Below are 115,343 nucleotides of genomic sequence, written 5' to 3' on the forward strand. Positions count from 1 at the left end.
TAGAAGTAATGGTTGACAAGAGAGAAGACAAAACTGGACAATTACAGTTATCTCACAGAAAAGCCAGAACACTTAAAGCTTGGGATAAAGTAAACGAACTTCACGAAACTGGAGAAATCGTTAACGGTTTTGTTAAATCTAGAACTAAAGGTGGTATGATCGTTGACGTTCACGGAATCGAAGCATTCTTACCTGGTTCTCAAATTGACGTTAAGCCAATTAAAGATTACGATCAGTTCGTAGGAAAAACTATGGAATTCAAAGTTGTGAAAATCAACCCTGAGTTCAAAAACGTAGTAGTATCTCACAAAGCATTGATCGAAGCAGATATCGAAGGTCAGAAAAAAGAAATCATCGCTCAGCTTGAAAAAGGTCAGGTTCTTGAAGGTACTGTTAAGAATATTACTTCTTACGGTGTATTCATTGACTTAGGAGGTGTTGATGGATTGATCCACATTACAGACCTTTCTTGGTCTAGAGTGAACCACCCATCTGAAATCCTGGAGGACGGACAGACTGTAAAAGTTGTAATCCTTGATTTCGATGATGAGAAAACAAGAATCCAATTAGGTATGAAGCAATTAGAAGCTCATCCTTGGGATGCTCTTTCTGCTGACTTGAAAGTAGGTGACAAAGTAAAAGGAAAAGTAGTAGTTCTTGCTGACTATGGTGCATTCGTAGAAATCGCTCCAGGTGTTGAAGGATTAATCCACGTTTCTGAAATGTCTTGGTCTACTCACTTAAGATCTGCTGGAGATTTCGTAAAAGTAGGTGATGAAGTAGAAGCTGAAGTATTAACTTTAGATAGAGAAGAAAGAAAAATTTCTCTTGGTATCAAGCAATTGTCTAAAGATCCATGGGAAAACATCGAAGCTAAGTATCCGGTAGGATCTCAGCATGTAGGAACTGTAAGAAACTTCACTAACTTTGGTGTATTCGTAGAGTTAGAAGAAGGTATCGACGGATTAATCTACATCTCTGATCTTTCTTGGACTAAGAAAATCAAGCACCCATCTGAGTTCTGCGCAGTAGGTGATAAATTAGACGTTGTAGTTCTTGAATTAGATATCCAAGCTAGAAGATTATCTCTAGGTCACAAGCAATTGACTGAAAACCCATGGGATAAATTCGAAACTAAATATGCTGAAGGAACTATCCACGCTGGTAAAGCTGTAGAAGTTCACGATAAAGGAGCTTCTGTTCAATTCGAAGATGCTGAAGTAGAAGCATTCTGCCCTTCAAGATTATTAGAGAAAGAAGATGGATCTAAAATCAAAAAAGGTGAAGATGCTCAGTTCAAAGTAATCGAATTCAACAAAGAATTCAAGAGAGTAGTAGTATCTCACACAGGTATCTTCAGAGACGAAGAAAAGAAAAACGTTAAAGAATCTTCTTCTAGAAACGTAACTTCTTCTTCTAACAACGAAGAAAGATCTACTCTTGGAGACATCGATGCATTAGCAGAGTTGAAAAGAAAAATGGAAGAAGGTAAATAATCTTTGAACCATATATAAATAGGAAGCCGCTCATTTGAGCGGCTTTTTTTATGCATATACATAGGATAGCAGAATTGTATGTAAGGTCTTGAAAAGGAAGTTTCTTAGAATCAGACATAATATTATAAAAATAATTGAATCTTGTTTGTATGAGAAATTTATATCTAAAATTCATTTATGTTGCGAAATATTTAAACTAAAAAAATCAAAAAAACAGAATAAGAATAATCTTGAATATCTAAGTATGTTATGCTGTACTATTAATTGATAAATATGTAAAATAATTTTAATTTTTTGTTTTATATAGGTATTTATTTACATATTTATTTTTATTAAAAAAAATCGTAAAGTTTTGTGAATTATTTGTAGATTAGCGCCTTTAATAATGGATATGAAAAACAAAGCTCTACCTCTTTTATTTGCAGTATTTTCTACATTTCCTGCAATATTATTCGGACAGGATAATGAAAAACTCATTAAAGACTATATTTCTCAAAATAAAATAAGGGAATATAAAAAATCTGATCTTAATAATATCATTGTTGATAATGTAGATCCGTCAAAATCATTGAATGGTAATGTGGTTAAATTTTTACAGACTTATAATGGTTTGCCGGTATACAGCTCTGTAGGAACAGCATTGATCAGGGATAATAAAATTATTTACTACACGGATAATTTTGTTAAAGATTATACTGCATCTACTTCAGGTATAGCCGCCATCAATAAAAATACAGCTCTTCAAAAGATTGCTGAAGATCTGAAGAATTCGGATATTGCAAATTTTACGATTCTCGAATACTTTGAAAAGACTCAGAAAAGAGCTACATCAGCTAATCAGAGACTGGTTTATACGAATGACGAGAATGGAAACCTTCGTCTGGCGTATGAGTATACATTAATGGAGCCAAAATCTCCCAATTACTGGAATATCCTAGTAGATGCTAACAATGGAAATATCCTGTTGAAAAACAATCTGACACTATCATGTAATTTCCATCATGATGCTTACGGTTCAGAAGTAGGAGAGAGCCATGCTGATCATTTTGAAAATACATTAGCAGGGCCTCAAAATAATGTAGCACAGAATAATAATATCCCATTACTTGTGCCGGATAATGCGTCATATAATGTATTTCCATTGCCTATCGAAGCAGCGACATTTGGTTCGAGATCAATCATTAACAACCCGTGGATTCTGAGTGCTTCGCCTGAAGGATGGCATTCTGACGGAACTAACCATTATACTGTAACAAGAGGAAATAATGTTTTTGCCTATGAAGATGCAGATGGAACAGCTTTAACAGCACCTGATTATCTTACAGGGGCTCCGGCAGAAGGAGGGGCAACAAGAAATTTTGATTTCCCTTTTAATATCAATGAAACTCCAGTAAATAACAGAAATGCTGCCATTACGAATTTATTTTATCTGAATAACAGAATTCATGATGTTTTCTACAAATTCGGATTTACAGAAACCGGAAGAAACTTTCAGCAGAATAATTTTGGAAATGGAGCTGTAACAGGAGAAGATGATTCTGTATATGCAGAGGCTCAGGATGGAAGCGGCTTAAGCAACGCAAACTTCTCTTCGCCACCAGACGGATATAATGGTAAAATGCAGATGTATCTTTGGTCTTCAGTAGGAAGAATATTTTTCTATAATGCACCTACTGCTGCTGTTTCCCGTACACCGGGAGCCGGAACCGCACAGTTTGGAAATCCACTCCCTATCAATGGAATAACAGGAGATGTAGCACTGTCTTCAGTGTTGGATGGATGTACAGCGTTACCTGCAAGTTCATTGGTTGATAAAATAGGATTGGTTGAAAGAGGTACATGTGCTTTTACCGTAAAAGTGAAAAATCTTCAGGATGCAGGAGCTAAAGCGGCTATTGTTTATAATAACAGTGTAAACGGTTCTTCTCTAGGAAATATGGCAGGTGATGATCCGGCAATTACAATCCCTTCAGTACTTATTACCAATACGGAAGGAGAATACATCAAAACTCAGCTTGCCGCAAGTACAACAGTAAATGTTACCTTAAAAAGAAATATGACCCCTGACGGAAGTTTTGATAACGGAATCGTAACTCACGAATATGGTCATGGGATCTCAAATAGAATGACCGGTACAGGATATAACTGTCTGAATTCAGGAATTAGCAAAGAACAGATGGGAGAAGGATGGTCTGATTTCTTTGCTCTAATGCTGACTAATAAAGCTGGAGATAATGCTACAGTGGCCAGAGGTATAGGTACTTATGCAATAGGACAGCCAATAACAGGAGGTGGTATCAGACCTGCAAAATATTCTACAAGTCTTGCCGTTAACGGATTTACCTATGGAAATACCAACGGAATGGAATACAATAACGGATCAGCGATTGTTCCGGATGTACACTCTATTGGTTTTGTCTGGGCAACAATGTTATGGGACCTTCATTGGAAATATGTTGAAAAATATGGTTATTCTTCAGACGTATTATCAACAACACCTAACGGAAGTACAAAAGTATTGCAGTTAGTAACAGATGCACTTAAACTTCAGGGATGTAATCCTAGCTTTATTGATGGAAGAAATGCAATTTTAGCAGCCGAACTGGCAACTACTCAGGGACAGGATAAATGTATGATCTGGGGAGTGTTTGCAAGAAGAGGTTTAGGAGTAAATGCATCGGCAGGAGTTAAAAATAATATTAATGATCAGGTTCAGGACTTTAATGTTCCCGAAGCATGTTTATTAGCGACCAATGATGTAAATGCAGAAAAGAACAATAATATTTCTATCTATCCAAACCCTGCTAAAGACGAATTTTATATTAAGTTCCCAAGCAACACTCTTGGAAAAGTAAGTGTAGAACTTTATGATATGTCTGGTAAGCTGGTTTCTTCAGAAGATAAAATCTCACCGGATGCCAAGAAAGCAATTTCTACAAGCAATCTTGTCAACGGAACTTACATGGTTAAAATTAAAGGGCTAGGCTTCGAAGCTGCTTCGAAAGTAATGGTTAAAAAATAATTTACTTTTATAATAATCTCAAAATCGCCACAAGCTTGCTTGTGGCGATTTTATTTATCTATCACCATCACACTTCAGAATGATTTAATTTATATGTCGTACCTTTGCAGGCTGTTAAAAAAATTATGAAGAAGAAAAATATACTAAAAGGTGTTTTATTTGTAGGGATTGGAGCTAGTATATATGGTATGTTGGCCACTTTTGTGAAAATGGCTTACCACGATGGTTTTACAACCTCAGAAGTAACTACTTCCCAATTCGTATTAGGTTTGACAGGACTTTTGATCCTGAACTTTATTCAGACCCTGACCTCAAAACAGAAATTATCGATGCCAAGTTCTAAAGAAGTAAGAATGCTCTTGCTTGCAGGGACTTCGTTGGGGGGAACAAGTTTATTCTACTATATTGCTGTACAATATATCAATGTGTCCATTGCCATCGTTTTATTGATGCAGTCGGTATGGTTCAGTGTAGTGATAGAAAGTATCCTTACTAAAAAATTACCCAACGCAAGAAAAGTGGTTTCCGTAGTTATTGTATTGTTGGGGACAGTTCTGGCAACGAATCTTATTAATATGGAAATAGAACTGGACTGGCATGGGGTTTTCTGGGGGCTTATGGCAGCAGCTTCATATACTTTGACGATGTTTACCTCTAATACGCTGGCTACCCATCTTCCGGTTTTCAGAAAGAGTTTTATTATGCTGGCAGGAGGTTCTGTTGTCGTTTTTGCATTCTTATTCTTTGCTCAGATAGGACCAATGTATTTTGATAGTTTAAAATCATTATACCTGAATTTTACAGATAATACAGAACATATCCATTCATTTAATTATTCAATATTTCCCACGTATGGATTGGTGCTGGCTCTTTTTGGGACAATTATCCCGCCGGTTTTGTTTAATGTAGGATTTCCAAATGCCGGATTAGGGCTTGGAAGCATTGTTTCATCACTGGAGCTTCCGGTTTCCGTTACCATGGCTTTTGTTTTACTGGGAGAGAAAGTATTTTTCATCCAGTGGGTAGGAATTGTCCTGATTCTTTTTGCAATTGTTTTGATGAATTTGCCTTCAAAAAAAGGAAAAAATGTTTCAATAGCATAATTATCTAAAAAATATTTAACTAAAAATAACAGTTGAAACCGTTCCTTTTGGAGCGGTTTTTTTAATTTTAATCTCTAAAATAAAAGTTTCATGAAACATTTCAGAAATATAATGGCCGCTTTTACTTTAACGGTCTCTGGTTTTATATTTTCACAGGTAAAACCTCTGGATGCAATGCTGTCTGATTATCAATATCCTTACGAAGTTCATTTCCTCGACTTGAAGTCTCAGGGTGAACATTTGAAAATGGCTTATATGGATGTACAGCCGCAAAAATCCAATGGAAAAACTATTATACTTCTCCATGGCAAAAACTTTAACGGAGCTTATTGGGAAAGAACAGCCAAAGATCTTTCTGCTAAAGGTTTCAGAGTAGTGATTCCTGATCAGATAGGATTTGGAAAATCATCAAAACCTCATGCATATCAGTTTTCATTTTCACAGCTGGCAGAAAATACAAAAGCGGTTCTGGATGAACTGAAAATTGACAAAACGATAGTACTGGGACATTCAATGGGAGGAATGGTGGCAACCAGATTTACATTATTATACCCTGAAAAAGTAGAAAAACTGATTCTGGAAAACCCGATAGGATTGGAAGATTATAAAGCTTTTGCAGCATACCAGACCATTGATCAGGCCTATCAGTCTGAACTTAAAAATACAGCTGAAACCTATAAAAATTATCAGCTGAAATTCTATTATGACAACAAATGGAAAGAAGAATATCAACCCTGGCTTGACTTAATTGCAGGATGGACTCTTCATAAAGATTATCCTCAGGTAGCATGGGATGCAGCACTTACTTCAGATATGATTTACAACCAACCGGTATGTTATGAATTTAAAAATATCAAAGTTCCTACCTTGCTTATTATTGGAACAAGAGATAGAACAGCAATAGGAAAGGATAGAGCCCCTAAGGAACTTCAGTCAAAAATGGGGCAATATCAGGAGCTGGGAAAGAAAACCCAACGTGAAATTGCGGGTTCCAAACTTGTAGAAATTGAAAATGTAGGGCATCTTCCGCATATTGAAGTATACCCTAAATTCATGGAAGCACTGTCTGATTTTATACAATAACTTAATGTTTAGCTATAAAATATTTGAAACATTAAGTCTTATAAATGATTAATTATCTTGCTTAATTTTTCATCTTTGATGAACCTTAACAATTCTTATCATCTTCATTACACTTAATGTTTCAAAATTAATTTTTTTTGTTACTAATGAATAATAAAGTACAAACTCCGATTCCTGAAAACAGGACACACGAAATTCCCAGATTCTGTATAAATCCAATAGCTGTCAGCCCAAGACCTATCTGTACGTAATAAATCAATCCTAATAAAGCACCTGCACTTCCGGTTTCATTCTTATAATGGATAAGTGCTGTACTCAGTATATTAGGAATGGCAATGCTGAAGGCCATCACAATGAAGAAATAAGGAATTAAAAAATATATTCCTGTATCCATCAGAAGCCATACGAAAATAGAGGCGATAAATGCGGTATAGGTACTTGCTTTAACTAAATACCCAGCTTGTATATTCTTCAGTAACAAATATCGATTAAGTTTTGCGCCTGCAAATGTACCGCAAGCCAATATTATACTGCTGTATCCAAAAACATAAGAAGAATAATGATTTTCTTTAAAGATAAATGGAGCCAGTGAATAGTATGAAAATAGCAAAACATTAAAGCTCATAATCAGTAAGCAGCACTTAATGATGCTTTGATCATGAAGCATCCGTTCCAATAAGTTGATCAATGTCTTTACGTTAATTGATTTCTTTACATGATGAGTTTCATAAATGTTTTGTCTGGAAAGGAGTAAAAAAAGTATACCCAGGATACATAATGTAATAAATACCCCCTGATGCCCGCCGGAAGAAGCTAATATTGAACCTGTAACCATTCCTATTACCGGACTGATAGACAAACCGATTCCGATCCAGGAAAATACTTTGCTGATATTTTCTTTGTCAAAAGTATCTCTTAAAATAGTCTGGGTTACGATGGAACCCACCGAAATTCCGAATGCTGAAATAATCCTGGCAGCAAGAAGAACCATGAAATCAGGAGCAAAAACAGCAGCCAAAGTTCCGATTCCATAGGTGATGAGGCCGTATTCCAATGATTTTTTCCTTCCGATCCTGTCGCATTGAACGCCCCAGAATGCAACACCCAACGCAAATGCTATAAAATACAAACTGATCGTTAAGGTAACCGATTCTTCATGTACTCCAAACTCTTCCTGTACCATAGGCAAAACTGGACTATAAATGGTTTCTACAAACTGGGGGAGCATCACAAGTAAAGTCAACAGCCAGATAGGATTGGTCTTTTTCATTTTTTTTCTGCAAAGTTTCCAAAAAATCAATGTATATTTATAATGATATAAAAACAAAAAATATCAAAAATAGGACATGGCTTTAATAGATCAGAATGAAAGCTTTGATGCAGATGCTATATCCGAAAAAATAATCGGAATAGCCTCTGATATGGTATTGCATGACTCCGGCTTTCATTTTCATAAAACGAAGTCCCAGCTGTTGTATGCGCCATCAGGTTGTATGACGGTAACTACTTCTGACAGGCAGCTGGTTCTCCCTCCGTTCAGAATGCTCTGGATTCCTTCCCATGAAGTCCATCGTGTGAATTTCAGAAATATTGTAGCCTATAGATCTGTCTATTTTGATGAAGGCTATTCGAAAAAATATATAAAACCGGATCTCAAGGTTCTTCATGTCAACGCCTTGTTAAAAGAAATTATAGAAAGGATTTGTTTTTGGGAATGGTCTGCACTCAAAAATGATCAGGTCCATCTTTTAAAGGTGTTCTGGGATGAAATACAAAGGGCTCCAGAAGAAAAATTGGAACTTAAAATGCCACAGGACAGACGTTTTAAGAGATCAGTTGAAGAATGGACACTCCGTGATTCCATGCCTCCAAGGCTGAAAGATCTTGCAGTAAAAACCGGAGCAGTAGAGAAAACAATCAGCCGTATTTTTAAAAAAGAAACCGGATTGTCTTATCAGGATTGGAGGCAGCAATGGCGGCTGCAGCGATCTATCGAGCTTTTGGTGGAAGGCAATTCAATAGGAGAGGTTTCTCATATGCTGGATTTTTCTTCGGACAGTGCTTTTATTGACTTTTTTAAAAAACAAACAGGCTCAACACCTTTGCAGTATCTCATGAAGCATGAATAGCCCTTTTGCAGCTTATAAAAAGTACGATTGTGATGTAATAATATATTATTTTCTTGTCCTATGAAAAGTCCGGATTATAGTAAATTTCATAAAATTGTACTACCAATACAATAATTATGAAAACGATTAATACAAATAGTGTTGAGAACTACGTACATACACTTGGCATCAACACGACTGCTGATAAAGTGTATCAAGCTTTAACTGATAAAATTCCTCTTTGGTGGACTGAATGGTTTGAAGGTTCATCTTCGGAGGTTGGAAATCTTTTTACCATAAGATTTGGAGATAACATTCACAAAACAATGCGTGTGAAAGAATTAACTGCCAATACAGAAATTGTCTGGTTGGTTGAAGATTCACTGATTGCCCTTCCTGAATTAAAGAACCAGACAGAATGGATCGGAACAACAATCATCTGGGAAATAGAGGGAAATAATGAAAGCACTCAGATAAAACTTACCCATATCGGTCTGAATCCGGCTATTGAATGCTATGAGATCTGCTCCAATGGCTGGCTGCAATTTCTTGGAAGCCTGAAGAAATTTCTCGAAACCGGCGAAGGAGCTCCCTATAAAAAGTAAAATATTTACACAAAAAAAAGAGACTGTTTATAAGTAAACAGCCTCTTTTTGTATGTATTGTTGTCTGAATTATTTCTTCTTGTAAGCAGCGTCTTTGATTCTTGCTTTCTTACCTCTAAGGTCTCTGAAGTAGTAAATTCTAGCTCTTCTAACTCTACCTCTTCTATCAACTTCGATTTTTTGAAGTGCAGGCATGTTAATAGGGAATACTCTTTCTACACCTACATCACCACTCATTTTTCTGATAGTGAAAGTTTTTGTAGAACCAGTACCTCTTAATTGGATAACTGTTCCTTTGAAGAACTGAGTTCTTGTCTTTTGTCCTTCTTTAATTTCGTAATACACAGTAATTGTATCACCTGCTTTGAATTCAGGGAATTCTTTTTTCGCAATGTACTTGTCTTGTACGTACTTTAATAAATCCATTATTAATAAAATAAAATGTTAAAGCTAAGCAACTTACACGTTCTTCGTCAGAGGTTGAATAACAGGTTGCAAATGTACAAAATAGTTTTTGAATATGCCAAATATTTACTGTACTAAAAACTATAATTTTTTCACTCCGGTTTTGTTAAAAAATTAACGGTTTCTTTAAAATACCATCAGACAGAGTTTATATGGGAATTCTACTTTTGCCCGAAGTGAAAAATCTTAACACCGATTTTTAAATTCCTGATTCACAACTTAAAACTATATGTTATTTTAAAACGAAAACGATTATGAAACATTATTTCTTCTTTTTTTGTTTCGCGGTCCAGATGGCTTTCGGGCAGGCTTTGTATCCTTACTTACAAAACCCGACTCCGAATTCTATGATCGTCAATTGGAAAACAGCCTCCAATAATGAAACAACGGTGATCTATGGAGATTCTCCAACAAACCTGAATGTTACGGTAACGGGAACTACCAATATCTTCTCAGATACAGGATACAACAACAATTATTATTATCATACAGCAAAGGTTACCAATCTGCAGCCGAATACTAAATATTATTATAAGATTAAAACAGGAACCACTGAGTCTGCTGTATACAATTTCAGAACACTTCCTTTGCCGGGACAGGCCGTAACGGCCAATGGAAAGATCCGTTTCCTTATTATGGGAGACAACCAGATTAAAGCTGAGCCCAGATATGATACGCTTACTTTGAATGCCTATAAAAAACTAAAGGAAAAGTTCGGGGCTGCTTCAGATCCTTCAGATAATATTGCGCTTACTTTTATGGTGGGTGACCAGGTAGACGTAGGTACATTGGATCACTATGAAAATGTTCACTTTAAAAAGAATATCAAATTATCACCTTATCTGCCCATCCAAACAACAGTAGGAAACCATGAAACCTATGGAACGATGGGAATGAATTCTTACTATGCCCATTTTTATATTGATGAAATCAGTTATAAAGGAATAAGCTCAGGAAATGAAAATTATTATGCCCAGCAGGCAGGAAATGTATTATTTGTGAGTTTAAGTTCTGAACATACCGGATCAGCACAACAGTCATGGCTTCAGCAGATCTTAACGGCAGCCAACAATGATGCTACAGTAGACTGGATTATTTCTTTGAGCCACAGACCGTATCAGGCTGAGCAGTACGTAGGCGATATTTCTACCTGGGTAAGAGAAAATGCCGTACCGCTTCTGGTTACTTCTGATAAATATTTAATGCATGTGGGAGCTCACCATCATTTATACCACAGAGGTCAGCTTAAAAATACACCGAATTACCAGATTATTTCCGGAGGAACAGCCTGGGATCAATATTGGGGAATGTCTAATGAACAGGATTTTGATGATGTTCAGAAAACGTTGACAGACTGGACTTATCAGATTGTGGAAGTAGATATTCCAACCGGAAAAGTGGATATCGAATGTTATTCAATTGGTGGAGTGTACAACAAGAAAAACAATGTGCTGCTGGATTCTTTCCACAGGTATAAAAATCAGCCCAAACCGGCAAAACCATCCATTACAAATACTTTTTCAGGACCAATTAGTTTACCATTAACATTAAACGGAAGTGCATTTTCATCTTCCAACGGAGAACTTTTAAACACAACACAGTTCCAGATCAGTAAAACCTCAAACTTTTCTGTAATTGAAAAAGAATTTTACCGTGATTTTGAAAACTGGTTCGGAAAAGACGGAAACGGAACTCCCGATAAAACCAAAAACCTGAATGATGGAGTAGACATCACCAAAGCAACCTTGGCTGCGAATTCTATTCCCAACGGGATTTATTACATAAAAATACGCTACAGAGACAGAAACCTGGAGTGGAGTGAGTGGAGTGATGTGAAGCAGTTCGAAATTACAGGAAGTGTGGTTTCAAATCCTACATTTACTTTAAATAAAACAGAATATGCCCAAAATGAAGCTATAACAGCTACATTCACCGGAGGTCCTGGAAATCAGCAGGATTGGGTAGGAATCTATAAAAAGGGACAAACTCCGGCTTCTACCACTTCACAAGGATATATTTATACGAATGGGCAGACTGCAGGAACAGTAACGTTCAATAATGGTCTGGCTACTAAAGGTCAGTATTTTGCGGGATTCTTTGCCAATGGGGGATATACAGAAATCACTCCAAGAAAAAATTTCTATGTAGGACCGAAAGTACAGCTGAAGACGACGGCTGATACATATCCGGTGGGAGGAACGGTTACCATCAATTTTACAGACGGCCCGAACTTACAGAAAGACTGGATCGGAATTTATAAAATGGGACAAACTCCGGGAACGACTGCTTCCATCAAATGGAGCTATGTAACAACTGCTTCAGGAACTCTTAATTTCACAGGACTTCCAAAAGGATATTATTATGCTCAGTATTTATTGGAAGACGGATATAACGGAATCGGGGAGAAAGTATTCTTTAAAGTAGGGGATATCGTTACAGATCTTTGGATCAACAAACCTGTATATACCTTGGGTGAAAATATTACCGCTTCATGGACAGATTCTCCGGGAATCATCAAAGACTGGCTTGGAATTTATCCTCAAAGTGTTCAGACACCGGATGATAATTTTGTTTCTTATACCTATTTTGATGGGGTAACGCAGGGAACAAAAACCATCCAGGGAACAGCAGTACCTGCCACACCGGGAAATTATTATATGGTAATGTTTACCAATGATTCCTATACAGAAGTGTCAAACAGAGTACAGTTTCAGGTAACTTCACCTACTTTGGGAACTGAAGAAATAAGAACTACAGAGAAAAATGTAGTGTTGTATCCAAACCCAACCAAACCGGGACAGCCTACTTTTATTAAAAGTGATTACCCGATTGAAAAAATTGAATTGGTTTCAGCTTCAGGAGAATTACTGTATGTATCAAAAAATATCAATAACCAACGTTTCTCTTTGGTGAATGAAAACCTTCCGGCAGGCGTTTACTATGTAAAAGTACACGGAAGAAAACTATTTACTTTAAAGCTGATTATTCAGTAAAGTAAACTAAACATAATTATAATCAAGAGGCTGTCAGAAATGATAGCCTCTTTTTTATGGATGTAAGTAATCATAAAATTACCCATATTATTTGTGAAAATCTGTGCCCTCTGTGGTTAAATAAAAAGCGATTCCAAAAAAATGAAACCGCCTTTGATATATAGTTGTGGTAATTAGTCAAATAGATGATGCAGATCATCCTCGCTGATCAGTGTCTGGTTTTCAGCAGAAGCATTTTCATCCTGAACATCGGCCAGCGTTTTAGTTTCCTGAATCAGTTTCCCATCCATATTATAAAGCTTTAACAAGATCCACTTCCCGCTGCGTTCAAGTTCTTTAGCTCCATCCCATGTTTTTATTCTGATTTTTCCGCTTTGAATGACACCTGCTTTTACAGAAGACTTATGTGCAGGTTTCCCTTTTACATACTGTGTGATTTGTGCCGTGAAGGAATAATCTTCCCCATCTTCACTGATCGGTTGTGTGAATGTATATAAAATAGTGCCTTTTGGGTCATAAACAGTTGCATCATAGCCTGTTTGTTTAGCGTTCAGCTTTTTTTCAAAACTCAGCTTCGTGTTATTACCTTCAAAAAAGCTTTTGATATTTACGATAATACCTTCCTTATAGACTGTTTCATTAAAGCCTTCATAAGTGGTACCATTATAAGGGATACCATCTTTATATGTTAATGTAGATTTCAGCTTTCCCTCCGGGGAATAATATTTAATTTCCTGGATAAGATCATCTTTTAAAAATTGCTCGGAGGATAACTTTCCGTCTTCATCAAAATATTTACTGGTTACCTTTGAGCCTTTTTCATAAGTATCAATAGAGGAAATCTGTGAATATTCATAAGCCAGATGATAATCATCCCCATCCATTGGATTATAAATATCATTTTCCTTATCATATTGGTAGACCAGATGACCTATTTTTTTACCCGACTCATCATAAGTGGTTTTATAGCCATCTTTTTTATTCATTTTCTGTTCCTGTAAAATCTTTCCGGTTTTGCTGTAGACAACACCTTCCTTTACACTGCCGTCCTTTCTGTATTTTTCTATCTTGGAAATCCTCATTGGGCTGGAATAATAATCCACCACCATATTTTCACCTGAACCGGAGGTAGTATTGCTGCCCAGGTATTTTCCTTTTTCACCGTAATATTTTGTTTCGGTGTTGCTGTCCTTATCAATGATGGTTTCATTTCTGATCCCTTTAATATCATCATCATAAACGGTTGTTTTTACGGGCGTTGAGTTTTCATATTCGACCAGAATATTAAAATCCATCCCATCCTCAGCATCCTTATAACTGAACATCTTTCCTGAAAAACTTCCGTCGGCTTTATAAACGACATCTTCTGTCAGCCTGCCATTCATATCATAAGTCTGGGCAGGGCCAACCTGTTGTCCGTTGGAATAGGTGACAAAATTTAAAACCTTCCCTTCCTCAGTATACCAGGTTACTTTTCCTTCAAAAACTTCATTGTTGGGAGTGGTGTCTGAAGCCAATCCTTCCATTTGAAGTTTTCCATCCTTATAGAAATCTTTGATAAGGGTAAGTTTTCCTTTTGAAATCGTTTCACGGTAATATTCCATGTTGTCCTGAGTGGTTTTTTCCCAGTTTTCATCAAAATAAGTTTTCTCCTGTGCGCATACATTGATGCTGAGTACCAGTGCAAGTAATGCTGAGGTAAATAATTTTTTCATGTTTTTTTGTAAGCTTTGATATTTTTATATGATTAATGTGATGAACAGTGTTGAAAGAGATCTTCGTAGCGATCCAAAGAGAAGCGAAAAGGGCAGTAATTGTCCGCCATTGAAATAATTTCTACATTAAAGTTGTGTTTAAGTGATAGCCGGAACTAAAAAAAATACAGTGTTCCAGGCTTTGAGAGCGCAAATATATATGAAATTCATGAGAAATAATACAAAAAATGAACAGACTTGTTCGGTTTTTAAAGTAATGGTCTGATTTTTATGTTTTTAAATGTTGAAAATGATGTTTTAAAAATGTATCAAATTCAGCACTGTTTCCACTCACTGGATATACAAGAAAATTTATTAAATTTAGCCAACAGAAAAATCTAATATTTCATGATAGATAAAAGAGTAAAAAATGCAAAGGAGGCCATCGAAGGAATTAATGATGGAATGACACTGATGCTTGGCGGATTCGGACTTTGCGGAATCCCTGAAAACTCAATCAATGCTTTGGTAGAAAGCGATGTGAAAGATCTTACTTGTATTTCAAACAATGCAGGTGTGGATGATTTCGGATTAGGATTACTGCTTCACAAAAGACAGATTAAAAAAATGATCTCTTCCTATGTAGGAGAAAATGCTGAATTTGAAAGACAGATGCTTTCAGGTGAATTGGATGTAGAACTTACTCCTCAGGGAACCTTAGCGGAAAAATGCAGAGCTGCTCAGGCTGGAATTCCTGCTTTTTACACTCCTGCAGGCTACGGAACTGAAGTAGCAGAAGGGAAAGAAGTAAAAGAATTCAAAGGAAAACCTCATATTCTGGAGCATGCTTACGATGCAGACTTTTCTATCGTAAAAGCATGGAAAGGTGATCATGCAGGAAATCTTATCTTCAAGGGATCTGCAAGAAACTTCAATCACCCAATGGCAGGTGCTGCAAAGATTACCATTGCTGAAGTAGAAGAATTGGTAGAACCGGGACAATTGGATCCGAATGAAATTCATATTCCGGGAATCATGATTCAAAGAATTTTCCAGGGAGAAAAATTTGAAAAAAGAATTGAACAGAGAACTGTAAGAACTAAAGAATAAGTTCAAAACAATAAAAATAAAAAGCGCTGAATATTTCATCAGCGCTTTTTTTATGCTTGGGGAGTAAGTGTTTTTCTTTCTCCGATTTGTTGTCTCCACATGGCATAGTAAAGCCCTTTTTCGTCAATAAGATTGGCATGAGATCCGGTTTCTACAACCTGTCCGCGTTCAAGAACATAAATTTTATCTGCATGCATAATCGTACTTAAACGATGCGCAATGAGAACGGTAATCTGTTCTCTTTCTTTGGAAATATTCTTGATGGTAGTGGTAATTTCTTCTTCCGTGATACTGTCCAGTGCAGAAGTAGCTTCATCAAAAATTAAAAGATGAGGTTTTCTTAAAAGAGCTCTTGCGATAGCGATTCTTTGCTTTTCACCACCGCTCAGCTTCAGGCCGCCTTCACCGATAACAGTTTCAATTCCTTTTTCGGCTCTTTCCAATAATGCGGTGCAACTTGACTTCTGTAAAGCAATGGCCAGTTCCTCTTCCGTAGCTGAAGGATTAACGAAAAGAAGGTTTTCTTTAATCGTTCCGGCAAACAACTGAGTATCCTGTGTGACAAAACCAATCTGATTTCTCAGTTCGTCAAAATCAAATTCCTTTCCATTGATACCATTGTAAAAAATATTTCCTTCCTGAGGTCTGTACAATCCAACCAGCAGTTTCACCAAAGTACTTTTTCCGGAACCGCTCGGTCCCACAAAAGCAATGGTTTCACCGTTTTTAAGATCAAAAGAAATATTATTTAAAGCTTTGTACTGAGCAGACTGATGCTTGAAAGAAACATGTTTGAATTCCAGTTCCTCAATAGCTCCGATTTGTTTCGGATGAAGAGGTTTTTCTTCTACCTCTTTTTTCATCAAACGGTCAAAATTCTGAAGTGAAGCTTCTGCCTCACGATAAGAAATAATAATGTTTCCAATTTCCTGCATAGGCCCGAAAATAAAGAAACCGTAAAACATCAGCGACAGATATTGGCCCGGAGTTACAATGTTTTTAAAAATTAAAAATAAAAGGGTCAGGGTAATCAACTGTTGAAGAAAATTAACCATGGTTCCCTGGATAAAACTCAAAGAACGGATGCTTTTCACCTTTCTAAGTTCAAGCCCAAGAATCTTATACGTATTGTTATTTAAACGGATCACTTCCTGATTGGTTAATCCTAAACTTTTGACAATTTCAATGTTTCTTAAGCTTTCAGTAGTACTTCCGGCTAAAGCTGTGGTTTCAGTCACAATATTTTTCTGAATCACTTTTATTCTCTTGCTCAATAAATTGGTGACGATGGCAATAAAAAAAATCCCGCAGATATAAACCGGCATGATAGACCAGTGTAAACGGATCGCATACACCGAAACGAAAATAATACTTACCAGAATTCCGAAGAAAATATTAATGAAATTCGTAATGAATTTTACCGTATCTTCTCTTACTTTCGTCAAAATAGACAAGGTTTCACCGCTTCTCTGATCTTCAAACTCCTGATAGGGCAATGCCATCGAGTGTTTTAATCCGTCTGTAAATATTTTTGCTCCAAACTTTTGAGTAATTACACTGACCACATAATCCTGAAAAGCTTTCGCAATTCTGCTCACCATGGCAGTCCCGATAAGCAGCCCCAAAAAGTAAAAAGCACCGTGATAGGCAGAGCTTCCGTATAAATATTCATTCAGGTTTCTGGGCAATAGTTTTTCCTTATCAAAAAAGTTGGGATGAGTAACCAGCTGATCCAGGATATTTCCTGTAATGGCCGGAGCAAATAAAGAGAAAACCTGGTTAATAGTAGCCAAAAATAAAGAGATGATAATCAGCCACTGATAGGGTTTAAGATATCTAAAAAGTATTTTCATTCTATTAAAAAATAATGGAACAAAATTACAGATATTATTTTAACTAACAGTGTTAATTGTTGAATACAACAAAGCCCTTTTGTATTCAAGTGAAAATAATTAAATTGCAGTCTAAGTTTTTATTATGCTTACAAAAGAACAAATTGCCAAAAGAATTTCAAAAGAACTGAAAGATCGTTATTATGTAAACCTGGGAATTGGGATTCCTACTTTGGTTGCCAACTATGTTCCGGAAGGTATTTCCGTAGAATTCCAGAGTGAAAATGGAGTTTTGGGAATGGGACCTTTCCCTTTCGAAGGAGAAGAAGATGCGGATATCATTAATGCCGGAAAACAGACTATTACTATTCTGGAAGGAGGCTCATTCTTTGATTCTGCCTTTAGTTTCGGGATGATCCGTGGTCAGAAAGTAGACCTTACTATCCTTGGAGCAATGGAAGTTTCAGAAAACGGAGATATTGCCAACTGGAAAATTCCGGGAAAAATGGTAAAAGGAATGGGAGGTGCAATGGACCTTGTAGCTTCTGCTGAAAATATAATCGTTGCTATGATGCACGTGAACAAGGCAGGAGAAAGCAAAATCCTTAAGAAATGTACACTTCCTCTAACAGGAGTAAACTGTGTGAAAAAAGTAGTTACTGAACTAGCTGTTCTGGATGTAACTCCGGCAGGTTTTAAGCTGGTAGAAAGAGCACCAGGCGTTTCAGTAGAAGAGATTATTAAAGCTACAGAAGCAGATCTGATCATTGAAGGAGAAATTCCTGAAATGCAGTTCTAATCTGATGATCAATATAAAAAGTTTCGGCCTCACAAAGTGAGGCCGAAACTTTTATAAAACATAGCAAATAAACCGACATAGGAACCCGGAGCGTTAAAAAAATAAGTCCTGTGAACGTTAAAAAAATTCTCCTGTCCGAAGCGCGAGACAAAATCAGAACCAATTAAGCAATAATAATTTCGCGCAAGTTTAGAATTTTTAGAGAACAGGAATTATTTTTAGCGAAGAGGTCCAGGTCTTGAACTTTTGTTTTAAGACAAAAAACAATGCCTTTGTTCATTTATACTCAAACAAATATTTATACAAATGAGTTTAAAACCGACATAGGAACTCGCAGCGTCAAAAAAATAAATCCTGAGAACGTTAAGAAAATTCTCCTGTCCGAAGCGCGAGACAAATTCAGAACCGATTAAGCAATAATGATTTCGCGCAAGTTTAGAATTTTTAGAGAACAGAACTTATTTTTAGCGGAGAGATCCAAGTCTTGAACTTTTGTTTCTTTTGTTTCAAGACAAAAGAAATTAAAACAGTAACAAAACAGAGCCCTTGTCATGTATGCTCAGACAAATAGTTCTATAGATACCTTTCACCCCGACATCGGAACTTGGAGCGTTAAAAAAATAATTTCTGTGAACGTTAAGAAAATTCTCCTGTCCGAAGCGCGAGACAAATTCAGAACCGATTAAGCAATAATGATTTCGCGCAAGTTTAGAATTTTTAGAGAACAGAACTTATTTTTAGCGGAGAGATCCAAGTCTTGAACTTTTGTTTCTTTTGTTTCAAGACAAAAGAAATTAACACATAAAAAAACACTGTTATTATCATTTAGGCCAGACAAATAGTTCTATAGCTGACTTTAAACGACATCGGAACTCGCAGCGTCAAAAAAATAACTCCTGAGAACGTTAAAAAAATTCTCCTGTCCGAAGCGCGAGACAAACTTAGAACTGATTAAGAAATAATGAATTCGCGTAAGTTTAGAATTTTTAGAGAACAGGAATTATTTTTAGCGGAGAGATCCAGGTCTTGAACTTTTGTTTCTTTTGTTTCAAGACAAAAGAAATTATAGCAAAAAAGCTGTTTCATCATGAAACAGCTTCTATATATTTAGTCTAATCTTATTTTATTTCCCATCCTGAGCTCCAAACACCTTTTGCAGAATACTCGTAGTCCTCATAGCAGGCGTATTCCTGATTCCGCTTTCTTTATCGGCAACCATTTTGAAAACACCGTTGATGGTTTCTGTAGTGACATATTCGTTAAGATCAGTAGTTACAGCTTGTCCGGTAAACGTATTATATTTTGAAATCAGATTTTTCCAAAGGGTGTCAGCACCTACTTTACCTAAAGAAGCTTTTACTTTGGGCTGAAAGGCATTAAACAGCTGAGTCTGGGTTTTTCCCTGCAGATAACTTGTTGCAGCATTGTTACTGCCTAACAGGATGTTTTTGGCATCTGTAATCGTCATAGAAGTAATAGCATTTGTAAAAATAGGTGCAGCTTCTGTTACGGCATCTTCGGCAGCTCTGTTCAGTAATTTCACCCCTTCATCAGCAAGGCTTCCCATTCCGATGGAACGTAGCGTTGTATCGATCTTTCTTAATTTTTCAGGCATTAAAATCTTTACTGCTTCATTTTTGAAGAAGCCATCGGTGACCGCCAGTTTTTTTACACCATCTGTTACTCCCATAGTTAAAGCTTCTTTTAATCCTGAAGAAATCTGACTGGAAGTAAGGTTTCCAATATTGGCAGATGAATTGCCTGAGGTGGTAGTGGTTGTCTTGGTAGAAGTTATTGTACCATTATTTTTTACTGGAACATTAAGATCTACACCAGTTTTATCTTTAACAGCAGATTTTATAATATCAAAAATTTGTGCCTGAGCTGATAAAGAAAATAATAAAGCGGCTGCCAGAAAAATGTTTTTTTTCATCCTATTTTTTTACAAATTTAAACCTTTAATTTTTTTAAGTCGACTAAATTGATCAAAAAGCAAACCATAATATTTAGTATTTAATAGAATAATTTCTATATGGAATACTTGAACAACGGTAAATTATTCATTTTACAAGAATCTAAACAATTAACGTATTTAATTTGTTTTTAAAAAGGTTCAAAGAGTTTTGAAAAATAATTATCTTAGCTCAAACCTTAACCCCATCTCATGATACGGACTTTTTTAGTACTTTTTGTATTGATTTCAAACGTGATTTTTGCTCAAAATAAATTAAATCTAATCCCTTATCCTCAAAAAGTTCAACTTTTACAGGGTGAATTTGTAATCCCAAAAACTTTTGTATTAAGTGGTGATCTGCCAAAAGAGGAAACTGCCTATTTTAAAAACCGAATGGGTTCTCAGTCAGAATTTCAATATGCTCAGAAAGGTGGTGGAATTCATTTAACAAACTCTGTAATTCCTTCGCCTTCGGAAGCAGAAACTCAGCAGAAAAAAGAATATTATTCATTAGAAATCTCTCCAAAGCAAATCCATATTAAGTCTTATACGAAGCAAGGTTATTTTCTGGCCCTTCAAACTTTAATTCAGATTTTCCAACAATACAAAGAGAGTAAGAAAATTCCGGCAATGAAAATCGAAGACCAGCCAAAGTTTGCCTGGAGAGGAATGCACCTGGATGTCTGCCGTCACTTTTTCACAGTGGATGAAGTAAAACAATATATTGACTATCTGGCAATGTACAAGCTTAATACCTTTCATTGGCATTTAACGGATGATCAGGGATGGAGAATTGAAATCAAAAAATATCCTAAACTTACCCAGATTGGTTCAAAACGCAAGGAATCTATGATTGGAGCTTATGTAGACAATACGTTTGATGGAAAACCTTATGGACCTTATTTTTATACACAGGAACAAATAAAAGAAGTAGTAAAATACGCCCAGGACAGACATATTACTGTGGTCCCGGAAATTGAAATGCCGGGACATGCATTGGCCGCTTTATCAGCATACCCTGAACTGGCATGTACCAAAGGACCTTTTGAACCCGCTACGAAATGGGGTGTTTTTGATGATGTTTTCTGCCCGAAGGATGAAACCTTTGCTTTTCTTGAAAATGTTCTGGATGAGGTCATCAAATTATTCCCTTCCCGGTACATTCATATTGGCGGTGATGAGTGTCCGAAAACACGATGGAAAGAATGCGCGCACTGTCAGGAACTGATTAAGAAAAATAATCTGAAAGATGAACATGGTTTGCAAAGCTACTTTATTCATCGGATAGAAAAATATGTCAACAGTAAAGGCCGAAAAATTATCGGCTGGGATGAAATTTTAGAAGGCGGACTAGCTCCGAATGCAGCCGTAATGAGCTGGACGGGCGTGAACGGAGGTATTGAAGCCGCAAAATCAAAACACTTTGCCGTAATGACTCCCGGCGCCTACTGTTATTTTGACCACTATCAGGGAGATCCGCAATCTGAACCTAATGCTTTTGGAGGATTTACACCCCTGGAAAAAGTATACTCTTATAATCCTATTCCTTCTGAACTGAATGCTGAGCAAGCCAAATTTATTATGGGAGTTCAGGCTAACCTGTGGACAGAATATATTTTAGATTTCAAACAGGTACAGTACATGATTTTTCCAAGATTAATGGCACTTTCTGAAGTGGGATGGGGAACATCAGATCCTAAAAATTATAAAGAATTCGAAAACAGGGTGATCAGTCAGTTTAAGGTTCTGGATGATATGAAAGTAAATTATGCAAGAAGCATTTATAACATTACAGGAAAAGTAATTCCTTCCCAAAATGGAATTGCTTACGAGCTTTCCACTTCGCAGAATTCAAATGGCATCCGATATACACTTGACGGAACAGACCCTTCCATCAATTCTAAAACGTATCAGAATGCAGTTCAGATACCTAATTCTTTAACAATTAAATCGGCCTATTTTGAAGACGGACAATTAAAGAGCGCTGTTTCATCACAGCAATTTACAATTTCAAAAACCACAGGGAAAAACATAACATTAGAGCAGCAACCGAGTGAAAACTATTCTTTCGGAGGAGCTTTCACCTTAGTAGACGGTATTATCGGAAATGTAAAACAACTGGGCAAAACATGGCTGGGCTTTCAGGGAAAAGATGTTGTGGCAACCATAGATTTTGGTCAGAAAACAGCTTTTTCAGAAGTGTATTTCAATACCCTTGAGAACAAAGGAAGCTGGATTCATCTGGCCAAATCTGCAAAGATTTTTGTTTCTGATGATAACATGAATTTTAAACTGATCAAAGAAATTGAGACATCTGAAATTCAGAAAGCCAAGGGAAAGATCAAAGTGAATGTAGGAATGCAGAATGCGAAATACCTGAAAGTAAGTATTGAAAATGCCGGGACTATTCCGGCAGGAAATCCCGGAGCAGATTCCAAAGCATGGTTGTTTGTTGATGAAATTGGCGTAAATTAGAATAAAATGCAGGACAACACCATACTTTCTTCCGAATTCTCATCTTCACCGGAGCTGGTAGAAAAGCTGTATCAGTATGGTACAACAAAAAACTACCATGAAGGAGACATTATTTTAGATGAAAATGCTTCCATCCGTTCCATTCCTATTGTGATGAAAGGAATGCTGAAAGTAATCAGAACCGAAGAAGACGGACGTGAAATCTTATTATATTACATCAAAGCTGGGGAAAGCTGCATTATGTCTTTTCTTGGCGGCATGCACAATGAAAAAAGTATTGTAAAAGCTGAGATTGAAGAGGATGCTGAAATTCTTTTTTTACCGGTAGATAAAGTATCTTTATTCATCAAAGAACATCCTGAATGGCTGGATTATATTTTCAGATTGTATCATAAACGATTTGAAGAACTTTTGGATATCATCAATGCCATTGCTTTCAAAAAAGTAGACGAAAGGCTTCTCAATCTGCTGCAGAAAAAATCTGAACTGACCCGTTCTGAAACCATTCATACCACTCATGAACAACTGGCCAATGAGTTGGGAACCGTAAGGGTAGTGGTTTCAAGACTCCTCAAACAGCTGGAAGAAGATGGAAAACTCAAATTGGGTAGAAACAAAATTACTCTTTTGAAAACCCTGAACTCATAACCCTTACTTTACTTCAATCAAAGGTACTCATATTCCCCTCCTCCGGAGGGGTGGCGAAAATTCAAAGAATTTTTGACGGGGTGGTCAACCTGTCATTGCGAACCGTAGGTGAAGCAATCTCAATATCCCTCACAATAGCTTATTTGTGTCATTTGTGAAACCATTAGTGCTCATCCGTGTTTAATCTCTCCTTATGTAACAAAAGTAGCTGTAGACTTTCTTTCATCTTTCCATTTTTGCATCAGAATTAGTTGAATAAAAATGGAAATTATAGGATATACAGCAGCAATTTTAATTGGTGTTTCTCTAGGTTTAATAGGAGGTGGAGGAAGTATTCTCACGGTTCCTGTACTCGTTTATCTCTTTGGAATCGATGCTTTTCTGGCAACAGAATATTCACTCTTTGTAGTGGGGATTAGCAGTTTGGTAGGTTCCGTGTCATATTTTAAAAAGAGACTGGTCAATTTTAAAATGGCGCTGGTGTTCGGAATACCTTCAGTAATTTCGATTTTTTTGACAAGACAATATATTCTTCCTTTGATTCCTGAGGAAGTATTTCAAATACAGAACTTTATTATTACCAGAAACATTCTTTTATTATTGATTTTTGCAGCTTTGATGATCCTTGCTTCCTATAAAATGATCAAAAGCAATTCCTCAAAAGAATCTTTAGAAAGTACTGGAAACAATGCTTATCTGGCAGCAGGACAGGGCTCAATCGTAGGTGTTTTAACCGGATTGGTGGGAGCAGGAGGCGGGTTTTTGATTATTCCTGCATTGGTTAACTTGTTAAAAATTCCCATGAAGATGGCGATAGGAACTTCATTAGTTATTATTTCCATCAATTCTCTGATCGGCTTTTTTTCCTCTGTTAATCATATGAAAATAGAATGGAAGTTTCTCATTTCTATTACAGCCATTGCCATAGCCGGCATTATAATAGGCTCACAATTATCCGGAAAGATTGACGGTAAAAAGCTCAAACCTGCATTCGGGTGGTTTATCCTGATCATGGGTATTTATATTATTACGAAGGAAATCTTCCTTTAATTTTCTTATGTAACAAAAGTAGCTGTACAGGAAAAAGGAATGCAGGAAATTTGTATCAGATAAAATAATCAAAAAATAAAATACAATGAAAATAGAACAGATTTATACAGGATGCCTCGCACAGGGTGCTTACTATATTACCTCAGCAGGAGAAGCTGTAATTATTGACCCTTTAAGAGAAACACAACCTTATATCAACAGACTGAAAGAAGATGGAGTAGAGTTGAAATACATTTTTGAAACCCACTTTCACGCAGATTTTGTAAGCGGGCACCTGGACTTAAGCGATAAAACAGGAGCTCCGATTGTGTATGGCCCGACCGCAAAACCTGAGTTTGAGGCAATCATTGCAGAAGATCATCAGATATTTGAAATAGGAAATATTAAAATCAAAGTTCTACATACACCAGGACACACCCTTGAAAGTTCATGCTACCTGTTAATTGATCAAAATGGTACTGAAACCGCTCTTTTAAGTGGAGATACCTTATTCCTTGGGGATGTTGGACGTCCTGATCTGGCACAGAAAGGAGCGAATATGACTCAGGAAGAGCTGGCGGGACTTTTGTATGATAGTCTGTACCATAAGATTTTGCCATTAGATGATGGTATTACTGTTTATCCAGCTCATGGATCCGGTTCAGCCTGCGGTAAAAATATGCAGAAAGAAACCGTAGATACATTGGGAAACCAAAAAAGAACCAATTATGCTTTGAATCAAAAGGATAAACAGAGCTTTATACGAGAAGTAACAGATGGACTTTTACCTCCGCCGGCTTATTTCGGAATGAATGTAATGATGAATAAAAAAGGGTACAGCAGTTTTGATGAAGTTCTTTCGAAAGGATTGCACGCTCTTTCCCCGGAACAGTTTGAGGAAATTGCTGAGGCTTCAGGTGCTTTGATTTTAGATGTAAGATCCAACCGTGATTTTGCCAAAGGCTTTATCCCGCAGTCCATCAATATAGGATTGGATGGTGATTTTGCTCCCTGGGTAGGTGCTTTAATTGCTGATGTAAACCAGCCTATTCTGCTCGTTAGTGAAAAAGGATCTGAAGAAGAAGCGGTAACGCGGTTGAGCAGAGTAGGATTTGATCATATTCTAGGTTTTCTGGATGGTGGTTTTGAAAGCTGGAAAAAAAGCGGAAAAGAAACGGACTTTGTCAACCGTATCTCTGCAGAACAGTTTGAAACTGAAATCAGAGAAAAAGAAGCAAAAATCATTGATATAAGAAAAGAAAGTGAATATCATGCAGAACATATTCATGAAGCATACAGTAAACCTCTGGCCTATATCAATGAATGGATTCATAAGATAGAACCAACAGAACATTTCTACATGCACTGTGGAAGCGGTTACAGAAGTACAATGGCAGCGGGTATTCTTCAGGCAAGAGGGTATAGAAACTTTTCAGAAATTGAAGGTGGTTTTAAAGCGATTGCCTCGACAGATATTCCTAAAAGCGATTTTGTATGTCTGACTAAAATTTTAAGTACATTAGATTAAAAATAAAAAATGCTGGAGATTATAAAAGAACCCTGGCCGTGGTATATTGCCGGCCCGTTGATTGGGCTTACAGTGCCTGCTTTACTGATAATGGGAAATAAATCCTTTGGAATAAGTTCCTCACTAAGGCATATCTGTGCAGCCTGTATCCCTGCCAATGTGAATTTTTTTAAATACGACTGGAAAAAAGAAGCCTGGAATCTGTTTTTTGTCCTGGGAATCTTTTTCGGAGGGATTGCTGCCCATTTTTTGGTAAACCCTAACGAAATAACAGTGAATCCCGATCTTAAAGCTGAACTGGCAGGCTACGGAATTACCGATTACAGCAATCTGGTTCCGTTACAACTGATGAATTTCGAAAGCCTGTTGACTCTCAGAGGATTTATCATGATGGTTGTGGGAGGATTTTTGGTGGGTTTCGGAACAAGATATGCAGGAGGATGTACCAGCGGACATGCCATTATGGGGCTTTCCAACTTACAGTGGCCGTCTTTGGTGGCAACAGTCTGTTTCATGATCGGTGGATTTTTAATGGCAAATATTATTCTGCCTGTCATTCTGTCCCTGTAAATAATTTTAAAAAGAGAAATTTACATTATGATAAAAGAAAAAGAACAAGATATACGTCATCAGGATGCTGTTTGTGTGAACGAAAGTACCCTTACTCACAAATGGTATCACAATCTGAAATACCTCGCTGCAGGAATTATTTTTGGAATTATTTTCGTAAAAGCAGAAGTGATCAGCTGGTTCAGGATACAGGAAATGTTCCGTCTTCAGTCTTTCCATATGTACGGAATCATTGGAAGTGCTGTATTGGTGGGAATGATTTCAGTAGGGCTGATTAAAAAATTCAATATAAAAACAATATATGGAGAACCTATTACACTGACTCCTAAAAAATTTAATAAAGGTCAGATTTACGGAGGATTGATTTTTGGCTTTGGTTGGGCGATCACAGGTGCATGCCCGGGTCCTCTTTTTGCTCAGATCGGAACAGGAGCTTTAGCAGTATCCGTTACCTTGTTGAGCGCTGTTGCCGGAACATGGGTATATGGATATTTCAGAGATAAACTGCCTCATTGACACTTGATAAAAAAGACTGCAGGAAATAATCTGCAGTCTCACAAGTATAAAAATTATGAATAAATGAAGTTCTCCGCACCTAAAGCCATATAAAGATTTATACGCTCTATTCTGTACTGAAGTTCCAGATTGATGAGGTTCATTTCATTTTTCAATAGGTCCCTTTGTTTACGGATCAGTACGAAACTGTTGCTGGTACCGACCTTTATTTGTTTTTCAGTAAGAGAAATATTATTTTTCAGTTCATTGACAGCGTTGGTTGTATACGTCATCTGCTTTTCAATAGAACGGAGATTGGCTAAAGAAGATTCCACTTCATTCAATGCATTCAGAACAGCTTTTGAATATTCTTCAACAACCTGCTTCTGCTGGGAGTTTTTTACTTCCACATTCTTTTTAAGCTTTCCACCGTTGAATAGGGGAGAAACCAATCCTCCGCCCACTTTCAACAAAGGGTTGGAAAATAAAGAATTAATGGCTTCCACATTACTTCCGGCACTGCCAAGAGAAGAGCTTATACTTAATGAAGGAAGTCTTGCCGCTTTAGCTTCCTGTACTTCATAAAATGCTTTTTCGATCTGAAAATGGCTTGCCTGTATGTCTGACCTGTTCTCAAGAAGCTCCAGAGGGAAAGATTCAGGAATATTACTCTTCACAGGAGTAAAGAAATTCTGGGTTGCCAGTTTTCCTTCCGGATATTTTCCGGTGAGAAGTTCCAGGGATCTTCTCGACTGCATATTGGCATTTTTAATCTTTTCAAGATAACCCTGCAGGGAAATAATTTCGGCAGAAATATTGGAAACATCGATAGCATTTGCCGTTCCTACTTTCTTTTGAATGATATAAAGCTTTTCCAGGTCTTTGGTCTTCTGAATATAGCTTTCAATCTTATCTTCCTGAATGTTTCCTGCAATATTCAGAAAATAAGCTTTGGCAATCATCCCGGCAATAGACTGATGCAGCAGTGTATTCTGATGTTTTGCAGAAAAATAACTGCTGGTGCTGGCCATCTGTGAAGATTTATTCTTACCCCAAAGGTCAATTTCCCAATTGGCTTTTAATGCAAGACGTTGTACCTGGCTGCCACTGACCAGATTATTGGACGTGTTGGCAACAGCACTTACACTCGGATACAGGTCACTTCCGGCAATTTCCATTGCCAGCTCAACCTGATTAAGCTTTTCTCTGGCAATAATCAGATCCGCATTATACAACATGCCTTCATTAATCAGTGCTTCCAGTTGAGAAGTTTTAAGATCATTGATCCAGTCATAGGAAATTGATTTTGGATCTGCTTTTCTGTCAAAAATCCAGTCATCCGGTATTTGTAGATGAGAAGCAATTTCGCTCTTTTCTTTAAGCTGATCTATGTTTTCCTTTGTAGCTTCTTTATAACCGATGCATGAGCTTAAGCTTACAGCCAATACGCTCACTAAAATTAACTTTTTGTACATGTTAATGAAGTTTAGGAATCAGGAAGTTGATCTTACTGTTGATGCGAACCATTACTTTTCGGATAAGATGAAGAGGTTTTACATGATCAGAATAGATCACTGCTGCTCCTCTTGCTCCCACTGTGAGCTGTTTCTGACTGTCTTCCAGGATAAACTTGGCAATAAGCTTTCCATCGGTTTCCGGTAATTGTCTTGCCGTATCAGGAAGTCCGGCTGTAGTACCGTTTCCGCCCAGCATTCCTCCGGCATTATTCATAATCCCCTGGCTTGTAGCATCAATCACATATTCAAGTCTGGCTTTCACTACTTTTCCCGGTTCGGTTTTCAGAGCAAGTTCCACTTCATTTCCTTTTTGTACGGCTTCAAGCTCGTTCTGAGCAAAGAATCCAATGACTGACTGCTGTTTCTGAATCAGAACAAATGCAGATTTGAAGGGTGCCATAATTGCTCCTTCATTCAGTTGAACATTCGGAATCACACCATCGGTAGGTGCGAGGACAACGGTTTGGGAAAGATTCCATTTGGCCTGTTCCAGCTTAGCCTGGATCTCAGACACTGATGAGTTTTCGCCACCATAAGAAGCATTGGATTTTGTTTCCAGTGACTGCTGTTGTGACTGGGCAGCACTGATTCTGGATTGCAGATCACGTACATTGGTTATAGCCTGGTCCAGATCAAATTTGTTGGCTGCTCCTGCCTGTACCAGTTCTTGGTATTGAGAGACTCTTTTGCTGGCAAGATCAAGCTGCGACTGTAATGCCATAATATTTTTTCTTGATGCTGATATATCTGCATCATAAGAATGTACGGTAGCTTTCATACTGCTCAGTTTAGCTTCCAGTGATTTAATTTCCTGTAGATAAGGTTCTCTGTCAATTACAAATAGAGTATCTCCCTTTTTTACTTCCTGGTTGGTCTTCACATATACTTTCTTTACCTTTCCTAAAACCTGAGTAGTAATATCCACACTTCGGTTTACTACCTTTACATCAGAGGTAATGGGACAGAAATAATTTAAACTTAAGATCAAAGCGATAGATCCGAAAATAGGTAGTGAATATACTATTACCTGTGTGGTAAATGTCCATGGGATCAGTTTTAATTTTTTAATGAGAAGCCAGCATATTCCGGCATATATTGCGACTAGTAATTCCAGCATGTTTTTTAATTTTCGATGGGTTTAAATTCTTCTTCAGGTAAATCCTTGTTGTCTGTTTCTTCTTCAGTCGTCGTCTGGTTTCCATAGTTATAGTTGGCCCAGATTAAGGCAACCGGCCATAACAGACCACCAAAGATTAGAGAAAGAAGGCACATGCTTTTGATAGCATTCAGTTGAGGATGATTCTTCTTTTCTGCTACTTTTTCCGGATAAATATGAGCTTTCCAGAAGATATAAATTCCGGCAGCAGGCAGTACAAATAGGATAAGCCAGGACGCTCCGTCGGCTATTTTGTCTTCAATATTGCCTGTAGATGCCTGTACAAAATTGCATGCGAGTAACAGGCAGAGAATGGTGGTTATTCTTTGCATAAAATATAAAATGGTAATAAAATGTTGACTTAAGAAAATACAGATTCAGATCCGGAGGAATATCCGGACGATCATATTTTAATCCTGTTAAGATGTAAAGACTATTCTATACGGTGGAATGCTTTGAAGATGTTGATATTTTTTTTCATTTGGTTTTTTTATATGTGAAGAACAAGTTTTTGACCGGACAAAATTATACTGAATGGAACAATTAAAAGTATTCTTAAGTTATTTTTTTCCTTGATTCTTTTTTTTATTGTCGCGGGCCGTAATACGGGAAAGAGAGTTTGGAGTAATGCCCAGAAAATTAGCAATATACTTTCTGTTGGCATTTTGACAGACAAACGGATGATTGTTCAGAAAATCCTCATAACGGGAAAGCGGTGAGCTCCTGCAGAACTGCTCTGTGCGGGCAGATAAAATGCTGATAATCTGTTTTAAAGATTTCAGATACAAATTGTAAATTCCTTTATGCTGAAAGGCAGTCTGCTCAAATTCTCCTTTGTTAAAAAGAAAAATCTGAGAATCAATTACAGCTTGTATCGTATACTTTTTTGTGCCTTCAGCTGAATAGGATTCCGGGCTTTCCAGAAAGGCAACCTCTTTTTCTGAGGGCAGAAAAGTATTAATTTCAACTCCGTTTTCATCGTCAAAGAAAAATCTGAGAAGGCCATTGGTCAATATAAACAATTGATTAAATGGCTGGCCGGGTTCTAAAAGTTTTTCTTTTTTTCGAAGAAGTTTAGGAGTACTGATGCTTGCAAGGACTTGGATTTCTTCATCCGATAATTCCTTAAAGCAATCCATTTTTCTAAAGGTTTTAAACATATATATTAATTAAAATAACCATTATAAAAATAATAAAAAATAGCAAAGAAAAATAGTGAGAAAACGATATCATTTTCAATGGATTTTTTTAAGATATTTGCTTTGTATTAAATAATTCTTACATCCAATGAACAATAACCGAAGAAGTTTTATCAAAAAACTGGGAATTGCAACCGCAGCACTTACCATTAACCCTTTGGAGCTGATGGCCGGAGAACTGCCTGAAAACAAAAAAATCATCAATAAACCTATCGTTCTTTCCACCTGGAATTTCGGATTAAAAGCCAATGAAGAAGCATGGACCATTCTTGGAAAAGGAGGAAGAGCCTTAGATGCGGTAGAAAAAGGAGTACGTCTCGTAGAATTAGACCCGAAAGAAAGAAGTGTAGGATATGGAGGCCGTCCGGACAGAGACGGAAGAGTGACGCTGGATGCCTGTATCATGGATGAGAATTATAATATCGGTTCCGTAGCATGCTTGGAACATGTTAAAAACCCGATTTCAGTTGCGAGAGCTGTTATGGAAAAAACGCCCCACGTTATGCTGGTAGGTGACGGAGCATTACAGTTTGCCCTTTCACAAGGTTTTAAAAAAGAAAATCTTCTTACTCCCGAATCAGAAAAAGAATGGAAAGAATGGTTAAAAACCAGCCAGTATAAGCCTATTGCCAATATTGAAAACCACGATACCATAGGAATGATCGCTTTGGATGCGCAGGGGAACCTTTCCGGAGCCTGTACTACCAGTGGAATGGCGTTCAAAATGCACGGAAGAGTAGGAGATTCTCCGATCATCGGAGCAGGTTTATTTGTAGACAATGAAGTAGGTGCTGCGACGGCAACAGGTCATGGTGAAGAGGTCATAAGAACAGTAGGAACGCATCTTGTGGTTGAGTTGATGAGACAGGGCAGAAATCCACAGGAAGCCTGTAAAGAAGCCGTGGACAGAATTGTAAAAATCAATCAGCGAAGAAACAAAAATCTGAAGGATATTCAGGTAGGTTTTATTGCCATCAATAAACAGGGAGAATATGGTTCTTACTGTATTCAGGACGGATTCAACTTTGCGGTGCACGATCAGAAAGGAAACCGCCTTGAAACTCCCGAATTTGCTTTGAAATAATTAAAAATTCAATAGGAATGTGCTATAATCCTGAGCATAGACGAAGGAAGCCCATTTAAACAATAAATGATATCCATTGGCTTTAGCCAGAACATAAAAACAAATATGAAAAGAACGATCATCACTTCTTTGTTTCTTATTATTGCCTGCAAGGAAGAAAAGAAGGAGATAAAAACAGATGCCCAATCAGTGCAGACAGAAGAAAAAGTAGTTTTGCATAATAAATCCAATGAAGCTGAAGCTGCTAAAAAATGGTTGGAAAAAAGTATTGTCGATTATTTTAAAGCTGACATCGGAAGTGAAGAAAAGAATATGCGGAAAATCACAACCAAAGACTACTTCGATTATAAAATGGATGCGATGAATGTTGATCTTGATGTTGATGGAAGTCTTACCGATAAAGAATTTCAGGATAAATGGAAAACCAGATTTGATGTAAGTAAAGCAGGTGTTGGAGCGGGCTTCCTGATTACAGCACAGGACTGGGATAAAATTGAAGTTGGAAGCTGTGATTTAGAACTCTCCTCAAAAGATGAATATCTATTCAATGTAGTGCTGACAGACAAAAATTTTAAAGCAGAATATCCGTCAGTAATAAAAGTAGTAAAAGAAAACGGTTCCTTTCTGATTGCAGATGTACTGCAGGACGAACCAAAGTCAAATTAAATAGATACAATACAATGTCAAAAATAGAAATAGCTTGTTTTAATCCTGAATCAGCGATCATTGCTTTTGAAAATGGGGCAGACAGAATAGAATTATGTGATGGCCTGAGTGAAGGTGGAACTACTCCGGACTTCGAAACCATGAAAAAACTTCGTGAAAAAATTACGATCCCTATATTTGTAATGATCCGTCCCAGAGGAGGTGATTTCACGTATTCGGATTCAGAATTTGAACAGATGAAAAATGATCTTGTTCATTTGAAATCTTTACAGGCAGATGGTTTTGTATTCGGTATTCTGGATGAAAATGATGAGGTTAACATTGAACAGAATAAAGTCTTAGTAGAATTGGCAGCGCCACTTCCATGTACTTTTCACCGTGCTTTTGATCGTGCTGCGAGTCTGGAAGAATCGTTGGAAAAAGTAATTGAATGTGGTTTTACCACCATTCTTACTTCCGGCCAGAAACCGAATGTATCTGAAGGAAAAGAAAATCTTAAGAAACTGGTTAAACTTTCCGATGGAAGACTAGAAATCCTTGTAGGAGGCGGACTTCGCTCATCCAATATTGAAGAGATAAGAACAATTACCAATGCGGGTTACTTCCATTCTTCAGCCATTACGGATGGTGGTGCTTTTGCCAACGCGGATGAAGTGGCTGCGTTGAAGAATAAATAATACGTTATATACACTTAGTTTGCCGTTCCAAACGCAGCAGGAACCTAGTTCTTGTGGTAGAGATTCCTTCGTACCTCGGAATGACAAAATCACTGGTATGGTAACAATACAAAACAAATTTATTGATGAATAGAACGATCCTTTTTGCTTTTCTTTTCACACAGAATATCCTTTTTGCACAGTTTTCCCAAAGGAGCTTGTCTTCAGAGAACTGGCAGTTTAAAAATTCTAAAGATCAAAACTGGCTTCCTGCGAAAGTTCCGGGAACCGTTCATCTGGATTTGATGGAGAATAAGATCATTTCTGATCCTTTTAAAGATGAAAATGAAAAGAAAGTACAATGGATTGAAAATGAAGACTGGGATTATCAGACAGCATTTACAGTTTCCTCTCGGGATTTAAAGAACGATAATATTGACCTTGTTTTTAACGGATTGGATACATTTTCCGAAATCTACCTTAATGGTCAGCTGCTGAAGAAAACAGACAATATGTTCAGGAAATGGAATATTCCTGTGAAACAATATCTAAAACCGGGTAATAATGTATTGCAGATTAAGTTGCAATCTGCTGTCAATACCGGAAAAGAACTTGCTAAAAAAGTTCCGTTTACCATGCCGGAATCCCCAAGAAGCTTTGTAAGAAAAGCACAGTATCAGTTCGGATGGGATTGGGGGCCAAGACTGGTTACGGCAGGAATATGGAAAGACGTTCAGCTTGAATTCTGGAATAATGCTAAAATTATTACGGTTAAGGATATTCAGAAGAGAGTTTCTGACACTTCCAATGATCTACGTTTCGACGTAGAAATTTATGCTCAGAATGCCGGTGATTATATCTTGGATCTAAATAAAATTCACAAAAAAGTATCTTTAAAAAAAGGAAGCAATACAATATCGGTTGCTTACAAAACAGCCGGAATGAAGCTCTGGCAGCCAAACGGACGCGGTGAAGCTCACCTCTACGATTTCGAGGTAAAGCTTTCCAAAGATCAGAAAAATATTGATGCTAAGAATATCAGGATAGGATTAAGAACCGTAGAATTGATTCAGGAAAAAGATGAAAAAGGAAAATCATTCTATTTTAAAGTAAATGGGCAGCCATTGTATATCAAAGGAACCAACTGGATTCCGGGCGATAGTTTTTCACCAAGAATGACCTGGGAAAAATATCAGAAACTGATCAAAGATACAAAGGACGCTAATATGAATATGATCCGCATCTGGGGTGGCGGTATTTACGAAGATGAAGAATTTTACAAAGCCTGTGATGAAAACGGAATCCTGGTCTGGCAGGACTTTATGTTTGCAGGAAGTTTTTACCCTGCGGACGAAGCATTTTTAAACAATGTAAAAGAAGAAGTAAAAGATCAGGTCAACAGACTTCAGAATCATCCGTCTATTGCTTTGTGGTGCGGCAATAATGAAATTGATGAAGCCATTGTCAACTGGGGATACCAGAAACAGTTCAATTATTCAAAAAACGATTCACTGCAGGTTTGGAAAGACTATAAAAAGTTGTTTCATGAAGTCATTCCCAATGCATTGGCAGAAAACCTGAAGTCAGATAAAAATATATATTGGCCAAGTTCGCCGTCTATCGGCTGGGGACATAAAGAAAGCCTTACAGAAGGAGATTCTCACTATTGGGGTGTTTGGTGGGGTGAGCAGCCCTTTGAAATTTATAATGAAAAAGTAGGACGTTTCATGTCTGAATACGGTTTTCAGGGAACACCAACTCTTGAAACTACCAAATTCATGTTTTCAGGAATTCCGGATTTAAATCTTCAGAATCCAACGATAAAAGCACATGAAAAACATGCCAGAGGTTGGGATATTATCAATGAATACCTGAAGCGTGATTATAAAATTCCTACGGATTTCGTACAATACAATTATGTTTCACAGCTTTTACAGGCAAGAGGGATGCAGATCGCCATTGAAGCCCACCGCCGTGCAAAACCTTACAATATGGGAACGCTGTATTGGCAGCTCAACGATTGCTGGCCCGTAGTTTCCTGGTCTTCCATTGATTATCTTGGAAACTGGAAAGCCTTCCATTATCAGGCGAAAAGAAGCTTTGAACCTGTTTTGGTATCAATTGCCGAAACCGATAAAAGTTATGACTTTTATCTGATCAGTGATCTCGCGAAAAGATTTAATGCAGATATTAATTTTGAGCTCATTGATTTCAAAGGGAAAATACTTTGGAAAGCCAATCAGTCAGATATTATCAATGCTGATGTGAGTAAGAAAATCCGAAGCATCAATAAGACAGAGCTGGCTCAGTTTGATTTGTCGGGAGCTGTTTTAAAGATCACTTCTGAAAAAGACACAAAATTCGAAAAGTTGTACTTTTTTAATAAACCAAAAGATCTGAAACTCTTGCAACCTGAGATTAAAATCAGGAAAATATCACCAACTGAAATTGAAATCTCAACAGACGTGCTTGCAAAAGACATTTATTTGATTGGTGATACTCATTTCAGCGATAATTTCTTTGATCTGTTGCCGGGAACTTCAAAAAGAATAATACTTTCAATGCCCTTGGAAAATATAGAGGTGACGAGTCTTTGGGATGTTATAAAGAAGTAAAATATATTCTGAAAAAATTATTTCAAGCAGTTATAAATTTCCGGCAGGTAGATCTATAAACCTATAAGGTTTAAAGCAGAAAAGTTTTATAAGAAATTCTACCAAAAAAATATAAATTTTACCCTTCCAACTCAAAAATCAGCCGTAAATTTGCCTCATATTTTATTACAGTTATGGTAAATTTTGTTCTGATTGCAGTGTGTATCATTGCAGGAATGGTATTCAAAGCAACAAAATCTATCCACCCCGATGCTCATAAAGGCATCAATACCTGGATTCTTTATCTTGCTCTTCCGGCAGTTTCGTTTAAATATCTGCCCAAAGTAAAATGGACAACAGAAATGCTGTTCCCGATTGCAGCCACATTTTTAATTTCGGTGTTCTGTTTCTTTTTTATGATGTTTTACAGTAAAAGCAGGGGATATTCAAGAAGGTCCAGAAGTACGTTGGAATTGGCAAGCGGGTATAGTAATACTTCATTTATCGGATTTCCCTTAATCAGTGCCTTTTATGGCGAAGGGCTTCTGAGTATTGCGATTATCTGTGATCAGACCATGTTTTTTGCCCTTTCCACGCTCGGAATTATTGCTGCCGTAAAAGGAGGCAGTAAATCCGGAAAAGTAAGTGCTGTTTTTATTTTAAAAAGACTCATTACATTCCCTCCATTAATTGGCTGTATATCTGCTTTGGTATTGTCTCAGTTCATTGACTTTACCGTTGCAGAACCTTTCTTTGATAAGCTGGCAGCAACGGTAAGTCCGTTAGCTCTGTTTTCAGTCGGGTTACAGTTGAAATTTAACGGATGGAAAAAACTGATTCCTCAAATGTCTATGTCCATGCTTTATAAATTGATCCTGGCACCTGCAATTGTTCTGGGCATGGCTTTATTATTGGGAATTAAAGGGAATGTGGCAAAAATTACAGTATTTGAAGCGGCTATGCCAACATTGGTTACTTCAAGTATCATTGCAGAACAGTTCAGACTGAATACAAAACTGACCAATCTGATCATCGGCGTCAGTATTATAGTAGGATTTTTCACTTCCGCATTCTGGTATCAGATTACAGAACTTCTTTTTTAATGATGAGTCATCGTTTATTAATATGAACGGAGGGATATCTTTGCTGAGTGGAACGCCCTTGCGCACGAATTACAACGATTCATCTAATCTTTTGCGGACATTGCGTTTAATCCATGTTTTGACTAAAGTAGATCGGGATTTTGATTATTAATTAAACGGACTAAAGCCCGTTTCTATTGAATTTTGAAGCTGATTATCTTTCCATCTCCTGATATCCTTGCTGAGTGTAACGCCTTAGCGCACGAATTAAAAATGATTCGTCATACCTTTGCGAACATTGCGTTTAATCCAGGTTTTGACTAAAGTCGATCGAGTTTTTGATAATTAATTAAACGGACTAAAGCCCGTTTCTATTGAATTTTGCAGCTGATTATCCTTCAAGCTTCTGGTATCTTTGCTGAGTGTAACGTCTTAGCGAACGAATTAAAAAGGATTCGTCATATCTTTGCGAACATTGCGTTTAATCTATTTTTTGGCAAAAGCCGATTGCTATTTTGATTACTAATTAAAACGGATTAAAGTCCGTTCTATTGATTTTTTTTCTGAGCTGGGTTTGACGGTCTGTTAAAGGAATACGAAAGAATCTCCACAAAGTTGCAGTTCTCTCAGGAAAAATCTAATTTTACACCTTAAATATTTCCCTTGCAATACGCTCAAATTGTCTTACCCCTAAACCTGAAAGGATCTTTCACTTATAAAGTTCCCGAAGAAATGATGTCTGAAATCCAGCCCGGAATGCGTGTTCTGGTACCGTTTGGCGGGAAAAAGATCTATACGGGAATTGTATTTGAGCTCCATGATAATGCTCCGGAAAACTTTGTGGCCAAAGAAGTTATCAGCATGCTGGATGATCAGCCGATTCTGCCTCAGGAACAGATTGATTTCTGGAACTGGCTGTCAGAATACTACTTGTGCAGTCTTGGGGAAATCTACAGGTTTTCATTTCCTTCTTCTTTAAAACTGGAAAGTGAAACCTATTTAAAATTAAAACCAGGAGCGATCATCGATTTTGAAAATCTGGATGTTAACGAAATGTATCTGGTTCAGGCATTGGAAGTTCGACAACTGATCAATCTGACGGATATTGAAGCATTTATTCCTAAAAAAGATATCATCAAAACCATCAATTCGCTTATTGATCTTCAGTATATTGAAATTGATGAGAAAATTGCTGAAAAGTATAAAGCCAAAGAAGTGGCTTATGTAAGAATTAATGATGAGGTTTTGGCCAATCAAAATCTTACGGATATTCTTTTAAAACTGAATAGAGCACAAAAGCAGAAAGATCTTTTCCTGCTTATTCTGGACAAACAGACGGAAAATCCTGATGTTCCCATTAAAAAATCGGAACTGTTTGAGGATGGTTACTTTGGAAGTTCCCACTTCAAACCTTTGGCGGATAAAGGTCTTGTGGAAGAATACTTCATGCAGAAAGACAGAATTGAAAGCTATGAAGGAGAAATTGAGGAGCTTGAAGAACTTTCCGAACAGCAGAAAACAGCAAAATCTGAAATTGATGAAGCTTTTGAAGAGGGGAAAAATGTTCTGCTTCATGGTGTTACTTCATCCGGGAAAACCCATATTTATTTAGAAAAAATAGATGAATGCATCCGCGACGGAAAGAATGTTCTGTTTTTACTTCCCGAGATTTCACTGACCAAGCAGATTACCCAAAGATTAGAGAAAAAATATGGCAGGCAGCTAGGTTTTTATCATCAGAAACTGACTGATTTTGAACGAGTGGAAGTATGGAGAAGAATTAAGCAAAATGATATCCGCATTCTGATCGGGACCCGTAATGCTTTGTTTTTACCTTACCGTAATCTGGGGCTTATCGTAGTAGATGAGGAACATGATTCTGCCTACAGACCAAGAGAGGTTTCTCCTTATTTTAATGCTAAAGATGCGTCTCTGGTGTTAGGAAAGATGTATAAGGCCGGAGTTATTCTGGGATCGGCTACTCCTTCTGTCGAAAGCTACTACAGCGCCCGGAAAGATAAGATGAAATATGTTTTCCTGAATGAAAGATTCGGAAATGTCAATCTGCCGGAATATGAGCTGATCAATTTCAAAGAAGCTCAGGAATCTAAAAAGGTTTCGGGAAACTTCTCTTTGAAACTCATTGAGGAGATTAAGAAAACGGTGGATGAAAAAAATCAGGCCATTGTTCTCCATAACCGTCGTGGTTATTCAAACGTTATAGAATGTGAAAGCTGTGGCTATGTGAACTACTGTTCGAATTGTGATGTGGTCATGACGTATCACAAAGCAGCAAATGAAATGAAATGCCACTACTGCGGACAAAGAGCTTCAAAACCGAAGACCTGCCCGAAATGCAATTCTGAAAAACTGAATGAAAGAGGAGTGGGCGTAGAGCAGATTCACGAAGAAGTTACCAGGCTGTTCCCTGAAAATGAAGTAGACAGAATGGATGTAGATTCCATGCGTAAAAAATTTGCCTACGAAAAACTGTACGAGAAGATTGAAGATCGAGAAACAGATATCATTGTAGGAACTCAAATGATTTCCAAGGGACTGGATTTTGATCATATTGAACTCGTTACCATTCCAAAAGCAGATTCCTTATTATATGTACAGGATTTCAGAGCAGAAGAAAGAGCGTATCAGCTGATCACACAGGTTTCAGGAAGGGCTGGAAGGGTTTCGGGAAAAGGGAGAATCCTTATTCAGACCTTTAATCCTGATCATTCCGTATTTCAGCTGATCAAGATGAATAATCCTGCAAAAATCTATAAATATATCCTTACAGAGCGGCAGAAATTTCATTATCCGCCTTTCACCAAGCTGATCATGATTGAGCTGAAACATAGGAGAGAGGATAAAGCCGACCGTGCTTCTCAGTTTCTGGGTTCTATCCTCAGAAAATATCTTCCTGAAGAATGTGTTTTAGGTCCGGAAAGAGCACAGATTGCAAAACTGAATAACTTCTATCAGTTCCAGATTATGCTTAAGCTTCCCCGGGGAAAAAACTATGACAAATTCAAAAATATGGTTTTGATAAGTTTGAAAGAATTCGATGAAATCACTGCGTATCAAAGCATTAAAAAAGATGTTTTTGTTGATTTTTAACAATTTTTAACAAACTTTACACTCTTTTATAAGGGGTCGGTGATCCGTTATATGACAATAATTTCTACTTTTGGACGTTGATTAAGTGTTTGGCTCTTTTACCGAATGATTTAACCTTTCATTTTTTATAGAGTCAAAACTACAGAACAAAAAGAAGATAGATGGTAAATTTCAGAAAATATATTTCAAGTGCGGCGGTGTTGGCTTCTGGTCTTTTCCTGGCTCAATCTACCGTTTCTACCGTTCTCTATTCCCAGAATTATGACAATCAGAAAAGCAGTTTAAATCTGCCTTCACCCGTTAGCACGATGGTGGAGAAAACTGTTTTGTCAGCAAAAGAACTGGTAGACATTAATGTAAACACAATGATGGCGGATCCTGTGCTGAAAAATGCAACCTGGGGATTCGTAGTGTATGACCCGAAAACGAAGAAGGTCATTTCTTCGTACAACGAAAATACTCCTTTAGTACCTGCTTCTACGACCAAATTACTGACAACGGAAACGGCTTTAAATATGCTGGGTGAAAATTACCGTTGGATGACTCAGCTGGAGTATTCTGGAACTATAGATGAAAACGGAGTTTTGAATGGAAATCTTTATGTAATAGGGAGCGGAGACCCTTCTTTGGGAACAAACAAAGCAGGTGCAGCATCTTATAGAGATATTATTTCAGATTTCGTAGGCGGCGTTTCAAGAGAGGGAATCAAAAAGGTAAATGGTGATATTATCATTCAGACAGCGCTTTTCAAAGGCAATATTTCAGTGCTTCCGGAAAATGTTGTATGGTTGGAAAACAATAATTATTATTTGCCTGCAGGAAGTACCCGAGATATCAACCCGGCCAACGAAAAACTGATCGTTAAAAAAGGGGGTTTCTCTACAGAAAAGAAATTTTTCTACGTTTCCCCTTACAATCATCAGATGGTATATGCTGATAAATACGAAGGAAACGGAGTTTTAACAACCAAACTTCCTGATGCACCGGCTTATCTTGCCAACTCTTTCAGAACAACATTGGTAAAAAGCGGAATTCCTGTTACAGGAAAAGTAACTCCGAAAATGACCGATGCAGCACCGGAAGGCAGAAAAATGCTTTCAGCATATAAATCTCCCACTTTAAATGATATTATTTATTATACCAATCAGCACAGTGATAACTCATTGGCAGAAGCATTGCTGAGAACTGTAGGATATCAGAAAATGGGTGACCAGACCTCAGAATCGGGAAGAATAGTGGTAACTAACCACCTGAAAGATGCAGGTTTTGATATGACCGGACTTAACTACATTGACGGGAGTGGACTTTCAAGAAGTAATAACGTAACCCCTATTTCTCAGGTGAAGTTTCTTACTTCTCTGATGGATCAGAAGTACTACAGATCTTATCTGACTTCTCTGCCAATCGGCGGACAATCCGGAACATTAAAAAGAATGTTCAATGCAGGAGGGAACGGACAGGTTTTTGCTAAAACAGGAACTCTGAATAAAGTAAAAACATTAGCCGGTTATCTGAAAACCAATTCAGGAAAAACATTGGTTTTTTCTTTGATGGTGAATAATTATTCCGGATCGGTAGATATGGTGAAGAAAAGAATGGAAAAAATTCTTGAACCTGCACTGGATTTGTAAAATTTTTTTATTTTATATATTATAACAGCCTTTTAATCATGGATTAAAAGGTTTTTTTTATATTTGATTAAATTTTTCTAAACATGACAAAATTGTACCTTTTGGTGTTGGGATTTTTATTATCTCAGCAATTTTATGGCCAGAAGCAACGGCAGAATACGGATATGAAAGGATTAATCGAAAAAGAGAAAAAATCCTTCACCCAAAAGATGAATATCGGGAATATCAATCCCAATACCCTGAATTACGACTTACAGTATCAGAGAATGGACGTCAGCCTGGATCCTGCGGTATATAATATTTCAGGTTCGGTAACTTCACATTTTAAACCTACACAAAGTATGGGAAGCATTTATTTTGATCTTTCCAATTCATTAACGGTTTCTCAGGTGAAATACCATGGGACTAACATTACAAGCTTTCAGCAGCTTCCTTCAAAAGAACTGAAAATTGATTTTCCTGCTTCCATTCCTGCCAATACATTAGATTCTCTTACGATTTATTATGCAGGAGCACCGTCTACAAGTAATGATGCTTTCAAAACTGCTCTTCAAAGCGGAACTCCGGTACTTTCTACTTTGAACGAACCTTATGGCGCTCAGGACTGGTTTCCGACAAAGCAAAGTTTAAATGATAAAATTGAAAGATTTGATTTTAAAATTACCACTCCATCCAATTATAGTGTAGCTGCCAACGGAAAGCTGATGTCTGAAACTTTTCCTACAGGAAGTACCAAACTTACTTTCTGGAGAACGATGTATCCTACACCGGCTTATCTGATCGCGCTGTCCATTACCAATTTTGTTAAGCTTAATGATACCATCGGAAATCCTCCTTTTCCTTTTGTGAATTATATTTATCCGTCTACGAATTCAAATGCCACCAGTATAGCCAATATAAACTGGACAAAGCAGGTGATGAATACTTTTGAAACCTATTTTGGTTCTTATCCTTTCCGTAATGAAAAATATGGTCACATGGAGTTTATGTATGGAGGAGGAATGGAACATCAAACGATGTCTTCTATGGGAGGATGGAGCAAACAGCTGATTGCCCATGAGCTTACTCACCAATGGTTTGGTGACAAGGTAACCTGTGGCGCATGGAATGATATCTGGCTGAATGAAGGTTTTGCAACTTTTGGAGAACATCTTGCCAACGAAAAGCTATTGATGACCAACACAGAATTTCTGAATTATTTACAAGGGCAGTCCAGCTACATTACTGCAAGTACAACAGGAAGTGTATATGTGCCGGATTCCGGACTTTCCAGCATCAATAGAATATTCGACAGCAGATTGTCTTACGCTAAAGGAGGATATGTACTGAGAATGCTGAAGTGGATCTTAGGTGATGCTGCATTTTATCAGGCACTTAAAGATTATCATGCGAGACCGAACCTGGCGTACAACTATGTGCGTACAGCTGATTTTAATGCTTCTTTGCTTCAGTCTACCGGAACAGATTTTACAGAATTTTTCAATGACTGGGTCTTTGGCGAAGGATATCCTACTTACACCATCAAGTGGATGCAGGGCGGAAATCAGGCTTTATTTAAAGTTTCTCAGATACAAAGCAGTGCTAATGTTAGCTTTTTTGAAATGCCTTTACCCATTAAAGTGACAGGAACTGCAGGCCAGACTGCTTATTTTGTCCTTAATAATACATCCAATAACCAAAGCTTTTTACAGTCGGTAACATTTCCTATTGCAAGTGTTCAGTTTAATTATGAATACCAGATTCTTGAGAAAAACTCCACGGTTGTTCAGGATAATACGTTAAGTGTTTCTTCTGTTGAGAAAGATGGTTTTGGCTTGTATCCGAATCCTGCAAAAAATGAAATTAATCTGAAAGGTATTAATAAAGCAGTAGATTTTACAATTCACGCAATAGATGGAAAACTGGTTGGAAAAGGAATTTATCAGCCGGGTAAAGCGATTGGAATAGCAGAATTGGTTCCGGGAGCTTATTTCATTACTATTGATGAAAAGAATATTAAATTTATCAAACATTAAAAAACAAAAGGTAAAGTACAAAAAATTACATTTACCCATAACAATTATACTATACCAAAAGAAGCTTTCAGATTTGAAAGCTTCTTTGTTTTCTTGCAGCTCTGGCACCTCGTTTTCTGGCTGTTTTCACTTTGTATTCAAACCATTTTTCTTTGAATATTTTACGCATCAGATTATCAAAATGTCTTGTGATGACTAAATTTTTGAAGCCACGCCATTTTTCAAGCGGACTTGACGGAAGTGCCCTTACTGATATGGAATAACCTTCTGTATCATATTGAATATAATGCCACCAGCCGGAAGGAATATAAAGCGTTTCTCCGGGTTGGATGACCGCTTCATACCCATTTAAATAAAGCAGCGCCGGATATTTTCTGTAATCAGAGTTTTTAATCTGAGTCAGACTGTGGAAGTTGTAGGGGAGTTTATACATGAAGTCGGACTGTTCCCAAGGAAAAAGCCATATTCTTTTGATTCCCTGAAACTGTGTGATAAAAACATGAGACATGTCAATATCAATATGATTTCTGGTGACAGATCCTTCCCCTCCAAAAAACATAAAGGGCAGCCATTTCAGTATTTTACCATTTGTGACATCATTGTAGATGAGATCATTCTTTAATTCTGGTTTTATTTTCAATAAATTAAATAAAAAAAGTCTGTGTTCGGTAGGAGCTGACTGAATCAGATCCAGATATTCCGAAAACGTAGTCTGTGCAATGGGGTCACTTGCCACCCTGTCCAGAGAATCAAGCTCACTGCCGTAGATATTCACCCTATGATCTCCTGCAATTTCTTTGAAATAGTCATAATTCCACTTTTTGAAAGCGGGACTTTCAGGATGAACAAAGTCTTCAATAATAACTGGAACTCCCGGCTTCATATGGTTGTTGATAAAGGTTTCTGAACTGGTCGTCTTTATTTTTTGTACCGGCTTTAATCTCATACGCTCGAATTTTAAGCAAATATAAATATTATCCTACTAAATTTGTAGACTAATAATGTTAAAAGTGAAAGCCCTGTCATTTTTTTAGAATTAAACTTATAAAAGGTTTTATTTTACTGCCTTTTTAGTAAATTAGCACATCTAAAAAATTACTAAAAATGATCTCTGAAAAATACCTTCAACATTTACAGAACGAACTTCAGAATATTGAGAATGACGGACTTTACAAAAGAGAAAGAATCATCACTTCTCAGCAGAGTGCAGAAATAGAAGCTAATGGAAAAAAGCTTTTGAACTTCTGTGCCAACAATTATCTGGGATTATCCAACCATCCGGAAGTGATGAAAGCTTCTCAGGATATGATTCAGTCTCACGGATATGGAATGTCTTCTGTTCGTTTCATTTGTGGAACGCAGGATATTCACAAGGATTTGGAGAAAAAGATTGCTGATTTCTTAGGTCTTGAAGACACAATCCTTTACGCAGCTGCATTTGATGCCAACGGAGGTGTTTTTGAACCTCTGTTTACAGAAGAAGATGCTATTATTTCAGATGAACTGAACCACGCATCAATCATTGATGGTGTTCGTCTTTGTAAAGCAGCGAGATACAGATATAAAAACAATAATATGGCGGATCTGGAAGCTCAGCTGATTGCCGCTTCTGAAAAAAATCACCGTTTCAAAATTATCGTTACTGATGGAGTATTTTCAATGGACGGTATTGTTGCAGACTTAAAAGGAGTTTGTGACCTTGCCGATAAATATGATGCTTTGGTAATGGTGGACGACTCTCACGCAACAGGATTCATCGGGAAAACTGGCCGTGGAACTCACGAAGCTAATGAAGTAATGGGTAGAGTAGATATCATCACTTCTACCTTAGGAAAAGCTTTAGGAGGGGCGTTAGGAGGTTTTACTTCCGGTAAGAAAGAGATCATTGATATGCTGAGACAGCGTTCAAGACCTTATCTGTTCTCAAACTCTCTGGCACCTGGAATTGTAGGAGCTGCATTAAGAGTTTTGGATATGATTTCTGATGATACTTCTCTTCGTGATAAAGTAATGGAAAATGCAGAATACTTCAGAACGGAAATGAAAGCAAAAGGTTTCGATATTCCTGAAGGTGATGCTGCTATTGTTCCGGTAATGCTTTACGATGCACCACTTTCCCAGAAAATGGCAGAAAAGCTTATGGATGAAGGAATCTACGTAATCGGATTCTTCTATCCTGTAGTACCGAAAGGAAAAGCAAGAATCAGAGTACAGTTATCTGCGGCTCATACCAGAGAACATTTGGATAAAGCCATTGCTGCTTTTGAAAAGGTTGGAAAAGAATTAGGAGTTATTTCTTAAAATAAAAAAGTTCTACGTTTGTAGAATAAAAAACAGGATTTCTTATTTATAGAAATCCTGTTTTTTTATGAAAAAAATATTCAGTGCTCTATTTTTTGTAATTAAATGAATGCTATTGCTGAATAGATGATAATATAATATATTTGGATCACTAATTCTAATAGCCGTTTTGTGAAAAAATATTTACTTCTTTTTGCTTTTTTTAGCTTTTTCAATACAATTTATGCTCAATCTAATGATTACAAATCCATACTTACTGTAAGTGCTTTTGCTCCTTTTCGTGATCAACGCTATAATATAGGGTATATGCAGAAAATAAATGAAAGATGGTGGGTGGGAAGCGAATTGGCCTATGGAACTGACAAAATAACTCCTGTAGATACTGGCAATTTTGAAGGGGAAAACAGGGTTTTTGAAATAAGACCTGAAGTTTTTTACAGTCTGGCACCTCAATCAAGATTAAAGCATTTTGTATCAGCAGAAGTTTTCTATTTAAATCAAACAGGGAAAAATATTTCAGGAAAATATTATGACGAAAATGATGTTTATTATTCTTTTAGTTCAGCAGATTATAAAAGAACCAAATATGGACTAAATATCAACTACAGCATTTTGCTTCATAAAGAGTCTTCCTGGTTTGGCTTTATGCCTAAAATTGGCTTTGGTATCAGACAAAAAAATGTTTCTTATACTAATATGACAGGAAAGGCAGAAGAGTATGCTCCTGTAGATGGTCTTCCTTTTGATTATCATTCCAATCGGCAAGGCTCCAATTTGGGTTTCAATTTTAATGTTGATATGAAATTCATTTTCAAATTCTAAAAAATATTGAATCTTTATTATTTTAAGCTAAAGATTTTAGATTAAATTCTCTTTTTTTCCGAAATAAACTATCTTTGCAAACAAATTTTTAGGATGCTGTATACCATCATCAAAGCTTTGCATATTATCTTCATGGTAAGCTACTTTGCGGGAATTTTTTACCTCGTAAGGATTTTCGTTTACTATAAGGACACCGATGAATTTCCGGAAGAAAAGAAAAAAATTCTGAGAGAGCAGTACACTTTTATGGCCAGAAGGCTGTGGAATATTATCACAGTTCCTGCCGGAGTAATCATGGCGGTGTGCGGATTGGTCATGATCTTTTTAAATACCGGGCTGATGAAAATGCCGTGGTTTCATTTGAAACTGACCTTCCTGATCGGACTTGCCATTTACCATTACTGGTGTTGGAAAAAAGTCCTTCATTTAAAAGAATTACATGGGGATACACTGCCCATTGCCAATATCAAACTGAGACAGGCGAATGAAATAGCAACATTCATTCTGTTTCTGGTGGTATTTACCGTTATATTAAAATCAATGGTGATCGAATACTGGTGGCAATTAATTGCAGGATTTTTCGTTCTTGTATTTCTGATCATGATGACTGTGAAACTGGTTAATAAAAATAAAAAAAACAAATAATTGTAGAGTAGGTGTATGTCTTAAACATTCATCCTTTTTACATCTTACAAAAAAACTATGATTGCAATTTTAAAGAAAGAACTTTGGAGTTACTTTGGAAACTGGAGTGCATGGGTGATCATTGCTGCTTTCAGTTTGATAGCAACTCTTTTCCTGTTCTTTTTCGACAACGATTCTAATATTTTTGAGATCGGAATGGCCTCATTGCAGAGCTATTTCGTGTTGGTTCCATGGCTGTTGATGTTTATCATTCCGGCACTTTCCATGAAAACATTTGCGGAAGAACAGCAAACCGGAACATTAAACTGGCTTTTTTCACAGCCGTTAAAGGTTTCTGAACTGGTAGCCGGAAAATTTCTTTCCGTATGGATTGTAGGAATTTTATGCCTTATTCCTTCTTTAATTTATCTGTATACGGTATATGTTTTGGGAGTTCCCGCAGGAAATATTGACCTTGGAATGACCTTTGGGAGCTACTTTGGACTGATCATTTTAATTGCGGCGTTTGCTGCAGTAGGAATCCTGGCTTCATCATTATCACAGAATCAGATTATGGCTTATCTGCTGGGCGTTTTCATGTGCTTCATTATGTATTTTGGAATTGAGCAGCTTGCAAGTTATAAACTATTGGGAGGTGCAGATTTTATCCTTCAGAATATTGGTTTCTATCAACATTTCTTAGGCTTTACAAGAGGACTTATTGATTGTAAAGATGTAGCGTATTTTGTACTTGTTGTCGGTGCTTCATTAGTATTGTCTAATCATTTTATTAACAAAAAGAAGTAGAATCATGAAGAAGTTCAATGCTAAATCTCCACTGGGAATTTTCTTAATTGCAATTGTTCCTTTGGTTATTATCCTGACCTATTCGGGAATCAGATTAGACTTAACAAAAGAAAAAAGATATACCCTTTCTGATAACACCATCAAAGTACTGGAGTCCGTAAAAAAGCCTCTGACTGTTGAAGTATATCTGGAAGGAGATTTTCCGGCAAGTTTCAAACAGCTTCAGAGTGAAACGAAATTCATGCTGGAAGAATTCAGAAAAATAAATCCGAAGATCGATTTTAAATTCATCGATCCGATTAAAACAAAAATGTCTCAGGATACCCTGATGGCAATGGGAATGCAGCCGTCTATTCTTCCGGATGTAAAAGATGGAAAAATTTCACAGATTACGCTTTTCCCTTACGCTGTGATCAAACATGGCAGTGATGGGGTTTCTATTCCTTTAGTGGTACAACAGGCCGGAATTGATGCCGATCAGCAGTTGACAAGATCTATTGAGGGATTGGAATACAACCTTATCTCCAATATCAAAAATATTGCAGCTGCCAAGAGAAAGAAAATCGGGATTCTGGTGAACCACGATGAATTGAACCCGGATGAATTCCAGGGATTTGTACAGCTGGCCATGGAAAACTATGATGCAGGGCCTATTATTCCTAAAAATCAAACCGAACTTTCATTGGAAGATGTTCCGTTGTTAAAACAGATGAGTGCTTTGGTGATTGCAAAACCAAGAAAAGCTTTTACAGATAATGAAAAAGTAATTCTTGACCAATACATCATGAACGGAGGAAAAACCCTTTGGATGATTGATGCCGTAAATGCTGAAATGGATACACTTACACGATCCAAAAAAGTAATGCCTTTCCCGGTTGATATCAATATGACCGACTTCTTTTTCAATTACGGACTGAGAATTAATCCTGCGTTGGTAAAAGACGTTAAAAAGTTTGCCCTGTTAAGACTGGTTACAGGAGAAGTGAGTGGAAATCCACAATATACAAGCCTGCCATGGCCGTATTATCCGCTTGGAATTGCTGAAAATAATAATCCGGTTACAAAGAATATCAACCCTGTAAAATTTGAATTCCCGACTTCTATCGATACTTTAGGAGGAAGAAAGAATATCAAAACAAAAGTTCTTTTCGAATCCAGTGAAAGAACATTATTGAAACAGGTTCCGAACTATGTGGACCTGAAAGAAATTGCAAGCGTAGACAGTCTTGGACAAATGGAAAAACCAAGTACACCAAAGATCTTCGCTGTAGCTTTGGAAGGAAAATTCAACTCTGCCTATGCATCCAGAATTGAAAGAAAATCTTACCCTGGATTCAAAACATCCAGCCCGGAAAACAAAATGATTGTGATTGCAGACGGTGATGTAGGAAGAAATAAAGTAATCAAAGGAAAACCACTTCCATTAGGTGTAGACCTGCTGACGAACGAACAGTTTGGAAACGAACAGTTCCTGAGAAATGCTTTAGACTATCTGCTGGATGACAGCAATCTGATGGAACTGAGAAACAGAAATATCGAAGAAAGACTTCTCGACAGACAAAGAATTACTGAAGAGAAATCGACCTGGCAATGGATCAATTTACTACTTCCATTGGCTATTATCGGCCTTATCGGAGGACTGTTCTTCTGGTTAAGGAAAAAGAAATTTGGATAAAATATAAAACTCCCGAAAGATTTCTCTTCCGGGAGTTTTGTTTATATTGATGTAATAATAAAAAAATCTATCTGGACTTCAATTTTTTATTCTCTTCCTTCAAAGCTTCCACCTGTTCTTCCAAAACTTTAATATAGCTCTGCAAATTTTCTACAATAGAATTAGGAATGTTGTAATATTGATTAAAGTTATTGTTTGCAGATTGATCATTGAAAGTTAAATTATCATTATTGACAACTCTTGATGGTTTTTCTTCCTTTATTTCTTCTACAGGAACATCAAGTGCTTTAGCAAGCTTTTCCCATTCATCATCATATATTCTTACTTCATCATTCTCTTTTCGGGAATAATTGGATACGTCTGTGGATATTATTTTAGACATATATTCTTGTGTGTAGCCTCTTTGCTTTCTTAGATTTCTTAGCTTTTCCATAACGACTTTTATATTTGTGTCTTTTTACAAATATAATTAAAAAGGAGTGAAATTTTAAACCTGCTTATTGAAAAAGCTCTGCTCCTTCTCCAGCACATTTCGAATCCCATAAAAAACATCATTTTTCTTATTATCTGTTAAAGATATTTCTATCTTAAAAATCTACGTTATCTGGGAAATTTGCGTGAGATTAAAACATTTTATAGCTTACGTAAAATAAAAAAGAGAAGCACACACTTCTCTCTATTATTTTATCCTTCCAATACAGGAATAAGATGTTCCCAGTTCAGCTGTTTCGCATAATCTAAAGCCGTTTTTCCTTTTTTAGACTGGATGTTTCTATCCGCTCCAGCTTTTAAAGCAACCTGTACAGTGGTTAAATTTCCTGCGATGGTTTCTTTGTGAAGAAGCATCAGTCCGTCTTCATCGGCTTGGGTTAGTTCATCGGGATATTGTTGTAAGAATTTTACAAATTCCTCCTTCATATTTTTACTCATTGGATGCTCAATAAGATTTTCCGGATTTTCTTTCTGGTTATTCACAACGAGGATATCATTAAAATCTCCGAAATCCAGCTGCCAGGCATCATCATGTTCTTTTCTTTCTGCAGCAGACATATCAGCACGCATTTTCTGGATCGTAAATCCACCGTAAGCTTTCGGAAGTGGAGAAGAAGAGGAGGAAAATAATTTAGAAAGTCCCTTGGGTTTCTGTACACTCGGAGTGATAGCAAAAAGCCAGTCACTGATGTTTTGTAAAGGGATTTCAACATAATCACCCACCTGAACGTTCTTAAGACTATTGGGTTCATTAATCAAATATCCTCTCACGTGATCTCCATCAAAGAATATTTCATTAATCCACATATGTTCTACCAAACTTTCTCCGGTTTCTTCATCCTGTTCTTCAAAAGCCGTTTTAACGCATGCTACATTAAGTCCGGGAATGATTCTTCTGTATTCCCAGGACTGTTCCCGCCAGAAGTACTTAAAGGTTTCCTGAGCTTTTCTGTAAGCTTCAATCATTGCTGGATCATCTCCATCTGCAAAGAAAATTGGGTTCTCTTCCATTTAATAATTAAGTGAGGTGTGTTAAAGAATATAGATTACTGCTGATAGGTTTCTTTAGGGAGTAATGCAGCTGTTTTGTAATAGCTGATATCGGTAGGGATCTGTGCCTGAAGGTCCTGGAAAGTGTCGTAATCATAATGGATCCAGTTTTCTTCATTGTCCGGGTCTGGAGTTTTGTCTACAGCCAGTTCCAGTTTTCCATCTTCCTGGTAGCTGCATTCTATGGCAGCATATTTTTCACCGTTTTCGTCGTTGGTATACCAGCATTTTATGGTTCTTTCAAGCTGTGGTTGATGGGTTTCATTATCGATCACCTGTGAACAGATAAAATTTTCCGGATCTTCTGCTTTGAAAACAGTTTTGGAAATTAGGGGCAGGTCGTCTACGGATAATGAATACAGTTTATTGGTAGAAATAATAAAGCCATCGGTGGTTTCTTTTTTTTCAATATCAAAAAAGTCTGACTTTTCTTTAAGATAATTGACTACCTGAGTTTCGTCTTCTTCGTCACTTAAAAAATAATTGATGTTATAAACACTGTCTTCGTTAATAAATTCAATTTCTTTCAGGAAATCGGAACCTTCCTCATAATAATACAGATGATATTCGCTCAGCTTCACAGCATTACTTTTGGAAATGACCTCTCCAAAAATGTTTTTGTACACTTTTCTCATTTTTAATCATGTTAGTTTGTTTCATCTATTAGTTTAAGTGGTATGGCAAAGATAAGTTTTCTTTTTTTATCTCAACCTGAGGCATAAAGTAGTATTTATTTCGTAAGTATTCTATATATCCTTTATAAAATCCTCATATTCGTAGTAAAACCGTTCGAAACCGTCCATTTTGTCCACAAAAAATTCAAAAATTTCTTGCCAGGTATTTTTGTTAAAAATAGAAATATTATGTTTTTCAACCCATATCCTGCTGATTATCTTGCCGTTTTCAAGGGTGAAATGTTCTTCTTTCTGAAAATCCCCGATAAAATCTTTTAAAATATCTTCCAGAGACCAGATCTTTTCGTAGTAAGCATTTCTGAAGATTTCATCTTTCATTTCGATATCCAGAGAAACTTCTGCTTTTTTGTTGTCGGCAGAAAATTTAAATGCCATGTCCTTAATTTTGGTGTCATAAAGAATCCATTTTCTGGGAAATGATCTTCCAAAAGCTGTCCAAAATTCCTTTTTTAGTTGCTGTGCTTCTTGTTTACTGAACATATGGCAAACATAATGATTTAATAGGAGAAAGGCAAAAGTGTGGTACCTAAAACCGTAAAATTACGGATGGATAAACTGGCGTTTTTATTCTTTTATGAATCCGGTTTTATGTCCTTTTCAAATATTAAACAATTTTCGTATTTTTGCTTTAATGCTTTCAAAAAAATCTCAATATGCGTTTAAGGCGCTTTCATATCTTGTAGAAAAAAGAAATGAAGGCCCGATTCTTATTTCTGAAATTGCGGAACATAAAAAGATTCCTTTAAAGTTTTTGGAAAACATCCTTCTTGAATTGAAAAAAGCGGAAATCCTCGACAGTAAAAAAGGAAAGGGTGGAGGATACTTTTTAAAAGAAAACCCTGAAAATGTGAAACTGGCGAAAATCATTCGTCTGGTGAATGGCCCTATTGCGATGCTTCCCTGTGTAAGTCTCAATTTTTATGAAAAATGTGATGACTGCAATGAAGATCACTGCGGACTTCATGATGTCCTGATAGAGGTTCGGGATGCTTCACTGAATATTCTGGAAAGTAAAACTTTAATGGATCTGGTTGATTAACCTGATCCTTTTTTTTGAATTAATAGTCTACTTGTTTTGTAGGATAAATATTTTATCAGATATTTGCACTACTTCAAATGAATAAACTATGATTTCAAAAGAAGAGCTAAACCAATTACAAAAGCTTACACCCTCTATTATGGCAGTACATTCACTAACTGCCGGAAAAACTTCCTCGTACAAAGCTACAGAAAACAGCCTCAATGTAAATGTCTGTGTTTTTGGTAACACTGATGGTGAAGGAGTATGGACTAAAATGGTAATGATATGGTGATTACGAGAAAAATTCAGGTAAGGCTTAATGTCCTTTTTGTAACGGCTGCAATTCTGTCCATCGCTGTTTTTTCAATGTATGAACTGGGATATCTGGAAGAATTACAGGTTATTCTGGCCAAAGATAATTATATTTTCTACTGGATGCTTCTTGTTGGGGTTTTTGCGGAAATTGTTGCAGGATCCATGGGAATGGGGTATGGTGTGATCTGTACCACCACACTTATGCTTCTGAATATTCCGCCGCATATTGTAAGCGCAAGTATTCATTCTGCGGAAAGTTTTACCACTGCTGCAGGAAGTCTCAGCCACATCAAATTAAAGAATGTAAGTAAGAGCCTGGTGAAAAAGCTGGCCATTCCGGCGGTAATAGGTGCTGTAATTGGTGCGGTTTCCCTTACCTATCTGGGAGAATATTATGCGAAGATCACCAAAACACTGATCGCTTTTTATACTTTATATCTCGGCGTCCAGATTTTATCAAATGCATTCAAAGAAAAGCAAAGTAAAGCATTGAAAAGAAAAACCAATCTGACCAGGCTGGGCGTGATAGGCGGTTTTATAGATTCTTTTGCCGGGGGAGGCTGGGGACCTTTGGTAACCGGAACATTGATTAAAAATGCATTCACCCCAAGATTTGCCGTAGGAAGTTCTACCGTAGCTAAATTTATTCTTACCATCACCGCTGCCTTTACCTTTTTCCTTACCCTGGGAATCCAGCACTGGAATATCATTCTCGGACTTTTGATTGGCGGAATCATTACTGCTCCGTTTTCCGCAATGCTTACAGCAAAGCTTCCTGTGAAAAAAATGTTTGTGATTATCGGAACATTGGTTATTGTAATGAGTTCTATAACTATTTATAAATCAGTTTTTAATTAAAAATTATGTTGGGTGTGGAAAAATAAAAGGCTTAAAAAGATATTCGGTTTTGAAAATATTTTACTTTTACATCACTAAATATTAGAACATGAATTTACATATCATTGCACTTTTTAAGTTTAATGAAAATTATCTGATGGACGCTGTAGAGCTGTTTCAGAAACTTGTGAAAGAAACAAGAAAAGAAGAAGGCTGCCTGCAGTATGATCTTATTGAAGATAAAGATAATAAAGGAACTTTCTTCCTGATCGAACTTTGGGAAAGTGTAGAACACCATAACAGACATAACGGTCAGGATCACCTTTTAGATTTTCGTAAAGATGCTTCCAAAATCATGGAAAGCTCAGTAGAAGTTTATAAAGGGTTTAAAATATATTAATGGTATTGAAGGATTTAAAGATTTAAAGAATAGTGATATAAAACTACTCTTTTCATGAATTTTTAAGTTCTTTACTAAAGAAAAAATAAAAGGCGGTTTCAATACTCTGAAACCGCCTTTTTATTAGAAAAAATAGAAAGTATTAAAAATAGAAAGTTTATTTCACGATAAGCTTTTTCGTCTCCGATTGGCCACCGTAAGTAATTTTTACAAGATAATTTCCTGACGGAAGAGTAGAAAGATTCATATCCTGCTTGTAGAAACCTGCCTGATTAGCCAGTTCAGCTGAATATACCTTTTTCCCGGTAAGATCATACACTTCTACATTCCCTTTGTTGCCTGTTTTTTCCTTAACATCAAAAAGAACAGTTACTTTCTTATCCGCAGTAGTTGGGTTAGGATAAATACCAAAAGATGCTTTTTTTCCTACTTCAGTAATTCCTAAAGTTTCCGTAATCTTTTTGTATTTGAAATACATATTTCCTGTACTTGCCCCACCATTGGTCGTGAAGTACATTCTATAGTAATCATTTCCTTTTTTGACATAGTATACCACATCATTTTTTACGGTCCCGATCCCTTTCCATGAATGTCCTACGGTAGTAATAGTTGATGAGAAACTTGTACTGGCAGGAATAGAACTGGCTGCTGTCTGCTGTGTTTCCGGCTGTACCATGGCTACTTTTACATTTGGACTCTGGATAGCTCCGGAAAGCGGGTACATCTGCACTCCCATATAGAATGTGTAATATTTAGTAAATACAAAATCCCATGCTGTTCTGGAAGGCTCCAGACCCGGAACTTTTTCTCCGGTATCAAAAGAGAAATAATTGAAATAAGAATCATCTGTTCCGTTAGCAATAGTTCTTGTTTCCGTAGCTCCCCATGAAGTACCGTTCCATTTTGAGTATTTGAAAGTATATCCTGCAAAGGCATCTTCAATAGCAAACTTAATATAAGTTCCTGAAGCATATTTTAAAACAAAAATAGCCTTCCCCTGAATATGATGATTCACCGGGTTGTAAACACCCCATCCTGTTGATGGGATATTGGGGTTTGGAGAAGTCACGGGTCCCTGCTCGAAAGCTCCCTGGCTCCAGTCAGTGGTCTGATCCGGATTATAAAGAGGGGCTCCCCATGAAGATTCGTTGCTGATATTGATATTATCCCAGTCGGCTAGATTGGTTGATGCGGTGAATACTTCAATATCTTTAGCATCATTTACTCTTGATCCGAATGCGTAGTTTGAGTTTCTATAAAAAGCAATATCCCAGGTATTGGCTGGCTGAGAAACCATATTACCATCTGCAAGGTTCACAAACACACGGTTTTGATATCCGTTCCCCATTGTCATATTGACCTGTGAATATCCCAACGCGTCAGTCTGCGCCAAAACAGTCTGCTGAACAGACATTGCGAGTACTGAAGCCAATAATAGTTTTGTTTTCATAATTTATTTTTTAAATCCTTATTTAGAATGATTCCACAAAAATATATAATTATTTTTAATCAGTCTAAATAAAAACATGATTTTTATCGTGTTTTTATTTTAATCACACCGGAAAATGATAAAAATGAGAATATAGAAAAGCCGGTAAGAATAGTCCCACCGGCTTTAATAAAGGCAAATAATAGTCTAATAAACCTTATTTTTTGATGAATTTGGACTGAATTGTTTTTCCTTCCGCAGTTTCAATGTTCATATAATAGACACCGGATTGAAGGGTGCTGATATCAAATCTTTGTCCGTTAAGCTTTCCTTCTGCTGCTTTCTGTCCTGCTGCAGAATAGATCTGAATGTTTTTAGGATCCTTTTTTACAATGAATTCTAATGCTGACTGATCAGAATTTAAAGCAAACCTGAAATTCTCTGTTGATTTATTGTTATCTGATACGCCCAAAGAAGCAGGCGTATTATACACTACATTATCTATCTGAATCGCTACGTGAGTAGCTGTGGGAGTGAATTTGAATACAATATATGACCCTGTAGATGCCGGAATATTAACACTGATGTTCTGAACTGTACCAACAACCGATACATTAACAGGACTTCCTACAGGAACGAATGTTGACATATCTGCAGGGTTGGAGGCTACTCCTATCTGAATGCTTCCCGGTCCGGGAGATGGAGATACCAATGTAGTATCAAAAGTCAAAGTTTTATTTCCTGTTGGAGTTTCAATCTGTGGGGTGATCAGGTACGAAGAACCTGTTGCATTGTTTCCTGCGTATGACTGAATGAATCTGTTAGAATCTCCTGCTACAATCATTCTTGGAGGTACAGGAGGAAACTCACCGGTTAAGGGTGCAACGATGGCAGACCATCCAAATTGTGGGAAAGTGGTGTTCCCAGCTGTAAAATTGTTGAAATTTGCATTGATGTTAGATACCTGAGCATTCGCCGTTAAGGCTGTAAACATCAGAGCTCCTAAAAGTAATTTTAATTTCATGAGATTATTTTTATTTAGAATTATTCCACAAAAATATATAATTATTTTTAATGAGTCTAAATAAAGTTTTATATTTGTCGAAAATTTGTACCCTTATGAAGAAGAAAGTGCTTTCCGTTCTATCGTTATCCGTGGCCTTATGGGTAAATGCACAAGAAAAGGATTCTCTTAATCAAAAGAAAATTGAAGAAGTTGTTATTACAGGACAGTACATGCAACAGTCCATTAACAAATCGATATATAAGGTTGATGTAATTGATGCAGAGCAGATTAAAAATATGGCAGCTACAAATGTTGCCGAGGTTTTAAATCAGAGTCTTAACATACAGATCACTCCGGATTCCCGTTCAGGAAATTCCACTGCCAAGATCATGGGACTTAATGGTGATTATGTAAAAATCCTTATAGACAATATTCCGGTAGTAGGGGATACAGGACTGGGAAGTAATATAGATCTTACTAAAATTACTTTAAGCAATATAGAAAGAATCGAAATTGTAAAAGGAAGTATGGGTGTTGAGTACGGAAATGGCGCTGTTGCCGGAGTCATCAACATTATTACAAAAAAGACCAGTACAAAAAAGATCAGTGTAAGAGGCTCACTGCAGGAAGAAACAGTGAGAGATAACTACGATCTTAAGAAAAAAGGAAACGGAAGACATATCCAGAATCTGAATGTAGATTATAATATCAATAATGAATGGTTTGCAAGCATCAATTTCAATCATAACCAGTTTATGGGCTTTGAAGGAGAAAGCAAAGGTTACAAATACTTCGGACAGGATAATAAAAGAGGATATGAATGGAATCCGAAAGATCAGTATGATGCCTCCGCATTGCTGAGATATACCAAAAACAAAACAACATTCTTTTACAAGCTGTCTTATCTGAATGAGAAATTCAACTTCTACAATCCGGAGGTTAACAGAAATCCTCTTAATGATGGGTTGGGTGGAGTTGCCTATGAAAGTAGAGACAAAAGATACAATACCGATCGTTGGGTTCACCAATTCAATATTCAGACTAATCTGGGGCATATCCGATATATGGGAGATTTCTCTTATCAGAACCAGGACAGAAAATATTACGACTACAATTACGATATTCCCAACAGAACCATAAAAAGCCGCCAGGACGAAAAATCATATTATAAAACAGACGTTATCTATTCAAGAGGGATGTTCAGCAACTTCCTGGATAGTAAAGTTTTTGATTTTCAGTTAGGGTATGAGTTAGACTATACCAATGGTTATGCCGCTCTGATTGCCGGAGATTTCTTTGGCGAAGCGGTAAAAAGAAAGATTTTTACCTATTCCAATTTCCTTTCTGCTGAATGGAATGTGTCAGACAAATTCTCTTTAAGACCGGGAGTAAGATTATCTCTTAGTGAGAACTTCAGCAATCAATACAATTACTCTTTATCCTCAAGATATAAAACTTCTGAGAATTCAAACCTTAGAGCCGTTGTAGGATCGGCCAACCGTTATCCTAAATATGAAGAACTGTACACCTATTTTGTAAATATCAATCATGATGTGCAGGGGAATCCTGATTTGAACCCGGAAAAAGGATTCTCTGCAGGACTTTTCTGGAACCAGAATTTTGCTGTAGACAATGATTGGAAGATCGCTTATGGAGTAGATGCACTATATCTGGATGTACGTGACAGGATTGAAATGGTGATGGTAAAAGAGCCTTCAACCTACAAATACATGAATATCAATAAATTTAAAAATCTATTGGTTTCTGCGAATGTTGATTTTAGAAAGGATCAGTTTGCTCTGTCTTTAAGAGGATCCGTAAGCGGAACATCGGTATCGATGATTGATTTAAAATCCTCTTCCCCTACAGATTTCCAGTATCTGGTGCAGGCAGGAGCTTCAGCAACCTATAAACTGAAAAGTACCGATACAAATTTTGCTCTTTATTACAAGTTCACAGGTCCGGACAGACTTTATGTATCCGATGGGGCAAATGACTTCCGCCTTGGAAAAATAGATAGTTTCCATATGATGGATTTTATTGTAAGCCAGCCTTTCTGGAACAAGCATTTTGAAATTTCAGCCGGGGTGAAAAATATATTCGATGTAACAAGATTAAACTCTACAGCAGTAGCAGGATCAGCCCATACCGCTGCAAACGGGTTTGTTAATTTATATTATGGCAGAAGCTATTTTGCCCGATTAATGTTTCAATTTTAAATAATAAGTTACGATTATGAAGTATCTAAAAATATTGTCTGTTCTTTCTGTCATGGCTGCTACACAGTCTTGTCTTTCAGCAGACGAAGATCCGGTTCCGGTTCCTCCTATGACAGGATCTGAAGTCAGTGTGCAAATTGGCGGCCCTACAGAACCTAATCAGGTTTGGATCGACCTGAGTGACTACACCAATCAGGCGGTTAATAGCAGAACAGACTGGGATCTTGGTTTTTATAGCGGCGATGCCTACAGAGTGATTATGAACGGATCTCTTGCCATGACGGTGATTAAAATACCGAATGCTTCAGACATCAGTAAAGTAAAAGAAGCTGATATTTCAAGTCTGAAAGACATTGCTCAGGTAGGAACATTTGATGCTGCCAACATGCAATATGTTGACAATCCGAACGGAGACTTCCTGAATCAGACTTCAGGAATTGATGCCATCAAAGAAAATGATGCTGATAACCCTGTATATCTGATCAATCTGGGAAGAGAAATACCTTCTGCTGCCAATATCGGAGCTGGTTCGGTTTCATTGTCCGGTGATCCGAGAGGATGGAAAAAAATTCAGATCCTGAGAGCTCAGAATGGATATAAATTACGTTACGCTGACGTGAATGCAACAGAAGCAGATATCAAAGAATATATCATTACCAAAGATACCGAATACAACTTCTCATTCTTCAACCTGAAAACAGGAACTCCGGTAAAAATTCAGCCTAAGAAGAAAAAATGGGATCTTGTCTTCACAACATTTACCAATGAAGTATTCATGGGACCTGCAGCCAGTGCGGGAAGCTATTTTTATGCAGATTTTGTAGCAACCAATAGCCTTAATGGTGTGGGAGCTTATCAAGTAAGTGTTACAGGAAGTCTTGATGCAGCTTACAGTGCATTTAAACTAAAAGATGTGGAACCTGCAAAATTTGTTTTCAATGACCAGCGTGCGATCGGAGATAAATGGAGAACCACTACCGGTACAGCATCCAATCCTGTTCCTTTTGTGTATGCAGACCGTTTCTTTGTATTGAAAGATGCCGAAGGCTTTTATTTCAAACTGAGATTCAATACGATGAAAAATACAAAAGGAGAAAGAGGGTACACCAATTTTGAATTCGAACCTTTATAAATAATCAAATAATAGTATATCATGAAAAAATTCATCCTTGCAGCTTCTGTTCTTGTAGCAGTATATTCTTGCAAAAAAGCAGAAGCAGGAGCAAAAGAAAATACCACAGAAGCTACTTCTGAAGCACCAAAAACCAGCAATAAAATAGTAACACTAAACGGAGGAATTACTGAAATCGTAGCTGCCTTAGGCCACGAAAAGGAAATCGTAGGAACTGATGTTACCAGTACTTATCCTGCCTCTTTAAAAGCTACAGCTAAAGATTTGGGACACATGAGATCAATGACGATTGAGCCAATCATGGCTGTAAATCCTACCTTGATTCTTGCTTCTGATAAAGATATCAATCCTGAATTAATGGGGAAAATCAAATCTTCAGGGATTCAAACTGAAGTTTTCAAACAGGAATACACCGTTGAAGGAACTAAAAAACTGATCGAGCAGGTAGCAAAAGCGATTGGAAATACAGACTATCAGAAATTAAATGATAAAATTGATGCTGATCTGAAACAGGTACAGCCTATTGCTAAAAAACCAAAAGTATTGTTCATCTACGCAAGAGGAAACATGCTGATGGTAAGTGGTAAAAATACTCCAATGGCTTCATTGATTACCCTTGCTGGTGGAGAAAATGCAGTAACGGATTTTGAAGATTTCAAGCCATTGACACCGGAAGCCGTTGTAAAAGCTAATCCTGATGTACTATTCTTCTTCGAAACTGGTTTACAGGGCGCAGGAGGAAATGAAGGAGCGCTAAAAATGCCGGGAGTATCTCAGACCAATGCCGGTAAAAACAAGAAAATCATTGCAATGGACGGAGGTTTAGTATCAGGTTTTGGACCGAGAGTAGGAGAAGCAGCAGTAGGATTAAACAAACTTTTAATTGAAAGCACAAAGTAAACTATACTTTTATCTTATCATAAGTGCGGTACTGCTTGTCATTATAGCAGTACTGTCACTTAATACAGGAGTTTATGATTTCGGAGAAAACTCTCCGTTCAGGGCACTGTGGCAATTTGTAAAAGGAGATCCCGGTTTATCGCTGAGTGATAAATATGTGATTTGGGACGTAAGAGCAGCCAGAATTATTATGGCCATTTTAGTAGGAAGTATGTTGTCGGTTTCCGGGACAAGTCTTCAGGGGCTTTTCAAGAATCCTCTGGCAACAGGAGATTTAATAGGACTTACATCAGGAGCAACGTTGCTGGCAGCCATTGCGATTGTTTTAGGAGGACATTTCAAAGAATATCTTCCTGAAGCTGTACAATTTTCACTGGTAGGAATAGCCGCTTTTATAGGTTCTTTTCTATCAATGATGTTGGTCTATAGAATTTCAACAAGCGGAGGAAAAACAAATGTGGTGATGATGCTGCTTACCGGAGTTGCCATAACGGCTATCGGATTTTCGATTACCGGATTTTTGATCTATATCTCAAAAGATGAACAGCTTAGAGATCTTACTTTCTGGAACTTAGGAAGTCTGGCAGCCGCAACATGGACGAAGAATATCATCCTGACCGTTGTAGCGGTCATTGCTTACATTATTTTACTTCCAAAAGGAAAAGCTTTGAATGCAATGATGCTGGGAGAGAAAGATGCTCAGCATTTGGGAATTAATGTGGAAAGACTGAAAAAGCAGATTATTATTATCGTAGCTTTAATGGTGGGTAGCTGCGTGGCATTCTCAGGAACCATTGGTTTTGTAGGTCTTATTGTACCTTATATTTTAAGGCTTTTATTCAAATCCAATTATACGTTTATTTTGCCATTATCGGCAATGTGCGGAAGCATTTTGTTATTAACGGCAGATACCTTCAGCAGAAGTATTGTAGCACCGTCGGAACTGCCGATCGGGATTTTAACAGCCTTAATGGGAGGCCCTATTTTTATCGCTATTTTGGTTAAATTTAAAAAATCACTGTAATGATCAAGGCACACCAGATTAATTATAAACATAAAGAATTCAGAATTCTGGATGGGGTAGATGTCTCTCTGGAATACGGTGAATTTCTGGCCATTGTGGGACCGAACGGAGCAGGGAAATCAAGTCTTCTGAGCGTACTGGCAGATGAAGTGAAATCCGGAAGTAACAAAGTCTTGTTTAAAGATAAACCTATCAGAGATTGGAATATCACAGAACTTTCAAAACACAAAGCAAAGTTCTCACAGCATAACAGTAACGATATTCCGCTTGAGGTAAAAGATGTGATCATGATGGGAAGGTATCCTTATTTCGATGCCCAGCCCGGAAAAGAAGATCTTGAAGCTATGAATATGATGATGTATGAAACGGATATTTTTCATCTGAAAGAAAGAGAATACAATACCCTTTCAGGAGGAGAAAAGCAGCGTGTACACCTATCAAGAGTAATGGCTCAGCTTGAAAATGATATCGCCCACAAACTGGTTTTTCTGGACGAACCATTGAATAATTTAGATATAAAACATCAGTACAAAGCACTGGAAATTATCAAAAATTTCACCAAAAAAGCCAACAGTGCCATTGTAGTTTTGCATGATCTGAACCTTGCTGCACAGTTTGCAGATAAGATTTTATTAATGAAATCAGGACAGGTTTCCGCCTATGGATCCCCACAGGAAGTTTTTACTGAAGAAAATATCAGCCATGCTTATAATTTTCCCTGTACCATCTGCGGACACCCTATTACCAATAACCCAATGATCATTTTTGGATAACCATGGAAAAAGACGAACTCAAAATCCTCGCACAGAATCTTGCCAATCCTCAGGGGGAAAAAGGCATCGAGATCGGTGAAATGATGAATGCTACTAACATCAGCATGACGTTAGAAAGCATCAAAACACTTGTGATAGATGACGGCCAGCAAATCCTTGAAATAGGACACGGGAATGCCGCACACCTGAAAAGTATAATGAGTCTTGCCAAAAATCTCAGATACACAGGAATTGATATTTCTGAAACCATGCACAAAGAAGCCAAAAGGCTCAACAAAGAATTTGAAAGCGAAGCAGATTTTGTTCTCTATGAAGGTAAAAAACTGCCATTTCAGGACGAATCTTTTGATAAAATATTTACCGTAAACACAGTCTATTTCTGGGAAAATCCGATTGAATTTTTAAACGAAATCTACAGGGTTTTGAAAGATGATGGAACATTCGTTCTTACATTCGGACAAAGAGAGTTCATGGAAAAACTACCGTTTACGGAATATGATTTTACGTTGTACAGCAACAGCGAAATGGAAGAACTGATCTCTAAAAGCCATTTTAAAAGAATGAAAACTTCTGAAAAAGAAGAAGAAATAAAAAGTAAAACAGGAAACGAAACCATACAAAGAATTTATACAATTTTAACCATAAAAAAGTAAAGTAATGAGCACATTAGTTAATGATTTAAAGGAAAAATGGGAAGCTCTGAAAGCAGAAAATCCACATATCAGAATAAGAAATGCAGCGGCACAGCTAGAAGTAAGTGAAGCAGAATTGCTGGCAACAAGCATTGGAGAAGGAGTAGTTGTCCTGAACCCGGATTTCCAGGGAATCCTTACAGAAGCTGAGCAATTAGGGAAAGTAATGGCTCTTACGCGTAATGACGAATGTGTTCATGAAAGAAAAGGAACGTATCTGAACGGAGATTTCAGCAGTCCTCATGCGCAGCTTTTTGTGGGTGAAGATATTGATCTCAGAATTTTCCTTAACCACTGGAAATTTGCCTTTGCAGTATGGGAAGGAGATAAAAAAAGTCTTCAGTTTTTCGGAAAAGACGGACTGGCACTTCATAAGATTTATCTGACTAAAGACAGTAATGGAGAAGCTTTCGATGCTATTGTAGAAAAATTCAAAGCAGAAGATCAGAATCAGACATTGGCGTTTGAAGCAGTAGCCCCAAAACAGGCAGAAAAAGCTGATTCAGATATTGATGTGGAAGGTTTCAAAAAAGCATGGACAGAATTGAAAGACACTCATGATTTCTTCATGATGACCAGAAAATATGGAGTAAGCAGAACACAGGCATTAAGATTGGCTCCGGAAGGATTTGCCAAGAAAATTGATAATGCCAAAGTAGTCAACATCCTTGAAGATGCTTCTGAAAAGAATACTCCTATCATGGTTTTCGTTGGAAACAGAGGAATTATTCAGATCCACACAGGAAATGTGAAGAAAACACTTTGGCATCAGCAGTGGTTCAATGTAATGGATCCTGATTTCAACTTACACCTTGATGTAACGAAAATTGCAGAAGCCTGGATCGTTAAAAAACCAACTGAAGACGGAGAAGTAACCGCTATTGAAGTATTCAACAAAGAAGGAGACTTTATCGTTCAGTTCTTCGGAAAAAGAAAACCTGGAATTCCTGAACTTCAGGAATGGAAGGACCTTGTAGCAGCTTTAGAAAAGTAATAATTAGATGATTTGAATGAGACCGTTTTGTTTGTAAAATTCAAAGCGGTCTTTTTTATTGCAGGCGATCTGCAAGTGCCGGAATATTTGTGTAATTTGTGACTAAATATATAATAAAATGAAAAATATTTTCATAGCGATACTTTTTGCCGGTTTCTGTTCATTAAAGGCACAGGGCTTAAAAGCGTATCAGTTTTATGATAAAAAGGGAAAAGAAGTAAATACAGAAAAGCTGGTAAAAGAACTGGCAGATTATGATGTGGTCTTTTTTGGAGAGAATCATAACAGTTCCATCAATCACTGGCTTCAGCTGAAAATTACAGAAGCGCTGTTTGCCAAAAAGAACGGACAGCTTATCTTAGGAGCAGAAATGTTTGAAAGAGATAATCAGGCTCAGCTGGATCAATATTTAAATGGAAAATTTGATGCCAAGACTTTGAAAGATTCTGCCCGTTTATGGAATAATTATGCAACGGATTATAAACCTTTGGTAGATTTTGCCAAAGATAAAAAGCTGAATTTTATTGCCACCAATATTCCGAGAAGATATGCTTCTCAAACCGCAAAAGAAGGTCTTGAATCCCTGAATAAATTAAGCGAAAAAGAAAAGACATACATTGCTCAGTTACCAATTAAAGTAACCTTAGACACTCCCGGATATCCGGAAATGAAAAAGATGATGGGTGATCATGCAGAAGGAACCAAAGTGATGAATTTCATTTCAGCCCAGGCAACGAAAGATGCTACAATGGCTGAATCTATCCTGAAAAATTTCCAGACCGGGAAAACATTTATCCATTACAACGGAAACTATCACAGCAAAGAATTTGGGGGAATCTATTGGTATATCAAACAGAAAAATCCTAACCTGAAAATGGCAGTGATCTCTGTTTTTGAATCAGATGATCCCGAATTGAAAGTACCGGCTAAAGAATATATTCCAACAGATTTCAATCTGATTATCCCTGTGGATATGACCAAAACTTTTTAACTGTTTTTTTACAAGAAATGTCATTCTGACGAAGGAAGAATCTCATGGTTAATTTATTATAAGATTCTTCACTACATTGCATTCCTTTCAGAATGACAAAATCAATTACTTACATTGAATTCAATAGGGTCGGGCTTTAGCCTGGCCATTTTTATATCAAAGCTTCAATGGCTTTAGCCAAAACATAAAAATCAGCGTTCCATAATCATTTTTATTCTACAATATTTACCTTTGTATCACATTTCAAAAAAACATGAAGAAACTACCCATCCTGCTGATCTTTTTTATAGGCCTGTTGAAAGCCCAGAAACTCACAGCCAAAGAGATTTCAATTATTAATCAGGGAGATATAAATACAGCGTTGCCGATCTATCAGACAACGGATGCCAGTCAGCACCAAACATTGTTGAGCATTTCTTCAGAAGCAAATCCTCTTGACCCGAATACGGCTGTTCTCGTAAAAAGAATGAAAGAATCTCTTCTGTCAACAGATGGTGGAGTAGGAATCGCAGCTCCACAAGTGGGAATCAACAGAAAGATCATCTGGGTGCAGCGTTTTGATAAGGAAGGAACTCCACTTGAGTATTTTATCAATCCGGTCATTGTATGGCGTTCTGACCTGCAGAATCTTGGTCCTGAAGGCGATTTGTCTATTCCTGAATTCAGGGATCAGTTTTACAGAAGCAAAGTCATTCAACTGGAATATGTGGATCTGAAGGGCCAGAAATATTCAGAAATTGTAGAAGGTTTTACAGCAGTTATTTTTCAACATGAAATCGACCATCTTTTCGGCATCCTGATTTCCGATAAAAAGGAAAAAGAAAAAAACGATTCTTATAGAAAAGTAGACGCCTATCAGAAAAGTGACGTCAATAAAGACAGGAGATAATGATGAGTGATGGGAAGTTGTTATAAGGCTAAGTAAATTTCTGTTTCTATCCATATTTTACAATGAAATCTTCTCCATCTTCATAATCTGCGGGATTCACATAAGTAATTACCCCGATATCAGATTGTAAAACTTTCTTGAGCTGATCGAAGTACATGTTCTTTTTGTCTTCAGTAGTATCCATTGTTAAACTTATGACAAGTTTATCATCATCGGTAATATTGGCACCTACCATTATTTTATCAGGATTATCGTGGTATTTATTCCAGTAAAAAGTTTGATCAAGGCCAGGGTTTTCGATGAAATAACCAATCATTTCGTCTTCTGTTTTAAAAATATAATTTTTATCATGCCTTGGGTAGGTATAATTGAGATTTAATTTTTCATAGCCGGGAAGGAATGTGTTCAGAACAAGATCTATTGTTTTTCTTGATTTTTGCCCTGCATACACCTGACAAACGATCTCCATAATAATTTCCATAATACAAAATTACTGTATTTTTACGATAAATAATGATGAATGATAATGACATTCTTAAATATTATATACATAAAAATATCCTCAATCATCCGTGTCATCTGCGAAATCTGGGGGAAAATAAAATAAAAAGGAGCTGTTTCCACGGAAACAGCTCCTTTCGTTATAACTATGCTTAAAAAAAATTGGATTAATCGTTGTTGGTTACTGCAAGTTTCACCTCCATATTATTTCTGGTAGCATTAGAATAAGGACAGATCTGGTGTGCCTTTTCTGTCAGAGCCTGTGCTTCTTCAAGAGAAACACCGGGAATATTCACATCCAGCTCTGCTGCCAGTCCGAAACCTCCATTTTCAATCTGGCCAATACTTACCTTTGCCGTTACCGTTGTTTCTCCCGTCTTTACTTTAGAAAGACTGATCACTCTGTTCAGAGCGCTGTCAAAACAAGCGGAATATCCTGCTGCAAAAAGCATTTCAGGATTGGCAAAATCATCATTGGCTCCTCCTAACGCTTTCGGCATTCTTACATCAAGTTCCAGTACTCCGTTTTCACTTTTCACATGTCCGTTTCTGCCTCCTTGAGCAGTGACCTGAGTGGTATATAATATTTTCATTTATTTTCTATTTTGTTTAATATTTTTAAGACGGTGTCTTTAAGGTGCAGCAGCTCTTCCGGCTGTATTCCCAGTTTTTCCTGAATTTTTCCCGGAATTTCACAAGCCTTCTGCTGAAGCTGTTTTCCTGCTTCGTCTAAAAATACTTCAACCACTCTTTCGTCCTCTTTTTTTCTTTTTCGGATGATAAATCCTTTAGACTCCAGTCTTTTAAGAAGAGGTGTTAAAGTACCACTGTCCAGAAACAGTTTTTCTCCGATATGGGTTACCGTAAGTCCGTCGCCGTCCCATAATATCATCATCACAAGATACTGCGGATAGGTAATGCCCAGTTCATCAAGAAAAGGACGGTAAAGCCCGGTAATCTCTTTGGCAATTACATACAGTGGGAAGCAAATCTGGTTTTCCAGTTTGGGTGTTTTCGGATTTTCCATAATTTTTGAGTACGAAAGATTCGATGAAGGTATTACTTTTTTATGATAAATTCATCCATTGGAATTCTGACTTTTTTCATAGAAGAAAGCCAGTCATTAGCCTCATCACGGTATCCAAGATATAAAAGGCTTACACTTTTTAATCCCAGTTCTTTTAATCCCAGTACTTCATCTACCACCTCATTGCTGAATCCTTCTGCCGGTGTACTGTCGATTTTAAGTTCTGCTGCCTGTGCAAGAGCAATTCCTAAGGCAATATAAGTCTGACGTGCAGTATGGGCAAAATGTTCTTCAGCAGTCTGTGCTCCATACATTTCTTTAATTTTATCGGTATAGCTTCCGAAACGACCTCTTGGAAGATCTCTTACATCAGTATGATAATCGTAAACTTTGTCAATTTTTTCATTAGAATAACTGTCCCATGCTGCAAAGACCAAAACGTGAGAAGAATCTCTCATTACTTCAGGGTTTAAAGCACCTGCTACCATTTTGTCTTTCAGTTCCTGGTTTTCCACTACTATAATTCTGAAAGGCTGCAATCCCGATGAAGTAGGAGCCAGTCTAGCTGATTCTAAAATAGTATTAAGATCTTCCTGTGATACTTTTTTGGTCGGATCATAAGCTTTTACCGCATGTCTCCAGTTTAAATTTTCTATTAATGACATTTTTCTTTTGTTTTAATTAAACTACTTGTTGATTATTAAATGTCAGTTTTATTAGCTGACTCAATTAACAATACAAATATATAGCCAATTTAATTGTGTGCAATTTAATTTTGAAAGATTTTATTGATAGCAATTATTGATAAACTTTAAAAAAGGTAAAATAATGCAGAAGCAAATAAGAAATTTATTATTTCTATTTTGTTTATTTCAGCATGATTCGGATTTTTTTAAAGTGTTTGTATTCTAATCTTTGTAATAGAAATTTAAACTAAAAATAATGCAGAGATTTACAAACAAAACCGCTTTAATTACAGGAGGAACCAATGGGATGGGCCTGGCTACTGCTCATAAATTCCTTGAAGAAGGAGGAAAAGTCATTATTACAGGCAGAACTAGTGAAACAGTGAATAATGCTTTGGAAGAACTTGGAGAAAATGCCTTTGGAATTGTATCCAACGCAGGGAATATAAAAGATCTGATGAATCTTCAGCAGGAAATCAGAAAATATACAGAACATATTGATCTTGTATTTGCCAATGCAGGATACGGAAGATTTGCTCCTATGGAATATGTGGATGAGAACCAGTTTGATGAACTTTTTAATATGCTGGTAAAAGGACCGTTTTTTACGGTACAGCAGGCGTTACCACTAATGAGAAAAGGAAGTTCTGTCATTTTCAATACTTCAGTTGCAACTGATATTGCGATGCCTAATTTTTCGGTGTATTCTGCAGCAAAATCTGCGGTGCAGTCATTCATCAAAACGTTTGCGGTAGAACTTACAGAACGTGGTATTCGGGTCAATGGGGTAAGTCCCGGGCATATTAAAACCAATATTTTTAATAATACAGGTTTAACCGGAGAGCAGATAGAAAGTGCCATTGATGAGATTATTCCTACAATTCCTTTTAAAAGACAGGGGGAACCTTCAGAAATAGCCAGTGTAGTTCTGTTTCTGGCTTCAGAAGAAGCCTCCTATATTCATGGGGCAGAAGTAAAAGTGGATGCCGGAATTTCTGTGATCAGATAATCAGGATTATTTGACTTCTTTAATTTCTTTGATGATATTGGTTTTATTTTCAATACCGATATTATAGGTCTTACCTTTCTTAAAGCTTTGGGTTGCTTTTTCCATAAGGCTCTTGTATTCCGGTGATTTTTTGGAAAGATAAAAAACCTGAGCACTGATTCCAATAGCGACACGTACCACTTCATTCGGTTTATCAGGATCTTCCATGATGTTGGAAATGGTGGCATTATTATACCAGGTTAAATTCTGTGAACTGGAATTACCGGAACAGGATGTAATCATAATAAATAGTAATAGTAGATAGGACCAGGCTTTCATAGCAAAAAAGTATTAAGTAAAAAGCTCCTGCAATGTATCAAAATAAATGCAGGAGCTCTCTATAAATTAGTTAAAATCCACAGCTTGCAACACTAGGTGCAGGGGAAGGAGAACATCCTGAAAGGGATGAGAATATGTTCAATACACAGTTGGTATTTACATAATTGTTATCATATAATAAAGAACCGGATGGGCTTCTGTAGTATACATTTCCTGCTGTATTGGCAAAAGAAGATACAGATGCAGAACCACAGCCTGTATTAGTACATGCAGCTCTCCATGCACTGTCTGTTACAGGTCCGCTGGAGAATAATGATGGGTCAATAATTCTTTTTTCAACAATTCCGGAAGCATTTTTGAAGCTTACCAAAATTGCCACGTGATATACCCATGATACACAGCATGTTCCTGTAGATGCTCTAAGATTACCATATACAAATTGCTTTTCACAGTCGTACCCTGCATTCAAAAGGATTTGTCTCATTTTGTGCGCTCTGGCATAGCATCCATCCACAGGATATCTGAATGTGATACACGGTGAAGATGCGGTAGAAGTTCCGCAAGCCTGGTTTTTGATCTGAGTAAAAAGACTGTTTAACGTAGCAAGATTAGGGATTACACTTACTGCCTTGTTACTTTCCCCTCTTTCTTCTTTGTTGAATACTGATTTGAAATAACGGATGTCGTCCGCTGTTGCTTTTTCAACCTTTGCAATTTCATTTGAATTGGCTTTCAGGAAAACCTGAACAGGAGTTTCATTTTGTACAGCTTCTTTAATCATGGAAATAAATGCCGCATTGTCTTTTGTATCCTTAATGTGATACGGCTGTGCGGAAACCATAAATGAAACTTTAAATTTTCCATCCTCTTTTTCTATCCCTACCGGAACAGTTTTGCCAAAGTCTTTCATAGCAATTTCATTAGACTCCTTAGCAACAAGATTCGGATCCTGATTGGCACCTGAATCCGAGCAGGAGTTAAATGACAGTACCGTCACGAATACCATCATGGATAAAAGGAATTTTTTCATAGTTTTTATATTTTGTGGTTAATTTTTTGTGAACTATTAATTGTAATAGTTCACTATTTTGTGACATTAAAAGTAATGAAATTTAAAATATGCGCAATATTTTTTTAGAAAAAAATAAATTATTTTGTTGTTTTATTGGTTTTATGATATTCAAAAGACTGATTGATCTATTTATTTTTATGGTAAATTAAGGAAAATAGGAAATTTTTAAAATTGTAAAATATGTTGTTTTTTGCAATTTGGATTGCTATAGAATAGACAAGATGAAGTAAACTAAAAAACCAGTCTCAACTATTGAAACTGGTTTTCTCATATCTTAATGAAATTATTCCGATTATTTATAAATCATTTCTGCCTGAAAAACGTCTGCAAAATGTTTTCTGATCTTTGCTTTCAGATCTTCCATTTCTTCTGGTGTCAATTCTCTTTCAAGCTCTCTTTTTAAGGAAGTAACCTGCTTATCCTTGATCCCACACGGAATAATGTATTCAAAATAACGCATATCTGTATTTACATTCAATGCAAAGCCATGAAGAGTTACCCAACGGGAAGCTTTTACTCCCATAGCACACATTTTTCTGGCATAAGGCTTTCCTACATCCAGCCATACTCCGGTTTCTCCCGGTGAACGTTCTCCTTTGATACCATATTCGGCAATGGTTCTGATGATCACTTCTTCCAGATTTCTCATATATAAATGAATATCGGTGAAAAAGTTTTCAAGATCCAGAATAGGGTAGCCTACAACCTGTCCGTAACCATGATAGGTAATATCTCCGCCACGGTTTACTTTCACGAAAGTAGCATCAATTTCCTTCAGTTTATCAATACCGGCAAGCATATTTTCTTCGTGACCGCTTTTTCCTAACGTATACACGTGGGGATGTTCTACGAAAAGTAAGTGATTGGGGGTCGTGGTATGCTGTTCTGCAGGAAGATCCCTGTTTTTTATTTTGGTGTCAATGATATTTTTCATCAGCTGTTCCTGATAATCCCAGGCTGGCTGATATTCTTTGACTCCTAAATCTTCAAATTCTACTGCTTTATTTTGATTTGTATTCATTTCAATTTTTGATATACAAATTTAGTGAATTTTACCCTTTTATGGAATGGATAAAATCTATAGCCTTTTTCTTCCAGTCTCTATCCTGAAGCAAAATATTCACAAAAGCTGTTCCAATGATGCCGCCATCCGCATTTTCTGTTACATTTTCAAAATCTTCTTTCGATTTAATCCCGAATCCTATCATTACCGGATTTTTTAGAGGAAGGGAAGCTAACCTGGAAAGGTAGTTCTCATTTTTTACAACTGCATTTTCATTTCCTGTGGTAGAAGAAGAACTTACTGCATACAGAAATCCTGAACTTAAAGAATCCAGATAGATCATTCTCTCATCAGATGTTTCCGGAGTGACCAGAAAGGTGAAATTTAAATTATATTGCTTTAAAATCTGCTGGTAATTTTTCTCAAACTCAATAGGAGGAAGATCGGGTAGGATCAATCCTGAAACACCACTTTCCGAGCATGCTGCACAAAATTTCTCAAATCCGAAGCTCAAAACAGGATTAATGTAACCCATCAGGATAATCGGGACCCTGATTTTATCTTTGATGGCTTTTAATTGAGAGAACAGCTTTTCAATAGTCATTCCGTTTTGTAAAGCCAGTTCGTGAGCTTTCTGGATGACAGGTCCGTCTGCCACAGGATCAGAATAAGGCATTCCGATTTCGATCATATCTGCTCCGGAATCCTGAATCAGTTGTATAATATCAGCGGTATCTTCCAACTGCGGAATTCCTGCTGTGAAGTATATATTTAGTTTTTTCATTTCTTTACTGTATTAATGTATTCATGTAAAATGTATTTAGGAGTTGATTTTATCCCTTAAAGTCATTTTATATATCTACTTTTTGCATTTTACAAATTTTTCAGATACGTTTCCATATCCTTATCTCCACGGCCACTCAGACAAATAACTACCACATCATTTTCATTAAATTTCTTCTTGTCTAAAACTGCCAGCGCGTGAGAACTTTCCAGTGCAGGAATGATTCCTTCCAGTTTGGTAAGCTCAAAGGCACATTTCAAAGCTTCATCATCATTAATACTAAAAAATTCTGCTCTTTTTTCTTTAAATAAATGGGCATGAAAAGGTCCGATTCCAGGGTAATCCAGTCCTGCGGAAATAGAATGAGGCTCAATAACCTGTCCGTCTTCCGTCTGCATTACAAGGCTTTTGCTTCCATGAAGAACTCCAAGGGTTCCTAAAAATGTAGTTGCAGCAGATTTTCCTGAATCTACTCCCAATCCTCCTGCTTCTGCAGCGATGATTTTCACTTCTTTTTCCTCTACAAAATGATAGAACGTTCCGGCAGCATTACTTCCTCCACCTACACAGGCAATCACATAATCAGGGTTCTCTCTTCCGGTTTTCTCTTGCAGCTGTTCTTTGATTTCTTTTGAAATAATGCTTTGGAACCTTGCTACAAGATCAGGGAAAGGATGTGGACCTACCACACTTCCAATCACATAATGCGTGGTCACAGGATTGTTGATCCAGTCTCTTAATGCCTCATTTACCGCATCTTTCAGTGTTTTTGAACCTGAAGTAGCTGCCACCACCTCAGCACCCAGCATTTTCATTCTTGCTACATTCGGGGCTTGCCTCTGGATATCAATCTCTCCCATATAAACAATGCACTCAAGACCAAGCAAAGCACAAGCTGTAGCAGTAGCGACGCCGTGTTGCCCGGCACCGGTTTCTGCAATAATCCTTGTTTTTCCGAGACGTTTTGCCAGAAGAACCTGTCCAAGAGCATTATTGATCTTATGGGCGCCGGTATGGTTGAGGTCTTCCCGTTTTAAATAGATCTGTGTCTGATATTTTTGGCTTAAGTTTTTAGCAAAATATAAAGGAGTAGCTCTTCCCACATAGTTTTTAAGCAAATCCTGATATTCAGCCTGAAAATCTTCAGATTCTATTATTTCAAGATAATTTCTTTGTAACTCTTCTACATTGGGATAAAGCATTTCGGGGATAAAAGCTCCTCCAAACTCTCCATAATATCCGTTTTCATCGGGGTTTTTATAATTCATTTTTTTATTCTTTAGTCATTAAATAAGCATTATTTTGTGAACTCAGCTGGTTGAGCAGTTCTTTTCTTTCCTGTGTGGTATAAAAAATCAGAATATCATCATCTTCAGAATTCACCCATTCCGAGCCGACACTTTCTTTGATCATTCTGGCTTTGTCGTGAAGAATTTCGATATCACACTTTTCATAAAAAGGACGAAGATCCGAATGGCAGAAACCAATTGTTTCAAGATTTCTCTGAGTAACATTTTCTTTGAAATGGCGCATTAAAACTGCTCCATAACCTTTCTTTTTATGAGCTGCCACAAGCCCTACAGCTTCTGCAAAGGAGTAACCGGTGTCTGCTATCTGTAAGGTAAAATCAAAATTCACCCTCATCACAGCCAATATATTTTCATCTGTGTTCATCAGGAAATGAAACTCTGAATCTTTGAAAAAAGACCGGAAATAGGATGATTTCATAGTATTCCACTCAGAGATATCCCAAAGTTCCAGAATGTGTTTTATCTCGGCTTCCGTGAGATCTTTCGTTGATTTTATATGATATTTCATGGGTTTAAACTATTAATAAATGTGAGGTGGTAATTATGCTGCTGTTTGGTAATCAGTTTTTTATAATGTAATAATTCTATTTTATGCATTAAGTCAAGTAAGGTTGCTTTATCTATTTTCGACTGATACATGGTAATCGCAATTTCAAGATTATCAATTAAATAATAAGGATCAGAGTCTTCGTACAGCAGAAATATTTTTGCATAAATCAGCCCTAAGTCATACTTTACACTTGATCTGACATGGTTTTCCAAAAATTTATCGGAAATAATAACCAGATAATAGCTATTCCATAGACTGATTCTTTCAAAGAAATATTGGATATCGTTTTCTTCAAAATCTTTAATAATACAGATGAAATCAGACAATAATCCACCCACTTCCCAATGTTCTGTATTACTGTCGTTCTGTGCAACAAAGTGGTACAGATTCTGGATTTTTTCATTCCCGAATTTGGGTGGAAACAATGTTTTATAAAATGTCTTCTTTAGCAAATGTATATTCATCCTTGTGTGTTTTTATATGTTATTTATTTTACTGAAACAGATTTTTAAACTTTTTTATTCTTTCTATATTTTTACTGCCAGGTTCTGTTTCAAATTTTGAATTGATATCCAAAGCCAAAGGCTGTTGTTGCAGTGTTTCTATATTCCTGATGTTATCTTCTGAAATACCGCCGCTTAAAAAATAGGGCAGAGGAATTTCAAATTCATTCAGAATATTCCAGTCAAATTGTTCTCCTGTTCCTCCAAAGGCTTTACTGTCTGTATCAAAAAGGTAGTAGGTGACAGGCTGCAGATTGGAGGTAAAAGCTTGTGTTATTTTATTTTTGTTTTCAGATGCATCGTTTCCGACTCTGATTGCTTTAATGATTCCAACCTCAGGATTCAGTTTTTGTTTTAGTTCAATAATGTAATCATTACTTTCATCACCATGAAGCTGGACGAAATTCAATCCTGCCTGCTGAACGATTTTTAAAATGACATCTGTTTCTTCATTAACAAAAACACCTACTTTTCCTCTATGCTCAATAGTTGAGATCTCTTCCAGACTCAGATGATTCAAAACATATCTTGGTGATTTTTCATAGAAGATGAAACCGAGAAAATCTACACTCATAGCAATCAATTCCTGAATCTGATCCGGTTTTGTAAGACCGCAGACTTTGAGTTGAGGTGACAGGGTAAAGGTTGTAGGTTGCAGGTTCATTGTTATCTATTTAAATTTGAGAAGAAAATTCTTCAAAAGCTTTGGCTGGATCTGTATTTTTCATAAAATATTCACCCATCAGGAAACCGTCAAATCCTTTTTCTTTTAAAAATTGAAAATCTTCAAGGCTGTAAATACCACTTTCTGCAACGGATAAAACTTCTTTTGGAAGCTGATTTTTAAGCTGAACGGAATGTTGCAGATCTACTTTAAAATCTTTAAGGTTTCTGTTATTGATTCCTACTAAGTCAATTTTTGAATTGAAATGTTTCAGTTCGTCTTCTGTATGGATTTCCAGTAAGACTTCCATTTTCAGCTGATGAGCAAGATCTGTGAATTCCTGTACCTGAGCTGGAGAAAGACATGAAGCGATCAGTAAAACAACATCAGCACCAATACTTTTTGCTTCATAAAACTGATATTCATCAATCATAAAATCTTTTCGCAGAACCGGAATGTTAATCTCATTTCTTACACTGAGAACATCATTTAAATCTCCTCCGAAAAAATCATGATCAGTCAGGATAGAAATTCCGCTGGCTCCAAAATTTTCGTATGCTGAAACAACTTCTAAGGGTTCTACATTGTTATTAATGATACCTTTTGACGGAGATTGTCTTTTAAACTCAGCGATAATTCCGCTTTTATTTTTGATGGATGCTTTCAGTGAATAGGTTGGCCGTCCAAAAAGAGCTGTGTTTTTTAATCGGTCAAGAGAAATGCGTGATTTTGCTGCTGCCACTTCCTCTTTTTTTCGTTCAATAATTTGATCCAGTATCGTCATTTTTTGTGTTTAAGTTTAGTCAATGGTGAATTTTGCTTCGCAAGCGAATAATGAATTTAATTAATCAGGAGATTAAAACTGTTTAATGCTTTTCCGCTTTCCAGACTTTCTTTAGCCAGAAGAAGACAGTCTTCATACATCCCGAATTTATGGGTATTATAAAGAGCTACTGATGCGTTGGCAAGAATCACAGAATTTTGTTGCTCCGTCCCTTTTCCTTCAAGAATATTCAAAAATATTTTTGCTGTTTCCTGAATAGAATTACCAGCTCTAATATCTTCCAGTGTTACCGGGTTAAAGCCTAAATCTTCTGCAGAATAGATTTCTTCTCCATTTTTTGTGATGATTTTGCTGTCGTCAGTCAGACTTATTTCATCATATCCGTCAAGACCATGGACCAGAATAAAATCACGTTCCTCTTTTTGTAGAAGGTACTGATAAATTCTTGCAATTTCCAGGTTATATACTCCGATCATTGAATATTTTGGCTTTGCAGGATTAACTAATGGTCCCAAAAGGTTAAAAAACGTTCTTAATCCCAAAGATTTTCTCAATAATCCAACAGATTGCAATGCAGGATGAAAATAAGGTGCATGCAGGAAACAGATATTGGCTCTTTCAAGATCTTCATTCAATTGTTCTGAGCTGTTTTTAAACTGATATCCCAGTTCTTCCAGTACATTTGATGAGCCCGTAATTGTGGAAGCTCCATAATTGCCATGTTTTGTTACTTTCTGTCCGGCTCCGGCTACTACAAAGCTTGCCAGAGTGGATATATTGATGGTATCCTTTCCATCACCTCCCGTTCCTACGATATCAATAGCATCACTGGCATCCATTTTTACGGGAACAGCCATCTGTAATAATGCTTCTCTGAAGCCTTCCAGTTCTTTCAATGTGATATTCCGCATCAGGAAAACACTTATGAAAGCGGTAACTTCCGCAGTATTGAATTTATTCTGTGCAATCTCAATCATGGTAGCTTTTGCTTCTGATTTTGAAAGCGTATTGTGGTTGAACAGGTATTGCAATATTTCTTTCATTTGTGGTGTTTTTATGGTTGTTGAAGAATTTTCTATGGTTTTCATGACAACAGAAAGTTTTTAATGATTACTTCTCCTTCCGGCGTTAAAATGCTTTCCGGGTGAAACTGTACTCCGTGTACATCATACGTTTTGTGCTGCAAAGCCATGATCATTCCGTCTTTGTCTACAGCCGTAATTTCCAGTTCTTCCGGAAAACCTTCCGGGTTTACCGCCCAGCTGTGATATCTTCCTACTTCCAACCCGGAATGCAAATCTTTGAACAATTTAGTATTTTCTTTTACCAGCTCGGTAGTGGTTGCTACTCCGTGGAAGATTTCAGTCAGGTTGATCAGACTTCCTCCGAAAGCTTCAGCGATAGCCTGCTGGCCAAGGCATACTCCAAGGATACTTTTCGTAGGAGCATATTCTTTAATAAGGTCTAATAAGATACCTGCTTCTTCAGGAATTCCGGGACCGGGCGAAAGGATGATTTTATCATATTTTCCAATCTCTTCAAGGGTAATTTCATCATTTCTTACCACATCTACTCTTTGATTCAGAATTCTTTCAATAATCTGAACAAGGTTATACGTAAAGCTGTCATAATTGTCGAAAACGAGAACTTTAAGTGGTGTCTGCTGAGTGTTTATATTGTTGTTCATTGCTTTTTTGTTAGGTTGTTGCTGTTTTTTTGCTAGTTGGTGGGTTTATTTTTCAACTATTTTTTCTGCTTTTTCAACTGCTTTTTTCAGGGCATTCAGTTTGTTATTGACTTCCTGCAGTTCGCTTTCAGGAACAGATTTGGCTACAAGTCCGGCACCCGCCTGATAAAATAAAGTGTTGTTTTTGCTTAAGAAAGTCCTGATCATAATCGCCTGGTTGCAGGTTCCGTTCAGTCCGATAATTCCGATACAGCCACCGTAATATCCGCGGGAATCTTTCTCGTACTGGTTGATCAGCTGAAGGGCTTTATGCTTCGGTGCACCGCTCAGTGTTCCCTGAGGGAAAGTAGCAGAAACCATCTCAAGAGGATTGATGTTATCTTCAACATCTGCCGTTACTTCACTTACCATATGAATAACGTGAGAGAACAGCTGGATTTCCTTAAGCTTGGTAACCGTTACATTTTTTCCAAGTTTTCCAAGGTCATTTCTTGCCAGATCTACCAGCATGGTATGTTCTGCATTTTCTTTAGGATCGGCTTTCAGAACTTCAATGGCTTCAAGGTCTGCTTCAAAGTTTCCTGTTCTTTTTGAAGTTCCGGCAATGGGATGAATAATGGCTTTATTATTTTTAATGATGAGCTGACTTTCAGGGCTGGATCCGAATAATTTATAATTTCCGTAATCAAAATAGAACAGGTAAGGGGAGGGATTGATGTTTCTTAAAGCACGGTATACATTGAATTCATCTCCTTTGAATTTCTGTTCAAATCTTCTGCTTAGAACCAGTTGGAAAACATCGCCGCGCATACAGTGTTTCTGTGCTGTCTTTACCAGTTCAATATAATCTTCATCTGTAATATTGGATGTTTCCTCACTTGTTTTCTCGAAAGGATAAACCGGTGTATTCTGATTTTTAATAAGGTTTTCCAGCAGATGAAGTTCAGATTTTACCCCGTTAATAAAGTTTTCAATAATATACATTTCATCATTGAAATGATTGATCGCAATCACATATTGGTATAATCTGTATCTCATCACAGGAATTTCAACTTCCTTGCTCTGCGGTTTAAGAGTAACATTTTCGAAAAACTGTACCGCCTCAAAGCTTGTGTAGCCAAAAAGACTCTGAGCCGTCTGTTCAATAGGATCATTGGTCTCTTCACAGTTGAAAATTTTTCGGAACTCTTCAAATATATCTGTGATATTTCGCTCCATAATAAATTGTTTTACAGGAGCAGAAGCAGGAAGTTTGATTTCATATTCGTTAAGGTTTTTCACTTCAATTCCGGCAATGGCATTCACTGCGATGAAGGAAAAATTATTATCGAGACTTTTTGAATCTGAACTTTCCAGAAGAATTGTATCACGAAATTTATCTCTGATCTTTAGGTAAATATTCATGGGAGTATGAAGGTCTCCCAGTGTTTTTTTCGAAACAGTTTTTATTGTAATTGTGTTAGTCAACATCTTATTGTTTTTTGTGAGATTAAGGAATAAAAAAAGGCTTTAACGGTATCCGTCAAAGCCTATATATTGTTTTTTGATTATTTCTGCTGTGTTTAACAACATGACAATACCTTCAGACCCGACGAAGAGTTTGAAAGCCACCACCAAATATTGTTGTTCATTTTTAACATGGGACAAATGTAGAAATTTTTTTAATACGAAGACTAAAAAATATCAAAAAATAAAAAAACTTAATATAAAAATCTACTGTTTAAGCTGTTCGAGTTCCTGTTTTAATTCCTTGATTTTTTCTTTGTAAGTTTCATTATCATAGTATTTTACATAATCTTCCAATGCAGCAATATACTCTTCAATGAATTCTTTATTGGTTTTATCAGCTTCATATTTGATTCTTGCAGAGTTCACAGGAGCCAGCTTTGAATACTTAAGATTAGCCTGTCCTTCATCAGACTGATTGTAGAGAATGACAATGTTTTTTTCATATCCCGGAATGTATTTTACAGGAAAAGAAACCTCCGTTTGCGGGATTCTGATTGCATTTTCAATCGGATAGATAGAAGCTGTTGTAGTAGAGAAAAATGTTGAAATATATTTCCCGTCCTGTTTCTTTACAATGGCTTCATAATCATGAATATACATGTCGTTGAGGGTAGAGTTGGTTTCTACATCAGATGTGATGATTGCAGTACTTTCCACTCCGTATTTGTTTAAAAACCATGCGTTTAAAAACTGTCCTCCAAACCCGTTTAATATAGCCAGAGGAATAATGGGGATCAAAAACCATGCTTTTTTGGTCAGATACGAAAGTCCTCCAAAGAATACCAGCAACAGAATCACAGTATAAAAACCATGATGACTGGTAAAAAACAGAATTTTTGAAATTAAAACCATGGATTAAATATAACAATAATAATCTTTTATTAAACGCTGGGATCGCAAAAATGTTCTTAAATTACTGTTAAAACGGTTGCAAAGGCGTTTCACTTAGCAAAGTCTGTTGTCATTATCTAAATGAAGTGCCCTTGCGAACGAAAAAATAGAGTTTTATATAATTACTTTATGAGCATAGCGTTTAAAACAACTATTTTACGGGTTCAGACAAAGGGATGTCAGGAGTTCCGCTGTAGAAAACAATCAGCGTTGCTCCCTGGTCTCCGGTTTTACCTCTGTGGCCTGTATTAACCATTTCTGGAAGCACCTGGCCCTTTCTTATCCATTGCGTTTTTCCATCCTCTTTTCTTTCAACCTGAATTTCACCTTTCTCTACATACGCTGCATTGATGACAGGATGTTTATGCCAACTGAGTGCAGAATTCGGAGGTACAGCAATTTTAAGAACCGAAATTTCCGGCTGAGTTGCAGGGTAGGCAGGATACGTAGTTCCATCCCAGGATTTCGTTGTTTTTAATAAGGTTACCAATTCAATTTTATCAGTATATTCTGATTGTGGCTCGTTCGATGAATTATCACAGGAAACAAGCACAGAAGAGAGTAGGGCAAAGAAAGCTATACCCAACAGATTTTTTTTAGTCATAAACTTTTCAATTAATAGATTGATTTGGTTCGGATGATCCATGATACAAAAATAGCAAGCTTCTTTAAATTTCCCTAATGTTTGAATTATTTTTTTATTGATCTGATTACAATTCAGCCCTTAAAAAATATTTATCAAAGAAAACATTTGTCATAAGTTTAAAACTTTATTTTTTATATTTTTGCTACCAAATTAGAAAAAAATGAAAAAAGTATTAGCAATCGCATTTATCGGAGGTTTATTATTAGCAAGCTGCAAGAAAAAGCCAGATCATTCTTTACAGGATACTAACACGATGCTTGAAGAACCAGAAGCAACTACCGTTGTAGATTCTACAGCTAAAACTGCTGCTCCTGCTGCTGCAACTCCAGCTACAACTGCTCCTGAAGCTGCTAAAACAGATTCTACAGCGAAGAAATAATGAAAAAAATACTTTTGGCAGGAATGCTCGGGCTTCTGATCATTTCCTGTTCTAAAAAAGAAAATACAGCAGAAGTGGCTCCTTCTTCTGAGACAGCAGCTGTTTCAGAGACTGCTCAATCCAATCTTTCAGGTGACCAGATCATGGAAACATTGGATTGCTCAGGATGTCACTCTGTGAATGAGAGAATGATAGGACCTTCTTATCAGGAAATAGCAGGAAAGTATTCTGAAAAGGATACCGAATTGCTGGCTTCCAAAATTATAGAAGGCGGAAGTGGAGTATGGGGAAGTGTGCCTATGGCTGCCCATCCACAGGTATCTAAAGAAGATGCCAAAAAAATGGTGGAATATATTTTAAGTCAGAAGAAATAAAGTATGTCCGCTGAAAAATCCAGTCTGCACACAAGAAATCTGCATCGTAATCCCTATGATTTTGATCAGCTTATTTCTTGTGTGCCGGAACTGAAACATTATGTTTTCGTTAATGCTTATCACACGGTAACCATTAATTTCAGCATTCCAAAAGCGGTGAAACTGCTCAACAAAGCCTTACTCTTACATTTTTATGATATTAAAGGCTGGGATATTCCGGATACCAATCTTTGTCCGCCAATTCCCGGGAGAGCAGATTATGTACACTATATCGCTGATCTTTTAGCTGAACAGCTGAGTGCAATTCCGACAGGAAATTCTGTAAAAGGATTGGATATAGGAACAGGAGCAAATCTTGTGTATCCTTTAATCAGTCACCGTTCATATGGCTGGACCATGCTGGGAACAGATATCAATCAGGATTCTTTGAAAAATGCTCAGAATATTCTGGATCAAAATAAAGACCTTATCTCTGTTATTCAGTTGAAAAGTCAGCCTGATCCTGATCATATCTTTACCAATATCATTAATCCTGAAGACAGATTTACTTTTACGATGTGTAATCCTCCTTTTCATGATTCTGAAGAGTCTGCAGTGAAAGGAAATATCAGGAAAACAAAGAATCTTAATAAATCAAAAAAAGCCAAACCTGTTCTTAACTTTAGTGGTCAGCAGTCTGAGCTCTGGTGTGAAGGTGGCGAACTGGCATTTATTACGAAGATGATTAATGAAAGTGTACTATTTTCATCGCAGGTTCTTTGGTTCACATGTCTGGTTTCTAAAAAAGATAATCTTAATAAACTGACTACTCTTTTAAAAATAGTCAAAGCTGTAGAAGTGAAAACGATTGATATGGCTCAGGGACAAAAGGTAAGCAGAATATTAGCCTGGACGTTTATTCCTCAAAAAAACAGAAAAACCTGGTTCATTTAAAATTCAAGGTTTAAAGTTTAAGGTTTATAGCACGATAGTGCATATCTCGAATCTCATTACCCCGTATCCCGCATTTCCTGTCCACATTTTAAAATTTCTGAAAAAAGCCATTGATGGTCATGTCAAAAATGCCTAAATTTGTACGCTTTTAGAAAAATAAGAAATGCAATTATCAGAACAAGAAATCATTAGAAGAGAAAAGCTGAATAAGCTTACTGAAATGGGGATTAATGCGTTCCCTGCGGATGAGTATACCATTACAGATACTACAGAATCTATAAAACAGGACTTTTCTGAAAGTAAACAGGTGAAGATCGCTGGTAGATTGATGTCCCGCAGAATTCAAGGGAAGGCTTCTTTCGCAGAATTGCAGGATTCTAAAGGAAAAATCCAGGTTTACTTCAACAGAGACGAGATCTGTCCGGGTGAAGATAAAGAACTATATAATGAAGTATATAAACACCTTTTAGATATCGGTGATATTATCGGTATTGAGGGAGAATTGTTTACTACGCAGGTAGGAGAGATGACCGTTTTAGTAAAGAACTTTACACTTCTTACAAAGGCTTTGCGTCCTCTTCCTCAGGCTAAAACTGACGAAAACGGTGTTGTACATGACGGTTTTACAGATCCTGAATTAAGATACAGACAACGTTATGTAGATTTAACAGTAAATCCGCAGGTAAAAGAAATTTTCGTGAAGAGAACAAAACTGTTCAATGCCATGAGAACATTCTTCAACGATGCAGGGTACTTTGAGGTAGAAACTCCGATTTTACAATCAATTCCCGGTGGGGCTGCAGCAAAACCGTTTATCACGCACCACAATGCGCTGGATATTCCATTATATTTAAGAATTGCTAACGAATTATACCTGAAAAGATTGATCGTAGGTGGTTTTGACGGAGTATATGAGTTCTCTAAAAACTTCAGAAATGAAGGGATGGACAGAACGCATAACCCTGAGTTTACCGCTATGGAGATCTATGTAGCTTATAAAGATTACAACTGGATGATGGATTTCACTGAGAAATTATTGGAATTCTGTGCCACTCAGGTGAATGGAAATGCAGAATCTACTTTCGGTGAACACACGATCAACTGGAAAGCTCCTTATCCAAGAGTTTCTATGACCGAAGCGATCCTTAAATTTACAGGATTCGATATTACCGGAAAAACTGAGAAGGAATTATACGATTTTGCCAAGTCTATCGGTATCGAAGTAAATGAGACGATGGGTAAAGGAAAATTGATTGATGAGATCTTCGGTGAGAAATGTGAAGGAAACTTCATCCAGCCGACTTTCATTACAGATTATCCGATCGAAATGTCTCCACTGACAAAGAAACACAGAAGCAAAGAAGGCTTAACAGAACGTTTTGAATTAATGGTGTGCGGTAAAGAAATTGCCAATGCGTATTCAGAGCTTAATGATCCTATCGATCAGAGAGAACGTTTTGAAGCACAGATGACTTTATCTGAAAGAGGAGATGATGAAGCAATGTTCATCGATCAGGACTTCTTAAGAGCATTGGAATACGGGATGCCTCCAACTTCAGGGTTAGGAATCGGTATGGACAGATTAATCATGTTCTTAACGGATAATGCATCCATCCAGGAAGTGTTATTCTTCCCGCAGATGAGACCTGAAAAAGCGGTTCCGCAAATTGAATTGGGAGAGGACGAAAAAGTAATCCTTGAAATCCTTAATTCTCAGGAAGAAGCAATGTCTTTAGCGGAAGTAAAAGAAAGAAGCCAGCTATCCGGTAAAAAATGGGATAAAGCTTCGAAAACTTTGACAAAAAATAATATTGTGAAAGTAGAGAAAATTGACGAAAATCTTTTGATGAAACTGGCTTAAGATTTTTCTGAAGAAATAAATAAAAAAGGTACAACGCTATGCTGTACCTTTTTCTTTTTTCCATTTCCGAAGCTGTGTCCTGAAGTTTTTAAACGGAGCCACAGTATTAATATGAATCCATTTCCAGACGGGCCATTGGGCAGGTGTGGTTGCCCATTTTCTCTGTCCGGGAATGAATAATGTGTTGTCATCAAGTCTTTCTATCCAGTTAATAATTTCATCCACCTTATCTCGCAGCAGCTCTCTTTGCTGTTGTAAACTATAAGAACTATATTCATTATAAAAAGACTGGTATAATCCTCCCAGGTTATTCCATTTGTATTCGGGAGCAGGAGTTTTTACTTCAATTCCATTACCTTCATCAGATTCCCATTGTAAAAGCAGATGAGTCCAGCCTAACTGATAGGAAATATTTTGCGATGGCGTTTTATCAACTCCCGGTTGCAGAAGATCTTTTTCCTCTTCTCTTATATCATCAAATTCCTGATCATAGAGCAAATATCTTTTCTTTAACTCGTCAATAAGCTCTGTTTTATCTTTATAAGTCTGCATATTTTATCTATTTTCTCAGTTTACTGAAAGAAGCCATCAGATAAAATAAAAACGGAAGAATAAATAATGAGCCTAGCATCAATGCCCATCCCAATGCGGCAATAGTCTTTTCAGGAGCCATATGTTCCAATAAAGAAAGGTGCTGCCCGTTTCCTAATAAAATAATATCCGGATTATGCTGATAAGTTGCCGCTACCAGAATCATAACCATCTGAAATCCTGCCAATGCACGTACAGGAAGTAATTTTTGACGGTTCAAGGCTCTTAAAATAAGCAACAATGCAATAGTAGCAAAGGCAATTGCCATAATACCTAAAGGTTTTGAAAATACCCACATTAATAGAGGAATGTCTGAAATATAAGCAGTAGCAAATACCAATATTCCCGTTATAACCACAAAGATCATCGTCTGTTTGGATTTTCTTATCATTAATAAAAGATCAGTTTTATCACGGGTTTCTCTTAATGAAAAGATAGAAGCAAGATAAGCACAAAGCGCTACCGTAAATAAACCTACGGAAACTCCAAACCAGTTCAGCCAGCTAAATACATACAAATCCAGAAAACCTACAGCATCGGGATTGATAGAATGTGAAACCGTTGCAGCAGCAATTAATCCCAAAAAGAAAGGTGTTAAAAGACTTGCATAATAGAAAATCTGGGTATATAAAACCTGCCAGTTATCCTTTACAGCATCATAATGCCTGAACGTAAATGCTGTTCCTCTCGCTATAATTCCTAAAAGCATTAATACTAAAGGAATATGAAGATAAGTAGACATCGTGGTATAAATCTCGGGAAATCCTACAAAGAGAATTACAATGGCAATGATCAGCCACATATGATTGGCTTCCCATACAGGAGCTATGGATTCATACATGATTTCCTGGGTTTTATTCCTGGCTTTTTTATGGGTGAAAAGTTCCACAATTCCTGCTCCGAAATCAGCTCCGCCCAGAATAATATAAAGACAGATGGATAGCCAGAGAAAACCTATTACAACATAAATCATGATTTTTTGTTTTTATCGTTAAACTGAGCATCAGTAGGATCGTAAAGTTTCGGTACCATTTGAATCTGTCTCTTTAAAAGGAAAACAAGAATCAGTGATAATGAAATGAAAATAGCCGTAAAGAAGTAGAAAGAATACTGTATTCCCGGCATAGGAGTTACAGCGTCTGCTGTTCTCATAATTCCGTAAATAATCCACGGCTGTCTTCCCACTTCTGTTACTGTCCATCCTGCTTCCAGAGCAATATATCCAAAAGGGGTAGCTATTAAAAACGTTTTTAGCAGCCAGTGTTTGCTCAGCCATTCTTTTTTGAAGAAGAAAGCATATAAATAAATAGCACCAATACCAATCATCACCACGCCAAAGAAAATCATAATCTGAAAAGCATAATGAACAACTGCAATCGGAGGCCATTCGTCTCTTGGGAAATCTTTAAGACCTTTTACTTCAGAATTGAAGTCATTGCTCACCAGAAAACTTAATACTTTTGGAATTTTCACCGCATATTTTACTTCTTCTTTTTCTTCATCAGGAATTCCCCCAATCACGAATGAAGCGCCTTTTTCAGTTTCAAAATGAGCTTCCATAGCTGCCAGCTTAATAGGTTGTCTTTCGGCAACAGATTTAGCCGCAATATCACCACTTAAAGGTGCGCCAAAAGCTCCAATCAGGGCAAAGCCTACTGCAATGCTAAAAGCTTTGGTATGAAACTCAATATTTCTTTTTCGCATGATCATAAAAGCATGTACTCCTGCTACAGCAAACCCTGTCGCACAAAATGCAGCAACCGTCATGTGAAGAGCCTGTGGGAACCAGGCATCATTGAACATTGCTTTAATAGGGTCTATATTGAGATATTGTCCGTTAATATAATCAAAACCGGTAGGAGAGTTCATCCATGAATTGGCTGCCACCACCAGAATTCCGGAAGCAAGTCCACTCACCCCTACAAGGAACCCACAGAACCAGTGAAACCATTTATTGAACCTTTCCCAGCCGTATAAAAAGAAGCCGATAGCAATAGCTTCAATAAAAAAGGCTGTTCCTTCCAGAGAAAAAGGCATTCCGAAGATAGGACCGGCATGTTTCATAAAACCTGGCCATAAAAGTCCCAGCTCAAAGGAAAGCATCGTCCCTGAAACCGCTCCTGTAGCAAAAAGGATAGCTACCCCTTTGCTCCATGCTTTTGTCAGTCCCTTATATACTTCATTATTCGTTTTCAGATATTTCCAATGGGCAAAAGCCATCAGAAAAGGCATCACCATACCCACGCAGGAGAATATGATATGAAAGCCCAGAGAAAGTGCCATCTGAGCGCGTGCTGCTATAAAATCATCCATAATATCAACTTTTCAGTAAATAAATTTACGCATAAATTATTGATGTTGAATATGATTTACAACAGTTGGTATTTCACCAATACCTTTTAATTTTGAATCTTTTACCGGCTTTCTATTTCTTATGTTTTCAATAAGAAAACTCTACAATTTTTTGACACTTTTTAACTTTCATACCTCGAAAAAAATCACGATATTTGTAAGTCTCTGCATAGAGCAGAATTTTTAATATTTAATATGAGTCAAAAACAATATACAGCTAGTAGTATTCAGGCATTGGAAGGAATGGAGCACGTTCGTATGCGTCCTTCAATGTACATTGGTGATGTAGGAGTCAGAGGACTTCACCACTTGGTTTATGAAGTAGTAGATAACTCTATTGACGAGGCATTGGCAGGATACTGCGACACGATCTTCGTTAGCATCAAGGAAGGAAACGGAATTGAAGTAAGTGATAACGGTAGAGGTATCCCGGTTGATTTCCACGAAAAAGAACAGAAATCTGCCCTTGAAGTTGTAATGACAAAAATTGGAGCCGGAGGTAAGTTTGACAAAGACTCTTATAAGGTGTCGGGAGGTCTTCACGGGGTTGGGGTTTCTTGTGTGAATGCACTTTCCAACGAGATGATCACTACGGTTTACAGAGACGGAAACGTTTACCAGCAGATTTATTCAAGAGGAAAAGCTCAGACTGGTGTAGAGGAGATTGGTCACAGTGAAAAAAGAGGTACCAAACAGTTTTTCCAACCGGATGATTCGATCTTTACAGAATTAATTTATAATTACGATACCTTAGCAAGCCGTTTAAGAGAGCTTTCTTATCTTAATAAAGGAATTACTATTACATTAACTGATGAAAGAGAAAAATTAGAAGACGGATCTTTCCGTTCAGAAGTTTTTCATTCAGAAGGTGGATTAAAGGAATTCGTTGCTTACATTGACGGAAACCGTGAGTCTATCATGGAACATGTAATCTTCATGGAAGGAGAGAGAGATGATATTCCTGTAGAAGTAGCAATGCGTTACAACACTTCTTTCAATGAGAATCTTCACTCTTACGTCAATAATATCAATACCCATGAAGGAGGAACTCACTTAGCAGGTTTCAGACGTGCTTTAACGAGAACTCTTAAGAAATATGCTGATGATCTGGGTATTCCACAGAAAGAGAAAGTAGAAGTTACAGGTGATGACTTCCGTGAGGGATTAACAGCTGTGATTTCTGTAAAAGTAATGGAGCCTCAGTTTGAAGGACAGACTAAAACAAAACTAGGAAACTCTGAAGTTTCCGGAGCTGTTGATAAAATTGTTGGGGAAATGCTTACCAATTTCCTTGAAGAAAATCCTTCTGAAGCAAAACTGATCGTTCAGAAAGTTGTTTTGGCAGCAAAAGCACGACAGGCAGCGAAGAAAGCCCGTGAAATGGTTCAGAGAAAATCTCCTATGGGAGGATCTGGTCTTCCTGGGAAACTATCCGATTGCTCATCCAAAGACCCCGCAGAATCTGAAATTTTCCTTGTAGAGGGAGATTCCGCAGGTGGAACAGCCAAGCAAGGAAGAGACAGACACTTCCAGGCTATCCTTCCTTTAAGAGGTAAAATTTTGAACGTAGAAAAATCTATGCTTCATAAAGTTTACGATAATGAGGAAATCAGAAATATCTATACTGCTCTTGGAGTATCTGTAGGTACGGAAGAAGATAGCAAAGCATTGAATATGGCTAAGCTAAGATACCACAAGATCGTTATCATGACCGATGCTGATATTGACGGATCTCACATTTCTACATTGATCCTTACTTTCTTCTTCAGATATATGAAGGAACTTATTGAAAACGGATATATCTATATTGCCCAACCTCCTTTATATCTATTAAAGAAAGGGAACAAGAAAGTATATGCATATAATGAAAAAGAACGTGAAGAGTTTACTTTAGAAATGGCTCCGGACGGTAAAGGTGTAGAAGTACAGCGTTATAAAGGTCTTGGAGAGATGAACCCTGAACAGCTTTGGGAAACAACCCTTAATCCTGAGCATAGAATACTGAAGCAGGTAACTATTGATAATGCCGTGGAAGCAGACAGTATTTTCTCCATGTTGATGGGAGATGAAGTTCCGCCAAGAAGAGAGTTTATCGAGAAAAATGCGAAATATGCAAAAATTGATGCATAAACGTTTTTAAAAATATAATAAAAAAAGCTTCTAATTATTTAGAAGCTTTTTTTATATTTGGATAAACCAAAAAAACAATAATATGTTAACTCTTTTACAAACAGACCCTTACAACGGGGCAGATGCAGCTTCTGGAGCAGTGGCTGCAGGATTAGGGATCGGAACGATGTTCTTCGGCTTACTGTGCTATATATTCTATGGATATTGCATGTACAAAATCTTCCAGAAAGCAGGAAGACAAGATGCCTGGGCCGCCTTAATTCCTATTTATAACACCATCGTATTGCTGGAAATTGTTAAAAAGCCCATCTGGTGGATCATTCTTTTCTTTATTCCTTTGGTGAATATCTATGCATGCTGGGTCGTATATGACAGACTGGCAAAAGGATTTGCGAAGGAAACTCCTCTTTACACGATTCTGATTCTCCTTTTCGGATTTATTTTTATTCCAGTATTGGGACTGGGAAGTGATCGTTTTGATAGTAAACTGGTCCCGAATGATTAAAAAAGACAAAAAAAAATTAAAAGACTTCATTTTTGAAGTCTTTTTTTTAATAATTTTTCAACTGTAGAATTTATTGGACTTTTTCTTATTATTAATTTTACATTATTTAAATTACATGAATCGTAATTTATTTTAAATTTGAAACGCAGATAATATGAAGTTTATCCCTTATTCACAGAGGATAGCTAGATCCTTCTCCCAATATAGAATGAGTATAAATATTATGTTTTTAACGTTTCAGAATTTAATGATGAAAAGTTGATAATGTGTTCATTTTCTTATAAGTACATTTAATACAGTGCTTTTTTGAATATTAGGTTAGGGCTTCATATATTGAAGCCTTTTATATTTTTTTTAACAGTTATTAAGATTTTATTATTTTTGTACAATCTTAATAACTATGATGAAAATATTATTATTGGGGGCTTTATCTACCGCCTCACTATATTTCGCACAGAGCTATCCTGCCTCTGCCATTCCTGAGAATTTAAAGAAAAATGCAGACGTTGTTATCCGTAAAGATTTTACAACTGTCCAGATTAATAAAGTTGATGAAATAAAATATCAATATAATACTGTTACTACAGTTTTAAATAAAGATGGTGACGAACGGGCTGTGGCTTATATTCCTTACGATAAAGCAAAAAGTATTTCTAACATAAAAGTTACGATTTATGATGAAGCGGGAAAAAAGGTTAAGAGCTTTTCAAAGTCGGATTTTAAAGATTTTGCCAATAATCCTCAGGGAGTTTTCTATTCTGATAACAGAATTCTGGTATTTTCTTATACTTCGGTTCAGTATCCTTATACTGTTGACTTTTCTTATGAAAGCGAGGATAAGAATACGATCTTTATTCAGGATTTTGTACCATTTCACTCTATTAAAATGTCTTTGGAGGAGGCTCAGTTCAAAATTATTAATACATCAGGAATTGAACTGCGTACCAAGATATATCCTTCAAAGTATAACTATGCGTCTGTTGCAGAAAGCGGAAGTGAAAATGATAAAACCTATTCGTATAAAAATGTCCCTGCCATTGATGATGCCTTTATGATTCCGGAGCCTGTTAAAATCTTACCTTCAGTAAATTTTGCTCTGACAAAATTTAACCTGGCAGGAAAGCAGGGGACTTTAAATAACTGGACAGATTTCGGAACCTGGTATTATAAAGATCTGGTGGAACCGGTTTCAGTATCTACTCCCGCTATTAAAGCTGAAGTAGCATCTTTACAATTACAGGGATCTGTAGAAGATAAAGTAAAGAAAATTTATCAGTATATGCAGAACAAAACCCGATATATAGCTGTAGGATTAGGAATTGGAGGCTGGCTTCCTATGCAGCCGGATGAAGTTCACAAAAAAGGATATGGAGACTGTAAAGCACTCACAAATTATATGAAAATTCTATTGAACGAAGCAGGAATTCCATCTAAATACTGTGTTATCAATTCAAGTTCTTCGCAGGTTTCTTTTGATCCCGAATTTCCTTCTATGGGAGGAAACCACGCAATTCTGATGATTCCAACTGAAAAAGGAAATATATGGCTTGAAAATACTTCTCAGCAAATAGCTTTTAACCATTTAAGTTACAGGACAACAGACAGAAATGCACTTGCTGTAACACCTAAAGGAATAGAACTTATTAATACACCAGTTTATAAAGCTGAACAAAATAAGGAAAAACAGACTTTGAGAGTTAACCTTAATGAGGATAACAGTATTATTGGGACAGGAAATTTTTCCTATACAGGAAATCAATATGACTATAATTTAAGGTTTGCCAGTCTTAATCCTACTGAAAAAAATGATGCGGTAAAAGAGAGGTTTAATGTTTTAAATTTTGAAAAGGTTGAAATGAAAAATTTTAACAATGACAGAGATAATGCTGTTATTACCTACGACCTTGATTTTAAGACCAATAATTTCTCCAAAAAAGCTGGAAACAGCCTTCTGTTCAGATCTGTGCCTATTTTTAATGACGCTGTCTTTAAAACAGATGAAACCCGTGAGCTTCCTTTTGAAGTCGGTATGTCTTATGAGGACGAATATGAAATTGCTTATGTACTTCCTTTGGGGTATAAGGTGGATGAAACTCCTGATAATTCAAGCATCACTTCTGAATTTGGATCTTATAAACTAAGTTTTGTTAAAAGTGAAGGGCAGGTAAAGGTGATCAGAAAAGTACAGATCAATAAAGGATTATATCCAAAAGAAAAATACAACGATTATATAAGTTTCAGAAAAAAGATTCTGAATATGGATAATTCGAAAATTTTAATAACAAAAATATAACCATGAAAAAAATTATAGTATTGCTTTTTTGCTCTGCTAATGCAATATTGTTCAATGCTCAGAAGAAATATGAATTTCTGAACCCTCCCAAATTTAATGAGGCAGATCTGTCGAAAGCAAAATCTTTATTAGATGAAAATGCTCCGGCCGAAATTTTATACAAATCTGCTTATTTTATGGTGGATTCCAATACAGGAAATCTTCACAAAAGATATTTTTACAGAGTGAAGATTTATAATAAAGATAAAGCTGAAGACTGGTTGAATCTTGAAATTCCTATTTATAATGTTGGAACCAACAGAGAATCACTGGGGAAGTTCAAAGCTTTTACTTATAATCTTGAAAACGGAGCTGCTGTTCCTGTAAAAGTGGAAAAAAGTTCTCAGTATAAAAGTAAAGAGAATAAATATGTTACTTTAACAAAATTTGCTTTTCCAAGTGTGAAAAATGGATCTGTCATAGAATATCAATATGAAATTATATCTCCGTTCCGCTTTATGATTCCAGAGGTATTGATAGAATCTGATACTCCTTCACTGAATACGGAATATGTTTTTGATACACCGATCAATATGTCTTATAATGTAAACTATACAGGAGGAATCAGTCCGAAGTATAGAGAAATGGAAGAAAGACAGTTGTATGGAGGGCAATACAGAACCTATAGATTTGCTTATGAGAATTTGACTGGTTTTAAAACTGAAAAATTTGTAAGAAACGATAGAAATTTCAGAACAAAAATCAGTGCTGAGCTAAATTCTACTAATTTTGGCGAGCTTAAACTGTATTCATCTTCATGGGATCAAATTGCAAAGAGACTCTATGATAGTGATGATTTCGGAGGTGAAATAAAAAGAACAAAACTGGCAAGAGAAAATATGCCGGCAGGAGTTTCGGAAATGAAAACAGATCTTGAAAAAGCCAATGCTATATTTTCATACGTTCAGAAAACTTTTACATGGAATAAGGACAAAGGGGTTTATACAGAAGACGGTATCAAAAAACTTTTGGAAACTAAAACCGGCAACGCCGCAGAAATTAATCTTTTCCTTGTTATGATGCTTCGCGAAGCAGGTCTTAAAGCTGATCCGTTGATTATTTCTACAGTAGAGAACGGATTGATCAATATGGTATCCCCTAATATTTCCAATATGAACTTTGTTTTGGCAGCAATTGATATCGATAAGCAGCTGCATATTTATGATGCTACCTCCAAACAATCTTCACTGGATGAAATACCTCTTAAAAACTGGAATCAATATGGAATCCTTGTGACTAAAGATAAAGCTTTGCAGATTCAGATGTCCAATGTAAAATCAAGCAATACTTATCTTACAGCGAATGCCAAAATCAATGATGACGGTAGTATTTCCGGTACTTATTCGGATAAAGATACAGGCGCATACGCGATGTATGCTAAAGACAACTATGATGATAACGCAGAAAAATACAAGAAGCAGTATAAAGAAAACTTTTCAATGGATTTCACGGATATCAATTCAAAAGTGTTGGAAAATGGCGACTTTGAAAGCACTATGAAGTTCTCTTCATCCAACCTTATTGACAGAGTAGGGAAGAAAATGATTATCAATCCTATGTTGTTTTTAAGTAAAAACTCTAATGAATTTGATCAAACCGAAGTAAGAAAATATCCAATTGATTTTGGATCACCCATAACCAGAACAAAAAAGGTCATTCTTGAAATTCCTGAAGGATACAAGATAGAGGAAATGCCTAAAGAAAAAAGGATCGTTACAGAAGATAAAGAAATAGCATATACCTATTCTGTAGAACAAAAAGGAAATATGCTGGAGGTAACTACAACTACAAAAATTGGAAGTTCAGACTACCCGAAAGAATATTACCCTGCATTTAAACAAATCTGGGGTGTAGCTTCGAAATTTGAAAATCAGGTAATCAGCCTTGTTAAGAAGTAATGTTTGAGATAACTTAAACAAAAAAATAAAATTTTTTCAAAAACCATTCATCTTTTGAATGGTTTTTGTATTGGATACCAAAAAAATAGAATTATGAAAAATACGATTGCTGTTATAGCATTATCTTCTTTCTTAGCAGTTACTGCCTGCAAAAAAAATGAAACAGCGGGGCCAGCAGAAAAAACAGAAAGCAAAGCCGCTGAAGAATTTGTAGTAGACTCTGTGAAAGTGAATGACTCTACAAAGATTACCGATTCTTTAAAAGTGAGCTTTACTTCAAAACTTCTGGTTTTTCCTACTTTAAAAGATAAAAAACTGTTAGACAGCATCTATTTTCAGAATGATAAAATCAAAGATTTTTCCAAAGCCGGCCTTCAGGCTTACCTGGACAGTGAAAAGAATAGTTATTTCAATTCTGTAAAAAATGATAATAAAGACTGGGCTTCAGATGTAACTTATGCTCAGAACTGGTATTCAAGTTCCCATATGAATCTTATTTCCAATGCCAACGGTTATATGCATATTCAATATTTGGGAAGCGGATATGAAGGAGGAGCACATGATAATTATGGCTTCTCAGAAAGGGTTTTTGATCTTAAAAACAGCAAAAAAGTAGAACTGAAAGACATTACTTCAATGCCTAAAAATAAAATTGAAGCCATTCTGATGAAAAATATTGATAAAATGAATAGTGGTACGATGGATGGAGATGGAGAAGTGAAGAACTCAGAAATGCTTTTAGTGGATAAAATTCCGGCATCTGATAACTTTTATTTTGATGATAAAAACCTGTATTTTCACTACAGTCCCTATGAAATTGCTGCTTTTGCCGCAGGAGATATTACTATTCCGGTTTCATGGGAAGATCTGAAAGGTACATTAAATACAGAATTTAAAGAAAGAATGAAAATTAAGTAAATTAATGCTTCCAGTTTTGGAAGCATTTTTTAATTTTGTGGTAATGGACAAAGTAGCTTTTATTATCAATCCTTTTTCGGCCAAAAAAAATTATCAGCCGTTTTTAAACGAACTCAAAACAAAGGTTAATAACCCATTGTATTATGTGTCAGAATCCATTCCCGGGACAGAGGAATTTATTCAGGCCCATTTTGAAGAGGTAGATATTTTTGTGGCAATAGGAGGTGACGGTACCATTTCTACAGTGGCCAAAAGCCTTATTAATACAGAGAAAATTCTGGCTATTTTTCCAGCCGGTTCAGGAAATGGATTTTCCAACGAGACACAATTCAGTAAAAATCTCGATGAACTTTTAGAAAAAATAAAAGCAAAAAACTCAAGAAAGATTGATACATTTACTGTGAACGATAGGCTTTCCATCAATGTTTCGGGAACGGGATTTGACGGTAAAGTGGTTAAAGAGTTTGAAAAAACAAGCCGCGGATTCAAGAACTATATCAAAGTTTCCCTGAAAACCTTTTTCAATTATAAACCTATCAAGGTGAAATTTTTTGATGAAAAATATCAACAATACAATGGAAGGTATCTGATGATGAACATCGCCAATACCCGTCAGTTTGGTAACAACGCCTATATTGCACCGAAGGCAAGCAAAAGTGATGGTTTGGTTGACATGGTGTTGGTAAAAAAGTTTCCCCTGACATATTCTGCACTTTTTGCCTTCCGTATGTTTACCAAAAGACTGAAAGATGATGAATATGTCACCTATCTTCCGGTCTCTGAAATATCTTTTAAAGTCAATACCAAAAACTGGCATCTTGACGGTGAATTCAATAAAATCAAATCACCCATTCATGTTAAAGTACAGCCGTCAAGCTTAAGTATTCTGATTTAAAGTTCAAGGTTTAAGGTTTTGAGTTTAAAGCTTACAGGGAGATAGTCCTTAATAAACTTCCACTGAAACTTCATGAATACCTCCTTATACCTGCAACCTACGATCTGCCACCTGTTTATACTTCCAGTTTTTTCTCAACTTCAGCCGGATAATCCAGGCAATATTGAAGTTGGTTCTTATCAAGTTGTTTTTCCCAGTTGGCAACCACTACAGTAGCAACAGAATTTCCTATTACATTGGTCAAAGCTCTGCATTCGCTCATAAACTTATCGATCCCAAGAATTAAAGTCATTCCTGCAATCGGAATTTCAGGAACTACAGCCAGTGTTGCAGCAAGGGTAACAAATCCGGCACCGGTAACGCCTGCGGCCCCTTTTGAACTTAACATAGCCACCAGAAGAAGCATCAGTTGTTTTTCAATAGGAAGGTGAATATTTAATGCCTGAGCAATAAAGAGAGAGGCTAGGGTCATATAAATATTCGTTCCGTCAAGATTAAAAGAATATCCGGTAGGAACTACAAGGCCTACAATAGCTCGTGAACAGCCCGCTTTTTCAAGTTTTTCCATAATTCCCGGTAAGGCAGATTCTGATGAGCTTGTACCCAAAACAAGAAGAAGTTCTTCTTTAAGGTAGAAAAGGAGTTTAAAAATATTAAATCCGTTATACCATGCTACCGCTCCCAATACCAGAACTACAAAAAGGATAGACGTAATATAGAATGTACCTACCAGAAATATAAGATTCAGAACAGAATGAAGCCCATATTTACCGATCGTAAAAGCCATTGCTCCAAAAGCTCCTATTGGGGCCAATTTCATAAGCATGTGCACGATTTTAAATACCGGAGTTGATAAATCCTGTAGAAAATCGGTTACTTTCTGGCTTTTTTCTTTTGTTAAAACCAAAGCAACTCCCATTAAAACAGCAACCAGAAGAACCTGGAGAATATTCTCACCCACCAATGGACTGAATAGTGTCTCCGGAATAATATTCATTATGAAGCCTGTCAGTGTTGATTCGTGGGCCTTTGCCTGATATTGTGAAACATCCCCTGAAAGAGTAGAAGGATCAATATTTAAACCATGCCCCGGCTGTAAAATATTTCCTACCACTAATCCGATGATAAGAGCAAGGGTTGAAAAGGTGAAAAAGTAGATCATTGCTTTGATTGCAATTCTGCCTACTTTTTTCAAATCGGTCATGTGGGCGATTCCTAACGTAAGAGTAATAAAAATTACCGGAGCGATAATCATTTTTACCAGTTTAATGAATCCGTCTCCCAAAGGTTTCATCTTTTCTCCTAGTTCAGGATAAAATTTTCCAAGAAGAACCCCCGCAATAATGGCTATGATCACCTGGAAATAAAGCTGATTGTGTATTTTTTTTGCTTTCAAAGAACAGTCGTTTTGTTTTTTTAAGGGCGAAAATTAAGAAAATTTATCTGAAAACATGACAAAAGTCATTGAAAAGAATCTATAGCGTTTGTTGTATAGGATGATTTAAAAAAAACCGGGCTTCATTCGAAGAATGAAGCCCGGGATGTATTTTATTTTTATGATATAAGAGTTATTCCACTGCAACAGAATCATCTCCACGGCCGTCTGCCACTGCATGGATATTTCCATTATCATCAAGGACAATCATCTCTGTTTTCCCGATGTATTTTGTCTTTTCAATAACGTAATTCTTACTTTTCAGTTCAGAAATAGTGCTTTCCGGAAAATTATTTTCAACCGTTATGGTTTCAGGAAGCCACTGATGGTGAAATTTTGGTGCATTGACTGACATATTCGCATTCAGTTTAAAATCTACGACATTGACAATAGATTGATACACTGAAGTTGGGATTGTAGTTCCTCCAGGTGTACCCACTACCATATATGGTTTTCCGTTCTTAAGAATAATGGTGGGAGTCATAGAAGAAAGCATTCTCTTATTAGGTTGTATTGAATTGGCTTCGCCACCCACAGCCCCAAACATATTCGGGACACCTGGTTTGATCGAAAAGTCATCCATTTCATTATTTAAAAAGAAGCCGGCGCCTGAAACAAGCACTTTGCTTCCGTAATATCCGTTCAGAGTTGTCGTTACCGAAGCTGCATTTCCATCCTTATCCAATACAGAAATATGAGTGGTCTGCATAGATTCTTTAGGTTGTTCTATGATTTTACCCACTTCGGCACTTGGTGTAGCTTTATCAAAACTGAAGCTTTTCCATCTTCCTTTCAGATAATCATCAGAGATCAGGTAAGAAGTTTTATCCTGAATAAAATCCGGATCACCCATATATTCTGCTCTGTCTGCAAAAGCTCTTCTTTCTGCTTCAGTCATGATCTGAACAGCTTTTGTAGAGTTTTGCTGATACTTTTCAAGGTTTTCAAAACTGGCCACTCTGAGCATCTGGGCAAGAAGAACTCCGCCGCTTGATGGTAAAGGCATTGTGACAACATCATTTCCTTTGTATTCAAATTCTAATGCTTTTCTCTCAGCAACTTTATAGTTTTTAAGATCTTCCAATGTGATGATTCCGTTACCTCTTTTCATCTCTGCTACCAGAAGATCAGCTGTTTTTCCTTCATAAAAACCTTTAGCTCCCAGTTTTTGGATTAGCTTAAGGGTTTCTGCCAGGTCTTTTTGAACCAAAAGATCTCCAGCTTTCCATGGCGTATCTTTTACAAAAATGATAGATGATTTATTATGTCTCTGGAATTTTTCCCTTTGATTATTCAGCATTTCCGCTTCCTTATCCGTAATGGCGAATCCTTTTTCTGCAAGGTCAATAGCGGGCTGGATAATCTTTTCCATTGGCAGTTTACAGTATTTGAGAGTAGCAAAGAATCCTGCCACACTTCCTGGGATACCTACAGCAAGTCTTCCGTTTTGGGATAAATCTGTATCTGCTTTTCCCTTTTTATCAATATACATGTCCCGGGAAGCTTTTTTAGGAGCTGTTTCCCTGTAATCCAGAGTAAATTTTTCCCCGTTATTTTTTACGCCTACCAAAAAACCGCCTCCTCCGATATTTCCAGCTTGCGGATATACAACGGCAAGGGCATACTGTGTTGCGGTAACGGCGTCGTAAGCATTTCCGCCCATCTTTAAGATTTTGGCTCCCGCTTCACTGGCTAACGGATGTGCAGAGACTACCACACCTTTCTTTTTTACCTGTACTTCTTTGATAATATTGATGTCAGTAAATTGAGCCCAACTGAGCTGTGCCGCCAAAAGCATCGAAGCAATTAAAATCTTCTTCATATGATTGTTTTTTCTTACAACAAAATTATTGAAATTTAAGTTAATGTCAGCTAGTGATGATTGTATTTGATTATTTCTATTGTTGAGGAAGATTTTAGCTGGCTATCAGTGTCTTTAATCAGGGGAATGTTTTTAAATACACCTTTTTTATTATGGTTGGCATGTTTTTTTTACTTTTGTACAATTCTAAAAAAATCTGAAAATGGAATCCTATACGGAAAGAATACTGATTACAGGTGCCTTGGGACAAATTGGTACCGAACTGACGAACAGACTTGTTGAAATTCACGGAGCAGAAAACGTTGTTGCTTCAGGATTGGACAGATGGCAGGAAGGAATTACTTCTGCCGGACACTATGAAAGAATGGATGTTACCAATACCCAATTGGTAAGACAGGTGATTCATGATTACGAGATCACTACAGTGTATCACCTTGCTTCACTTTTATCCGGAACTTCTGAAAAGCAGCCTATTTTCGCATGGAAACTAAATCTTGAGCCACTGCTTCATTTTTGTGAAATGGCGAAAGAAGGGCTACTTAAAAAGATCTTCTGGCCAAGTTCCATCGCTGTATTTGGAAAAGGAATTCCAAAGCATGATGTAGGACAGGATGTGGTGCTGAACCCAACTACTGTTTACGGAATCTCTAAAATGGCAGGGGAGAAGTGGTGTGAATACTATTTCGACAAATATGGTGTAGATGTAAGAAGTATCAGATATCCTGGATTAATCTCATGGAAGACTCCTGCAGGAGGTGGAACTACCGACTATGCTGTTGAGATTTTCTACAAAGCAATTGAAGACGGAAAGTATACAAGTTTCATTTCAGAGAATACAGGAATGCCGATGTTGTATATGGATGATGCTATCAACGCAACCTTGAAATTAATGGATGCTCCAAAAGAAAGTGTAACGGTTCGTTCTTCTTATAATTTGGGTGGAATGTCTTTTACTCCAAAAGAACTGGCAGAAGAAATCACAAAAGAAATTCCAAATTTTACGATCGATTATAACCCCGATTTCAGACAGGCAATCGCAGATTCATGGCCAGCTTCTATTGATGATTCGGTAGCGAAAAAAGACTGGGGTCTTACCTATGACTTTGGAATTTCTGAGATGACAAAAGATATGATTAAAAATCTTAAGATAAAATTAGCTAAGGATTAATAATGTAAAGCAATACTTTAATTACTTTTGCTTTTAACATCTGATTTTTAATATTTTAAAGAATTTATATAAATTTTAATTTAAATGGTATTATTGACTTTTAACATCACTTGTATGGAGGCTGAAGTAAAAAACGGCTCTCAAATTACTGATGAAGAACGATTGAAAATCACTGAAGATAATACCAAAGCGATTCTTAGAATTTTAGATATTCATGATATCAAATCAAGTTTTTTTGTAGAGGTTTCTCTTACCGAAAAACTTCAGAATTTAATAAAAGCAATTTCATCCAAAGGGCATGAAATTGCTTTTTATAATAAAGGGTCAAATCCGGAAGAAATAGAAAATGCCAAGAAGAGTATTCAGGATCTTTTGGAAAAACAGATCAGGGGAATTCGTCAGAAAGATGTAAAAGTTGCTCAGGAAACTTTGAAGCTGATGGAATTTAATTATGTCTCCAATATTGATAATGCCAATATTCTTTTTCCTTTCAAAAGACTCAAAAGAGATACCGAAATTACAGAAGAGGATGGTTTGAGTATTGTTCCAGAAAGTATCTCTCCGTACAGTCAGCTGCCCTATAATGACTTTGTATTTCAGATCCTGCCAATGAAGTATTATCAGAACATGGTGCTGGAAACTTTGCAGAATGAAGAATTTGTGCTGATCTATCTGAACACATGGCAGTTTACAGATTTCAACAAATACCGTTTTGATATTCCTTTTTACCGAAGATTGTTTTCGGGCAAAAAAATGGAGGACAAATTAGATGCCCTCCTTACTTTTCTCAATGAACGGGAAATGGCTACTTCCCGTATGAAAGATTATATTTTTTAGTTTGCAGGTGTTAGGTTGCAGCTATTAGGTAAAGAATTTAAGGTTCTAAGTTCAGGGTTTAATGTTTTGTGTAACACGTAACTCGAAACCCAATAACTCGCAACTTATAATTCGTATCCCGAACCCCGCATCTCTAACTCAGCTCAAAAAGCGTAATTTCCGGTAATACACCCACTCTTCCCGGATAGCCCAATACTCCAAACCCTCTGTTGACATACAGCAGCTTTCCTTCGCTTTCATATAAATCTGCCCATTTTGGATATTTGTATTGTACCGGTGACCATTTTACATTTTTAAGATCCAGACCAAACTGCATTCCATGGGTGTGTCCCGAAAGGGTTAAATGGATATTTGCAGGATGTTTTTTTACCACATAATCAAAATGGGTAGGGTCGTGGCTCATTAAAATTTTGGTAGCAGATTCCGGCACGCCTTTTAGAGCATCATCTATTTTTCCGAATTGAGGGAATGGTTTCAGCCCCCAGTTTTCAACGCCCAGAATGTATAGTTTTTCTCCGTTTTTTTCTATGACTCTGTGCTCGTTTCTCAACATATCAAAACCAGCCTGCTTTTCATAACTAATCAGTGTGTCAAGGTTTTCTTTTTTGGCTGCAGGTGATTCCCAGGATACATAATCTCCGTAATCATGGTTCCCTAATACTGCAAATTTGCCATCTTTAGCCTGGATTTTTGAAAATAAAGGAATGAAAGGTTTGAATTCATCCGCAACGTTATTTACCATATCTCCGGTAAATAATACCAGGTCGGGCTTTTGTTCATTAATCAGCTCAATGGCGTGCTCTAATTTGCTGGGATCAGAAAAACTCCCACTGTGAACATCTGAAATCTGGATGATTTTGTAGCCTTTAAAGCTTTGGGGAAGGTTGGCAAAATTTACTCTTACTCTTCTCACTTTATGTCTGTACTTCCCAAACGTAATTCCATCTATGAAAAGAGCAGAAAGAACACCACTCATTCCCAATCCTACAAGACTCAGGAACTTTCGTCTTTCCGGAAAGAAATTTTCCGAGGGCTTGGCAAAACCGATCAGATAACCTCCGGTTCTTATAATATCATCAATTAATAAAAACAGAACTACGAAGATTTTTGGAAGAATGAAAATCAAAAATAATGAAATCATGATCTGGGCTCTTACCATACTTTTGTCTGATCTTTGGTAGTGGGTAACTTCATAGGCGAAAATACCATACACCGCTAAAGATATGACCCAATATCCGATTCTGATCCAGAAATTATCGGTAAGTGTTCTGATAGCCTGATAAATATACACTTCCAAAAACAGGAAGATTCCGGCGATGATTAAAAAATTCTTTTGCATGTTCTGATCAAAAAAAGCACAAAGAATAAACTTCCCTGTGCTTTTATATTTTTAATGGTTTAAATATTACTTTTTAGGAAATCTATAAACGATAGCATTGATGTTCATTCCGGCACCTACCGAAGTCATCACAATGTTACCATTATCTTTAAACGATTGACCCTCCATTTTTCCTTTAATTATTAAATCATACATAGTAGGAATTGTTGCTACAGAGGTGTTTCCAAGATCCTGAATCGTCATAGGAGAGATCGCATGATCATACTCTTTTACATCATATAGTCTGTGAAGTCTTTCAATCATGGCATAATCCATTTTAGCATTTGCCTGATGAATTAAGATTTTATCTATATCTTTAATAGAAAGACCTGCGTCTGTGATCGTTTCTTTTATGGCAACCGGTACGTTTTTAAGAGCGTATTCGTAGATTTTTCTTCCCAGCATTCTTACATAAAGACGTTTTTGGTCTACTTCTTTATTGATAGATGGCTGGTTTTCAAGATAATTTAATTCCGGTCCGTTATCACAAATAGTGTTGTGAGCAATGATTCCAACATTTTCCTCATCTGTTGCTTTTACCACTACAGCTCCGGCGCCGTCTGCAAAGATCATTCTGTTTCTGTCATGCGGATCTGTTACTCGGCTTAAAGTTTCTCCTCCGATAACAAGAATTGTTTTAGCTACTTTAGCTTTAATAAGGTTATCAGCCAAAATCATTGCTTCTACCCATCCCGGACATCCGAAAAGCATATCATACGTTACGCATTTTCTGTTTTTGATCCCCAGTTTATTTTTTACTCTTGCTGCCATGGTAGGCATAAAATCAGCATATCCGTTTTCGGTAACCTCCCCGAAATTGCTTGCGTAGATGATATAATCCAATTCTTCGCCGTCTACTTTTGCATCCTCAAGGGCAATTTTTGCAGCTTCATAACCGATTTGAGAGTTGGAAAGATCATCCTCAATGAATCTCCTGTTTTCGATTTCTGTAATCTCTACAAATTTCGCAATGGTCTCTTCCACAGGCTTTTCAATCTTTACTCCGTCTTCAGTGTAGAACTCGGAATTCATGAAGTAATCTCTACCAATAACTCTGTTCGGAATATAACATCCAGAGCCAATAATGATCGTATTCGGCATTCGTTTATATGATTTTTTTAAAGATGCAAAGTTAATAATTAATATTAATAACGGAGAATTAAAAATATTATTAAATTTGCAAAAATTGTACTTTACAATCTATGAAAAACAACTCGTCCTTAAAAGGCTTACTTATTGCAGCTGTGGCGTTTATCGTTGCCTTTGGGATCTACTTCCTTTTTTTAGCCAAGAAGAATTATTATGTTGTAGATAATCCTACCCCGAATACGTATTACTTTAAGATCAATAACGGATCTGAAGGAATTATTTCTGCGGGGCAGTATGTGCATGTGGATTTGAATAAAGGGAAAAACTCTATTCAGGTTTTTGATCAGAACAAGAAAATGCTTTACGATTCAGCATTTGAAGTCAATAAACTTCGTGGTCTGATTAATATTACCCATCAGGATTACTACGTAAATGATCAGTATTACGGATACAATCTTAAAAAAGATTCGTTACTGGCCAACCTTGATAAAACTGTTATTGACGGAAAGGATTATTACGGAGGAGCAAGACGCTTCAATAAGCTTTACACAGAAGATTTTTATTACAATGTAGATGAAGACTATGACAAAGTGATCAAAAATATCCAGAAAGTGGAGTCACGATCCAAAATCTTCAGAAAGCAGGATTACCTAAATTATTACAAAGAATATTACAAGTTTTAAGTTTTGACAAAAGATATCACCAAAGTTACTCCCTACAATTCAGAGGCTACAAAAAAAAGCCAGGTAGAGGATATGTTCGACAACATTGCACCGAAGTATGACCTTCTGAACCATGTTTTATCCATGAAAATTGACGTTCTGTGGAGAAATAAACTGGTAAGATGGATGAAAAATGATAATCCGCAGGAAGTGCTGGATGTGGCTACAGGAACAGGAGATCTGGCAATTACTATTGAAAAAGGAACCGGTTCTAAAGTAGTTGGATTAGATTTATCACAACAAATGCTGAATGTTGGCGTTATTAAAATAAAAAAACTTAAATTAGACGGCAAAATTTCCATGCAAAAAGGAGATGCAGAAAATTTACCTTTCGAGGACAATAGATTTGATGCTGTTTCCGTTGCATTTGGAGTAAGGAATTTTGAAAACCTTACCAAAGGTTTGGCAGAGTTAAGAAGAGTAGTTAAAGATAACAAAAGTGTTTATATACTGGAGTTTTCAAAGGTTGAGGGTTTCATGGGACCATTTTATATGTTTTACTTCAAAAATATATTACCTGCCATCGGCAGATTGGTTTCTAAGGATAATAGGGCGTATACATACCTTCCGGATTCTGTAAATGCTTTTCCTTTCGGGGAGAAGATGAAGCAAATTCTTTTAGATACGGGATTTAAGAAAGTTGAATATAAAAAATTAAGTTTAGGTATAGCCACAATTTATAAAGCAACAAAGTAACCTATGAATAAATTTCTATTAAAAGCACTGGTTTTAACCTCAGTAAATGTTGCCGTTTTTGCAAACGCGCAATTCAGAACCCGAAACAGAATGGATAAGTTGGAAGATTTCGACGAACAGAAATTCAGTTGGGGGTTTTATTTGAACGGGAACAGACTGGATTACCGCATTGTTTTGCATCCGAAATATGGGATGAATGATAATGAAAACCTTGTTACCTCTAAGGAAAGTTATAGTTTCGGTGCCGGGCTTATTGCAAAATGGAGACTGAATGACTATCTTGATGTAAGAGTAGAACCAGGATTACAGTTTGCGCAAAGACAGTTGACTTTTAATACTCAATCCAATGACATTTATGCAGGTGGATCTTTAACCAATCCTCCTTTTATGCCATTCCCTTTACAGGAAAAGGATAAAGTAAGAGAAATTAAATCTACTTTGATTGATATTCCGGTGCTTCTGGAACTTCATGGTCAAAGATGGTACAATTCAAGACCTTACGTTGCTGCAGGGGTAAACTATGTGGTCAACCTTCAGTCTAACTCAAGTTCTACAGATGACAACATGCAGGGAATCTACAGATCCACAACACATAATTTTGCTTGGTCTGCAGAAATGGGTATTCAGTTTTATTTCAACAAGTTTAAACTGACTCCTGCGGTAAGAGGAACATTCTTCATGAACAACGAAAAAGTGGCAGATAACGCTACTACACCTCCTTACTGGTCATCTGCGATCTCTACATTGCAGACAAGAGCAGTAATGTTCGTTCTGAAATTTGAATAAAAATATTCTATTGAAAAATACACAGGAGGTGCACTAGCGCCTCCTTTTTTATTGTTATATCAAAATATAGAGTGTTTTATTTTTGTTAGTGTTATTATTTTTTTATTTTTGCTTTTAGTTAGAATATACAAACCTGAAATGCTTCAAGATTTAGAAAACAATTTTTCAGAATTAGAGAGAAAGATTTCGACTCTGCAAAAGAACTATAAAAATCTTACAGAAAATTTAAAAGAATTAAATATTGAGCATGAAGAGTTGAAGAAGAAATATGATGAGGAGAGAAGAAAGAATCAGGTATTAGCAGAAGAACAAAAAAATATAAAACTTTATTCAGCAATATCAGGAAATCCTGAACACAATAGGTTAATGAAAAACCATATCAACAGATTGGTAAAAGAGATTGATTTCTGTATTGCTCAGCTTCAAAACAGTGGATTATAATGGAGGTAAGGAGAATAACCGTCAACATTGCAGGAAGAGTGTATCCGCTGAACGTACCGGCAGCAGAGGAAGAAACTTTGCGTAAAGTAGGGAAGCAGATCGAGAATATGATTAAAGATTTTGAACAGAATTTCGATGTAAGAGATAAACAGGATGCTTTGGCAATGTGCGCCCTTAAACTGGGAACCAATGCAGAGGTATTTTCTCTGAACTACGAAAAAAATATTAATTCAACCAACGAAAGATTAACGCAGATTAATCAGTCGTTGAATGAAATCGGGAAATAGATTTTTTTTCCTGAAAAGTACTGCCTACAATAATTCTAACACATTAAAGGTAAACTCAACGCTAAACAATTACCGAACAAATGTCCATCGAATGGCGTGCCGGATTTCCGGATTACAGACAGTGGAAATCAGTTCAAATCGTGTTGATTAGGAGTTTACTCTCAATCTCTGGATTATTGTGGGCTTTTTTTATTGAACAAGGATATGAATACAATTAAAACTCAATATAAATTATGATAGAAGTTATAGTCGGTGTTGTTTGTTTAGTAATCGGAGCTGTCGTGGGAATGTTTTTTTCCAGAAGTTCTCTGAATACTAAAGCAAAATTCATCATAGATGATGCCAAGAAAAATGCCGAAAACCTTATAGAAAAAGCTAACGTACAAGCTGAATCCATAAAGAAAGAAAAGAATCTTCAGGCTAAAGAAAAATTCCTGGAATTGAAATCACAGCATGACGCTGACATTCAATCCCGCGAAAAGAAAATGCAGGAAGTTGAAAAGAGAACGAAAGACAAAGAGCATAAGCTGAATGATGAACTTAGCAAGACAGGAAAGCTTGAAAAAGACTTAGACAAGCAGATTGCAGATTATGCTAAGAAGAACGAAATTCTGGACAGAAAACAGCAGGAATTAGATATAGCTACTGCCAAGAAAGTAGAAATACTTGAAAAAATCTCTAATTATACCGCAGAGGAAGCTAAAGCAGAATTGGTGGAAACTATGAGAGCTGAGGCAAAAACAAGAGCGCAGGCACATGTTCAGAGCATTATGGAAGAAGCTCAGCTGAATGCCAAGAATGAAGCAAGAAAGATTGTTATTCAGACGATTCAGAGAATTGGAACCGAGCAGGCTATCGAGAATTCAGTATCAGTTTTCAACATTGAATCTGATGAAGTAAAAGGTAGAATTATCGGTAGAGAAGGTAGAAATATCCGTGCTTTAGAAGCGGTAACCGGAGTAGAAATTATTGTTGATGACACTCCTGAAGCTATCCTTCTTTCATGTTTCGATCCTGTAAGAAGAGAGATTGCAAGACTATCCCTTCACAGATTGGTAACCGATGGTAGAATTCACCCGGCAAGAATCGAAGAAGTAGTAGAAAAAACTAGAAAACAGATTGAGGAGGAAATCATTGAAGTAGGTAAGAGAACGATCATTGATTTAGGAATCCACGGATTACACCCTGAATTGATCAAAATCGTAGGTAGAATGAAATACCGTTCTTCTTATGGACAAAACTTACTACAGCACTCAAGAGAAGTAGCAAACATCGCTGCAACCATGGCTGCTGAGTTAGGATTAAACGTAAAATTAGCGAAAAGAGCAGGTCTTCTACACGATATTGGTAAAGTTCCTGAGCAGGAATCAGAATTACCACACGCACTATTAGGGATGCAGTGGGCTGAGAAATACGGTGAAAACCCTGAAGTGGTAAATGCTATTGGAGCTCACCACGACGAAATTGAAATGAAATCATTATTATCTCCGATTATTCAGGTTGCCGATGCAATCTCAGGAGCAAGACCGGGGGCAAGAAGACAGGTGTTGGAATCTTATATCCAGCGATTAAAAGATCTTGAATCTGCTGCATTAAGCTTCGATGGAGTATCCAGTGCTTATGCGATCCAGGCAGGTAGAGAACTGAGAGTAATGGTAGAGAGCGGAAAAGTAAATGACGAAGTAGCTTCTCAACTTTCTTACGATATCTCAGAGAAAATCCAGAATGAACTGACGTATCCGGGACAGGTAAAAGTAACAGTAATCAGAGAAACGAGAGCTGTGAATATTGCCAGATAATAATCAGAAAAAGATATTTGATAAAAACCTTTCAAGAAATTGAAAGGTTTTTTATTTTTATCAAAACTTAAAAATGCAAGAACTGTCCCTGTCTTCAAAACTGAAGTACATTTTTTCTATCCCCGTTATTATTTCTGCGCTCGGCTATTTTGTAGATATCTATGACCTCCTTTTATTCGGGATTGTCAGAATACCCAGTTTAAAAGCTTTGGGGCTTAATCCGGATGCGGACGGGACTTTTATTTTAAACTGTCAGATGGTAGGACTTCTTATCGGAGGCGTTTTCTGGGGTATTTTTGGAGATAAAAAAGGAAGACTTTCTGTACTTTTTGGGTCCATTTTAGTATACTCTTTAGCGAATATTGCCTGTGGTTTCCTTCCTTATTTTCCAAAAGAGCATTTGCTGTACCAATATGCAGGTTTAAGGTTTATTGCAGGTATTGGGTTAGCTGGAGAACTTGGAGCTGGAATTACACTGGTTTCTGAAAGTCTGCCGAAAAGTTTAAGGGCAATCGGAACCTCCGTTGTTGCGGGTTTTGGTTTAATGGGAGCAGTTGTAGCTCAGCTTACCGTAGAACTGGCCGGAGGCTGGAATATTTCTTACATTATCGGTGGGATCATGGGAATTATGTTATTGGTACTGAGAATAAGCGTATCCGAATCCGGGATTTATAAAAATATTGAGCATAAAAATGTCTCCAAAGGAAACTTTCTATCCTTTTTCACCAATAAAGACAGATTGATAAGGTATTTAAAATGTATTGCAGTAGGATTGCCTACCTGGTATTGCATAGGGATTCTGGCTGTTTTGGCTAATCAGTTTGCTCCTGAATTAGGAATAAAGGACATCAACCCCGGAAAAGCAATTATGTGGGCTTATGTAGGGATTTCTGTCGGTGATCTCTTGAGTGGTTTTATTTCCCATGCTTTAAAATCACGGAAAATGGCCATCTTTTATATGTTGATTTTCACGCTGATCGGGGTGGCATTCATGTTATTCGGAAATACCAATACGGAAACAAAATATTACATGTTTTGTGTATGGCTGGGATTTGGAACAGGATATTGGGCCATGTTTGTAACACTGGCGGCAGAACAGTTCGGGACCAATATCAGGAATACAGCAACCACAACGGTTCCCAACATGGTAAGGGGATTGGTGCCGGTAATGATATTTGCTTTTGATTCCCTTAAAGGTCATTTCGCGATTGTGGAAAGTGCTGCTATAGTAGGAGTGGTGGTATTCGGGCTGGCATTTTATTCTTCGCTTACCATTTCAGAGACCCACGACAGAGATCTTGAATTTACAGAATAATTTAACTTGTTTAAAAAAAAACAAATCATTATTCCTTATTTTGAATACAATAATGAAGTTATAATCAATAAATTATTAATTTTTGTATTGATTTTTGTTGCGTGTAATTAATATTTGTTTAACTTTGGAAAGTAACTAAAACTATATTTTTAATCAAAACTAAACCACATGAACATTATGAAAAATGCTAAAAAACTGAAAAAACAAGACTTGAAAAATATTACAGGTGGAGTAAGCGGTAAGCCGGATTTATCTCTTTGCGGATGCAGCTGCTCAGGTGCTGTAACAGGTCCTGATTATTGCTCAATATATATGGGCTGTCTGCAGGTTTATACTTGCGGAGAGGTTTAAGAAATTATTTCAATACGAAATAAGCATTTCCACATTTAATATGCAGAACCCTTTTGATTCCAAAAGGGTTCTGCTCTTTTTAATAGATAATGTAAAGAAGACTGCCAACACTTATGGTGACCCATAGGATAATTGCTATAACCAAAGGTTTTAATCCGATTGATTTCAGCGTTTGAATAGAAAGGGTAGAACCGATCAAAAATAAAGTCAGATTCAGCCCGGATTTTGCCAAAACAGTAATTGAAGAACTGAAGTGGTCAAAAAACGGGAAATAAGTATTCAAAAGAATGGCCACAATAAAATAACCGATAAACCATGGAATCTTTATTTTGGAATCTTTACTTTTAAAAATGAACATGGTGATCAGTGATACAGGAATGATCCATAACGCACGGGCAAGTTTTACTGTAGTGGCTATTTTCAGAGCTTCATCACCATATTTGCTGGCTGCACCCACCACGGAACTTGTATCGTGAATTCCTACGGCACACCAAAGTCCAAACTGTTCCTGTGACAGATTCAGAAGATGCCCAATCGCGGGATAAACAAACAATGCAATAGAATTTAGGGTGAAAACAATAGCGAGCGCAAGGGAAATCTGCTTTGTGCTGGGTTTAATAATAGGAGACACTGCTGCAATAGCACTCCCTCCACAAATAGCTGTTCCCGCAGAGAGAAGATAGGATAAAGGACTTTCCAGTTTAAATATTTTTCCCAGAAAATATCCCAAAACCATTACTGTAAAAATACTTACAACAGTTAATAACAAACCTGTTTTTCCCGCATGAAGCGCTTCATCCAGTTTCAGCCCGAATCCCAGACCTACAATTGAAATCTGTAAGAGTAAATGAATATATTGATGAAGATGTTTCTCAAAAGGATTTCCGATAAGGACAACCAGGAAAAAACCTAGAGCCAGAGCGATTGGTGAAGATATAAGTGGAGTAAGGCATAAAACGGCTAATACAATAAAAAATACTTTTCGGGTCATTTCATTCCGGATGAAATTTTTCATAATGCGAACTTTTAAAATCTGCACCAAAATTCCGGAAAATAGTATTACAAAGTAAATTGTATTTTGTTATGTCGGATAACTAAAAGTTATAACTAATAAAAGATAAAAGATAAAAGATAAAAGATAAAAGATAAAAGATAAAAGATAAAAGATAAAAGATAAAAGATCTTGTCATTAAATTTTACTATTTGCTTGGCTGTATCAATAGGGTTGGGCTTTAGCCCAGCCAAAAGAAAATAAAATTCCATTGGCTTTAGCCAAAACTTAAAAGCTGCGTATATTTTTAATAATCATGCTAAAAAATAATAGGATTTTCTATTACTAATGGATTTTACATCATAATGGTTTATTCTGCAAACCTCAGAAAAAGCTTAATCAGTTCAGACTGGTCTCCTTTTGGCAGGATAAAATGAAAATCTCTTTCAATACTAAAGTTTTTAATATCAATAACGGTCAGGATACTATTTTTCAATTCGTTCAGAATGGTACTGATGGAAAGAAATGCCATACATTCCGAGTGGAGAAGGTAATTCTTAATGCTTTCACTGCTTCCCAGCTGCATAATGGTATTCAGTTCATGGATATTGATTTCCTTTTCTTTAAGTCTGTTTTGTATAAATTCCAAAGTCCCGGAACCCTGTTCTCTGAAGATCAAATCCAATTGATACAAATCTTTTAAATGTAACGTTTTATGGGCAAGAGGGTGATCAGATTTGGCAGCCAGAACAATTTCATCAGGCTTAAAAGTTGTATATTCAAAATAAGAAGACTGCGATTCCCCTTCAATGATACCCAGATCAATTTTTTCTTCCTTTAAAAGAGTTGAGATTGTTTCCGTATTTCCTGTAAGAAGTTCAATTTTAATATCTTTATAATAAGAATTGAATTTGGCTAAAATTTCAGGTAAAATATACTGGGCAATAGTTGTGCTTGCGCCGATAATCAGTTTCCCTTTATGCTGCTGACTGATCTGACTGATCTCAAACTCCATGTCACGGTAGATATTTCTGATCTTCTCTGCATGTTCAAACAAAATTTTTCCGCTCTGAGTCAGTTGGATAGAAGTTCCTTTACGGTCAAATAATTTGGCGCCTATCTGAGTTTCGATTTCTTTAATGTGTTTAGTAACAGCGGGTTGTGAAATGTGCAGCTCTTCTGAAGCTTTAGTGAAACTTAATCGGGTAGCTACCGTATGGAAAACTTTTAATCTGTAATCGAACATGAGGTAAAATTACGAATTATTGTTGGAAATGGAGAAGGGGAGCGGAGAGTTTGAGAGTGGGAGGTTTGAGGGTGATGAGATGCGTGTTGTGGGTTTCGGGGTTTTGGAGTCTGAGGGTTTGCGAGTTTCGGGGGGATTCTAAGGATTTGAGAGATCCGGGATTCGGGATTCGGGATTCGGGATTTCAGGTTTCAAGGTGTTATAAGTGTACAACTAAGAACCAATACATAACCAGAATCCCATAACCAGTAACAAAATAAACCAATAGCTGTGATTTCGCATCCCGCACTTCGCATCCCGAATCATTCACCTCGCAATTCGCACTACGAATCTCGTAACCCATTATAAAAAATCTGAAATCGATCTGTCCTGCTGATTCTCAAATCTTCTGTTTTTTGCTTCTCCAATCTTTTGTTTTGTATAAATACTGTTATGTCCTGAAAGAAGATAGGAAACAACACAGGCGATCGCTACATACACACCGGATTCAGCTCCGAATAATTCAATTCCCATCAGCATACAGGCCAAAGGAGTATTGGTTGCTCCGGCAAATACAGCTACAAATCCCATTCCTGCCAATAATCCGAAAGGCAGGGGAATAAACAGAGACAAAGCACTGCCAAATGTAGCTCCGATAAAGAATAAAGGAGTAACTTCTCCACCTTTAAATCCAGCTGAAAGCGTAATAATGGTAAAGATTATTTTTAAAGCAAAATCATATAAAGGAAGTTGCTTTTCAAAAGATTCTACAATCACAGGAACTCCTAATCCTATATAGCGGGTAGTGCCTATTGCAAAAACAGCAAGCGCTATAATGATTCCTCCCACAACAGGGCGAAGCGGGGGGTAGTTAATTTTCGATTTGAAAAAGGAGCCCATCCAATGAATGAGTTTACTGAAAGCAGCAGCGGATATTCCAAAAGCTATTCCGGCCAGAATGCTGTATAAAATTGGTAAAAACTCAAGTTTGGGAATAAAATCAATATGGTAATGAGTATGTTTTACTTTCCAGAGATTGGTAACCCAGTCTGCCAGAATTGCAGAAGCAAATGCAGGAAAGATGGCATTGTAACGAATTCTTCCGATCAGGAAAACCTCAAGGCCAAAAACAGCTCCTGCTAATGGAGTTCCAAAAACAGAACCAAATCCGGCGGCAATAGCAGAAATAATCAATATTTTTCTTTCGTTTCTGTCAAGCTTAAAAGGTTTCGTAAGCTGGTCTGCGATAGCGCCTGCCATTTGAAGTGCTGTTCCTTCACGACCTGCTGAGCCACCGAAAAAATGAGTTGCAATTGTCCCCAGATAGACAAAAGGTGCCATTTTAAACGGAATTATTCCCTTGGGCTCATGAATGGTGTCAATCAAAAGGTTATTTCCTGCTTCCACATCTTTTCCGAAATAATAGTAAAGAAGTCCTATCAGAAATCCTGCAGCAGGAAGCAGAGCAATCAGCCAGAGGTGGTTTTCCCTGAAACGTGTTGCCCATTCCAACGACTGAAGAAATCCTGCAGATGCGGTTCCTACCAAAGCACCAATAATAATACTGATGAAGAGCCATTTTAAAATATAAGGAAGCGCCGGAAATTTTCTGAAGAAAAAATGGGTGTGAAAAACTGCTTTTTTACCAAGTGTTCGTTGACTTTTTGACATAATAATCCTGATTAGTTATTTGTTAATAATCTTTTAATCAGGCGTCATCAGCTTCTGTAAAGCGGTTGGGTAAGGAAGAACACCATTTCCTTTTGATAATACAAATATATGAATTATGGTAAAAAGATAAAAGATAAAAGTTAAAAGATAAAAGATAAAAGATAAAAGTTATTATCACTAAATATCCGTATGTCAGGATCAATAGAGGTGGACTTTAGCCCGCCCAAATAAATTTCACAATTTCCACTGGCTTTAGCCCAAACTTTAAAAATATATCAGAGTTTTAATAGATCGGATAATGTATTGCCTTATCGATTTCAACAGGATTGTTGTATTTTCTTATGACCTCCTGCATACTTTTGGTTTGGGTGTTCAGCTCATCCACGTTACGGATTTCTTTCCCATTGATT

The 115,343-nt window shown here is 36.8% G+C and carries 107 protein-coding genes and 1 riboswitch (2 of these 108 cut by a window edge); of the genes, 62 read left to right on the forward strand and 45 right to left on the reverse strand.

What is annotated here, in order from left to right:
- The 4 genes from rpsA to FB551_RS01665 all read left to right on the forward strand — a co-directional run.
- On the forward strand, window positions 1–1,496 hold the 3' portion of the coding sequence (gene rpsA, locus FB551_RS01650; RefSeq protein WP_047095475.1) for a 30S ribosomal protein S1. It extends 295 nt beyond the left edge of the window; the window shows 1,496 of its 1,791 coding nt (coding positions 296–1,791); its start codon lies off the left edge, out of view; its stop codon occupies window positions 1,494–1,496.
- Between the two features lie 391 nt (window positions 1,497–1,887).
- Entirely contained in the window at window positions 1,888–4,518 is a 2,631-nt protein-coding gene (locus tag FB551_RS01655; protein WP_226798596.1) for a T9SS-dependent M36 family metallopeptidase, read from the forward strand.
- Between the two features lie 125 nt (window positions 4,519–4,643).
- Entirely contained in the window at window positions 4,644–5,621 is a 978-nt protein-coding gene (locus FB551_RS01660; protein ID WP_142014377.1) for an EamA family transporter, read from the forward strand.
- Between the two features lie 90 nt (window positions 5,622–5,711).
- Window positions 5,712–6,704, forward strand: a complete 993-nt coding sequence (locus FB551_RS01665) for an alpha/beta fold hydrolase (protein ID WP_185150195.1) — start codon at window positions 5,712–5,714, stop codon at window positions 6,702–6,704.
- A gap of 127 nt (window positions 6,705–6,831) precedes the next feature.
- Here the strand turns inward: FB551_RS01665 and FB551_RS01670 are convergent, their stop codons facing one another.
- On the reverse strand, window positions 6,832–7,974 hold the full coding sequence (locus tag FB551_RS01670; protein ID WP_142014379.1) for an MFS transporter: 1,143 nt from the start codon (window positions 7,972–7,974) through the stop codon (window positions 6,832–6,834).
- Window positions 7,975–8,050: 76 nt separating this feature from the next.
- Between FB551_RS01670 and FB551_RS01675 the strand changes: the two genes are divergently transcribed.
- Window positions 8,051–8,833: an AraC family transcriptional regulator gene (locus FB551_RS01675; protein WP_142014382.1), complete on the forward strand. Its 783-nt coding sequence runs from the start codon at window positions 8,051–8,053 to the stop codon at window positions 8,831–8,833.
- Window positions 8,834–8,949: 116 nt separating this feature from the next.
- Complete coding sequence (locus tag FB551_RS01680) at window positions 8,950–9,417, forward strand: SRPBCC family protein (RefSeq protein WP_142014385.1); 468 nt, start codon at window positions 8,950–8,952, stop codon at window positions 9,415–9,417.
- 69 nt (window positions 9,418–9,486) lie between these two features.
- Here FB551_RS01680 and rplS read toward each other — a convergent pair whose 3' ends face one another.
- Complete coding sequence (gene rplS / locus FB551_RS01685; RefSeq protein ID WP_002980648.1) at window positions 9,487–9,843, reverse strand: 50S ribosomal protein L19; 357 nt, start codon at window positions 9,841–9,843, stop codon at window positions 9,487–9,489.
- 293 nt (window positions 9,844–10,136) lie between these two features.
- Here rplS and FB551_RS01690 point away from each other — a divergent pair, with 293 nt between their 5' ends.
- On the forward strand, window positions 10,137–12,875 hold the full coding sequence (locus tag FB551_RS01690; RefSeq protein WP_142014387.1) for a fibronectin type III domain-containing protein: 2,739 nt from the start codon (window positions 10,137–10,139) through the stop codon (window positions 12,873–12,875).
- A gap of 173 nt (window positions 12,876–13,048) precedes the next feature.
- Here the strand turns inward: FB551_RS01690 and FB551_RS01695 are convergent, their stop codons facing one another.
- Window positions 13,049–14,590: a toxin-antitoxin system YwqK family antitoxin gene (locus tag FB551_RS01695; RefSeq protein WP_142014390.1), complete on the reverse strand. Its 1,542-nt coding sequence runs from the start codon at window positions 14,588–14,590 to the stop codon at window positions 13,049–13,051.
- A 387-nt stretch (window positions 14,591–14,977) separates the two neighbouring features.
- Here FB551_RS01695 and FB551_RS01700 point away from each other — a divergent pair, with 387 nt between their 5' ends.
- Window positions 14,978–15,679, forward strand: coding sequence for a CoA transferase subunit A (locus FB551_RS01700; RefSeq protein WP_047376945.1), 702 nt, complete (start codon window positions 14,978–14,980; stop codon window positions 15,677–15,679).
- 50 nt (window positions 15,680–15,729) lie between these two features.
- On the opposite strand, the gene FB551_RS01705 is transcribed toward FB551_RS01700, so the two are convergent.
- Window positions 15,730–17,532 carry an ABC transporter ATP-binding protein gene (locus FB551_RS01705; RefSeq protein ID WP_142014392.1) on the reverse strand — a complete coding sequence of 601 codons (1,803 nt, stop codon included), beginning with the start codon at window positions 17,530–17,532 and terminating at the stop codon, window positions 15,730–15,732.
- 124 nt (window positions 17,533–17,656) lie between these two features.
- Between FB551_RS01705 and FB551_RS01710 the strand changes: the two genes are divergently transcribed.
- Entirely contained in the window at window positions 17,657–18,310 is a 654-nt protein-coding gene (locus FB551_RS01710) for a CoA transferase subunit B (RefSeq protein ID WP_142014394.1), read from the forward strand.
- 1,123 nt (window positions 18,311–19,433) lie between these two features.
- Here FB551_RS01710 and FB551_RS01715 read toward each other — a convergent pair.
- Window positions 19,434–20,243 (reverse strand): DUF4197 domain-containing protein, encoded by an 810-nt coding sequence (locus FB551_RS01715; protein WP_047432351.1) that lies wholly within the window; start codon window positions 20,241–20,243, stop codon window positions 19,434–19,436.
- A gap of 231 nt (window positions 20,244–20,474) precedes the next feature.
- Here FB551_RS01715 and FB551_RS01720 point away from each other — a divergent pair, with 231 nt between their 5' ends.
- The 6 genes from FB551_RS01720 (at window position 20,475) to FB551_RS01745 (ending at window position 27,030) form a co-directional block, all read left to right on the forward strand.
- Window positions 20,475–22,739 carry a beta-N-acetylhexosaminidase gene (locus FB551_RS01720; protein WP_142014397.1) on the forward strand — a complete coding sequence of 755 codons (2,265 nt, stop codon included), beginning with the start codon at window positions 20,475–20,477 and terminating at the stop codon, window positions 22,737–22,739.
- 6 nt (window positions 22,740–22,745) lie between these two features.
- Complete coding sequence (locus FB551_RS01725) at window positions 22,746–23,387, forward strand: Crp/Fnr family transcriptional regulator (protein ID WP_142014399.1); 642 nt, start codon at window positions 22,746–22,748, stop codon at window positions 23,385–23,387.
- A 261-nt stretch (window positions 23,388–23,648) separates the two neighbouring features.
- Complete coding sequence (locus FB551_RS01730) at window positions 23,649–24,437, forward strand: sulfite exporter TauE/SafE family protein (protein ID WP_142014401.1); 789 nt, start codon at window positions 23,649–23,651, stop codon at window positions 24,435–24,437.
- Between the two features lie 85 nt (window positions 24,438–24,522).
- A complete protein-coding gene (locus tag FB551_RS01735) occupies window positions 24,523–25,944 on the forward strand; it encodes an MBL fold metallo-hydrolase (RefSeq protein WP_142014404.1) in 1,422 nt (473 codons plus the stop codon).
- 9 nt (window positions 25,945–25,953) lie between these two features.
- Entirely contained in the window at window positions 25,954–26,514 is a 561-nt protein-coding gene (locus FB551_RS01740; RefSeq protein ID WP_142014406.1) for a YeeE/YedE family protein, read from the forward strand.
- Between the two features lie 27 nt (window positions 26,515–26,541).
- Entirely contained in the window at window positions 26,542–27,030 is a 489-nt protein-coding gene (locus FB551_RS01745) for a DUF6691 family protein (protein WP_142014409.1), read from the forward strand.
- Window positions 27,031–27,083: 53 nt separating this feature from the next.
- Here the strand turns inward: FB551_RS01745 and FB551_RS01750 are convergent, their stop codons facing one another.
- From FB551_RS01750 to FB551_RS01765, 4 genes are all read right to left on the reverse strand, one after another.
- Window positions 27,084–28,484: a TolC family protein gene (locus tag FB551_RS01750; RefSeq protein ID WP_142014410.1), complete on the reverse strand. Its 1,401-nt coding sequence runs from the start codon at window positions 28,482–28,484 to the stop codon at window positions 27,084–27,086.
- Window position 28,485: 1 nt separating this feature from the next.
- Window positions 28,486–29,643, reverse strand: a complete 1,158-nt coding sequence (locus FB551_RS01755) for an HlyD family secretion protein (protein ID WP_047432330.1) — start codon at window positions 29,641–29,643, stop codon at window positions 28,486–28,488.
- A gap of 5 nt (window positions 29,644–29,648) precedes the next feature.
- Entirely contained in the window at window positions 29,649–30,014 is a 366-nt protein-coding gene (locus tag FB551_RS01760) for a DUF3302 domain-containing protein (protein ID WP_082001976.1), read from the reverse strand.
- A gap of 228 nt (window positions 30,015–30,242) precedes the next feature.
- On the reverse strand, window positions 30,243–30,821 hold the full coding sequence (locus tag FB551_RS01765; RefSeq protein WP_226798597.1) for a Crp/Fnr family transcriptional regulator: 579 nt from the start codon (window positions 30,819–30,821) through the stop codon (window positions 30,243–30,245).
- Between the two features lie 148 nt (window positions 30,822–30,969).
- Here FB551_RS01765 and FB551_RS01770 point away from each other — a divergent pair, with 148 nt between their 5' ends.
- From FB551_RS01770 to FB551_RS01805, 8 genes are all read left to right on the forward strand, one after another.
- Window positions 30,970–31,965 carry an isoaspartyl peptidase/L-asparaginase family protein gene (locus tag FB551_RS01770; RefSeq protein WP_142014416.1) on the forward strand — a complete coding sequence of 332 codons (996 nt, stop codon included), beginning with the start codon at window positions 30,970–30,972 and terminating at the stop codon, window positions 31,963–31,965.
- Between the two features lie 105 nt (window positions 31,966–32,070).
- Entirely contained in the window at window positions 32,071–32,631 is a 561-nt protein-coding gene (locus FB551_RS01775; protein ID WP_167497812.1) for a hypothetical protein, read from the forward strand.
- 14 nt (window positions 32,632–32,645) lie between these two features.
- Window positions 32,646–33,308, forward strand: a complete 663-nt coding sequence (locus FB551_RS01780) for a copper homeostasis protein CutC (RefSeq protein WP_142014421.1) — start codon at window positions 32,646–32,648, stop codon at window positions 33,306–33,308.
- Window positions 33,309–33,433: 125 nt separating this feature from the next.
- Window positions 33,434–35,902: a beta-mannosidase gene (locus FB551_RS01785; protein ID WP_142014424.1), complete on the forward strand. Its 2,469-nt coding sequence runs from the start codon at window positions 33,434–33,436 to the stop codon at window positions 35,900–35,902.
- Window positions 35,903–36,075: 173 nt separating this feature from the next.
- Complete coding sequence (locus FB551_RS01790) at window positions 36,076–36,984, forward strand: AEC family transporter (RefSeq protein WP_142014427.1); 909 nt, start codon at window positions 36,076–36,078, stop codon at window positions 36,982–36,984.
- A 642-nt stretch (window positions 36,985–37,626) separates the two neighbouring features.
- Window positions 37,627–40,074 carry a replication restart helicase PriA gene (priA, locus tag FB551_RS01795; RefSeq protein WP_142014430.1) on the forward strand — a complete coding sequence of 816 codons (2,448 nt, stop codon included), beginning with the start codon at window positions 37,627–37,629 and terminating at the stop codon, window positions 40,072–40,074.
- Between the two features lie 161 nt (window positions 40,075–40,235).
- The gene (dacB, locus tag FB551_RS01800; protein WP_142014432.1) at window positions 40,236–41,705 is read left to right on the forward strand and encodes a D-alanyl-D-alanine carboxypeptidase/D-alanyl-D-alanine endopeptidase; all 1,470 of its coding nucleotides are present in this window, start codon (window positions 40,236–40,238) and stop codon (window positions 41,703–41,705) included.
- Window positions 41,706–41,788: 83 nt separating this feature from the next.
- Complete coding sequence (locus tag FB551_RS01805) at window positions 41,789–43,720, forward strand: M1 family metallopeptidase (protein WP_142014435.1); 1,932 nt, start codon at window positions 41,789–41,791, stop codon at window positions 43,718–43,720.
- Window positions 43,721–43,787: 67 nt separating this feature from the next.
- Here the strand turns inward: FB551_RS01805 and FB551_RS01810 are convergent, their stop codons facing one another.
- Entirely contained in the window at window positions 43,788–44,666 is an 879-nt protein-coding gene (locus tag FB551_RS01810) for a cupin-like domain-containing protein (RefSeq protein WP_142014437.1), read from the reverse strand.
- A 158-nt stretch (window positions 44,667–44,824) separates the two neighbouring features.
- Between FB551_RS01810 and kbl the strand changes: the two genes are divergently transcribed.
- The 5 genes from kbl to gldG all read left to right on the forward strand — a co-directional run bounded on the left by kbl (window position 44,825) and on the right by gldG (window position 49,949).
- The gene (kbl, locus tag FB551_RS01815; RefSeq protein ID WP_047432303.1) at window positions 44,825–46,021 is read left to right on the forward strand and encodes a glycine C-acetyltransferase; all 1,197 of its coding nucleotides are present in this window, start codon (window positions 44,825–44,827) and stop codon (window positions 46,019–46,021) included.
- 306 nt (window positions 46,022–46,327) lie between these two features.
- Window positions 46,328–46,843 (forward strand): hypothetical protein, encoded by a 516-nt coding sequence (locus FB551_RS01820; RefSeq protein WP_142014440.1) that lies wholly within the window; start codon window positions 46,328–46,330, stop codon window positions 46,841–46,843.
- Window positions 46,844–46,936: 93 nt separating this feature from the next.
- Window positions 46,937–47,488 carry a CopD family protein gene (locus FB551_RS01825; protein ID WP_047432297.1) on the forward strand — a complete coding sequence of 184 codons (552 nt, stop codon included), beginning with the start codon at window positions 46,937–46,939 and terminating at the stop codon, window positions 47,486–47,488.
- Window positions 47,489–47,545: 57 nt separating this feature from the next.
- Window positions 47,546–48,274 carry an ABC transporter permease subunit gene (locus tag FB551_RS01830; protein WP_142014441.1) on the forward strand — a complete coding sequence of 243 codons (729 nt, stop codon included), beginning with the start codon at window positions 47,546–47,548 and terminating at the stop codon, window positions 48,272–48,274.
- 4 nt (window positions 48,275–48,278) lie between these two features.
- Window positions 48,279–49,949, forward strand: a complete 1,671-nt coding sequence (gldG, locus tag FB551_RS01835; RefSeq protein ID WP_142014443.1) for a gliding motility-associated ABC transporter substrate-binding protein GldG — start codon at window positions 48,279–48,281, stop codon at window positions 49,947–49,949.
- Between the two features lie 67 nt (window positions 49,950–50,016).
- Here gldG and FB551_RS01840 read toward each other — a convergent pair whose 3' ends face one another.
- The 4 genes from FB551_RS01840 to FB551_RS01855 all read right to left on the reverse strand — a co-directional run bounded on the left by FB551_RS01840 (window position 50,017) and on the right by FB551_RS01855 (window position 52,666).
- Complete coding sequence (locus tag FB551_RS01840) at window positions 50,017–50,382, reverse strand: helix-turn-helix domain-containing protein (RefSeq protein WP_047432284.1); 366 nt, start codon at window positions 50,380–50,382, stop codon at window positions 50,017–50,019.
- Between the two features lie 251 nt (window positions 50,383–50,633).
- Complete coding sequence (locus FB551_RS01845; RefSeq protein WP_142014445.1) at window positions 50,634–51,452, reverse strand: DUF2314 domain-containing protein; 819 nt, start codon at window positions 51,450–51,452, stop codon at window positions 50,634–50,636.
- A 35-nt stretch (window positions 51,453–51,487) separates the two neighbouring features.
- Window positions 51,488–52,126 (reverse strand): hypothetical protein, encoded by a 639-nt coding sequence (locus tag FB551_RS01850; protein ID WP_047432280.1) that lies wholly within the window; start codon window positions 52,124–52,126, stop codon window positions 51,488–51,490.
- Between the two features lie 111 nt (window positions 52,127–52,237).
- Window positions 52,238–52,666 carry a DUF4268 domain-containing protein gene (locus FB551_RS01855; protein ID WP_047432277.1) on the reverse strand — a complete coding sequence of 143 codons (429 nt, stop codon included), beginning with the start codon at window positions 52,664–52,666 and terminating at the stop codon, window positions 52,238–52,240.
- A gap of 151 nt (window positions 52,667–52,817) precedes the next feature.
- Between FB551_RS01855 and FB551_RS01860 the strand changes: the two genes are divergently transcribed.
- The 4 genes from FB551_RS01860 to FB551_RS01875 all read left to right on the forward strand — a co-directional run bounded on the left by FB551_RS01860 (window position 52,818) and on the right by FB551_RS01875 (window position 54,759).
- Window positions 52,818–53,225: an RrF2 family transcriptional regulator gene (locus tag FB551_RS01860; RefSeq protein ID WP_047432274.1), complete on the forward strand. Its 408-nt coding sequence runs from the start codon at window positions 52,818–52,820 to the stop codon at window positions 53,223–53,225.
- Window positions 53,226–53,313: 88 nt separating this feature from the next.
- Complete coding sequence (locus FB551_RS01865) at window positions 53,314–53,499, forward strand: hypothetical protein (RefSeq protein ID WP_142014448.1); 186 nt, start codon at window positions 53,314–53,316, stop codon at window positions 53,497–53,499.
- On the forward strand, window positions 53,493–54,380 hold the full coding sequence (locus tag FB551_RS01870) for a sulfite exporter TauE/SafE family protein (RefSeq protein ID WP_047432268.1): 888 nt from the start codon (window positions 53,493–53,495) through the stop codon (window positions 54,378–54,380). The genes FB551_RS01865 and FB551_RS01870 overlap by 7 nt, the downstream gene beginning before the upstream one ends.
- Before the next feature lie 88 nt (window positions 54,381–54,468).
- Window positions 54,469–54,759: a putative quinol monooxygenase gene (locus tag FB551_RS01875; RefSeq protein WP_142014451.1), complete on the forward strand. Its 291-nt coding sequence runs from the start codon at window positions 54,469–54,471 to the stop codon at window positions 54,757–54,759.
- Window positions 54,760–54,916: 157 nt separating this feature from the next.
- Here the strand turns inward: FB551_RS01875 and FB551_RS01880 are convergent, their stop codons facing one another.
- On the reverse strand, window positions 54,917–56,209 hold the full coding sequence (locus FB551_RS01880; protein ID WP_142014454.1) for a T9SS type A sorting domain-containing protein: 1,293 nt from the start codon (window positions 56,207–56,209) through the stop codon (window positions 54,917–54,919).
- A gap of 196 nt (window positions 56,210–56,405) precedes the next feature.
- Complete coding sequence (locus tag FB551_RS01885) at window positions 56,406–57,212, reverse strand: T9SS-dependent choice-of-anchor J family protein (protein ID WP_142014456.1); 807 nt, start codon at window positions 57,210–57,212, stop codon at window positions 56,406–56,408.
- Between the two features lie 95 nt (window positions 57,213–57,307).
- Here FB551_RS01885 and FB551_RS01890 point away from each other — a divergent pair, with 95 nt between their 5' ends.
- From FB551_RS01890 to FB551_RS01930, 9 genes are all read left to right on the forward strand, one after another.
- Entirely contained in the window at window positions 57,308–59,413 is a 2,106-nt protein-coding gene (locus FB551_RS01890) for a TonB-dependent receptor plug domain-containing protein (protein WP_142014459.1), read from the forward strand.
- Between the two features lie 16 nt (window positions 59,414–59,429).
- Complete coding sequence (locus FB551_RS01895) at window positions 59,430–60,545, forward strand: HmuY family protein (RefSeq protein WP_226798598.1); 1,116 nt, start codon at window positions 59,430–59,432, stop codon at window positions 60,543–60,545.
- A gap of 21 nt (window positions 60,546–60,566) precedes the next feature.
- Window positions 60,567–61,445 (forward strand): heme/hemin ABC transporter substrate-binding protein, encoded by an 879-nt coding sequence (locus tag FB551_RS01900; RefSeq protein WP_142014464.1) that lies wholly within the window; start codon window positions 60,567–60,569, stop codon window positions 61,443–61,445.
- Window positions 61,429–62,469, forward strand: a complete 1,041-nt coding sequence (locus FB551_RS01905; protein WP_047432252.1) for a FecCD family ABC transporter permease — start codon at window positions 61,429–61,431, stop codon at window positions 62,467–62,469. The genes FB551_RS01900 and FB551_RS01905 overlap by 17 nt, the downstream gene beginning before the upstream one ends.
- Window positions 62,469–63,242, forward strand: a complete 774-nt coding sequence (locus FB551_RS01910) for a heme ABC transporter ATP-binding protein (RefSeq protein WP_047432249.1) — start codon at window positions 62,469–62,471, stop codon at window positions 63,240–63,242. Before FB551_RS01905 ends, FB551_RS01910 begins: the two co-directional genes overlap by 1 nt.
- A gap of 2 nt (window positions 63,243–63,244) precedes the next feature.
- Window positions 63,245–63,895 (forward strand): class I SAM-dependent methyltransferase, encoded by a 651-nt coding sequence (locus FB551_RS01915; RefSeq protein ID WP_142014467.1) that lies wholly within the window; start codon window positions 63,245–63,247, stop codon window positions 63,893–63,895.
- 4 nt (window positions 63,896–63,899) lie between these two features.
- On the forward strand, window positions 63,900–64,928 hold the full coding sequence (locus FB551_RS01920; protein ID WP_047432245.1) for a hemin-degrading factor: 1,029 nt from the start codon (window positions 63,900–63,902) through the stop codon (window positions 64,926–64,928).
- Between the two features lie 118 nt (window positions 64,929–65,046).
- Window positions 65,047–65,919 (forward strand): ChaN family lipoprotein, encoded by an 873-nt coding sequence (locus FB551_RS01925; protein WP_142014470.1) that lies wholly within the window; start codon window positions 65,047–65,049, stop codon window positions 65,917–65,919.
- 253 nt (window positions 65,920–66,172) lie between these two features.
- Complete coding sequence (locus tag FB551_RS01930; protein ID WP_142014472.1) at window positions 66,173–66,808, forward strand: peptide deformylase; 636 nt, start codon at window positions 66,173–66,175, stop codon at window positions 66,806–66,808.
- A 46-nt stretch (window positions 66,809–66,854) separates the two neighbouring features.
- On the opposite strand, the gene FB551_RS01935 is transcribed toward FB551_RS01930, so the two are convergent.
- The 4 genes from FB551_RS01935 to FB551_RS01950 form a co-directional block, all read right to left on the reverse strand.
- Window positions 66,855–67,289, reverse strand: a complete 435-nt coding sequence (locus tag FB551_RS01935; protein WP_142014475.1) for a hypothetical protein — start codon at window positions 67,287–67,289, stop codon at window positions 66,855–66,857.
- Window positions 67,290–67,476: 187 nt separating this feature from the next.
- Complete coding sequence (locus FB551_RS01940; RefSeq protein ID WP_142014479.1) at window positions 67,477–67,902, reverse strand: organic hydroperoxide resistance protein; 426 nt, start codon at window positions 67,900–67,902, stop codon at window positions 67,477–67,479.
- A complete protein-coding gene (locus FB551_RS01945; protein ID WP_062670961.1) occupies window positions 67,899–68,336 on the reverse strand; it encodes a MarR family winged helix-turn-helix transcriptional regulator in 438 nt (145 codons plus the stop codon). The genes FB551_RS01940 and FB551_RS01945 overlap by 4 nt, the downstream gene beginning before the upstream one ends.
- Before the next feature lie 32 nt (window positions 68,337–68,368).
- On the reverse strand, window positions 68,369–69,001 hold the full coding sequence (locus FB551_RS01950; RefSeq protein ID WP_047432229.1) for an NAD(P)H-dependent oxidoreductase: 633 nt from the start codon (window positions 68,999–69,001) through the stop codon (window positions 68,369–68,371).
- Between the two features lie 277 nt (window positions 69,002–69,278).
- On the opposite strand from FB551_RS01950, the gene FB551_RS01955 reads away from it, so the two are divergent.
- Window positions 69,279–70,031: an SDR family oxidoreductase gene (locus tag FB551_RS01955; protein WP_142014482.1), complete on the forward strand. Its 753-nt coding sequence runs from the start codon at window positions 69,279–69,281 to the stop codon at window positions 70,029–70,031.
- Between the two features lie 6 nt (window positions 70,032–70,037).
- Here the strand turns inward: FB551_RS01955 and FB551_RS01960 are convergent, their stop codons facing one another.
- The 14 genes from FB551_RS01960 to FB551_RS02025 all read right to left on the reverse strand — a co-directional run bounded on the left by FB551_RS01960 (window position 70,038) and on the right by FB551_RS02025 (window position 81,710).
- Window positions 70,038–70,313 (reverse strand): hypothetical protein, encoded by a 276-nt coding sequence (locus tag FB551_RS01960; RefSeq protein WP_142014486.1) that lies wholly within the window; start codon window positions 70,311–70,313, stop codon window positions 70,038–70,040.
- A 106-nt stretch (window positions 70,314–70,419) separates the two neighbouring features.
- Window positions 70,420–71,379, reverse strand: coding sequence for a protein-glutamine glutaminase (locus tag FB551_RS01965; protein WP_142014488.1), 960 nt, complete (start codon window positions 71,377–71,379; stop codon window positions 70,420–70,422).
- Between the two features lie 334 nt (window positions 71,380–71,713).
- On the reverse strand, window positions 71,714–72,442 hold the full coding sequence (lipB, locus tag FB551_RS01970; protein WP_142014491.1) for a lipoyl(octanoyl) transferase LipB: 729 nt from the start codon (window positions 72,440–72,442) through the stop codon (window positions 71,714–71,716).
- Between the two features lie 31 nt (window positions 72,443–72,473).
- Complete coding sequence (trpA, locus tag FB551_RS01975) at window positions 72,474–73,208, reverse strand: tryptophan synthase subunit alpha (protein ID WP_142014494.1); 735 nt, start codon at window positions 73,206–73,208, stop codon at window positions 72,474–72,476.
- 89 nt (window positions 73,209–73,297) lie between these two features.
- Window positions 73,298–74,476 (reverse strand): tryptophan synthase subunit beta, encoded by a 1,179-nt coding sequence (trpB, locus tag FB551_RS01980; protein WP_047432212.1) that lies wholly within the window; start codon window positions 74,474–74,476, stop codon window positions 73,298–73,300.
- 4 nt (window positions 74,477–74,480) lie between these two features.
- A complete protein-coding gene (locus FB551_RS01985; protein WP_142014496.1) occupies window positions 74,481–75,026 on the reverse strand; it encodes a GNAT family N-acetyltransferase in 546 nt (181 codons plus the stop codon).
- A complete protein-coding gene (locus FB551_RS01990) occupies window positions 75,023–75,532 on the reverse strand; it encodes a hypothetical protein (protein WP_142014499.1) in 510 nt (169 codons plus the stop codon). The genes FB551_RS01985 and FB551_RS01990 overlap by 4 nt, the downstream gene beginning before the upstream one ends.
- A 28-nt stretch (window positions 75,533–75,560) precedes the next feature.
- Window positions 75,561–76,235 carry a phosphoribosylanthranilate isomerase gene (locus FB551_RS01995; protein WP_047432206.1) on the reverse strand — a complete coding sequence of 225 codons (675 nt, stop codon included), beginning with the start codon at window positions 76,233–76,235 and terminating at the stop codon, window positions 75,561–75,563.
- Between the two features lie 10 nt (window positions 76,236–76,245).
- A complete protein-coding gene (trpC, locus tag FB551_RS02000) occupies window positions 76,246–77,019 on the reverse strand; it encodes an indole-3-glycerol phosphate synthase TrpC (protein WP_047432203.1) in 774 nt (257 codons plus the stop codon).
- A 56-nt stretch (window positions 77,020–77,075) separates the two neighbouring features.
- A complete protein-coding gene (gene trpD / locus FB551_RS02005) occupies window positions 77,076–78,062 on the reverse strand; it encodes an anthranilate phosphoribosyltransferase (RefSeq protein ID WP_142018048.1) in 987 nt (328 codons plus the stop codon).
- A 41-nt stretch (window positions 78,063–78,103) separates the two neighbouring features.
- Window positions 78,104–78,706 carry an anthranilate synthase component II gene (locus FB551_RS02010; RefSeq protein ID WP_047432201.1) on the reverse strand — a complete coding sequence of 201 codons (603 nt, stop codon included), beginning with the start codon at window positions 78,704–78,706 and terminating at the stop codon, window positions 78,104–78,106.
- Between the two features lie 45 nt (window positions 78,707–78,751).
- Window positions 78,752–80,176 (reverse strand): anthranilate synthase component I family protein, encoded by a 1,425-nt coding sequence (locus tag FB551_RS02015; RefSeq protein WP_142014501.1) that lies wholly within the window; start codon window positions 80,174–80,176, stop codon window positions 78,752–78,754.
- 243 nt (window positions 80,177–80,419) lie between these two features.
- Window positions 80,420–81,067 (reverse strand): hypothetical protein, encoded by a 648-nt coding sequence (locus FB551_RS02020; protein WP_142014504.1) that lies wholly within the window; start codon window positions 81,065–81,067, stop codon window positions 80,420–80,422.
- Window positions 81,068–81,257: 190 nt separating this feature from the next.
- A complete protein-coding gene (locus FB551_RS02025; RefSeq protein ID WP_142014506.1) occupies window positions 81,258–81,710 on the reverse strand; it encodes a cupin domain-containing protein in 453 nt (150 codons plus the stop codon).
- Window positions 81,711–81,912: 202 nt separating this feature from the next.
- Between FB551_RS02025 and FB551_RS02030 the strand changes: the two genes are divergently transcribed.
- From FB551_RS02030 to lysS, 4 genes are all read left to right on the forward strand, one after another.
- The gene (locus FB551_RS02030) at window positions 81,913–82,131 is read left to right on the forward strand and encodes a hypothetical protein (protein WP_047423548.1); all 219 of its coding nucleotides are present in this window, start codon (window positions 81,913–81,915) and stop codon (window positions 82,129–82,131) included.
- Window positions 82,131–82,505, forward strand: coding sequence for a c-type cytochrome (locus tag FB551_RS02035; protein ID WP_047432191.1), 375 nt, complete (start codon window positions 82,131–82,133; stop codon window positions 82,503–82,505). Before FB551_RS02030 ends, FB551_RS02035 begins: the two co-directional genes overlap by 1 nt.
- A 3-nt stretch (window positions 82,506–82,508) precedes the next feature.
- Window positions 82,509–83,438, forward strand: a complete 930-nt coding sequence (gene rlmF, locus FB551_RS02040) for a 23S rRNA (adenine(1618)-N(6))-methyltransferase RlmF (protein WP_142014509.1) — start codon at window positions 82,509–82,511, stop codon at window positions 83,436–83,438.
- A 163-nt stretch (window positions 83,439–83,601) separates the two neighbouring features.
- The gene (gene lysS, locus FB551_RS02045; protein WP_142014511.1) at window positions 83,602–85,299 is read left to right on the forward strand and encodes a lysine--tRNA ligase; all 1,698 of its coding nucleotides are present in this window, start codon (window positions 83,602–83,604) and stop codon (window positions 85,297–85,299) included.
- A gap of 36 nt (window positions 85,300–85,335) precedes the next feature.
- Here the strand turns inward: lysS and FB551_RS02050 are convergent, their stop codons facing one another.
- From FB551_RS02050 to FB551_RS02060, 3 genes are read right to left on the reverse strand one after another with little or no spacing between them, the layout of a single operon-like run.
- Window positions 85,336–85,851, reverse strand: coding sequence for a ClbS/DfsB family four-helix bundle protein (locus tag FB551_RS02050; protein ID WP_142014514.1), 516 nt, complete (start codon window positions 85,849–85,851; stop codon window positions 85,336–85,338).
- Window positions 85,852–85,858: 7 nt separating this feature from the next.
- Complete coding sequence (locus FB551_RS02055) at window positions 85,859–86,863, reverse strand: cytochrome d ubiquinol oxidase subunit II (protein ID WP_047432178.1); 1,005 nt, start codon at window positions 86,861–86,863, stop codon at window positions 85,859–85,861.
- Entirely contained in the window at window positions 86,860–88,203 is a 1,344-nt protein-coding gene (locus tag FB551_RS02060; RefSeq protein ID WP_142014516.1) for a cytochrome ubiquinol oxidase subunit I, read from the reverse strand. The genes FB551_RS02055 and FB551_RS02060 overlap by 4 nt, the downstream gene beginning before the upstream one ends.
- 234 nt (window positions 88,204–88,437) lie before the next feature.
- On the opposite strand from FB551_RS02060, the gene gyrB reads away from it, so the two are divergent.
- From gyrB to FB551_RS02090, 6 genes are all read left to right on the forward strand, one after another.
- Complete coding sequence (gene gyrB / locus FB551_RS02065; RefSeq protein ID WP_047432174.1) at window positions 88,438–90,372, forward strand: DNA topoisomerase (ATP-hydrolyzing) subunit B; 1,935 nt, start codon at window positions 88,438–88,440, stop codon at window positions 90,370–90,372.
- Between the two features lie 82 nt (window positions 90,373–90,454).
- Window positions 90,455–90,877: a DUF5684 domain-containing protein gene (locus FB551_RS02070; RefSeq protein ID WP_142014519.1), complete on the forward strand. Its 423-nt coding sequence runs from the start codon at window positions 90,455–90,457 to the stop codon at window positions 90,875–90,877.
- Between the two features lie 400 nt (window positions 90,878–91,277).
- The gene (locus FB551_RS02075; protein WP_142014521.1) at window positions 91,278–93,170 is read left to right on the forward strand and encodes a DUF3857 domain-containing protein; all 1,893 of its coding nucleotides are present in this window, start codon (window positions 91,278–91,280) and stop codon (window positions 93,168–93,170) included.
- 2 nt (window positions 93,171–93,172) lie between these two features.
- Window positions 93,173–95,107, forward strand: a complete 1,935-nt coding sequence (locus FB551_RS02080; RefSeq protein WP_047432165.1) for a transglutaminase-like domain-containing protein — start codon at window positions 93,173–93,175, stop codon at window positions 95,105–95,107.
- Between the two features lie 93 nt (window positions 95,108–95,200).
- A complete protein-coding gene (locus FB551_RS02085) occupies window positions 95,201–96,025 on the forward strand; it encodes an RsiV family protein (protein WP_142014524.1) in 825 nt (274 codons plus the stop codon).
- A gap of 43 nt (window positions 96,026–96,068) precedes the next feature.
- Window positions 96,069–96,920 carry a diacylglycerol/lipid kinase family protein gene (locus FB551_RS02090; protein ID WP_142018049.1) on the forward strand — a complete coding sequence of 284 codons (852 nt, stop codon included), beginning with the start codon at window positions 96,069–96,071 and terminating at the stop codon, window positions 96,918–96,920.
- A gap of 115 nt (window positions 96,921–97,035) precedes the next feature.
- On the opposite strand, the gene FB551_RS02095 is transcribed toward FB551_RS02090, so the two are convergent.
- Together FB551_RS02095 and ggt are read right to left on the reverse strand one after the other, a co-directional pair.
- On the reverse strand, window positions 97,036–98,316 hold the full coding sequence (locus tag FB551_RS02095; RefSeq protein WP_142014527.1) for a dicarboxylate/amino acid:cation symporter: 1,281 nt from the start codon (window positions 98,314–98,316) through the stop codon (window positions 97,036–97,038).
- A gap of 172 nt (window positions 98,317–98,488) precedes the next feature.
- Window positions 98,489–100,177: a gamma-glutamyltransferase gene (gene ggt, locus FB551_RS02100; RefSeq protein ID WP_142014531.1), complete on the reverse strand. Its 1,689-nt coding sequence runs from the start codon at window positions 100,175–100,177 to the stop codon at window positions 98,489–98,491.
- A 202-nt stretch (window positions 100,178–100,379) separates the two neighbouring features.
- Here ggt and FB551_RS02105 point away from each other — a divergent pair, with 202 nt between their 5' ends.
- A complete protein-coding gene (locus FB551_RS02105; RefSeq protein ID WP_047432156.1) occupies window positions 100,380–101,345 on the forward strand; it encodes an NAD-dependent epimerase/dehydratase family protein in 966 nt (321 codons plus the stop codon).
- Window positions 101,346–101,459: 114 nt separating this feature from the next.
- On the forward strand, window positions 101,460–102,182 hold the full coding sequence (locus FB551_RS02110; protein ID WP_226798599.1) for a polysaccharide deacetylase family protein: 723 nt from the start codon (window positions 101,460–101,462) through the stop codon (window positions 102,180–102,182).
- A 133-nt stretch (window positions 102,183–102,315) separates the two neighbouring features.
- On the opposite strand, the gene FB551_RS02115 is transcribed toward FB551_RS02110, so the two are convergent.
- Together FB551_RS02115 and FB551_RS02120 are read right to left on the reverse strand one after the other, a co-directional pair.
- Complete coding sequence (locus tag FB551_RS02115; RefSeq protein ID WP_047432150.1) at window positions 102,316–103,521, reverse strand: metallophosphoesterase; 1,206 nt, start codon at window positions 103,519–103,521, stop codon at window positions 102,316–102,318.
- A gap of 66 nt (window positions 103,522–103,587) precedes the next feature.
- Window positions 103,588–104,661, reverse strand: a complete 1,074-nt coding sequence (locus FB551_RS02120; protein WP_142014536.1) for a 3-oxoacyl-ACP synthase III family protein — start codon at window positions 104,659–104,661, stop codon at window positions 103,588–103,590.
- Between the two features lie 101 nt (window positions 104,662–104,762).
- Here FB551_RS02120 and FB551_RS02125 point away from each other — a divergent pair, with 101 nt between their 5' ends.
- The 8 genes from FB551_RS02125 (at window position 104,763) to FB551_RS02160 (ending at window position 111,046) form a co-directional block, all read left to right on the forward strand.
- Complete coding sequence (locus tag FB551_RS02125) at window positions 104,763–105,332, forward strand: hypothetical protein (protein WP_034695976.1); 570 nt, start codon at window positions 104,763–104,765, stop codon at window positions 105,330–105,332.
- Window positions 105,333–105,335: 3 nt separating this feature from the next.
- The gene (gene ubiE / locus FB551_RS02130) at window positions 105,336–106,067 is read left to right on the forward strand and encodes a bifunctional demethylmenaquinone methyltransferase/2-methoxy-6-polyprenyl-1,4-benzoquinol methylase UbiE (RefSeq protein WP_047096897.1); all 732 of its coding nucleotides are present in this window, start codon (window positions 105,336–105,338) and stop codon (window positions 106,065–106,067) included.
- A 3-nt stretch (window positions 106,068–106,070) separates the two neighbouring features.
- Window positions 106,071–106,853 carry a type IX secretion/gliding motility protein PorT/SprT gene (porT, locus tag FB551_RS02135; protein ID WP_034695972.1) on the forward strand — a complete coding sequence of 261 codons (783 nt, stop codon included), beginning with the start codon at window positions 106,071–106,073 and terminating at the stop codon, window positions 106,851–106,853.
- Between the two features lie 138 nt (window positions 106,854–106,991).
- The gene (locus FB551_RS02140; RefSeq protein ID WP_047376863.1) at window positions 106,992–107,294 is read left to right on the forward strand and encodes a hypothetical protein; all 303 of its coding nucleotides are present in this window, start codon (window positions 106,992–106,994) and stop codon (window positions 107,292–107,294) included.
- Window positions 107,294–107,581, forward strand: coding sequence for a cell division protein ZapA (locus FB551_RS02145; protein WP_047432144.1), 288 nt, complete (start codon window positions 107,294–107,296; stop codon window positions 107,579–107,581). Before FB551_RS02140 ends, FB551_RS02145 begins: the two co-directional genes overlap by 1 nt.
- 233 nt (window positions 107,582–107,814) lie before the next feature.
- Window positions 107,815–109,380 carry a ribonuclease Y gene (gene rny / locus FB551_RS02150; RefSeq protein WP_047432142.1) on the forward strand — a complete coding sequence of 522 codons (1,566 nt, stop codon included), beginning with the start codon at window positions 107,815–107,817 and terminating at the stop codon, window positions 109,378–109,380.
- Window positions 109,381–109,453: 73 nt separating this feature from the next.
- Window positions 109,454–110,695 (forward strand): MFS transporter, encoded by a 1,242-nt coding sequence (locus tag FB551_RS02155; protein ID WP_142014543.1) that lies wholly within the window; start codon window positions 109,454–109,456, stop codon window positions 110,693–110,695.
- A 168-nt stretch (window positions 110,696–110,863) separates the two neighbouring features.
- On the forward strand, window positions 110,864–111,046 hold the full coding sequence (locus tag FB551_RS02160; protein ID WP_047432130.1) for a hypothetical protein: 183 nt from the start codon (window positions 110,864–110,866) through the stop codon (window positions 111,044–111,046).
- 79 nt (window positions 111,047–111,125) lie between these two features.
- On the opposite strand, the gene FB551_RS02165 is transcribed toward FB551_RS02160, so the two are convergent.
- From FB551_RS02165 to FB551_RS02180, 4 genes are all read right to left on the reverse strand, one after another.
- On the reverse strand, window positions 111,126–112,061 hold the full coding sequence (locus FB551_RS02165; RefSeq protein WP_142014544.1) for a YeiH family protein: 936 nt from the start codon (window positions 112,059–112,061) through the stop codon (window positions 111,126–111,128).
- 346 nt (window positions 112,062–112,407) lie between these two features.
- Window positions 112,408–113,283: a LysR family transcriptional regulator gene (locus FB551_RS02170; protein ID WP_142014547.1), complete on the reverse strand. Its 876-nt coding sequence runs from the start codon at window positions 113,281–113,283 to the stop codon at window positions 112,408–112,410.
- A 342-nt stretch (window positions 113,284–113,625) separates the two neighbouring features.
- A complete protein-coding gene (locus FB551_RS02175; protein ID WP_185150196.1) occupies window positions 113,626–114,933 on the reverse strand; it encodes a voltage-gated chloride channel family protein in 1,308 nt (435 codons plus the stop codon).
- 31 nt (window positions 114,934–114,964) lie between these two features.
- Window positions 114,965–115,032: riboswitch (Fluoride riboswitch) on the reverse strand.
- Between the two features lie 184 nt (window positions 115,033–115,216).
- A protein-coding gene (locus tag FB551_RS02180; protein WP_142014550.1) for a GLPGLI family protein crosses the window boundary here: on the reverse strand, window positions 115,217–115,343 show its final stretch. It continues 713 nt past the right edge of the window; 127 of the gene's 840 nt are visible here — the last part of the coding sequence; its start codon lies beyond the right edge, outside the window; its stop codon occupies window positions 115,217–115,219.

The sequence above is a fragment of the Chryseobacterium aquifrigidense genome, from assembly GCF_006716485.1.
In the GTDB taxonomy this organism is placed as follows: Bacteria; Bacteroidota; Bacteroidia; order Flavobacteriales; family Weeksellaceae; genus Chryseobacterium; species Chryseobacterium vietnamense.

Coding starts and splice junctions, on each gene's coding strand:
- lysS (WP_142014511.1), top strand. CDS start 83,602: ATGCAATTATCAGAACAAGAAATCATTAGAAGAGAAAAGCTGAATAAG.
- FB551_RS02110 (WP_226798599.1), top strand. CDS start 101,460: ATGGAGGCTGAAGTAAAAAACGGCTCTCAAATTACTGATGAAGAACGA.
- FB551_RS01865 (WP_142014448.1), top strand. CDS start 53,314: ATGATTTCAAAAGAAGAGCTAAACCAATTACAAAAGCTTACACCCTCT.
- FB551_RS01935 (WP_142014475.1), bottom strand. CDS start 67,289: ATGGAAATTATTATGGAGATCGTTTGTCAGGTGTATGCAGGGCAAAAA.
- FB551_RS01900 (WP_142014464.1), top strand. CDS start 60,567: ATGAAAAAATTCATCCTTGCAGCTTCTGTTCTTGTAGCAGTATATTCT.
- FB551_RS01790 (WP_142014427.1), top strand. CDS start 36,076: ATGGTAAATTTTGTTCTGATTGCAGTGTGTATCATTGCAGGAATGGTA.
- FB551_RS02050 (WP_142014514.1), bottom strand. CDS start 85,851: ATGCAGACTTATAAAGATAAAACAGAGCTTATTGACGAGTTAAAGAAA.
- FB551_RS02090 (WP_142018049.1), top strand. CDS start 96,069: ATGGACAAAGTAGCTTTTATTATCAATCCTTTTTCGGCCAAAAAAAAT.
- FB551_RS01840 (WP_047432284.1), bottom strand. CDS start 50,382: ATGGAAAAGCTAAGAAATCTAAGAAAGCAAAGAGGCTACACACAAGAA.
- trpC (WP_047432203.1), bottom strand. CDS start 77,019: ATGACGATACTGGATCAAATTATTGAACGAAAAAAAGAGGAAGTGGCA.
- FB551_RS02025 (WP_142014506.1), bottom strand. CDS start 81,710: ATGACTAAAAAAAATCTGTTGGGTATAGCTTTCTTTGCCCTACTCTCT.
- FB551_RS02075 (WP_142014521.1), top strand. CDS start 91,278: ATGATGAAAATATTATTATTGGGGGCTTTATCTACCGCCTCACTATAT.
- FB551_RS01860 (WP_047432274.1), top strand. CDS start 52,818: ATGCTTTCAAAAAAATCTCAATATGCGTTTAAGGCGCTTTCATATCTT.
- kbl (WP_047432303.1), top strand. CDS start 44,825: ATGATCTCTGAAAAATACCTTCAACATTTACAGAACGAACTTCAGAAT.
- ggt (WP_142014531.1), bottom strand. CDS start 100,177: ATGAAGAAGATTTTAATTGCTTCGATGCTTTTGGCGGCACAGCTCAGT.
- FB551_RS01920 (WP_047432245.1), top strand. CDS start 63,900: ATGAGCACATTAGTTAATGATTTAAAGGAAAAATGGGAAGCTCTGAAA.
- FB551_RS02140 (WP_047376863.1), top strand. CDS start 106,992: ATGCTTCAAGATTTAGAAAACAATTTTTCAGAATTAGAGAGAAAGATT.
- FB551_RS01735 (WP_142014404.1), top strand. CDS start 24,523: ATGAAAATAGAACAGATTTATACAGGATGCCTCGCACAGGGTGCTTAC.
- FB551_RS01770 (WP_142014416.1), top strand. CDS start 30,970: ATGAACAATAACCGAAGAAGTTTTATCAAAAAACTGGGAATTGCAACC.
- FB551_RS01945 (WP_062670961.1), bottom strand. CDS start 68,336: ATGGAAAATCCGAAAACACCCAAACTGGAAAACCAGATTTGCTTCCCA.
- FB551_RS01960 (WP_142014486.1), bottom strand. CDS start 70,313: ATGATTACATCCTGTTCCGGTAATTCCAGTTCACAGAATTTAACCTGG.
- rplS (WP_002980648.1), bottom strand. CDS start 9,843: ATGGATTTATTAAAGTACGTACAAGACAAGTACATTGCGAAAAAAGAA.
- FB551_RS02070 (WP_142014519.1), top strand. CDS start 90,455: ATGTTAACTCTTTTACAAACAGACCCTTACAACGGGGCAGATGCAGCT.
- FB551_RS01805 (WP_142014435.1), top strand. CDS start 41,789: ATGACAAAATTGTACCTTTTGGTGTTGGGATTTTTATTATCTCAGCAA.
- FB551_RS02115 (WP_047432150.1), bottom strand. CDS start 103,521: ATGCAAAAGAATTTTTTAATCATCGCCGGAATCTTCCTGTTTTTGGAA.
- FB551_RS02080 (WP_047432165.1), top strand. CDS start 93,173: ATGAAAAAAATTATAGTATTGCTTTTTTGCTCTGCTAATGCAATATTG.
- FB551_RS01655 (WP_226798596.1), top strand. CDS start 1,888: ATGAAAAACAAAGCTCTACCTCTTTTATTTGCAGTATTTTCTACATTT.
- FB551_RS02105 (WP_047432156.1), top strand. CDS start 100,380: ATGGAATCCTATACGGAAAGAATACTGATTACAGGTGCCTTGGGACAA.
- trpA (WP_142014494.1), bottom strand. CDS start 73,208: ATGAAAAAACTAAATATATACTTCACAGCAGGAATTCCGCAGTTGGAA.
- FB551_RS01705 (WP_142014392.1), bottom strand. CDS start 17,532: ATGAAAATACTTTTTAGATATCTTAAACCCTATCAGTGGCTGATTATC.
- FB551_RS01955 (WP_142014482.1), top strand. CDS start 69,279: ATGCAGAGATTTACAAACAAAACCGCTTTAATTACAGGAGGAACCAAT.
- FB551_RS01740 (WP_142014406.1), top strand. CDS start 25,954: ATGCTGGAGATTATAAAAGAACCCTGGCCGTGGTATATTGCCGGCCCG.
- FB551_RS01760 (WP_082001976.1), bottom strand. CDS start 30,014: ATGCAAAGAATAACCACCATTCTCTGCCTGTTACTCGCATGCAATTTT.
- FB551_RS02020 (WP_142014504.1), bottom strand. CDS start 81,067: ATGGTTTTAATTTCAAAAATTCTGTTTTTTACCAGTCATCATGGTTTT.
- FB551_RS02155 (WP_142014543.1), top strand. CDS start 109,454: ATGCAAGAACTGTCCCTGTCTTCAAAACTGAAGTACATTTTTTCTATC.
- FB551_RS02160 (WP_047432130.1), top strand. CDS start 110,864: ATGAACATTATGAAAAATGCTAAAAAACTGAAAAAACAAGACTTGAAA.
- FB551_RS01665 (WP_185150195.1), top strand. CDS start 5,712: ATGAAACATTTCAGAAATATAATGGCCGCTTTTACTTTAACGGTCTCT.
- FB551_RS01820 (WP_142014440.1), top strand. CDS start 46,328: ATGCAGAAAATAAATGAAAGATGGTGGGTGGGAAGCGAATTGGCCTAT.
- FB551_RS02145 (WP_047432144.1), top strand. CDS start 107,294: ATGGAGGTAAGGAGAATAACCGTCAACATTGCAGGAAGAGTGTATCCG.
- rlmF (WP_142014509.1), top strand. CDS start 82,509: ATGTCCGCTGAAAAATCCAGTCTGCACACAAGAAATCTGCATCGTAAT.
- FB551_RS01700 (WP_047376945.1), top strand. CDS start 14,978: ATGATAGATAAAAGAGTAAAAAATGCAAAGGAGGCCATCGAAGGAATT.
- FB551_RS01765 (WP_226798597.1), bottom strand. CDS start 30,821: ATGGATTGCTTTAAGGAATTATCGGATGAAGAAATCCAAGTCCTTGCA.
- FB551_RS01690 (WP_142014387.1), top strand. CDS start 10,137: ATGAAACATTATTTCTTCTTTTTTTGTTTCGCGGTCCAGATGGCTTTC.
- lipB (WP_142014491.1), bottom strand. CDS start 72,442: ATGAATACAAATCAAAATAAAGCAGTAGAATTTGAAGATTTAGGAGTC.
- FB551_RS01845 (WP_142014445.1), bottom strand. CDS start 51,452: ATGGAAGAGAACCCAATTTTCTTTGCAGATGGAGATGATCCAGCAATG.
- FB551_RS01875 (WP_142014451.1), top strand. CDS start 54,469: ATGAATTTACATATCATTGCACTTTTTAAGTTTAATGAAAATTATCTG.
- trpB (WP_047432212.1), bottom strand. CDS start 74,476: ATGAATTATAAAAACCCCGATGAAAACGGATATTATGGAGAGTTTGGA.
- FB551_RS01780 (WP_142014421.1), top strand. CDS start 32,646: ATGTCAAAAATAGAAATAGCTTGTTTTAATCCTGAATCAGCGATCATT.
- FB551_RS01785 (WP_142014424.1), top strand. CDS start 33,434: ATGAATAGAACGATCCTTTTTGCTTTTCTTTTCACACAGAATATCCTT.
- FB551_RS01950 (WP_047432229.1), bottom strand. CDS start 69,001: ATGTCATTAATAGAAAATTTAAACTGGAGACATGCGGTAAAAGCTTAT.
- FB551_RS02035 (WP_047432191.1), top strand. CDS start 82,131: ATGAAAAAAATACTTTTGGCAGGAATGCTCGGGCTTCTGATCATTTCC.
- FB551_RS02060 (WP_142014516.1), bottom strand. CDS start 88,203: ATGGATGATTTTATAGCAGCACGCGCTCAGATGGCACTTTCTCTGGGC.
- FB551_RS02120 (WP_142014536.1), bottom strand. CDS start 104,661: ATGCCGAATACGATCATTATTGGCTCTGGATGTTATATTCCGAACAGA.
- trpD (WP_142018048.1), bottom strand. CDS start 78,062: ATGAAAGAAATATTGCAATACCTGTTCAACCACAATACGCTTTCAAAA.
- FB551_RS01715 (WP_047432351.1), bottom strand. CDS start 20,243: ATGAAAAAAAACATTTTTCTGGCAGCCGCTTTATTATTTTCTTTATCA.
- FB551_RS01995 (WP_047432206.1), bottom strand. CDS start 76,235: ATGAACCTGCAACCTACAACCTTTACCCTGTCACCTCAACTCAAAGTC.
- FB551_RS01895 (WP_226798598.1), top strand. CDS start 59,430: ATGAAGTATCTAAAAATATTGTCTGTTCTTTCTGTCATGGCTGCTACA.
- FB551_RS01930 (WP_142014472.1), top strand. CDS start 66,173: ATGAAGAAACTACCCATCCTGCTGATCTTTTTTATAGGCCTGTTGAAA.
- FB551_RS02175 (WP_185150196.1), bottom strand. CDS start 114,933: ATGTCAAAAAGTCAACGAACACTTGGTAAAAAAGCAGTTTTTCACACC.
- FB551_RS01915 (WP_142014467.1), top strand. CDS start 63,245: ATGGAAAAAGACGAACTCAAAATCCTCGCACAGAATCTTGCCAATCCT.
- FB551_RS01890 (WP_142014459.1), top strand. CDS start 57,308: ATGAAGAAGAAAGTGCTTTCCGTTCTATCGTTATCCGTGGCCTTATGG.
- FB551_RS01830 (WP_142014441.1), top strand. CDS start 47,546: ATGATTGCAATTTTAAAGAAAGAACTTTGGAGTTACTTTGGAAACTGG.
- FB551_RS01725 (WP_142014399.1), top strand. CDS start 22,746: ATGCAGGACAACACCATACTTTCTTCCGAATTCTCATCTTCACCGGAG.
- FB551_RS01755 (WP_047432330.1), bottom strand. CDS start 29,643: ATGCTGGAATTACTAGTCGCAATATATGCCGGAATATGCTGGCTTCTC.
- FB551_RS01965 (WP_142014488.1), bottom strand. CDS start 71,379: ATGAAAAAATTCCTTTTATCCATGATGGTATTCGTGACGGTACTGTCA.
- FB551_RS02030 (WP_047423548.1), top strand. CDS start 81,913: ATGAAAAAAGTATTAGCAATCGCATTTATCGGAGGTTTATTATTAGCA.
- FB551_RS01850 (WP_047432280.1), bottom strand. CDS start 52,126: ATGAGAAAAGTGTACAAAAACATTTTTGGAGAGGTCATTTCCAAAAGT.
- porT (WP_034695972.1), top strand. CDS start 106,071: ATGAATAAATTTCTATTAAAAGCACTGGTTTTAACCTCAGTAAATGTT.
- FB551_RS01695 (WP_142014390.1), bottom strand. CDS start 14,590: ATGAAAAAATTATTTACCTCAGCATTACTTGCACTGGTACTCAGCATC.
- FB551_RS02125 (WP_034695976.1), top strand. CDS start 104,763: ATGAAAAACAACTCGTCCTTAAAAGGCTTACTTATTGCAGCTGTGGCG.
- FB551_RS01775 (WP_167497812.1), top strand. CDS start 32,071: ATGAAAAGAACGATCATCACTTCTTTGTTTCTTATTATTGCCTGCAAG.
- FB551_RS01660 (WP_142014377.1), top strand. CDS start 4,644: ATGAAGAAGAAAAATATACTAAAAGGTGTTTTATTTGTAGGGATTGGA.
- FB551_RS01880 (WP_142014454.1), bottom strand. CDS start 56,209: ATGAAAACAAAACTATTATTGGCTTCAGTACTCGCAATGTCTGTTCAG.
- FB551_RS02015 (WP_142014501.1), bottom strand. CDS start 80,176: ATGTTGACTAACACAATTACAATAAAAACTGTTTCGAAAAAAACACTG.
- FB551_RS01680 (WP_142014385.1), top strand. CDS start 8,950: ATGAAAACGATTAATACAAATAGTGTTGAGAACTACGTACATACACTT.
- FB551_RS01910 (WP_047432249.1), top strand. CDS start 62,469: ATGATCAAGGCACACCAGATTAATTATAAACATAAAGAATTCAGAATT.
- FB551_RS01720 (WP_142014397.1), top strand. CDS start 20,475: ATGATACGGACTTTTTTAGTACTTTTTGTATTGATTTCAAACGTGATT.
- FB551_RS02165 (WP_142014544.1), bottom strand. CDS start 112,061: ATGAAAAATTTCATCCGGAATGAAATGACCCGAAAAGTATTTTTTATT.
- FB551_RS02055 (WP_047432178.1), bottom strand. CDS start 86,863: ATGATTTATGTTGTAATAGGTTTTCTCTGGCTATCCATCTGTCTTTAT.
- FB551_RS01730 (WP_142014401.1), top strand. CDS start 23,649: ATGGAAATTATAGGATATACAGCAGCAATTTTAATTGGTGTTTCTCTA.
- FB551_RS01750 (WP_142014410.1), bottom strand. CDS start 28,484: ATGTACAAAAAGTTAATTTTAGTGAGCGTATTGGCTGTAAGCTTAAGC.
- gldG (WP_142014443.1), top strand. CDS start 48,279: ATGAAGAAGTTCAATGCTAAATCTCCACTGGGAATTTTCTTAATTGCA.
- FB551_RS01925 (WP_142014470.1), top strand. CDS start 65,047: ATGAAAAATATTTTCATAGCGATACTTTTTGCCGGTTTCTGTTCATTA.
- FB551_RS01670 (WP_142014379.1), bottom strand. CDS start 7,974: ATGAAAAAGACCAATCCTATCTGGCTGTTGACTTTACTTGTGATGCTC.
- FB551_RS01990 (WP_142014499.1), bottom strand. CDS start 75,532: ATGAATATACATTTGCTAAAGAAGACATTTTATAAAACATTGTTTCCA.
- FB551_RS01870 (WP_047432268.1), top strand. CDS start 53,493: ATGGTGATTACGAGAAAAATTCAGGTAAGGCTTAATGTCCTTTTTGTA.
- FB551_RS02170 (WP_142014547.1), bottom strand. CDS start 113,283: ATGTTCGATTACAGATTAAAAGTTTTCCATACGGTAGCTACCCGATTA.
- FB551_RS01710 (WP_142014394.1), top strand. CDS start 17,657: ATGCTTACAAAAGAACAAATTGCCAAAAGAATTTCAAAAGAACTGAAA.
- FB551_RS02085 (WP_142014524.1), top strand. CDS start 95,201: ATGAAAAATACGATTGCTGTTATAGCATTATCTTCTTTCTTAGCAGTT.
- FB551_RS01825 (WP_047432297.1), top strand. CDS start 46,937: ATGCTGTATACCATCATCAAAGCTTTGCATATTATCTTCATGGTAAGC.
- gyrB (WP_047432174.1), top strand. CDS start 88,438: ATGAGTCAAAAACAATATACAGCTAGTAGTATTCAGGCATTGGAAGGA.
- FB551_RS02010 (WP_047432201.1), bottom strand. CDS start 78,706: ATGAACAACAATATAAACACTCAGCAGACACCACTTAAAGTTCTCGTT.
- FB551_RS01985 (WP_142014496.1), bottom strand. CDS start 75,026: ATGAAATATCATATAAAATCAACGAAAGATCTCACGGAAGCCGAGATA.
- FB551_RS01940 (WP_142014479.1), bottom strand. CDS start 67,902: ATGAAAATATTATATACCACTCAGGTCACTGCTCAAGGAGGCAGAAAC.
- FB551_RS01855 (WP_047432277.1), bottom strand. CDS start 52,666: ATGTTCAGTAAACAAGAAGCACAGCAACTAAAAAAGGAATTTTGGACA.
- rny (WP_047432142.1), top strand. CDS start 107,815: ATGATAGAAGTTATAGTCGGTGTTGTTTGTTTAGTAATCGGAGCTGTC.
- dacB (WP_142014432.1), top strand. CDS start 40,236: ATGGTAAATTTCAGAAAATATATTTCAAGTGCGGCGGTGTTGGCTTCT.
- FB551_RS01745 (WP_142014409.1), top strand. CDS start 26,542: ATGATAAAAGAAAAAGAACAAGATATACGTCATCAGGATGCTGTTTGT.
- FB551_RS01885 (WP_142014456.1), bottom strand. CDS start 57,212: ATGAAATTAAAATTACTTTTAGGAGCTCTGATGTTTACAGCCTTAACG.
- FB551_RS01810 (WP_142014437.1), bottom strand. CDS start 44,666: ATGAGATTAAAGCCGGTACAAAAAATAAAGACGACCAGTTCAGAAACC.
- FB551_RS01675 (WP_142014382.1), top strand. CDS start 8,051: ATGGCTTTAATAGATCAGAATGAAAGCTTTGATGCAGATGCTATATCC.